The organism is Saccharicrinis aurantiacus (genome assembly GCF_001660705.2).
Taxonomy (GTDB): domain Bacteria; phylum Bacteroidota; class Bacteroidia; order Bacteroidales; family Marinilabiliaceae; genus Saccharicrinis; species Saccharicrinis aurantiacus.
Map to the genome: position 1 here is coordinate 1 of NZ_LYBV02000018.1, position 115343 is coordinate 115343.

Annotated in this window: 67 protein-coding genes (1 of these 67 running past the window's edge); 13 read left to right on the top strand and 54 right to left on the bottom strand. The window is 36.1% G+C overall.

The features are described from left to right. Window positions 1-48: 48 nt before the first annotated feature. The 9 genes from A8B35_RS06755 to A8B35_RS06795 all read right to left on the bottom strand — a co-directional run bounded on the left by A8B35_RS06755 (window position 49) and on the right by A8B35_RS06795 (window position 14636). Window positions 49-1611: a T9SS type A sorting domain-containing protein gene (locus A8B35_RS06755; RefSeq protein ID WP_068471829.1), complete on the bottom strand. Its 1563-nt coding sequence runs from the start codon at window positions 1609-1611 to the stop codon at window positions 49-51. Window positions 1612-1893: 282 nt separating this feature from the next. Then, complete coding sequence (locus tag A8B35_RS06760) at window positions 1894-3453, bottom strand: hypothetical protein (protein ID WP_068471831.1); 1560 nt, start codon at window positions 3451-3453, stop codon at window positions 1894-1896. Between the two features lie 307 nt (window positions 3454-3760). Next, on the bottom strand, window positions 3761-5119 hold the full coding sequence (locus tag A8B35_RS06765) for an SGNH/GDSL hydrolase family protein (protein WP_068471833.1): 1359 nt from the start codon (window positions 5117-5119) through the stop codon (window positions 3761-3763). 39 nt (window positions 5120-5158) lie between these two features. Further along, window positions 5159-6415, bottom strand: coding sequence for an OmpP1/FadL family transporter (locus A8B35_RS06770; protein WP_245820774.1), 1257 nt, complete (start codon window positions 6413-6415; stop codon window positions 5159-5161). A 309-nt stretch (window positions 6416-6724) separates the two neighbouring features. Further along, the gene (gene thrC / locus A8B35_RS06775; protein ID WP_068471835.1) at window positions 6725-8023 is read right to left on the bottom strand and encodes a threonine synthase; all 1299 of its coding nucleotides are present in this window, start codon (window positions 8021-8023) and stop codon (window positions 6725-6727) included. 82 nt (window positions 8024-8105) lie between these two features. Further along, a complete protein-coding gene (locus A8B35_RS06780) occupies window positions 8106-9317 on the bottom strand; it encodes a cofactor-independent phosphoglycerate mutase (RefSeq protein WP_068471837.1) in 1212 nt (403 codons plus the stop codon). Window positions 9318-9417: 100 nt separating this feature from the next. Continuing rightward, window positions 9418-11850, bottom strand: a complete 2433-nt coding sequence (thrA, locus tag A8B35_RS06785; RefSeq protein WP_068471839.1) for a bifunctional aspartate kinase/homoserine dehydrogenase I — start codon at window positions 11848-11850, stop codon at window positions 9418-9420. Window positions 11851-12336: 486 nt separating this feature from the next. Next, window positions 12337-13455: a universal stress protein gene (locus tag A8B35_RS06790; protein WP_068471840.1), complete on the bottom strand. Its 1119-nt coding sequence runs from the start codon at window positions 13453-13455 to the stop codon at window positions 12337-12339. 92 nt (window positions 13456-13547) lie between these two features. Continuing rightward, window positions 13548-14636, bottom strand: a complete 1089-nt coding sequence (locus A8B35_RS06795) for a carboxypeptidase-like regulatory domain-containing protein (protein WP_068471842.1) — start codon at window positions 14634-14636, stop codon at window positions 13548-13550. 170 nt (window positions 14637-14806) lie between these two features. On the opposite strand from A8B35_RS06795, the gene A8B35_RS06800 reads away from it, so the two are divergent. Together A8B35_RS06800 and asnB are read left to right on the top strand one after the other, a co-directional pair. Further along, the gene (locus A8B35_RS06800) at window positions 14807-15529 is read left to right on the top strand and encodes a hypothetical protein (RefSeq protein ID WP_075602592.1); all 723 of its coding nucleotides are present in this window, start codon (window positions 14807-14809) and stop codon (window positions 15527-15529) included. Window positions 15530-15871: 342 nt separating this feature from the next. After that, the gene (gene asnB, locus A8B35_RS06805) at window positions 15872-17458 is read left to right on the top strand and encodes an asparagine synthase B (protein WP_068471846.1); all 1587 of its coding nucleotides are present in this window, start codon (window positions 15872-15874) and stop codon (window positions 17456-17458) included. Window positions 17459-17532: 74 nt separating this feature from the next. Here the strand turns inward: asnB and truA are convergent, their stop codons facing one another. Beyond that, window positions 17533-18297: a tRNA pseudouridine(38-40) synthase TruA gene (gene truA / locus A8B35_RS06810; RefSeq protein WP_068471848.1), complete on the bottom strand. Its 765-nt coding sequence runs from the start codon at window positions 18295-18297 to the stop codon at window positions 17533-17535. A 136-nt stretch (window positions 18298-18433) separates the two neighbouring features. Between truA and A8B35_RS06815 the strand changes: the two genes are divergently transcribed. From A8B35_RS06815 to A8B35_RS06830, 4 genes are all read left to right on the top strand, one after another. Continuing rightward, window positions 18434-18838: an META domain-containing protein gene (locus A8B35_RS06815; RefSeq protein WP_068471850.1), complete on the top strand. Its 405-nt coding sequence runs from the start codon at window positions 18434-18436 to the stop codon at window positions 18836-18838. Window positions 18839-20311: 1473 nt separating this feature from the next. After that, complete coding sequence (locus A8B35_RS06820) at window positions 20312-24901, top strand: TonB family protein (RefSeq protein WP_075602593.1); 4590 nt, start codon at window positions 20312-20314, stop codon at window positions 24899-24901. Between the two features lie 43 nt (window positions 24902-24944). Further along, window positions 24945-25334 (top strand): hypothetical protein, encoded by a 390-nt coding sequence (locus A8B35_RS06825; RefSeq protein ID WP_068471854.1) that lies wholly within the window; start codon window positions 24945-24947, stop codon window positions 25332-25334. Between the two features lie 645 nt (window positions 25335-25979). Further along, entirely contained in the window at window positions 25980-26690 is a 711-nt protein-coding gene (locus A8B35_RS06830) for a hypothetical protein (protein WP_068471857.1), read from the top strand. Window positions 26691-26887: 197 nt separating this feature from the next. Here the strand turns inward: A8B35_RS06830 and A8B35_RS06835 are convergent, their stop codons facing one another. The 8 genes from A8B35_RS06835 to A8B35_RS06870 form a co-directional block, all read right to left on the bottom strand. Then, on the bottom strand, window positions 26888-28174 hold the full coding sequence (locus A8B35_RS06835; protein WP_222844110.1) for a glycoside hydrolase family 117 protein: 1287 nt from the start codon (window positions 28172-28174) through the stop codon (window positions 26888-26890). Window positions 28175-28261: 87 nt separating this feature from the next. Continuing rightward, window positions 28262-29539, bottom strand: a complete 1278-nt coding sequence (locus tag A8B35_RS06840; RefSeq protein ID WP_068471859.1) for a glycoside hydrolase family 117 protein — start codon at window positions 29537-29539, stop codon at window positions 28262-28264. Between the two features lie 101 nt (window positions 29540-29640). After that, a complete protein-coding gene (locus A8B35_RS23560; RefSeq protein ID WP_222844111.1) occupies window positions 29641-31956 on the bottom strand; it encodes a family 43 glycosylhydrolase in 2316 nt (771 codons plus the stop codon). 36 nt (window positions 31957-31992) lie between these two features. Continuing rightward, on the bottom strand, window positions 31993-33285 hold the full coding sequence (locus A8B35_RS06850; protein WP_068471861.1) for a glycoside hydrolase family 117 protein: 1293 nt from the start codon (window positions 33283-33285) through the stop codon (window positions 31993-31995). Window positions 33286-33351: 66 nt separating this feature from the next. Next, on the bottom strand, window positions 33352-35556 hold the full coding sequence (locus A8B35_RS06855; protein WP_068471863.1) for a glycoside hydrolase family 3 C-terminal domain-containing protein: 2205 nt from the start codon (window positions 35554-35556) through the stop codon (window positions 33352-33354). Window positions 35557-35565: 9 nt separating this feature from the next. After that, entirely contained in the window at window positions 35566-37347 is a 1782-nt protein-coding gene (locus A8B35_RS06860; RefSeq protein ID WP_068471951.1) for an arylsulfatase, read from the bottom strand. 4 nt (window positions 37348-37351) lie between these two features. Beyond that, window positions 37352-38599: a family 16 glycosylhydrolase gene (locus A8B35_RS06865; RefSeq protein ID WP_068471865.1), complete on the bottom strand. Its 1248-nt coding sequence runs from the start codon at window positions 38597-38599 to the stop codon at window positions 37352-37354. Window positions 38600-38616: 17 nt separating this feature from the next. Then, entirely contained in the window at window positions 38617-40143 is a 1527-nt protein-coding gene (locus tag A8B35_RS06870; protein ID WP_068471867.1) for a family 16 glycosylhydrolase, read from the bottom strand. Window positions 40144-40301: 158 nt separating this feature from the next. Here A8B35_RS06870 and A8B35_RS06875 point away from each other — a divergent pair, with 158 nt between their 5' ends. Further along, window positions 40302-41774 (top strand): tetratricopeptide repeat protein, encoded by a 1473-nt coding sequence (locus tag A8B35_RS06875; protein WP_068471869.1) that lies wholly within the window; start codon window positions 40302-40304, stop codon window positions 41772-41774. A gap of 71 nt (window positions 41775-41845) precedes the next feature. Here A8B35_RS06875 and A8B35_RS06880 read toward each other — a convergent pair whose 3' ends face one another. From A8B35_RS06880 to A8B35_RS06890, 3 genes are all read right to left on the bottom strand, one after another. After that, on the bottom strand, window positions 41846-42424 hold the full coding sequence (locus A8B35_RS06880) for a methyltransferase family protein (protein WP_068471871.1): 579 nt from the start codon (window positions 42422-42424) through the stop codon (window positions 41846-41848). 382 nt (window positions 42425-42806) lie between these two features. Continuing rightward, window positions 42807-43292, bottom strand: a complete 486-nt coding sequence (locus A8B35_RS06885) for a hypothetical protein (RefSeq protein WP_171973166.1) — start codon at window positions 43290-43292, stop codon at window positions 42807-42809. A gap of 290 nt (window positions 43293-43582) precedes the next feature. Beyond that, on the bottom strand, window positions 43583-44878 hold the full coding sequence (locus tag A8B35_RS06890; RefSeq protein ID WP_075602594.1) for a C39 family peptidase: 1296 nt from the start codon (window positions 44876-44878) through the stop codon (window positions 43583-43585). Between the two features lie 401 nt (window positions 44879-45279). Between A8B35_RS06890 and A8B35_RS06895 the strand changes: the two genes are divergently transcribed. Continuing rightward, window positions 45280-47832 (top strand): T9SS type A sorting domain-containing protein, encoded by a 2553-nt coding sequence (locus A8B35_RS06895; protein ID WP_075602595.1) that lies wholly within the window; start codon window positions 45280-45282, stop codon window positions 47830-47832. A gap of 616 nt (window positions 47833-48448) precedes the next feature. Next, window positions 48449-48967 carry a DUF6261 family protein gene (locus A8B35_RS06900; protein WP_075602596.1) on the top strand — a complete coding sequence of 173 codons (519 nt, stop codon included), beginning with the start codon at window positions 48449-48451 and terminating at the stop codon, window positions 48965-48967. A 227-nt stretch (window positions 48968-49194) separates the two neighbouring features. On the opposite strand, the gene A8B35_RS06905 is transcribed toward A8B35_RS06900, so the two are convergent. The 9 genes from A8B35_RS06905 to A8B35_RS06945 form a co-directional block, all read right to left on the bottom strand. Further along, window positions 49195-49857: an RloB family protein gene (locus A8B35_RS06905; RefSeq protein WP_068471882.1), complete on the bottom strand. Its 663-nt coding sequence runs from the start codon at window positions 49855-49857 to the stop codon at window positions 49195-49197. A 10-nt stretch (window positions 49858-49867) separates the two neighbouring features. Next, entirely contained in the window at window positions 49868-51238 is a 1371-nt protein-coding gene (locus tag A8B35_RS06910) for an AAA family ATPase (RefSeq protein ID WP_068471884.1), read from the bottom strand. A gap of 539 nt (window positions 51239-51777) precedes the next feature. Next, on the bottom strand, window positions 51778-53232 hold the full coding sequence (locus A8B35_RS06915) for a twin-arginine translocation signal domain-containing protein (RefSeq protein WP_068471886.1): 1455 nt from the start codon (window positions 53230-53232) through the stop codon (window positions 51778-51780). Window positions 53233-53779: 547 nt separating this feature from the next. Continuing rightward, window positions 53780-54265 (bottom strand): DUF5018-related domain-containing protein, encoded by a 486-nt coding sequence (locus A8B35_RS06920; protein WP_068471953.1) that lies wholly within the window; start codon window positions 54263-54265, stop codon window positions 53780-53782. Between the two features lie 35 nt (window positions 54266-54300). Then, window positions 54301-56100 carry a RagB/SusD family nutrient uptake outer membrane protein gene (locus A8B35_RS06925; protein WP_068471888.1) on the bottom strand — a complete coding sequence of 600 codons (1800 nt, stop codon included), beginning with the start codon at window positions 56098-56100 and terminating at the stop codon, window positions 54301-54303. Window positions 56101-56111: 11 nt separating this feature from the next. Continuing rightward, window positions 56112-59498, bottom strand: a complete 3387-nt coding sequence (locus A8B35_RS06930; RefSeq protein WP_068471889.1) for a TonB-dependent receptor — start codon at window positions 59496-59498, stop codon at window positions 56112-56114. Window positions 59499-59634: 136 nt separating this feature from the next. Next, window positions 59635-60612, bottom strand: a complete 978-nt coding sequence (locus A8B35_RS06935; protein ID WP_068471891.1) for a FecR family protein — start codon at window positions 60610-60612, stop codon at window positions 59635-59637. A 437-nt stretch (window positions 60613-61049) separates the two neighbouring features. Next, the gene (locus A8B35_RS06940) at window positions 61050-61757 is read right to left on the bottom strand and encodes an HAD family hydrolase (protein WP_068471893.1); all 708 of its coding nucleotides are present in this window, start codon (window positions 61755-61757) and stop codon (window positions 61050-61052) included. A gap of 41 nt (window positions 61758-61798) precedes the next feature. Then, on the bottom strand, window positions 61799-62920 hold the full coding sequence (locus tag A8B35_RS06945; RefSeq protein ID WP_083634353.1) for an aldose epimerase family protein: 1122 nt from the start codon (window positions 62918-62920) through the stop codon (window positions 61799-61801). A 377-nt stretch (window positions 62921-63297) separates the two neighbouring features. Here A8B35_RS06945 and A8B35_RS06950 point away from each other — a divergent pair, with 377 nt between their 5' ends. Next, window positions 63298-64890, top strand: coding sequence for a PAS domain-containing protein (locus tag A8B35_RS06950; RefSeq protein WP_068471895.1), 1593 nt, complete (start codon window positions 63298-63300; stop codon window positions 64888-64890). A 51-nt stretch (window positions 64891-64941) separates the two neighbouring features. Here the strand turns inward: A8B35_RS06950 and bglX are convergent, their stop codons facing one another. The 7 genes from bglX to A8B35_RS06985 all read right to left on the bottom strand — a co-directional run bounded on the left by bglX (window position 64942) and on the right by A8B35_RS06985 (window position 78706). Next, on the bottom strand, window positions 64942-67215 hold the full coding sequence (gene bglX / locus A8B35_RS06955; protein WP_068471897.1) for a beta-glucosidase BglX: 2274 nt from the start codon (window positions 67213-67215) through the stop codon (window positions 64942-64944). A gap of 110 nt (window positions 67216-67325) precedes the next feature. Continuing rightward, a complete protein-coding gene (locus tag A8B35_RS06960; protein WP_068471957.1) occupies window positions 67326-68846 on the bottom strand; it encodes a RagB/SusD family nutrient uptake outer membrane protein in 1521 nt (506 codons plus the stop codon). 19 nt (window positions 68847-68865) lie between these two features. Further along, window positions 68866-71976, bottom strand: coding sequence for a SusC/RagA family TonB-linked outer membrane protein (locus A8B35_RS06965; RefSeq protein ID WP_083634355.1), 3111 nt, complete (start codon window positions 71974-71976; stop codon window positions 68866-68868). 116 nt (window positions 71977-72092) lie between these two features. Then, complete coding sequence (locus tag A8B35_RS06970; protein WP_068471899.1) at window positions 72093-73823, bottom strand: glycoside hydrolase family 9 protein; 1731 nt, start codon at window positions 73821-73823, stop codon at window positions 72093-72095. Between the two features lie 80 nt (window positions 73824-73903). Beyond that, complete coding sequence (locus tag A8B35_RS06975; protein WP_068471901.1) at window positions 73904-76336, bottom strand: GH36-type glycosyl hydrolase domain-containing protein; 2433 nt, start codon at window positions 76334-76336, stop codon at window positions 73904-73906. A gap of 11 nt (window positions 76337-76347) precedes the next feature. Further along, window positions 76348-77979, bottom strand: coding sequence for an MFS transporter (locus A8B35_RS06980; RefSeq protein ID WP_068471903.1), 1632 nt, complete (start codon window positions 77977-77979; stop codon window positions 76348-76350). A 4-nt stretch (window positions 77980-77983) separates the two neighbouring features. Next, the gene (locus A8B35_RS06985; protein ID WP_068471905.1) at window positions 77984-78706 is read right to left on the bottom strand and encodes an NUDIX hydrolase; all 723 of its coding nucleotides are present in this window, start codon (window positions 78704-78706) and stop codon (window positions 77984-77986) included. A 307-nt stretch (window positions 78707-79013) separates the two neighbouring features. Between A8B35_RS06985 and A8B35_RS06990 the strand changes: the two genes are divergently transcribed. Both A8B35_RS06990 and A8B35_RS23260 read left to right on the top strand, forming a co-directional pair. Continuing rightward, window positions 79014-79697, top strand: a complete 684-nt coding sequence (locus A8B35_RS06990) for a DUF2293 domain-containing protein (protein ID WP_068471907.1) — start codon at window positions 79014-79016, stop codon at window positions 79695-79697. Between the two features lie 531 nt (window positions 79698-80228). After that, the gene (locus tag A8B35_RS23260; RefSeq protein WP_171973168.1) at window positions 80229-80393 is read left to right on the top strand and encodes a hypothetical protein; all 165 of its coding nucleotides are present in this window, start codon (window positions 80229-80231) and stop codon (window positions 80391-80393) included. Between the two features lie 66 nt (window positions 80394-80459). On the opposite strand, the gene A8B35_RS07000 is transcribed toward A8B35_RS23260, so the two are convergent. From A8B35_RS07000 to A8B35_RS07050, 11 genes are all read right to left on the bottom strand, one after another. Beyond that, on the bottom strand, window positions 80460-82298 hold the full coding sequence (locus A8B35_RS07000; RefSeq protein WP_068471911.1) for a sulfatase-like hydrolase/transferase: 1839 nt from the start codon (window positions 82296-82298) through the stop codon (window positions 80460-80462). Window positions 82299-82442: 144 nt separating this feature from the next. Further along, complete coding sequence (locus A8B35_RS07005; protein ID WP_068471913.1) at window positions 82443-84281, bottom strand: sulfatase-like hydrolase/transferase; 1839 nt, start codon at window positions 84279-84281, stop codon at window positions 82443-82445. A 10-nt stretch (window positions 84282-84291) separates the two neighbouring features. After that, entirely contained in the window at window positions 84292-86148 is a 1857-nt protein-coding gene (locus tag A8B35_RS07010) for a sulfatase-like hydrolase/transferase (RefSeq protein ID WP_068471915.1), read from the bottom strand. Window positions 86149-86168: 20 nt separating this feature from the next. After that, window positions 86169-89765, bottom strand: a complete 3597-nt coding sequence (locus A8B35_RS07015; RefSeq protein ID WP_068471917.1) for a VPS10 domain-containing protein — start codon at window positions 89763-89765, stop codon at window positions 86169-86171. 27 nt (window positions 89766-89792) lie between these two features. Then, on the bottom strand, window positions 89793-91214 hold the full coding sequence (locus A8B35_RS07020) for a sialate O-acetylesterase (RefSeq protein WP_068471919.1): 1422 nt from the start codon (window positions 91212-91214) through the stop codon (window positions 89793-89795). Window positions 91215-91392: 178 nt separating this feature from the next. Further along, a complete protein-coding gene (locus tag A8B35_RS07025) occupies window positions 91393-93954 on the bottom strand; it encodes a WD40/YVTN/BNR-like repeat-containing protein (protein ID WP_068471921.1) in 2562 nt (853 codons plus the stop codon). A gap of 804 nt (window positions 93955-94758) precedes the next feature. Further along, entirely contained in the window at window positions 94759-96045 is a 1287-nt protein-coding gene (locus A8B35_RS07030) for a S41 family peptidase (RefSeq protein ID WP_068471923.1), read from the bottom strand. A 192-nt stretch (window positions 96046-96237) separates the two neighbouring features. Continuing rightward, window positions 96238-97005, bottom strand: coding sequence for a DUF2971 domain-containing protein (locus A8B35_RS07035; RefSeq protein ID WP_068471925.1), 768 nt, complete (start codon window positions 97003-97005; stop codon window positions 96238-96240). 335 nt (window positions 97006-97340) lie between these two features. Beyond that, on the bottom strand, window positions 97341-98219 hold the full coding sequence (locus A8B35_RS07040; protein WP_068471927.1) for a radical SAM protein: 879 nt from the start codon (window positions 98217-98219) through the stop codon (window positions 97341-97343). Between the two features lie 97 nt (window positions 98220-98316). Beyond that, complete coding sequence (locus A8B35_RS07045) at window positions 98317-99732, bottom strand: antibiotic biosynthesis monooxygenase (protein WP_068471928.1); 1416 nt, start codon at window positions 99730-99732, stop codon at window positions 98317-98319. 88 nt (window positions 99733-99820) lie between these two features. Next, window positions 99821-100762 (bottom strand): NADP-dependent oxidoreductase, encoded by a 942-nt coding sequence (locus A8B35_RS07050; protein WP_068471961.1) that lies wholly within the window; start codon window positions 100760-100762, stop codon window positions 99821-99823. A gap of 225 nt (window positions 100763-100987) precedes the next feature. Here A8B35_RS07050 and A8B35_RS07055 point away from each other — a divergent pair, with 225 nt between their 5' ends. Next, the gene (locus A8B35_RS07055; protein WP_068471930.1) at window positions 100988-101377 is read left to right on the top strand and encodes a winged helix-turn-helix transcriptional regulator; all 390 of its coding nucleotides are present in this window, start codon (window positions 100988-100990) and stop codon (window positions 101375-101377) included. 87 nt (window positions 101378-101464) lie between these two features. Here A8B35_RS07055 and A8B35_RS07060 read toward each other — a convergent pair whose 3' ends face one another. From A8B35_RS07060 to A8B35_RS07085, 6 genes are all read right to left on the bottom strand, one after another. Beyond that, window positions 101465-105235 carry a VPS10 domain-containing protein gene (locus A8B35_RS07060; protein WP_075602598.1) on the bottom strand — a complete coding sequence of 1257 codons (3771 nt, stop codon included), beginning with the start codon at window positions 105233-105235 and terminating at the stop codon, window positions 101465-101467. Window positions 105236-105893: 658 nt separating this feature from the next. Beyond that, window positions 105894-106043, bottom strand: coding sequence for a transposase (locus A8B35_RS23855; RefSeq protein WP_083634357.1), 150 nt, complete (start codon window positions 106041-106043; stop codon window positions 105894-105896). 430 nt (window positions 106044-106473) lie between these two features. Further along, complete coding sequence (locus A8B35_RS07070) at window positions 106474-108111, bottom strand: sulfatase-like hydrolase/transferase (RefSeq protein WP_083634356.1); 1638 nt, start codon at window positions 108109-108111, stop codon at window positions 106474-106476. A 260-nt stretch (window positions 108112-108371) separates the two neighbouring features. After that, complete coding sequence (locus A8B35_RS07075; RefSeq protein ID WP_068471933.1) at window positions 108372-109739, bottom strand: family 43 glycosylhydrolase; 1368 nt, start codon at window positions 109737-109739, stop codon at window positions 108372-108374. Between the two features lie 196 nt (window positions 109740-109935). Then, window positions 109936-112449, bottom strand: a complete 2514-nt coding sequence (locus tag A8B35_RS07080) for a glycoside hydrolase family 2 TIM barrel-domain containing protein (protein WP_068471935.1) — start codon at window positions 112447-112449, stop codon at window positions 109936-109938. A gap of 310 nt (window positions 112450-112759) precedes the next feature. Next, window positions 112760-115343, bottom strand: partial view of a sialidase family protein gene (locus tag A8B35_RS07085; protein ID WP_068471936.1) — the 3' portion only. It continues 11 nt past the right edge of the window; 2584 of the gene's 2595 nt are visible here — the last part of the coding sequence; the start codon falls outside the window, past its right edge; the stop codon is at window positions 112760-112762.

Sequence of the window (115343 nt, forward strand, 5' to 3'; positions counted from 1 at the left end):
CTATAAAACTCTTGATACATGTGCCTTGATACTTGATACTATCCCTCTCTATTTAACACTTACTTTAAGCTTCTTCTTATTATCAAAGGCTAAAATGTAGTTCCCTTTTTTCCAACCTTGTGTACTTATTTTTAGCTGTTGCTGATTGGGTTTTACCTTAACCTTAGTTTGCAGATTTCCATCCACGGCATAAACTTTTAGCATATTCACGCCAGTTAGTCCATTAAATTTTACATTCAACACCCCTTTGTTTGGGTTCGGATATACGCTAGGTCCCTTGGCTTTCTTTATCTGCTTTGCTGAAGAAGTGTTGCATTTAATACCATCCACATCAGGATACACTACCATTTTAGAGCCCAAATGCGTTCCACTAACATTAGCAGCGTCTGGTAGTTCAAGCTGAATTGTATAACATCCTTGCTTGCTGCCATCACAACCATTATTGGCATCGGAATTGTTTCGCACAACCGTAAGGGAATAACCATTGGTACTCTCGCCATCTAGGTTATCGTATTTGTTTGCATAAAGCTCATTTTGTAAATCGCAGCTATACAAAGTAAAATCCTTTGTTTTAACCTGGGCTCCTTTTCCTCCACTCACCTCAGTTATGGCATCTACAATAGAGTTACTACTAAAAGTACCCAAGTTATCTACCCCACCTTTTTTATCGTAAAACCCTGCAGCTACTTGCACTGCATTTGTTGAGTGGATGGCTTTAATGCCACTTACATCAATTACGCCCTGTTCTGCCCTATGTGGCGAGAGACACAAAGCAGCATCTCCCTTGCGCACCACAATATTACGACCAACTACCTGATCAATTGTAGCCTCTTTACTCTCTAGGGCACGGGTAAAACCCGATTCGATACGCAAAGTAATACCGCCCTCACCATCTAAATTTTTGAACAGGATGCGCTTACCGGCTCTAATTTGAACTACGCCATATCCCACATGGTTTTTATACGACACCACATCTTTAATGAGGCCTTGAGCTGGTATATCGCCTTCTACTCTACTTTGATCTTTACGCAGATTACACTCAATGTTAGAGTATACTGAGTAGCAATCAGAAAACGCAATACCCGATACCTTAAAATTATAGGCAGAGAGTACATCCATAAATTTTACACGAGAACCTTTATCACCAGTAAATTCCACTTTAAAGAAACTTTGTGAATCTGTATTGTCTTCATCCATATTTGTAAAAGCCACATTCTCCACATTAGTATTTCCACCAAACTGAAACATTATAATGTTGCGCGGTGCATTACCCCCGTACCAAGGTCGGAAGGTAACCTCTGAATTCACTTTAATGTGTACATTACTCAATACCTGCACTCCCCTCACATAAATGTAAGGTGCATTTTGCGGTTTATTAATTTGCAGGTAACCACCGCCTTGTTCTGATAAATTGCGGATAGCAGCACTAATTAATTCAGAATCATTACCATCATCTAAGCCCGACAAATTATCGATGACCTGTGTGTTATTAGGTATTTTATTCACATAGTAATCTGCCTCTTTATCGCTTAGGCGCTGCGCATGGGCTCCTATTATTCCGCTAATTATAAGCACTAGGCTTATGGTGATTGTTTTATAGATATGTTTCATATTTTTTGAATTAGTATCAAGATTCAAGTATCCAGACACAAGATTTATTTACTTCTTACCTTAGGATGACGCAATAGCGTATTACCAACTTTAATAATTATTCGCAACTAACAATTACCTAAGCACCTCGTCATTGCGACAAAGGAAGCAATCTCAAGACAAGCTGTTAACCCCTTATACTTCTATCTTGATACATACTACCTACCATATAACTGCCTTGAGATCGCCGCGTGCCTCGCGATGACGCAATATCGTTTTGGTACCTTGGAAAATCATCAACGATTACTTAAGACTAAACTTCATTTTCTTTTCCTTAGTAAAAGCGATTATATAATTTCCCTTCTCCCAACTTACAGTGCTAATACGGACCTCTTGCTCATTTTCTTTAAGTTTATGTTTTGTTTCAAAGCTTCCGCTTAGGGAATAAATTCTTAGTATCTCCACATTCTTTAAGCCGTTCAATTTTATTTTCAGCATATTTTCTTCAGCGTTTACGATAATCTTGGGCTGCTTTTCTTTTTTTGCCTTATCTGCAGCTGAAGTTTCGCAAGTATACTTTTGTACATTACTATAGCTAATCGGATCACTATGTAAGAAAGTACCACTGATTACTTCATCTTTGGGTAAATCTAATTGAATGGTATAACAGCCCATTGGTCTTTTACCTTCAGAAGAACAACCGTAATCGGGGTGCGATGAATATTCTACCACTGCCAACGATGTGGCATAAGAACTTTCTCCGTCAGGAGCTGTAGGAAAATTGTCCTTTAATTCTGTTTGCTGCTCACATTCAAACTGAGTGAAATATTTACTCTTAACCTGTGCCGTTTTCCCTCCTTCTACTTTTTTAAAATCGCCCACATACGAATCGCTACTAAAGGTCCCAAGGTTGTCAACCCCGCCTTTATTATCGTAAAAGCCATTGCCAATTTCCACAGCTGCCATTGAGTTGTAAGCACTAATACCACGTATATCAACCCAACCTTGCTTAATTCGGTGCGGCGACATAGATAAGGCTGATTTACCATTACGGATAGTTATATTTCGCCCCACGCATGCATCAATACTAGCATCTGCACTCAATACCTTCCGTGCAAAGCCCGATTCCATGCGCAAGGTAATACCACCCTCGCCATCCAGGTTCTTGAATAGAATACGCTTCCCTGCTCTGATTTGTACAATACCATATCCCACATGGTTGTTGTGCGATAATATATTTTTTATAATACCTTGAGTTGGTAAATCGCCTTCCTTAAGGCTTTGATCCCTGCGTAAATTACACTCTACATTTGAGTATACCGTGTTGGAATCGAAAAACTCCATACCCGATACTTTAAAGTTGTATGCCGATACGATATCAATAAACTTAACTCTATTACTTTTCCCTCCAGTTAATTCAACTTTAAAAAAAGTTTCCGGATCATTACTATCTTCCTCAAGGTTAGTGATGGCTACATTGCTGATATTCATCTTGCCACCCAAGGAAAACATAATCTTATTTCGAGGAACCTTATCGCCACCATTCCATAAACGGAATATTACATCTGGTTCAACCTTAATGTGCACATTACTCTGAAGGTTTACCTCTCGCACGTAAATGTATTTACTCTGTTTGGGCTTTTTTATTAGTAAAACCCCTCCTCCAGCTTTTGATAGTTTAGCAATAGCTTGATTCAATAATTGAGAGTCACCGCTATCCTCATTTCCCGATAGGTCATCGAGCACAATTACTTTATTGGGCATTTTATTAATATAGAAAGCAGCTTCCTTATCATTAACGTTTTTGGCATCAATATCATTAAAGCTTAATAAAATTAAAAGTGTTAGTACAATATTTTTCATAAGTAGATTGTTTTTTATCTCTGTTAAGAGTCTTCAAAATTCTTATGTAAATATCTCATCTTAATCGGTAAGGCATGTTCTTAGGGGTAATAAATGCAGAAGCACATCCTTCTCTCTATATATTTACTACCAGCGAGTTGCATTCATTGTTAATTAAAAGTAACAGCTAGGCATCTGCATTCTCAAAAGTACTTTTAAGCAGTTTATTGCTAATACGAGAAAAATTTAACGGGTATAAAAAAGCCCTCCAGACATGATAATCTAGAGGGCTCTTAAGTTCAAAATGATCCAAAAAAAATGGTTTGTATTATGGAAATACGATACCTGGCTGATTGTTTACATCGGCACTAGGAATATTGGCATTGTATTTTGTGTTTATGGCTTTAATAAATTCGTTGGCAAATAAGGCAGCCCCTTTCATTGAGGGATGCAATCCATCAAGAGAAAATACGTTACCGCTTACAAAAGTAGTTGTATATAAATTACCATCAACCAACAAACCGGTTTCAACAAGGCTATTGAACCATGTATTCATATCAGCTAAAGCCAAATTGCTAGCGGCAGTTTTAATAATTGCATTAAATGCTGTTGTAGCATCGGCAATACTTTTTAATTCAGAATCGGTTAACACTACCTCATCAGTTAAAGGAAGTACTTGTCCGGCTGGCCAAGAGGCTATTTCGCTTTGAGCCGATAATAACACTTTTTCTGTGGCATTCATTTGACGAATCTGTAATGGATAAGTAGCATCCTCAATAACAAAGGTATTAGGACCCTCAACAAAAGTAATGGTTGGCAAACCTAATAGTTCAGCATTGTTATTATAGTCCAATACCTGCTCATAATAATCATTTAAACCTTGCGCTTGTTCCGATGTTAAAACCAATGCATTATATGGCACTGTGGTAAAAAATGGCATTTTACTGATATCAGGAATGTTTGCTACTACTCCCATCGTATTATTGGCAGATAACATGGCAATGGCCCCATTTACTGACTCTGCAAAAGCATCTGTTGAAGTGATATCACCAGGCTCTAATCCTGACTCACTACCTACTCCACCATTACTCGCGTAATCTAGCACATCGTTAATACCAGCCCAATACACAAAAAAGCGGGGCTCGTTAACTAAAGCATCCTCCACGACAGTTGATGTACCCGGCATAGAAGCATAGCGACTATAAAAAGGATTAAAGTTGCCTTCACCTAAAGTTGGATCTCCCAATAATGGCGATACCAAATGAATGGCTTTAGCGCCAGGGACAGATACATTTGCAAAAGGAACATCTGCATTAACCCATTTACTTTGGTCACTTAATAAGCTTACATCACCTTCAGTCGGGACTGGAGACAATTCACCATCAACAATCTGAAGTACATACTTTCCATTTTGCATTGAACCAATGGACTTACCTGCTTCAATTAATGGTAGTTTGTTTAAGGTATTTCCTACGGCGGATAATTGCTTACTCAATATACCTCCAATGCCATTTTCTTGTCCTTCGGCATATAGCGCATTATCCATATAACCCGCTAAATACGAATCACCAACAACAACGGTTTTGGTAAAATCAGCACTTCCACTAGAAGCATTAAATTCTTTATCGGCTAACTCACAACTAAATAAACCTAAAGCAAGTAAACCTGTATATATTATATTCTTCATATATTTCTTTTCTATAAATTACTTATCAAACCACCGATACTAAAAAGCATAGTTAACACCTATACCAGGGATGAAAGCCTGTGAATTATAGGTACCGTAAAAATTAGCTGGCTCGTATCCGCCCTCGCGTTCTAAACCTTTAATGTATAACATTGAAGCATCTATCGATAGCTTCTCGTTAGCTCTAAAGGTAAAACCACAGGATAAACCAACTTTGTTTGCCCCCGGAGTTTCAGGATTCAATAAATGATCTTCGATTGGGGTTTGATCGTAGTAGGCACCTGCCATAATATCAAACTTTTCTGATAAAGCATATTCAGCACCCACACGGTATATCATCGTATTTTTATACTCACGCGGGTTCACTGATGTTGGAATCGTTTCTGAGGCAAATTCAAATACCAACTCTTCATAAGTGGACCAAAATACGTATTGGAAATCAGCCGCCAAAGTCAGCTTATCTCCAAGCTGATATCCTAAGCCCAATGTTAAGTTGGCCGGTAATGGCAACTCTGAATCGAAAGTAGTATTCGCAAATTGTCCCATTAAAGAATTTGGAATATTAGAGAAAGTAGCATCTCCTCCCTCCATTGTCATAGTAACTTCAGAACGATAGTTTAGACCTAGCGAGAACTTTTCACTGGCCTGATAAAATATACCTAAGTTATACCCAAAGGCAGTAGCTGTACCATTTAAGTTGGTACTTGCCTCTCCGTTTGCACCAGTAATTGGCAATGCTTTATTTAAATCAACACTACCTGCAACAATCATTGCACCTGCACCAATACCCAATTTTTCGTTTATTTGATAAGATACCGTTGGTTGAATAAAAAAGCTGCGCAAAGTAATGTCTTGAATTAAATAACGTCCATCCCAATCTTTCTCCCATGACAATCCATTACCATATGGTGTTGTTACGCTAAGACCAACAGCCCAACTATCGTTTAATTTAGCTGCTCCATAAAAATAAAAGGGTGTTCCTACCGGACTATTGGTTTGAGCACTATAATTACTTCCAGCTTTATTAAAATTAACGGTTGACATTACGAAACTAGCTCCCGCTGAAAAGTCGTAACTATTCTCCATCATGCTTAAAGCACCGGGATTGAAATGTATGGCACTAGCTCCGTTAACCAAACCTGTTCCGGTGTGGCCCATCGCCGTATTCTTTTGTCCTTGTAAATTTACTTGATATCCCTCCGCTTTTGATGTTAACATTACAGATGAAACAACAATGAGAGATAAATAACGCATCATAAGTGTTTTGCTTATGAATCTTTTTAAGCTTTTAATCATTCTTTATTCATTTTAGAATTCAGCTTGTTCAACGAATAAAGAAACGCTAGGTTCTGTTTTTGAGTGAATTATTGTTCATATCCTATGAAGATATATTCACTTTAGAGCACCACACTACCGTTAGTTCTAACTAACAATTGATTATACTGTAGCTACAAGAATAAATACATAAAAGCTAAAAGTCGTTCTTAAGAGAGGCGAAAACAAAAAAAAGCAGGAAACCCTTTAATAGGATTTCCTGCTTCATATATTTTTAGTATTAGCCTTTATTTCTATACTAGGCAAAACACAAGTAACTATTGCTAGATACTATTTATTCATTAAGTACTTTTTCAATTCTTGCATATCCGCTTTCATGCTAATGTTTTTTGCTTCACCATTCATGAAAGCTTGTAAACGAGTTGGCACTTCAACTTTTCGACCAATAACTGGTTCTACAACTTCAGGGAATTTAGCCGGGTGCGCTGTTTCTAAAAATACACCTACCTCAGTTTCCTCAAGATCATTTTCTAAAGCTTTAAAACCTGTAGCTCCGTGCGGATCAAGAATATATTTGTTATCAACATCTACGCGCTTAACCGTTTCTCTAATTTCTTCATCAGTAAAAGAATAACCCGTTAAGTTAGCTGTTACCTTTTTATGCTCGCTATCGTATAAATCCATTATACGAACAAAGTTACTTGGGTCTCCAACATCCATTGCATTAGCAATAGTTGCTTTCGACGGAGCCGGTTTATACTCTCCAGACTCTAAATATTGAGGAACTATATCGTTAATATTAGTGGCTGCAATAAAGCGTTTTACAGGCAAGCCCATGGTTTGCGCTACTAATCCGGCAGTTATATTTCCAAAGTTTCCGCTTGGCACACAAAAAACAAGGTCTTTAGTATTTCCTGCCTTTTTCATTTGTGCATAAGCATGATGGTAATAAATAGATTGCGGCAACAAACGTGCTAAATTAATTGAATTAGCAGAAGTTAGCGTTAAGGCTTCGTTGAGTTCTTTATCTAAGAAAGCCTGTTTAACCATGCGCTGGCAATCATCAAAAGTACCTTCTACTTCAATAGAAGTAATATTTTCTCCTAAAGTTGTAAACTGCTTTTCTTGCACCTCACTCACCAAGCCTTTAGGATACAATACAAATACCTTGATGCCTGGAACTTTGTAAAAACCATTTGCTACAGCACTTCCTGTATCACCCGATGTTGCAACAAGAATATTAATCTCTTTATCTTGCCCCTTAACAAAATGAGAAAGAATACGAGCCATAAAACGACCACCTACATCCTTAAATGCTAAAGTAGGTCCGTGCCATAACTCTAAAGAATAGATGTCGCCACAAACTTTAACCGTAGGCATTTCAAAACTTAAAGCATCTTCAACCAAAGCCTTAAAATCATCCTCTGGAATATCAGGACAAAAGAATGGTTTAAGAGCCATAAAGCCAATTTCGCTTAAGGTCATATTCTCAATATTGTCCATTGTTTCAGGATCAATTACAGGAATATACTCTGGCATATATAAACCATTATCGGCAGCTAAACCTTTTAATACAGCTTCCTTTAAGGATACTTTTACCGATGGCGAATTTGTACTATAGAATTTCATCTTGTTGTTATTTGAGTTGTGCTAAAGTAGTCAATTTTCAAAGACTACTTTAGCACTATAAATTTTGTCTGTTATAATTTAATTATGCATCGCTCAAAAGCAATTGCATAAATTCGGGTCCGTATAAAGTACCAAAAGCTCCTTTTTTAGCAGCATCCTCGTTGTACTCATTTACATCATCGGGCTTTTGACCCGGCTTTGAAATTAAGAATGGAACTGCATCACGCGTATGCGTTCTTAAAGCACAAGGTGTTGGATGATCGGGTAATAAAGCAATCGTCACATCTTCGTCCATTTTCTCCACTTCCTCAAGCACATATTTTACAACACGCTGATCTAAAGACTCAATGGTTTGTGTCTTTAATTTCCAATCGCCTTCATGACCTGCTTCATCACTAGCCTCAATGTGTAAAAATACATATTGATTCTCTTTTAAAGCTTTTATTGCAGCCTCTGCTTTTCCTTCGTAGTTTGTATCATACAATCCTGTTGAACCAGGAACATGCACGCCTTCTAATCCGGCATAAGCACCTAAACCATAAATTAAGTCTACTGCTGAAATTACCACACCCGACTCAACACCATAAAGCTCCTTAAGCGTTGGCATATCAGGCGTATTCCCAGCCGACCAAGGCCATATCATATCTGCTGCGGGTTTCCCTGCTGCTCTTCTTTTCACATTAACTGGATGATCTTTTAGTAATTCCTTCGATTTAAGCATTAAATCAATTACGATATCCACTGTAGATTGCGCCGCCTCATTTTTAGCACTTGGCAACACATCCTTAAATGGAGTTCCAGGAACATCGTGAGGAGGAACACAGTTAATTTGATCACTACCACCATCAATTACCATTAAGTGACGATAACTAACCCCTGCGTAAAAACGGTTTTTCTCATCACCCAATTTCTCATGGAGAAACTCCATAATCTCTTTGGCCTCTTCCGTTGAAATATGTCCTGCTGAGTGGTTCAGTACTTTTTCATCCTCAATAGAAATCAAGTTACAACGAAATACTAAATCTGTTAATGAAGTCTTCACTCCCATTGAAGCCGCCTCAAGCACTCCTCTACCGCGATAGTATTTTTCGGCATCGTAACCCATTACCATCATATTAGCAACTTCACTTCCCGGATGTAAGCTTGCTGGCACTGTATCTAGTAAACCCGATACAGCACTTTTTGCTAATTGATCAATATATGGAGTCTTAGCTGCCATTAACGGAGTTTTACCTCCTAACTCTTCCAAAGGCTCATCTGAAGCCCCATCTGATAATATTACTAGATATTTCATAAATCTCTGTTTAAGTAATTCCTGACATTAGTCATATTCTATTGCTAAGAAACCACGATTTAAACACTTGGTTCTATCAGGAATTGTTAAAAACTAATAATTATTTATTAGCCACTTTAATGATATCGGCAAAAACACCTGCTGCAGTAACATCTGCACCTGCACCATAACCCTTAATTTGCATTGGATGTTCTTTATAGTGCTCCGAGTTAATTAAGATAATGTTGTTACTTCCCTCTAAATCGTAGAATGGATGCGCTTGGTCAACTTCAATGAAACCAACTTCAGCTTTACCATCTTCTAACTTAGCTCCGTAACGTAGTCTTTTTCCTTCGCTAACTAAACGCTTACGTTGTACTTCAAAACTGTCGTTTAGTTTCACAACCTCTTTCATAAACACATCTAATGATGGTGCATCCATATACTCTTGAGGTACAAAAGGAGTCACTTTAATATCACTCTGCTCCATTGCATAACCTGCTTCACGCGCTAAGATTAGTATCTTACGAACCACATCAGTTCCACTTAAATCAATACGTGGATCAGGCTCACTAAACCCCTTATCTTTAGCCTCTTGAATAACAGCAGATAATGGTTTATCCTCGCCTAATGTATTTACGATATAGTTTAAGGTACCCGATAATACAGCCTCTAGTTTTAATATTTTATCACCACTCATTACTAAATCACGTAATGGTGCAATAATTGGCAAACCAGCGCCCACATTTGTCTCAAACAAGAATTTAACACCTTTGCTTAAAGCAGTTGCTTTTAGTTTTTGGTATAATGAATATTCTGAAGAGCTAGCAATTTTATTAGCCGTTACAACTGATACGTTGGCATTTAACACATCATAATACAACTCAGAAATAATTTGATTGGCTGTACAATCAACCATCACACTATTGGCCAAGTTATATTCTATCACTCGTTGCTTAAATACATCTAAATTAGCCTCTTCTCCACGCTCCATTAATTCCGAAGTAATTGATTTTGCATCAATACCCTGTTTATCAAAAAGCATTTTTCTACTATTGGTTATACCGGCAATTCGTATTTTAAGCTTGTTTTCTTTTAGTAATGTTTCTGATTGATTTTTTAACTTCTCAATCAACATATTACCCACTGTTCCTGTACCTACTAAAAATAGATTTAATACAGTATAGTGCGATAAGAAGAAAGCCTCATGTGCTACATTTAATCCTTTTTTAAGATCCTTCTCTTTAACAACAAAAGAAATATTTAACTCTGATGCTCCCTGTGCAATAGCGAAGATATTAATACCATTGCGTCCCATGCTATTAAATAGTTTAGCTGAGATACCAGTGGTATGTTTCATGTTTTCGCCCACAATAGCGATAACAGACATATCCTTTTCTACAGAGATGTTGTTAATTTGATTTAAGGCAACTTCTGCTGCAAACTCTTCTTGTAATAACTCAACTGCTCTATTGGCAATGCTTGATTCAATTACCACGCTAATAGAATTCTCTGAAGAAGCCTGAGAAATTAATATAACGTTGATATCATCCTTAGCTAAGGATTTAAACAAACGCATTGAAATACCAGTAACACCAATCATACCAATACCTTGTACCGTTAATAACGACACATCGCTGATAGATGAGATACCTTTAATCTTTTTATCTTTTATAATTTCCTTTTCATCGTTAATTAAAGTACCAACAGCCTCAGGGTTAAAGGTATTTTTAATACGAATTGGAATTTTCTTTTTAAATACGGGTAATATTGTTGGAGGGTAAATGACTTTAGCTCCAAAATGCGATAACTCCATAGCTTCAGAATAACTTAACTGATCAATACAGTAAGCTCTACTGATAATACGAGGATCAGCCGTCATAAAACCGTTCACATCAGTCCAAATCTCAAGTACTGAAGCATCGTATGTTGCAGCTAAAATAGAGGCTGTATAATCTGAACCTCCTCTACCTAGAGTTGTTAATTCTTTATTTTTATTTGTTGCCACAAAACCAGGGAATACAGATACATCTCCTAATTTATCTTTAATGGTATTCAAATTTTCTGCTGTTAAATCATAGTCTACAGAATCTTTACCATACACTTCGTTTGTTATAATATATTTTTGCGACTCAAATAAAGTAGCTCCAGAAATATACTCAGCAACAATAAATGATGATAAGCGCTCGCCAAAACTAGTAATTATAGCTTCACTTTTACGTGTGATCTCCTTTAACATGTAAACACCTTTAATAATAGTGCTTACCTCATCAAATAATTGATCCACCTTATATTTAATTCCCTGAGCAATTTCAAGTGTAAATAAATCACTAATAATAGTATAGTGCTTTTCTTTTACATCACTTAAAATATCGAAACAAAAATTGTCTCCAATCTTAGCTAAGTTGGCAGCATTGATAAACTCATCTGTTACTCCACCTACAGCAGAAACAACAACTACAACTTGCTCACTCTGCGAATCTATAATACTCTTTACCTGCTTTATACTATCAGATGATCCTACTGATGTACCGCCAAATTTTAATACCTTCATTTACATTTGATTTAGGTATGAGAATAGCTACAATTCTATATCTCATTATCATTTTAACCTCAACTAAGAGATTGTATTTATTAATTTTTGAAAACTAAATAGTTAAAGAAATAACTACCTTAACCTTGTGCAAAATCTAACTTTGTTAAGTTTATACAACAAGGAGATAATTGATTACTTTCATCAATTATCTTTTTTTTGAGAGAATAATTAATAGCACCCCCAAGGGGTGATAAATGATTTAAGTATGATATGGTAATAGTTATAAACCATAAGTAACAGTTGACATATTTCTATTAAATTATATTGCAAAAATAGAGTTTTATTTTAATTCGCAAAATAGACATATGATATTTCGCAGTTTTTATACATAAATTAAGAATTGAAATTACATTAATAAACAATTTGGTTTGCTGAAATGAGCCCATAAAAAAATTGCACTTAACGCTTAAGTGCAATTTTAAAGATATTGTGTGACTTAAATATTTATTTTGCGTGAAACACCAAAAGTGGTGTTGTTGAGTGAAATAACATCTTTTTTGCCACTGATGGATTTAATAAACGAGTTATAAGGTTTCGTTTGTAAGTGGTAAATGACAGTACGTTGATTTTTTTCTCTTGAACGAAATCTTCAATACCCAACCAGAAATCATCATTTTGAATCATCTCAAAATTAATTTCTCCCTCTAGTTTTTTCTTGGTGTAATTTTCAAGATGCTCCATTTTAATCCTATTCTTATCTAAATCGGATTCCTTCGTCACGTGAGCACAAGTAATATTTGCGTTTAATGGATTTAATATTTTTAATAGCTTTTCTAATGCTAGATAATCGGGCTCTTCAAAAATTGCGAGATAAGCAAAACTTAATAATTGGTCTATCCCTTTATAATCAAACTTTTCAGGCACAGCTAATACTGGCACTTTGGCCATTTCAATTATTTCGGCTGTTACACTACCTATTAAATCAACCACCTTTTTATCGGCCCCTCTGGTTCCCATCACAAGTATTGAGGGCTTATATTCATCGGCATAATTTAGAATTTCATATTCTGCTACACCTCTCTGAATGGAAGTTTTAACGCTTACACCCTTAATATCTTCCTTTTCAATCTTTTCTTCTAGGCGATTTTTGCACTTCTCCATCTTAGCTTCGCTCTCCACTCGTAAACTCATACTGAGCTCTTCGGCATTAACATCGTACATGTTTGTGTCGCCAAAGTTAAGTGCACTACCTAAAGGACTGAAATAACAATTGAAAAGGGTAATCTCCCCTTTAATTTTACAAACCCAATCGAAGGCAATATCAATAGCCTTATTAGAATACTCAGAAAAGTCGATTGGTACTAGAATCTTGAAGTCTGATTTATAATCAGGGATAGCATTATGCTTATCGGAATACTCTACCTCCCGTAGAGCATCAAAAATACCAATGGCCGTTTCAAAATCAGCTTCATTGATATTTATTTTTACACCTGTGGATATGGCTCCTTGAATTAAGTTAACATGCTCTAAAAAACAACTTACTCCATCATTATCTAATAATGATTTTATTAATTGAGCCTTTTCGTAAGTAACCGTTGCTAAAGTTATTATTTTATCACTCATCTCGTAAGGTTTTTATATTTATAAATTACAGCTTTAATTTACCATAATTTTTACAGAAAAGCCATTTTGAGATGAGGATTTTAAGCTATTAATTAATATTTAGAACCACTATAAAATTGATGTGATTTAATGGATGGGTTATATTGAAGTTGTTTTACAGATTTTAAACTTACCACTTTATCGCCTTGGGCATAGTTTACTTCATCTAAGAAGTATAATTCCCCAATCTTTTTGTATGAAGATTCCATAGTAAATGAAACCTCTTTTTTTGCTGCATCGGCAGAGGCCATAAAGGTATTACCAAACATTACAGACTTACCTTTTGTAACTGAAACTGTATTTTTTAAAATGGCATAATTTTCTTTTGATATAATTATAGTACCATTATATTTTTCTACATCCGTACAAGCTGTATTGGCAATAGTAGGTTTTAAGCAATTGTAAGTTATTACCCAAACTGAATCATTATTGTAAACAGATTCTTCTTTTATATTAATATCAAAATCATCAATAGTCTTTAATGATAGTACATTACCAGTTACCCTAACAACATCTCCTAATAATAGATACTCCATCCAATTAACCCCTTCTTTTAATATAGGGTGCGAATCCTTATCTTTCACTTCATCAAATTGATAAGATCGGCTCTTGTAACTTTCTGTATAGGAACGATTAGTATAAGCAAACTCATCATGCACAGCCACCTTACGAATAGATTTATTTTTATCATACAACCCTTCATTCGCAGAGTAATCATATTCTATTGCAAATGAATTTTGCGGATAATTTTCTGCAACCAAATTAGATGCTGTTCTAATTATTCCGTAGGCTATTTTTGATTTAGCTTTAATATCCACTTCTGAAATACCATAGTTTGTAGGAGCTAGTAACACCTTTAAATCTGTAGCCGATAACCACTCTCCTACTTTTACAGTTTTAGGCTTAAATCCAACCGCAGAAATTCGAATGGTATTATCAGATAAGTTTTCTGATAGCTCTAACATAAACTTTCCCTCAAAATCACTAGCTGCACCTAAATATGTTCCTTCAATACCAATGTTAGCAAACTCCACAGGAGTGTTTGTTTCAGCATTATATATTACACCTTTCACTTCAGTAGTTTGACTATTTGCCCATACTGACAATAAGCAAAACGCAATTGTGGATAATATCTTTCTCATGGTAAATCAATTTATATTAAAGTAGCAATTTTGCATTGTTACTATCTAATTAACTATTTAGTTCCGCTAAAGTAAATAATAAAAACATTTATTAAATAATAATTCCAAAATGTATTCAATGATACCTAAGAATTTTCTTACTTTTGGTTCTCTTCTCAAAAATGAAAGTTATGAATATTAAAAAATTATATGTTTTTATAGCCTTACCTTTTTTATTTCAAGGCTGCATTGTTTCTAAAAAGAAATACGACGAGGTTGTTCTTAAAAATACTAGCCTAAATAAAAAGCTTAAGGAGGCAAATGGCGAGAATAAGGATTTAAAGAGCAAGCTTAATATTAATATTACTGATTTTGAAGAAATGAAGACTGAGCTTCATTTAAGCAATGCTGTTATGAGTGATGAAATGAGTGACCTATTGATTAAGGTAACACAACTTTCTGACGATAATGATAAACTAAAATCAGATTTAGATAAAACCAAAGCGCTTTATAGCTCACAACAAAAAAGCTCACTTTCGGCTGAAGATCAGATAAAGAAACTACAAACAAACAACAATAAGTTAAAAAGAGATACTGCTAGTATTAAGTATGCCCTTAAATTAAGTAATGAACGTTTTGCCAAACTTGAAAGCGAACTTGCTGTTCAGAAAGACAAATACTATACATTAAGTACTCAAAAGAAAGAATCAGACAAAGATTTACTTGTGCAAAAACAAAAGTTAGCTTCATTTGAACAAGAACTAGTAAAAAATAAAGAAAAACTTGAAGTTATTTCAAAATCATTGGTTGATTTGCGCAAAGAAATGTTATCGGCAAAAGGTGATAATATAATCCTTGACCCAAATAAAAACAAGAATATAGATAAAATGGCGAAGGAATTAGGCCATTATTAAAGAATAGTAAGAATATTACAAATTGTAAGCAGAATTTATTTCAGTATTGAAATGAATTCTGCTTTTTTTATGCATTTTACAACGAACCCCTATTTTTTATACACACATTGCCCATTAAAAGTATTATTTATATTTAACACCCTATACTTTTTCGTTAGGCACCCCATATTTAGCAACTTACTTTCACCTCCCCCTAAATTACACCTCCTTTCAATTAGTAAGTACAACTGCCTTTTTTGTAATAAATCGTAAATATTTATTGCATTTATAAATGAAATGTATACTTTTACACATGTTTTATTGACAAGTTAAAACCTAAACGAATTTAAATTCAGAAAATATATGTGCGGATTTGCAGTTTATACTGGTGAGGATAAGATGGACAAACTATTGTTTGCCAGTGAGTTTGAAAAGATAAGTTATAGAGGGCCAGACAACTCATTTATTAGAGACTTTGGAAATAATGGATTAATGGGATTCCATCGCTTGAGCATTATGGATGTTTCAAGTAACGGTAACCAACCTTTAGTGCACAATGAAGTAAACCTAGTTTGTAATGGCGAGGTATATAATCACATTCAATTAAGAAAACAATACGAGAAAACATACAACTTTCAATCGTCGAGCGACTGCGAAGTTATCATTCCTTTATTTATGGATAAAGGTATTGAAGAAACCGCAAAATCACTTGATGCTGAGTTTGTATTTGTAATATATGATTCTGTAGCTAAAAAGTATTTTGCTGCAAGAGATCCTATTGGTATTCGCCCGTTATTTTACGGCTATTCTAAAGCTGGCGAAATAATGTTTGCCAGTGAAGCAAAGGTGCTACACTCTTTCTGTGAAGATATCAAGCAGTTTCCTCCAGGGCACTATTACGATGGTGAAGGATTTCATTGTTATAAAGACATCTCTAAAGTTGATGAAGTTATTGAGCACGAATTAGAAGAAATTTTTGCCAATATTAATGAGAAATTGACAAAAGGGATTGAAAAAAGACTTCAGGCAGATGTACCTGTTGGATTTCTTTGTTCTGGTGGTTTAGATTCAAGTTTAGTATGTGCAGTTGCAGCTAAAATGCTAAATAAGCCTATTAAAACTTTTGCTGTAGGTATTGAGGATGATCCTATTGATACTAAGTATGCTAAAATTGTAGCGGATTACTTAGGTACCGATCATACAGAGATATTATTTACAAAACAAGATATTTTTGATTCATTAAGTACTCTTATTTATAACATTGAAACATGGGATATTACAACCGTTCGTGCTTCAATGGGTATGTACTTAATTTGTAAAGCAATTAGTGAAAATTCTGACGTTAAAGTATTAATGACAGGTGAAATTGCCGATGAGATTTTAGGATATAAATATACTGATTTTGCTCCCACCCCTGAGGCATTCCAAGCGGAAGCCGAAAAGCGAATCAGAGAGATTCACCAGTACGACGTGCTTAGAGCTGATAGATGTATTTCATCTTGTGGACTTGAGGCCCGCGTACCTTTTGGTGATCTTGAATTTGTTGATTACATCATGGCATTGAACCCTACCAAAAAGATGAACCATTCAGGTATTGGTAAATTCTTATTGCGTAAAGCTTTTGAAGGCGATTATCTTCCACAAGAGATTTTATACCGTCAGAAAGCAGCATTCTCGGATGCAGTAGGACATAGTGTTGTTGATTATCTTAAAGAGTATGCTGAAGAGATGTATACAGATGAAGAATTTGAGACTAAAAAACAACAATATACTCATGGTACACCTATCTCTAAAGAATCGTTAATGTATAGAGAGATTTTTGAAAAGCACTTCCCTGGAAGAGGCGAATTAATTAAAGATTTCTGGATGCCTAACAAAGAGTGGGAAAACTGTGATGTAAACGACCCTAGTGCTCGTGTGTTACCAAACTATGGTGCAAGTGGCGAATAATGCAATTAGATAACTATTAAAAAAGCAGAGCTGTACCATACACGCTCTGCTTTTTTTATTACGATAAAAATTTATTACACTAAATGTTTTGACTTAAACAAGTTATCGGGATATTCTACATCAACCAAAAAGAGTGCATTGCCTGGGGCCGATGAACCTGCTTTACCCCTATCCTTTTGCTCAATAATACTAGCAAACTCTTTTAAACCAATTTTGCCTCTTCCTACTTCCAAAAGAGTACCCACAATAGCCCGTACCATATTACGCAAAAAACGATCGGCCTTAATCGAAAATATCCACTTATCTCCTACCTTATCCCATTGCGCTTGGTAAATTTTACAATTATTTGTTTTAGCATCGGTATGTAATTTGCTAAAGCTTGTAAAATCTATATAATTAAATAAAAGTGCCGCAGCCTCATTCATTAAGTCATAATCTAATTTATAATAAGGTAAATAAGAAAACTCATGATTAAAGGGCGTTTTGTAATCGGCAATATGATACTCATACCTTCTGCTGGTAGCCGTAAATCTACTATGCGTTTCATTATCTACCTTAGTAATAGAATATACAGCAATATCCTTGGGTAGAATACGATTCATTTTATAACAAAAGTGCTGTTCATCAATCTCGTTTTTTTCGCTATCAAAATGAGCCACAAAATAAGAAGCATGCACTGCTGTATCCGTTCTGCCACATCCCACAATGCTTACGGCCTCCCTAAGTATCTTATTAAGGCAATCATCCATTACTTCTTGCACAGTAATCGCATTAGGCTGCACCTGCCAACCGTGATAATTTTTGCCATTATAAGCCATTTCAATAAAAAACCTTGCCATTACGAAAATCTATTAATAAATTATATCTGCAAAGAAAGCACATGAATGTCACATTTAATAGTACAATTTGTAATTTTTGGCATAGTTTTTTCTTGTACATAAAAAACATAAACTAGATTATTAAAACTACACACAAATGAAGAAATTATTATTTATTGCAGCACTTTTCTCTACTCTTTTAGTAGCATGTAATACCGGAGCTCCTTTAAAAAACAACTGGAAAATGGTTGAGTTTCTAGGTTCTCCTATTGATAATGAAGTTTTTAATGTAAAAACCCCTGCTTTTAACCTTAATCCTGACGAGGGTACATTCGGTGGAAACAACGGTTGTAATCAGGTTAACGGAAAATTAGAAGTTGACGGAAACAAAATTTCGATGGAAGTGCTAATGGGAACACGCATGTTTTGCAATGGCGTACCTGAACAAGAAGTTGATGCTAAAATCTCAGAAGTAGATTCATACAAAATTAAAGGAGATAAGTTATTTCTGTTTAATGGAGATATGACTCTTTTTGTTTTTGAATTAGTGGAAGAAGAGTAAACGACTACTTACCAAATAAATAAACCCGACGAGCTTCATTGTTTGTCGGGTTTTATTTTATGTGGTATTATAAGTTGCTTATGGCACTAGCTGAAATAATATAAGAAGCCTTGTAATGTTAATGTTACAAGGCTTCTGTTGTTAAATCCCCAAGGAAATTAGCGTAATTAAAGTTGAATAAGTCTTTATTCACGAGCTAAAAGCGGGTGCTACAGGGGCATTATTAAAGTACGCATTGGGGCGCCATATCCTGCTATGCGTTTTAGCCTTTATGTTTTAGCTTAAGTCAGCCTAAAGCGTGCGTGTGCTTCCTGCGGTCGCATCCGCCACTTAAAGCTGCCTAAATCCAAACCACAAAGGGCTGCCACTCCTATCAGGGCCGCACATTGGCATAAAGTCAGTAAGTTGGTGGCATAACATTAGCAAAAGCCATCTAGCAAAGTTTAGCCATTCCATAGAAAGTTGCGAGCAATAATCAATACAAAAGCAAACAGCCATTTTTTATTAAAACCCAGTGTTTATAAGGCGAGCGCCAATACAAAACACACACCATCCAATGTAAACTGAGGGCAATCCAGTGTAAACTAAGCAACATCTAATACAAAATACACACCAGCGCGTGTGATTTACGCGTAAGCAAGGTAGCATTAAAAGCCATCCCATATAAATTACCGACAAGCTGATGCAAACTACCGGCAGGCAAATATAAATTACGCACAATCCATCCCTAAAAATAGAAGATCTAATACTTAATTTAGCCCATCAGGCGAGATGACACAAAAAAACAATTACACAAGGTTTAAACCCTCGCATAACAGCTTTTATAGCATTTACGGCCGCTCCTTAAGAGCAACCTTTATAATTTATCAAGAACTAGTCTATAATCACTTCTAGATACATCGGCAAAGTAATTATTTCATCACCTTCACCATAAGTAGCAAATGAGACTTGCCAAATTTGTTCTTATTCAAGATCTAGCATATGGTGCGATTTGATTATTGTAGCGTAAATCAAAGTACAGATAACCTTCCTCGATGAGCATAGTAACTAAACAATGTAAATCGTTCGGCGTATGCCTCTGGCTACGTCGTTGCACAAGGTCTCTGGCCTGTAAATAAAACAACAAAGCCTCATTTTTTAAGTGCGGATTTAGTTTCATAAGGCAGTTTGCAAGTTGCTTATAGCGTAGCGTTATTTTTAAGTTTAATATTTAAAAAATCCATCAACCACAGAAAGGATTTATCCTTTATCTTCTGCTTCTATCCTCATACAATGATAATAGTAATATGATTTACGTTCCTGCTAAAACCACAAATATTAGTTTATATTGGTACTACCCCTCATTACATGTATAGCCTTAAACTGATTAACAAGTCTAATAGTTATCTTGAAATAGATAGCTTTTTTTATTTAATAGAAACTACTGTGTACTGTTTAATTACTTATATTCAAGCACTAAAAACTCGTCTAATAATGAAAATAGTAATAAGCCTGATCATCATACTTCTATCATCTCTAACAAGTTCACTTAGTCAGAATTCAAACAATAAAGATTGTACTGCTATTAAAGCCGAGGAACAAGTTTATATTAAAACTGATTTACCCTTTTATAAACCTGGTGAAACAATCTGGTTTAGTGCATGGGTCGTTGATAGAAACATTGCGAATTTAAGTAAGACAAGTGATTTTTTAAATGTAGAATTAATTGCTCCTGATGGAAATACTCTAAAGAAGCTGAAAGTTTTAACTATTGGTGGGCGAGGTAAAGGAGAATTTATGCTTGACACACGGCAACCTGGAGGTATTTATAAAATAAAAGCTTATACCCAATGGATGAAAAACTGCACCTCTCCTAATTATTTTGAAAAGGATTTATTTGTACAAAACACTAATTTCACAACTCATCTACTAAACCTCGAGTTTAATAATAAAGGTTATGGAGCAGGCGAAATGGTAACCGCTAACCTATCTCTTAAAGATCCTTATAATAACATAGTACAAACTAAAGATCCTATACAGTATACCATATCTATAGCAGGAAAAGATATATTGAGCGACTCTTGTATTGCTAATAATGGTAGCGCACAAATTACCTTTAAACTCCCTAAGGAGTTAAACACTAATGATGCTGTATTAAACGTCCGTATTAATAACGAAGGCAAAACTGAATCCATATCGAGAACAGTACCTATCAACATAGAACAAATTGACCTATCTTTTTATCCTGAAGGAGGTCATTGGCTTGCAAATACAAATAGCACCATCGCTTTTAAGGCATTGGATAAGCATAATAAGCCTAGTGATATTGAAGGGGTAATATTAGATGATGACGGAACTACAATTTGCGATTTTAAGAGCTTTCATAATGGGATGGGTGCCTTTGATATTATAGGCAATAAAAACAAAAGATACACTGCAATAATTACAAAACCAACAGGAATTACAACAAGCTATACCCTGCCTGAGTTTTCAGATTCCTACTATGCACTTAAATTAGAACCAACCCAAAATACGATAAAAGCAGATATATTCTCAACCAAAAGCAAATCGACCATTACCCTAAAAGGATATGTTAAAAACATATGCTACTTCAAAAAAGATTACAGTATTGAAAGGGGCAACAATTCCATTATTATTCCTACAAGTGATATGCCTGCCGGAATACTGCGCTTAAGTTTATATGAAGGCAAAACAGGCTATTGCGAAAGATTAATATATATCAACAACAACAAAACAACGAAGATTATTATAAGCCCAAATAAACAAAGTTACAACCCACATGATGAAGTTACACTTGATATTGTAACTACCGATGAGAATGGCGTTGGTATTAAAACAGACTTGGCATTGGCTGTGGCAGATAACAAAACAATAGCATTTGCTAATGATAAACAAGGTGATATAATCGCTAATTTATTATTGAAGTCGGAGGTTAATGGAGAAATAGAAGATCCTGCATTTTACTTTGACGACTCAGAAGAGAAAGCAAACAAGGCCCTAAATTATCTGCTGTTAACTCAGGGGTGGAGAAAGTTTATTATACCCGATGGCAAAACTAAGTATCCAATAGAAAAAGCTTATATAAAAGGCACATTGTACGACTACGATGCTCGCCCATTGCCAAATCATAAAATTTGGATAAAGGGTAAAAACGATACTATTACAACAAATAAAAACGGCGAGTTTATATTTACTGATATAGTGATAAATGACTTCTTAGTTTTAGAAACAAAGAACAACCAAAACAAAATAATTTCAAAGCATGTATATAGCTACTCTAAGCATAACTTACCTAACAATATTGATGAAGTTCCAATCACCAGGCAGCTTTCAGTTGATGAAGAAAGCTTAATTGATAGGGCAATTATAGCTGATGAGGTTCTTAATACTGATGAAATAATAGAAACCGGAATAGACGATGATCTGGAATTGGATCAAAATATAATTGAAATTGAAGATACCGAAGTAGAAGTAGACTCTGATTTAGAAATTGAATTTGACAGCACTCTCGAAGAAAATGAAGAAGATGAAAATCCTGTATTTTTTATCGTTGAAGAGATGCCTGAATATCCAGGTGGAGATAATGAACTCAGAAAATACATTACTGAAAATACCATTTACCCAAGAGGCGCCTACAAACTTGGTATTCAAGGCCGGGTATACATACAATTTGTTGTTGATGAAAGTGGAGCTATCACTCAGGTTAAAATCGCAAGAGGAATACATCCTGCATTAGATTCTGAAGCCGTAAGGGTGGTGAGCCAAATGCCTAAGTGGAAACCTGGTAAACAAAGAGGGAAACCTGTAAAGGTATCTTACACGGTACCTATAAATTTTGTTTTAGATAATACCAAGCTAGATACTGATGATAGACCACATGATTATCATTTGTATTTTCAATTATTAAAATCAGGGGACTATTATGAATCACGAGAGTTTTATTCGCATCAATATGGTTCTTACAATATAGGTAACAAGCGTAATAATTTAAAATCAACCATATACTGGAATCCTCAAATTATAACAAACGATAATGGCAAAGCTCAAGTAAAGTTTTATACTACAGATAATATTGGAGGTTTTGAAATAAGTGCAGAAGGTATTTCTAGTAATAATTACATAGGTAGCGGAATTACACACATTAATACACAACTACCTATGAGCATTGAGGCTAAAGTACCAACTTTCATGCGTGTTAACGATAAAGGTGAATTGCCTTTTACCATTACCAACACTACTAACGAAAATAATAAGACTCATTTATCTATCTTGTGTAAAAGATATAACCGAAATGATAATGCAAATGACTATTTAAAAATTACGACTGATTCTATAATAGAAATTAATGCACATTCAACAAAAACTATTTGGTTTAAGTACGAAGCTTTAAAAGCGATTAAGCATTTAAACATAGTTGCTACAATCAATGATGTGAAGAATAGATTCAATGATAGGGTTTCAATAAATACATGTATTTTTGAGAATGGATTTCCTCAACAGTTAAATTTCTCATCTAATAATCCTGATACTACTTTCGTTTTTGATCTGGAAGAACATATTCCATCTACCTTAAATGCTAGCTTTAAAGCCTACCCTTCTCAAATCTCTGCACTATTTGATGGCTTAGAGTCTATAATTAGAGAGCCGCATGGTTGTTTTGAACAAACCTCGGCCAAAGCCTATCCCAATTTATTGGTTCTCGATTATCTTAAGAGTACAAACTCAAGCAATGTAAAGGCTCAAAATAGGGCACTAAACTTAACTCGCAAGGCATATAAAAAGTTAGTAAACTACGAAACTTCTGAAAATGGCTTTGAGTGGTTCGGTAAAGCCCCTGCACATAAGGGTTTAACAGCTTATGCACTTTTAGAATTTACCGATATGAAGAAGGTATATAATGGTGTTGATCCAGAACTAATAGATAGAACTGCTAATTGGTTACTAAATTTACGTGATGGAAAAGGAGGTTTCTATTCTCGCAAACACGACAGGCAGTTTTCGCGTGCAACTGAGCAAGTTCAGAATACTTACATTTTATATGCTCTATCAGAGGCCAATTACCACCATATTAATAAAGAATTTAAGTTTGCATACAAAAATGCCTTAAAACTTAACGATACATATATATTAGCTCTAAGCCTTAATACTGCCATTAATTTGAATAAACTTGAAGAAGCCAACATTTTGGCAGATATACTTGACAAACAGATTAGAAACCATGGTTTCGGAAAATTACCTGCTAAAGAATCTATTACACGCTCACGTGGGCATTCGTTGCAAGTAGAAACAGCATCGCTCTATTTACTCGCGCAACTTAAACTTAATAAAACATCTGGCGTAAATTCTCAGCTTTGTATCAATTATATTGCCCAATCGAGAAAAAATGGTGGGTTCGGCTCATCGCAAGCTACCATTATGGCATTAAAAGCGCTCTGTAGCTACGCTAAGCTTGTTGATAAAGAAACTAGAAGTAATTCATTACTTATGAAACTGAATAATAAGCTATATGAAATGGATTATTCGAGTAATACCTCGGTACCAATTGAGTTTACAAACTTACAAAGCACATTAAATATAGGGTCTAACCAATGTAAAGTATCGTTTAAGGATACCAACTATACTACACCCTACAATCTAATTGTAAACTATAGAAAAGAAACACCTGCCAACTCAGAAAATTGCATACTGAGTTTAAAAACACGGATGAATGCTGACAAATATAATTTAGGCGACTTGGCAAGAATGACTGTGAGCTTAAAGAATAAAAGCGATGAAGTTACTCCAATGGCTATTGCAAAAATTGGTATTCCAAGCGGTTTAAGCTTACAATCCTATCAGCTTAAAGAACTTGTAGAGAAAGAGAAAATAGATTATTACGAAGTTCGCAACAACTATTTGGTATTGTATTTTTCTAGTCTATCACTAATGCAGGAAATTAATATTCCCCTATATCTTAAAACTGAATACAAAGGAATATTTAAGGCTTCGGCTAGCTCTGCATATCTGTATTATACCAACGAACACAAACAATGGTTGCAAGGAGAACAAATTTATATTTACTAAGTAATAATTTATTGAGATACTATTAAACAATAGATATACAAATATGGAAACCAAACTAAAAAAGGAAGAACAATATTTTAAATTTGGAATAATTTTCTTAATTAGCGGTATATTACTTGCATTTGTTTTAGCTACAGAGGAAACCAATGGTGTATTTAATGAGTTTCCTCCTTTAAAAATGAATGAATCAATAAACGTTATAATTGATCATTATAAAGATTATAAAGGAACAACACTTATTTTCTATTATTCTAATGAAGTTAGGTTAAAAAAAAGTCTGAGGTCATTTAGCTTAGATCAGAATGCATATTCTCTTTATAGGTTTTTAGAAAAAGGAGATTCAATTTCGAGAAAACCTTATTCAGATAATCTTTTTTTATATAAAAAGAAAGAAGGAACAGTGATTGAATTTGAGGTACAGTGTTTAGAATAAAGATAATAAATAGCCTCACTGCCATGAGGTTATAACTAGAATCCGCAGGTCAAAATTTTCATATGGATTCTAGGCATAATCGTCCGGATGCTGAGTTTTTTACTTTGCGGATGCAAACTTCCTACAGAGTTGCAATGGCTTTGCATCAAAGTAGCTAGGACGGCTCATAACTCAACAATAAACACTCCTTATCGACTTCTGTTAATGCGGTTCAATGTCATTTGGTTAATCATATTTTCAGCGCGTTGGTATGCGGTTCATAGATACTGTTTTTGATTAAGAGATCGCCACATTGCATTCGCGATAACGAGGCGCTAAGATTCTCTTAACTTAATAACATAGGCTGCAAGTTTGTAACTCGTGCTTCTATTAAACACATAGGTCTGTGTAGTATCTCAGACATATAGGTTTTGTACTATCTTAGCAAAAAATAATATACATAATAACCCTGTATTATTAAGATAATTAAAAGAACCTGAATATTGGAAATATAGTAGTGTTACAAAGATGCCAACTAACTTAACTTTTCAAAGTTGGATAAGTCTGTAGTCACGAGCTAAAAGCTCGCGCTAGTAGGAGGAAATGACGCTGTATATGATAGAAATGAAGAAAGAAAGAAATTAACGAATTAAAAAACGCTAAATAATGAAATATAGCTATTGGCAACTAGTGCTATTATTAATGGTACTTCAAACAAGTTGCAAAACCACCAAGCATACTACTAACAGCGCAAAAAAGTTAGATGCACAACCGCAAACAAGTACAAACACAGTAGCTACGACTATTGAAAATGATGAAGAAGTTATTATAAACTCAGAAGTCAACTTAAAATTTGGTAGTAATGAGCTACCAAGCGATTTATTAGAAATACTAACTGAAGGACTAGAGGCAGATGGAAACGGTTATTACAGTAATGAATATGGAATATTCTTTTTTAATCGAATTAATAAACTGCCACCTATTATAACAGAACTATTTCCTACTACCATCTTTTTTTATTCAGGCGTTATAGCATCCACTTATAGCAAAGGTGATTTAGGGGCATATCAAAACGGAGAGATTAGAGCACCCATTTACGAATTTAACATATTGTTAGATAAGCAAAAAGGAGAAACTACAATAACAAGTAAAATAGAAGCTTTACTATATTTTAAGGAAGGTTTTGACGTGGAAATTAATAATATTAAACAAGTAGTAGGTGAAAACAACCCTAACGAAAATAGATGTATTCATATACAATATAATGTTGATAATATTAGCAAGGGTATTAATATATATTTAGATGGCGATACTTTTTTATATTATCAATGTACCAACTGCTATAATACGGTTGCTAAAGTGCATTTCCGACATTAAATTAATTAATCTCAAAACCATTGCTTAATGAAGTTGTTTAAAGTTATCACCCCCTCAGCATAGTAACCAAACCATGCAAATCGTTCGGCGTATGCCTCTAGCTATGTAATAACACATAAGGCCTCTGGCCTATAAATAAAACAACAAAGCCGCATTTCAAAAGTGCGGCTTTGTTGATATTATGCTACAGTAGAATTCTATTTATCCTTCTTATAGCGCCCTTCAGGGTGATTATAAAGCGATTCCATACTTTGTTCGAAGTAAACTTCTGGTCGGTGCCATACACCAGTCTTTTTGAAGCCAGGCTCGTTACTATCTAAACTTAAATCGCAATCGAAGCGAGCCATGATCGAATAACACTTTTCAGGGGTACCTGCATTTACAAAATGGCTTAATCCCCAAGTAAAACCACGATTACCACCTTCTTTCTCAAATAAGTTTGGTATATATGGCGCTGCTGCTGTTGGTGCAAACGAAATACAACAAGCAATATTAAAATTTGCGCCATCCTCTGAAAACTGAATAGTTTCGCGCTCATTACCATCTTTAATAACAATGGTAGCTACCCCATCCCGAAAAGGAAAATAAGTAGTTTCGTGCCCAGATTGCATTACCGGGTTTAAAGGATGCTTTTCGAAAGGACCAAGCGGATTATCAGAGGTAACTAAACCATGACCAACTGCATATTTATCGCGCTTATCGGGCCACTTATTATAGGCCGCCTTGTAGTAAATATGAATTTTACCATTGAAAATAATAGGATGCGGATCATGTGTTGCATTCTGATCCCATTCGCCCTCTTTACCAAACGGAATTACGGCATCTCCCCCATGTGTCCATGGTCCATCGGGAGAATTGGCATAAGAAACTGAAACCGGACAAAGGTCGCCACGCAAACCACTTGGCTCATCAAAGGCCTGGTAATATAAATAGTATTTTCCTTGCCACACTAAGATATCAGGCGTAGCCAACGAACGCCATCCCGATTTTGGTTTTGCAGGGCGCGTAACCGCTGGCCCTATCTCATTCCAGGTAGTACCATCGGCACTTGTGGCGTACCAAATATCGGCCAAATCCCAATCGGTAGATGGTATTTCATCGGTGGCTTCCTTAGCTCTATCCCAGCCCACTGGGGGAACAATGGTGTGCCTTTTGGTATACCATATATAATATTTACCATCCACTAAAATAGGTCGTGACGGATCTCGACGCGAAACAGTTCCATCACCTCCATTATAATCAAAGCCCTGAAGACGAGTATATTTAAATTGCGAAAACAGTTCGTTATCCTGTACGCGTTTTGTTTCGTACTCAAACATCCGTTCAGATGATGCGCTTAATGGGATATTTGGTTTTTCATCAGGCATCGCAAAGGGGAATACCCCGTTCGAGACTTCCTTTTGCTCATGCTTCTGCTGTGCACAGGATGCCATTAAGCCGAGGGCTAATATTGCATACGATGCTTTACTTATTAGTTTTATCATGATAATTTCTTTTTATATCGTAAATCGCTATTGATATAATTAGTATTACGTATTGGCCTTCAGCCTTCAGGCTTATACCTAAAGAGCCTACTTAACCATTGTAGCTGCTTTTATACTTTTCTTCTTTCCGCCTAATCCTTGCTTAAAGTATACATCGCTTTTATGAAATACATTAGATCCTTTAAAAAACTTATCTGGTTCATCCGTACTTAAATCACAATCGAAGCGTGCAATAATTGAATAACCTTTTCCTCGTTGGCCTTGATTGGTAAAATGTGAAACACCCCATTTTATACCACTTGCATTGTCTGAATTGGTAAAAGCATCGGGTGTATATGGTCCGCCAGCAATGGGTGGTAAAGAAATAGCTGATTGTACCTTAAAGTTTACACCATCCTCGGCATACTGAACCGTTTCGCGCTCGTTTCCATCGCGGGTAACTATTGTTGCTACGCCACTTTTATAAGGGAAAAAGCAAGTTTCGTGCCCAGAGTTTAACACAGGATTGAGGGTGTTTTTTTCAAATGGCCCAAGCGGATCTTCGGCTATTGCTAAACCTACTGCCACTGCATATTTATCTCTTTTGTCTTCCCATTTATTGTAGGTTCCTTTGTAATACAAGTATATTTTACCATTAAATACTATTGGAAAAGGATCGTGAATTACATCCTGATCCCACTCTCCTTTGGCACCATTAGGTATTACATTGGCTTTGCCCAACTCAAATGGTCCTTCAGGAGAATCGGACACAGATACGGATACCGGACACCAATCGCCACGCAATCCACTTGGCTCGCTAAAGGCCTGATAATACAAATAGTATTTACCTTTCCATATTAAAATGTCGGGTGTAGCTACCGAACGCCATCCCTGAGTTGGTTTTTGGGGGCGTTTTACGGCAACTCCCTGTTCCTCCCATGAAAAACCATCTTTACTTGTAGCATACCAGATATCGCACAAATCCCAATCGGTAGATGGTATTTCATCCGTAGCCTCGACTGCTCTGCGCGAACCAATAGGAGGCACTATAGTGTGGCGTTTGGTATAATAGATATAATACTTCCCGTTTACGAGTATTGGTCGTGAGGGATCGCGACGAGAGATGGTACCATCTCCTCCATTATAATCAAAGCCATCTATCTCAGAGTATTTAAACAGCGTATACAATGGGTTATCTTGTACGCGCGGCGCAGGATAATCAAACATCCTATCCATGGCTGCACTCAATGGAATGTTGGGTTTAATTTCTGGCATTGCATGCGGAAAAACACCGGATGCTTTCTCTTCTTCCTTCTTCTCATTAGTGGTACACGAGAATCCCATTGTGGCTATTAAGCCGATGGATAATAACTTAGTCAAATTCATATATTCTTAATTTTTATTGGCACCGCCAAAAGGTTTAATACCTCGGGGCTTGTCTTATAAATACTGTATTTAATACCTCTCTGGTCTTGCCCAGAGGCAGTTTATTTATTTATTTTTTGATTGTCTTCCTGAATTCTTTTGCGTTGCTTTTCGCTTAATCCATATTTAAAATACTCATCCGGACTACGCAAAAAGTTATGGTGTTTCATTTCCTCATCGTGCATATCTCTGCTCAAATCGCAATCGAAACGGTACAGCTCAGAATGCCATCTTTTAGAATTCTTTCCTCTAAAATTGATAAAGTGACCAATACCCCAAGTAATTCCTCTTCCATCTTTAGAGTCAGTAAATGCATCAGGGATGTAAGCATTTGGCCCTGTTGGCATCATTTCGGTAATGGCCATTACTTCAAAATTCACCCAATCCTCGGCATACTGAATAGTAAAATGCTCGCTACCATCGCGAATGGTTAATGATGCTACTCCTTCTTTCCAAGGGAAGAAACAAATCTCATGACCTGAATTCTGAACCGGATTCAAGGCATGCTTTTTAAATGGGCCAAGCGGATTATCAGCAATAGCTAACCCAATACCGCTCCAAACCGTTTGCGGGCGGTTAAATGCTGCCTTATAGTACACGTATATTTTGCCATCTTTTACCAATGGCGTTGGCGCCTGAATGGCGAATTGATCCCACTCTCCTTTGGCTCCGGTAGGAATCACCACATCGTTCACATGCGTCCACGGCCCATTGATGTTATCGGCGTAAGCCACACCAACCGGACAATAATCGCCACGCACACCGCTTGGCTCTGTAAATGCCTGATAGTAGATATAGTACTTGCCTTTAAACTTTAAGATATCAGGTGTTGCCACGGCTCTCCATCCCGGAATTGGATACTCAGGACGCGTAACGGCTACACCTTGCTCTTCCCAATGGAAACCATCTTTGCTGGTGGCATACCAAACCTCAGCCAAATCCCAATCGGTTGTAGGGATAGTATCATTCCAAGTTCCATCGGTCTTCATCACAGAATAATCTTGTGAAAAGCGACCTACCGGAGCAATTGGAGTCTCTCTCTTGGTATACCACACGTAATATTTGCCATTTTCAAAAAGCACCTTCGAAGGGTCGCGACGTGTTATGGTTGCATCCCCATCGTTATAATCAAAGCCCGTAAGCTTGGTATATTTAAACTGCGTGTAAAGTTCGTTTTCAGCATTTACATGCGATGGATACTGATTAAAACTGCGATCTAAAGCTGAACTCAATTCGTAATCTTTTGAATACTCAGTAACCTGATATGGAAAAGCCTCAGTTTTTGGCTTCGGCGTTTTTAAAGGAATCACCAAGGAATACGAAATTTCACTCCCTTTTGGCAAGATGGCAATAATCAAAGCCTTAGGCATACCATTCTCCATATAGAATTTTGGCATATCTGCTGTTCTTTCCGTTTTGGTTACTGTGCCATCCGTCCATTTAATTTCACCTGCTTTAATTACCAAAAAGTTCTTTGCAGGCTTCCAATCAAAGCCCATATCACTGCCTTCAAATAACATGGTAGATCCATCGGGGTAATCGCTCCAAACGCCTCGCGAGTCTTTAGCCAAGCAATAATAATTACCGTTATAAATCCACTCTACATGATCATCAATGGCAAATGAAGCTTTGGGTTTCTCAATAAAAGGCTCACCCGTATCAGTAAATGGTCCGAGAGGTGAACGAGATGTTGCGGTTACATGAACCACTTTACCATTTTTAAACTTTGGGTGCGGCTCAACATATTTATAGGCCATTAAAAACACACCATCGTTACGGCGTGTTACTGTTGGCGTTGAAGTCATCATTCTATCGCCTGTAACATCAATCAAAGGCTTATCGAAACGTTTCCACTCACCGTTTAAATCATCGGCCACAGCCAAACCAATACGCTGATTGTTGCGATTTATCCACCACTCTTGGTCATTCTTAATTGAAGGCATTCTGTCATCAGGAGTTTTATCCCAATAACCACTTCCTCGGTTACCCATATGGTATAGGTAATATTTGCCTTTATACTCTATCACATGAGGATTATGGGTACAATCACCATCCCAATATTGATTGCCTCTTGGTGGCAAAACTAAATTTTTGAACTTGTATGGTCCAGTAAGATGATCAGAAACCGCATGTGCAATTTCGGAATGTGTAACCCAACCATGGTGGCCTCTACTTTTTAACCACCTTGAATATATGGCATGGTATTTACCATCCTTTCCTTTTAAAATGTTGGTTCCCCACACATTGTAATCCTCTTCCTGAATAATATTTGCTTTATCAAACTTTTCAGGAAGTAATTCTGCAAAATTAAAATCTTCTTGTGCATGAACACTGATGACTACGATAATGCATAATAATGTAACTACTATTTGTTTCATAAATCAAGTATTTATTATAGCATATAATTTTTACAACTATTGCTGCGTTAATTGCTTTGCAGCTTCTTCTCGTTTCTTTCTTAAACCACCCAAACCTTGTTTAAAATAAACTTCAGGACGGTGCCAAACTCCGGTTGATTTCATCCATTTTTCATCTACATCTAAACTTAAATCACAGTCGACACGGGCAATGATAGAGTGTTTTCTATCGCGCGATGTTGCTGCATTAATAAAGTGACAGACACCCCAGGTTACACCTCGGCCATACTCAGTATTTGTAAATGCATCTGGCGTATAAAATCCGCAAGCAGTTGGCGTTAACTCAACGGTTGCTGCAATCTCAAAATTTACACCATCGGCGGCGTATTGTATGGTTTGTGCTTCGTTGCCATCCTTAATTGCAATGGCAGCAATACCCTCTTTAAAGGGAAAATAAGTAGTCTCGTGTCCTGAGTTTAGTACAGGGTTTAGTGGGTGCTTCTCAAAAGGTCCGAATGGGTTATCAGCTATTACCAGACCGTGGGCAACTGCATATTTATCTCTCTTATCGGGCCATTTATTATAGGCTGCTTTGTAGTAAAGGTAGATCTTACCATCACGTACAATAAGATGCGGGTCTTGTGTCTGATCCTGATCCCACTCTCCTTTTTTACCTCTTGGTACTAACTCTTTCCCTGTGTGTGTCCAGGGGCCATCTGGTGAATCAGCATAGGCCATTGATATAGGGCACCAATCGCCGCGTGTTCCGCTTGGTTCGTTAAATGCCTGAAAATATAGGTAGTACTTTCCTTCCCAAATTAAAATGTCAGGCGTAGCCACAGAACGCCAACCTAAAGCAGGTTTCTTTGGTCGAGCCACAGCAACGCCTTGTTCTTCCCACTTAAAACCATCTTGGCTAGTAGCATACCATAAATCGCATAAATCCCAATCGGTAGATGGAATTTCGTCGGTAGCCTGATCTGCTTCTCCCCAGCCAAGAGGTGGCACTTTTGTATGGCGTTTGGTATACCATATATAGTATTTACCATTAATTAAAACAGGTCGCGATGGATCACGACGCGTGATGGTTCCATCTCCGCCATTGTAATCAAAACCTTCTAAACGTGTGTATTTAAATTGCGAAAACAATTCATTATCCTGTACGCGTGGTGCCGGATAATCAAACATACGCTCTGCCGCTGCACTTAGCGCGAAATCAGGTTTTGACTCAGGCATTGCGTGGGGAAATACCTTGTTTTCTTTGATAACTATCTCTTTATTTTCACTCGTTGTACACGATATCCCTAATAAGGTGATAACACCAAGTATTAATAACTTTGTAGTTTTCATATTTTCAATCCTTTAAATTCTTATTGATTTAAACCGAATTAACTATTTTTCATTTTGCCTTGAATATTATCTCAAAATAATTGTACTCTCCTTTGCAAAGCTTGCTCCTAAGCGCTTACTTAATTCGCCTGGAGAAGCATTACCCAAAACTACTTTATACTCGCCCTTGTGCCAAACTCTTTCTCCTTCCTTGTTTACAACCTTAAGATCATCGGCTTTAACCGTAAAATTTATAGTCTGCTTCTCTCCCTTTTTTAGAGATACTCGTTCAAAGGCTTTTAAGCTTTTTAGTGGAATACCACCTGAAGAATTTACTGGGTTTATATACAATTGAACCACATCGCCCATATCAAAATCTCCTGCATTACTTACTTCAAGCTGAATGTTTAAGTCCTTGCCTTTTTTAAGTTTGCTTGCCTCAATAATTAAATCGCTGAAAGTTGTTTTAGAGTAAGTTAATCCGTAACCAAAGGGATACATAGGCTCCTTAGTCATATATTTATAGGTACGCCCTTGCATAGAGTACTGATCGTATGGTGGTAATTGTGCTACGTTTTTAGGGAAAGTAATTGGTAGTTTACCCGATGGAGATACCTTTCCGAAAAGGATATCAGCTACTGCATTTCCGCCTTGCTCGCCAGGATACCACATTTGAAGAATGGCATCGCAATGCTCTTCAATTCCCTCTAAGGAAACAGGACCTCCACTTGCAATTACCAATACCAATGGCTTATCGCCTTTCTTTTCTATAATCTGCTTCACGTAGTTTATCTGATTTTCTGGTAAGGTCAGAAATTCTTTATCCCCATGCCATGTAGAAGCAATGGCATCAACAGATTCGCCTTCGAGATAACGCGTTGTTCCCACTACACAGATTGTAACGTCAGCCTCTTTGGCAACCATAGGCCCCCAATTTTTAGGGTTTGGATTAGTTTGAAATGGTAATGCACCAGTACGGTAATTTAAAGAAGTTCCCTTAGAAACGGCGCCTGCAACTCCTTCCATAACCGATACCAAACCTGTACTTACGCCATAATAACTACCCATTAATACATCGTTAGAATTGGCAAATGGTCCTGTTATATATGGGATCTTAATTTTGGGTGAAAGCGGTAGAGTGTTATCCTTATTCTTTAATAATACAATTGATTTCTGAGCCACTTCTCTGGCTAAATCAATATGTGCCTGACTATGTATCTCATCAGGACTAATATTATTGTATGGATGATTTTTGTCGTTATCAAATAATCCCAATCGGAAACGCGTTTTGAATAACTGCGATACTCTTTCGTGGACTAACTCTTCGCTCACCATGCCGTTTGCTACAGCATCTTTTAGGCTTTTTTGGTAGGTTCCACCGCAATTTAAATCAACGCCAGCTTTTAAAGCCAATGCCGCGGCATCCATTGGAGTATCGGCATAGCCTTGTTTACCCGCTGCACCTGCAATGGCACCACAATCGGAAGTTACATAACCATCAAAACCCCATTCTTCGCGTAAGGTTTCTTTTACTAAAAATTCGCTGGTACACGATGGCTTTCCATAAACCATATTATAAGCCGTCATTACACCTTCTACCTTAGCATCTTTCACTAAAGCCTCAAAAGCAGGGAAGTAAGTTTCATATAAATCTTGTTTTGGCGCTTGCACATCAAACTCTAGTTTGCCGTGCTCAGGTCCCGAGTGCATTATAAAATGCTTGGCACAGGCTGCCGTTTTCAATATCTTCGGATCTTCACCTTGTAAACCTTTAACGAAGGCAACACCAATTTGCGACATCAACAATGGATCTTCACCATAACACTCTTGTCCACGACCATAACGAGGATCTCTGAAAAGATTTACCGTTGGCGACCAAAATGTTAAACCTGCATATTTGCTATGGTTACCCATTTCTTGTGCAATTGTAAACTTAGCTCTGGCCTCTGTGGAAATAGCATCTGCCATTTTTTGAATTAAAGCAGGATCAAATGTAGCACCCATACCAATTGCCTGTGGAAAAATAGTTGCCTCTCCGTTACGCGCTACACCATGAAGCGCTTCACTCCACCAATGGTAATCAGGCACGTTTAAACGAGGAATGGCTTTGGAAGCACTCCCCATTTGACTAATTTTCTCTTCTAAAGTCATCTGGGATACTAGTATCTCTACACGCTCTTCAAGAGGCAAGTTTGTGTCATAGTATGATTGATTGATTTCTTGCGATAACATTGGTACTGACAATACCAAAGTTATAAATGCTAGTAGTAATTTTTTATTTTTTCTCAACATGATTATGTTTTATAAATTGTTGCTGCCTAGATATTTTATGTAAGTATAGTATACGCCATAGTTCTGTTTCCCTTCAATGAAATCATTAACTAAAAGCGTTTTTCCTTTTTCAAGATCCACTGTAAAAGTTACGGCCTCATCCTTTTCTGTTATTGCTTTTTCAAGGATTTTATTAGCGACTCTGATTCTTACTTTTTCAGGATGAATGGTTTGGTAGGTATACATCCCTTTGGGATTTTCTGATGGAATACCCCACACTGGCCCTGAGCATTCTTTGGGCCAACGGCAACATTCTATCTGATACTTACCGTCGCGTTCCACTTTAATGGCGTGGGTGTTGTTCTTATTCCTTTTACCAGCGCATACTTGTTCTGCTTTCCAAATTCCACCGTCTTCGCCAATGGCGTGCTGTATGCTTAGGGTAACTTCCTCTTGTGCAGGGTAGCCTATTAAGTTGCAAGTAAACTCATTGTACTCGGTGTTTTCTTTTGCTTTTGCTAAGAATTCCTGATTTGCATTCAGCATTTGCATCACCAATTCTCTTTGCTCATTGGCAACATTATTCTTTTGCTTTCTATCGTCTTTTATATTGTACAACTGCTTTCCGTTTAGCAAACGCCAATCATCCTGCATAATGCAAGTTTGCTCAATATCCATTGGCGGGCGCCAATCTTGACGGTGGTGTACATATACATTTCTTGGCTGTAGATTTTCACTCTCCTTACGTAACAGAGGTGAGAAATCAAGACCATCTAATTCCATAGTCTTAGGAACCTTCAGCTTACACAATCCTGCTAAAGTAGGAATCAAATCAACATGAGCGGTTAGTTCACGGATATCTTTACCGCCTTTTATTTTGCCATCTTTCCAACGAATAAAAAAGGGGACACGATGACCGCCATCGAGCTTACTGCCTTTTTTACCACTAAAGCCCATGTTGTAACCAATCTTTCCATCTTTACTGACTCCATTTCCGGAACCGTTGTCTGTGGTGAAAATCAGGATGGTATTATCTGCCAAATCCATTTCCTTAAGAAACTCCTCAAGCTTGCCGAAATTTTCATCTATGTTGGTAATCATTCCGTAAAACTCAGCGCTGTATATGTTTTTCCCTACTTCTGATCGGTAAGGTGCTGCATATTTCTCATCCACAATCAATGGACTATGGGGTGCATTGGTAGGCAAGTAAATAAAGAAAGGCTTGTTCTTATTCTCCTTTATAAACTTGATAGTTTCGTTAAACCAAACATCGGTACAATAACCCTCGAACTGTTGCGGCTTATTGTTTACGTAGTAGGTATCATCAAAATAGCTATTGCCCCAATAATCAGAAAGCTCTCCTACTCCACCTGCTTTGTGAAATACGGCATGATCGAATCCGCAATCAGTAGCACGCACCGGGTAATTATCGCCCAAATGCCATTTACCAAACATAGCGGTTGTGTAGCCGTTTTGCTTAAACATATCAGCCATGGTTGGTGCGCCATCAAATAAAGCATCTCGACCTTTATAGGTAGCCCAAACCCCATTATTTATAGGGTAACGCCCCGTCATAATTGCGCCACGCGTTGGCGCACAAAGCGGACTCACATGAAAGTCGGTCATTCGAACCGATTGCTTGTAAAAAGCATCGAGATTTGGTGTTTGTATATAGGCATTTCCATGACAGCCAATGTCTCCTATTCCCTGATCATCGGTAAGAATGAGTATCACATTGGGCTTATCTCCCTTTTGAGAAAAAGTAGAACCAAAAAACCCAAGGAAAATCATTAGATATAAGACCCTTTTCATAGTATTATTTCTTTTGATAATAGCGTACATAATCCACCTTCATGCTAGTTCCGTCAATGGCATCAGTCACTGGGCCTGACCATTTAATGATGGCCAAACTTAACCATATGGGTGATTCGCTAAAACAGAAATCGTTTTTCTCTCTGCGTACCTCTTGCCCATCGAAATAAAAAACTATGTTTTCTTCGTCCCACAATAAGCCATAAGTATGAAACTCTTCTCCAAAATTGTAATCCTCAGATACATCTAACACAGAAATATCGTTCCATTTTCCATTATAGAAATATTGAACCTTATAATCAGAAAGCAGGTTGTGCCAATTCTTATGCTTATCTCTCCATCCATTTAAAAATTGAATACAACCAATGGTGATTTCGTTATCCCATTCAAACTCAATCCACTTGTTTCCTTTTTCTTGTGTGCTCCAGCTTGTATTCCATTTACCATCAATCAAATTCTTTTCTGAATTATTGTTTTTGTACGAACCACTTGAGCTAATTTTCACATCCTTGGCTGTGGCCAGATTCATTAAACCCGCAATATCAGTATCTGCTGTAGGCGACATTACATCAGGATAATTTCCGTTGTTGATGCCGTAAACCCTGAACTCACCAATATTAAAACGTGCGTTATTATTTGATTGTAATCGTACTTTTTGCGCTTTCACCGGAATTTCTAATTGAATGGAATATCCAGGTTTAGCACCAAATGGGAAAGCTTTATGATATGAATAATGCTTTTTCTTACCATTTTCATCATAAGTAAAATCGCTCCATTGATGGATGTTGGTATTCATTTCGTTAGGATAGTGCCCTTCGTTAATATCTATTTCAAAACGCTTACCTTCTTTCGGGTCAGCACCTCTAGTCATTAACCAAAACGAGTTATTGGTAGCCTCAACTGCTGCATACTTATATCTGCACTCGAAGTATCCGTACTTGAATCGCTTTTTAGTCCATATACTACCTGAAGTCCACTCCTGACCTCCTTTATTTTCTTTTCTATTTTCTAAATGCAGCAAACCATCCTTTACTACGGCATTCTCGCGCCAGCGACTGCACAGAATATGATGATTCGATCCGTTTTGCGAATCCCAACTATCATCTAATTTACTATCGGGATAATTAAACTCATCGTTCCACGATAGGTACCAATTTTTGGTGGTATCAATTTCGGCGGGTAGTTGAGCATATATTAATGTAAACGATGTGCTTAAAAATAGCGCAATAACTAAAGAAAATGCCTTTTGCATAATTATAGATTTATTTTCTAGTTCTTAATGAATGTTCCTGACTTTGATCCGTGCTGTGATTCAATTAAATAGCAATACATACCCTGCGGCAGACTTGCAATATTGATGGTTGATTCATTTACTTGATCGTGATGAATTAACCTATTGCCCGTTGCATCAAAAATTGAAAGCGAATCATTAGGTGATATTCCTTTAAAGCTAATTTGATTACTGGCAGGATTTGGAAACACCTCCACTTTATTGCCTGCGGTGGTCCCTACACTTGTATTTTCGTTATATTGGTAATAACGCACATAATCCACTTTCATACTGGTACCATCAATGGCATCGGTAACAGCTCCTGCTAAGCCATCGGATAATAAAGCCAAGCTTAAATATATTTTGGTTTCGGCAGTTACAAAATCGTGCGGAAAGGTTCTGATTAATTCACCATCAAAATAGTATTTAATTACATCCTCTGTCCATAACATCCCTACGGTATGAAACTCCTCTGAAAAATCTGCACCATAAGCAATGTTAAAGTCGGCAATTTCTACCCACTCGTGTCCGTTATGATATTCTATTTTATAATTGTCAATCAAGTTTTTCCATGTAGATCCGCTTAACCAACCGTTGGTAAACTGAATACATCCAACTTCTTTCGATTCTGAAAAAGAAATCTCTAACCACTTTTCACCCTCTTTTTGTGTAATCCAGCTTGCCGCAGAACCCAAATTGACGCCATCGGCTACATTTTCGGGACTAGTGTTTCTACCATCAATAACATAATTTCCACTGGCAGAAAAAGTAGTTCCTGTGGCTCTTGAATGATTTACCAAACCATCTACTTCGTTATCTGCACCATTAGCAGTGGCATCTTTCGGATAACCATTTGCATTGGGTGCATATACTCTGAACTCGCCAATATGAAAATGAGAACCATGATTTGATGAAAACCTGATTTTATTGGTGTTTATTGGCGTGCTAAGTTTGTGCGTATAGGCAACTTCCTTTTCAATGCCGCCCATCTCGAAGTATTCTGGCCATATATCATGACTTCCATCTTCATGCTTATCTGTCCAATTATGAATATTGGTATTTACTTTATTCGGATAATGTCCTTCATTAGGATCTAATTCAACCGCCTTCTCTCCTTCAGGAATATCGTAGCCAGTCCACATCCAAAACGAATTATTAGTACCCGTTGCGCCTGCATATTTATACTTGCACTCGTAATAACCATAATGAAACTTCTCCTTTGTCCAGATACTAGCTGCAGTCCATTCCTGTCCACCACGGTTTTCTTTTTTAGCCTGAAGCTCTAAAATTCCATTAGCCACAACAGCATTCTCTCGCCATCGACTACAAATAACCATTCCTCCCGATGGTCCATTTTGTGAAATCCAATTATTATCGAGCTGGCTGTCTTCATAATCAAACTCATCGTTCCAAGATAGGTACCAACCATTATCGAGATCAATTTCAGAGGGTAGTTGAGCAAAGGAATTTAACGAAAGCCCCAAAGTGAAAAATAGGAGTATGTGAGCGTGTGTGATTTTTTTCATAGATTAATTTTTTTCTGATTTAAAATTGTTATCCAAAGTTATCTTAGTGAGGCTATTTGAGCAATCAGTAGGGCTAGCATATAACTTGACTGCACTTGCAAACCACTATAATATAACTATATTTGAAGCCATCGACACAATAACAACAATCTTACAACATGCTCTATTGTAATATATTAAAGAAAATACCCCTCATCGTACTAATCATTTATCCCCTGTGGAATTTAAAGGCAAATTCAAATGAGGATACGCAAGGCAATAGCTCTAATTCTATCCTTAATATTATTGAATTGGCCAATGATGATTTGTTAACCGGACGTTTCAATAGCTCCTTTGAACGACTTAGTAATATATTGCCCGAAGCTATACAGACGAAGGATACTGTGGCTCAAATTTTAATTTATCGCAAGTTTGGCGTTTTGTATGGTAAGTTCGGACAAAACAAGCTTTCGCTTGAGCACATGAAGAAAGGCTTAACTTTAGCTAAAAAGCAGAAGAATACAAAGCTCACCATTTCTTGTTTACACGCCTTAGCATCGCAGTATTCTGAGATTGGTGAATACCATACATCTTTGCAATATCTCGACTCGTGTTTGTTGCGTAGCACTAAGCAATTTATTCCTCATTATATAAAATCGCTGTATGCCCGTAATTTCTTAAGAATGGGTGAATATGGGAAGGCTACCGAATACTTTAATGATATTTTACCCGAATTAAAATATACCAATTACAATCATCAGGTGGCTATTATTAATAATGTAGCTGAGTTAAAATTAGCCATCAATCAAACGGATAGCGCTCAGTATTACTTTGAAAAAGCTTTAGATATAGTAAATAAACAGCAAATTCACCCTATGATTAAACCCTCGTTGTTAAACAACCTGGCACAGTTGTATTATAAAAAGGGGAACAAAAATAAGGCCTACCAATACATGAGTGAAGCTAACACTTGTTCTGATAGTATTTTTAATATACTTGGCGAAAACAACAAAGAACTGTTTAAACTAAAAAGTAAATACAGCGACGACATACTTAAGAAGGAACAAACCATAAAGGAACAAAACCTACATATTGAAGCTATTAACAAAGCGAGTTTCCGCTTAAAACTGTTGATTGCCATTTTATTGGTTCTTGCAATAATTGCTTTTTATACGGTAAAAATGCGATTTAAAATGCGCAGTATGGCTCAAACACAAGAGCATACTAAAAAGAAGAATGAAGCTGTGCTAGAAACAAAAAATAAAGAATTGGCCGTTAATGCCTTACAACTGATAGAAAAAGAACATACCATAGAGGAGTTACTAGACTTTGTAAAAGAAAATGATAAAGATAAACACAAAAGCCTTGCGCATAAATACGAGCAAAACAGCAAAAAATTATGGAACGATTTTCATGATAGGTTTACGCAAATAAACAATCAGTTTTACGAGCGTTTGCTAGAGATTGCTCCGGGCCTAACCCCTACTGAGCTTAAACATTGTGCGCTTATTAAACTTAACTTTGATAGTAAAGAGATGGCTCAGATTTTGGGTATATCGCAGAATAGTGTGCACATGAGCCGATCGAGAATACGTAAAAAGCTGAATTTAAATAGAGAGGATAGTTTGAGCAATTATATTGCGGGGATTTAGCTGTATTGCTTTGGTTTAAAGTTGATTTGCCATGACAGAGCTTCATTGTATATAGAATGTAGGACTGTTCTTTATCGAAATGTTATATACCTATTTACTTTATTTTTATAGTTCAAATAATGCTCACCATGCACAGATTCTAAATATATTTCCTCTTCTAAAATCATTTTATGAAAAGTTACTCCGAGCAAAAACCAAAGTATAAATAGTATTAATGAAGGAAAAATCAATAAATAGCCACATATAAGAACACTATATGAAAAGAAATATGGATTGCGACTAAATCTGTAAATCCCTGAACTAACTAATTCAGTTTTTTGGTCATACTTAATTCCAACTCTCCAAGAATTACGCATAGCAATCAGTGCTAAAATACCCAGTGCAAAACCAATTGTTACTAATCCAATACCAATATACTTTAAATTACTTATTGTAGAATTCTCTATTTCAAGAATCCAAGAAGGTTGAAGAATTACAAGTCGAAGAAAAATAAAAATATAAATAAAGGTCGAGATGAATATCGAAATTGATAGTTTCAAAGACTTTCCTTTTATAGATTCTTTCGTGTCAAAATAAGTTTTTAGATTCCGAACAGCAAAAGCTAGTACAAAAAATATCAAAACTAACCCTAAATAGATTTTCTCAATCATCTCTTAAAATTTATTTTTCTATGCACCCATGAGCATGCGTAACAACGTTGAATTGTATGAATAGTAACCAATTTTCGCCAGCATTATTGTCCACCGTCATCTTAGCCAAAGCTATTGTTTTGGTTGCAACTTAATATTTTTTTGCTAGTCGAAACAAAATTTTGGCGGTGTTCCCAAAGCGACCTAGCACACGAACACAGACTGATTCGGCCATTATATATACAAAGTATTGAACTAAAACCTTCACGGATTAGAAAAATGAATTCCAATATCTAATAAAGAACTTTAAAACCCGATTAAAATACTTGGGTGGTATCAAAAACGCGTTATAGTTCAACCGCGAATAATCGCTGGGTCTTGCTGAACCAGCGATTATTCCTATTTATTGTAAAGCGTACTTTTTTTCGAAATAATCTTTTATGGTATTTATATAGTTTCTCCTTGCTAACTGTCGAAAGGGAGAAATCATATCCCCTTTTCCAAACGATATTACATTCACTAAAATACCCTCCTTATTGAAAATGATATTTAATTGTGTTTTTATTCCTTCTGGAGCGATAATGTAAGAGTCCTTATTTTTTTGATGCAAAGTCCAACTATTTTGATATATAATTTCTAACACATCCTCCTTATTTTCTGTTACACATAGCCCTTTTACAAATGTTAACTTTGAAGACTTATTAATCCCAATGATAATATGAATTGAAAGCCAAATTGATAGAATTATTCCAATTATGTGCCCCCAAAAGTCTTCTTTAAAACTATCCGCATATACAAAAGGTCCTGATATCGCAATGATCGGAAAAATAACAATCATTGAAACATATGCAATCCAGTCAAAAACCGTTTCAAGAATATTCCGTTTCAATACAAGTCTATTTTTTGTAATAGTCTTTTCTATATCTATGCTATAAATCATTTACTAGGCTATATTTCAATTAAGTTTGAGGCGTATGCTTTACAACGTTGATTGGATGAAGCTGTAATCAATTTGAAAAGCTAAACCAACCAAAACACAACCGAGCCAATTTTTTTTTTTTAAACTTAATGCTTACCTAATACAAATAAAAATTTTGGCGAACAGCAAAGGATAAGCAAAACTTCCAAATCACAACTGACGCTTATTATTTATGCCAGATTGTTACCAATTGGGCTGTTTCATTTTTTAATTATTTTCTCTACATAGGATACATCATCATTTTCAAATTTCAATAAATAAATACCTGGAACAAACCAACTTGTTTGAATAGTTGTTCTTCCATTAATATTAGCTTTGTAAATTATCATTCCTCTAGAATTAATAATCTCAAAATTAAACTCCTGATTTTTTCCCTTTATTTCAATTCTTAAAATATCTGTAACAGGATTGGGTGAAATAACAAATTTAGACTTATTATTAAGTGTACTTTCTAATACAAAATTCGCGACTAGTTCTCTGTTTTTTTTCACTGAGAAACTATAATGTGAATATACTGATACTATTTCACCATTATCTGTCCAATTAAGGAACACATAATCATCAGTTGCTTCTGCTGTAATAGTCGCATTTTGATTGAAATCATAAACAGATTCTCCATACACAATTCCACCGTTAGAAGGGTTCATTTTTGTATTTATCTTAAATTGAAATTTGAGTACATTAAAACCATATATACCCCAACTATAATTGTCAGAGATTTCTCTCCAATAATACCAATGAATTTTTTTATCCCAAGTATCATAAATCGCGTATGTTTTATCTTTTTTATCGTACCCAATACCTGTTACGAAATGGTCTGTATTTCCATCTCCATCAGAATCAACAAGTAACACTACGGGTCTATTATTATCTATTTCCGTAGTAAACACTCCCCAACTAGTTGAATCCGAGAAGTATTCATAAACTCCAAATACCCTATAGCTACTATTCTTCATATTTATATACTCAATAAAAGAGCTTTCAACCATTTTACTCCATGACCATCCCCAATAATTTAATTTCTTACTCTGGGATGTTTCCATAAAATCTGCTATTGAATTTGCTTTATGAGCACCTCCTAATTCTGATTTATCATTTTTTAAATTTGGGAAAGTATCTATTGGTAGAGAATAATTATTATAGTGTTCAGTACTAGCAATAGCTTCATTAATATCGTTACTCTGAAATGAGCCATCACCATCGAATAGATCGGATAATCCATGTGTGTCATAATAACCTATTAGCATTCCTAAAGCCGTTGGTCCACAACCACGATGCCACAGGTAAATAGGAACTCCATCTATTACGACAGTGCTACTATCTCCACTTTTAAGCCTATTCTTTTCAAGCCCAATACTAACTCCATATGGTCTTGTAGAGCTTGTCATGCTTTGCTGAGAATAAAGTGTTATTGATGAAATAGTATTTAATAAGATTAAGAATATAGCATTCCTAACATTTTCACATCCTACTCTAATATTAAATCTATTATTCATATTGGGTTCTTGCTCTACTGCCTTATTGGTAACTCATTTACATTCTCACCGCAAAAGCCGATATACGTATCAGTAAGAATATCTTATTGGATGGTAAAAGTAGATAATTTTATTTTATGTTCAGCTACATATGTTAATTTAGGAATGAGCATACACTAGCAAAAGTAAAATTGATGTGCCTGTATATCGTAAAGGGTGAATCTCGCTAGCGAGATCTCCAGCCCATAAGGGCTCATAATCATTTACTAATGTGCATTTACAAATTTAACACCTTAAATTATTGATTTACTCGCTCTAATAAATGCTTATAATATACCATTTTGGCCCTTGAGTTAGCTTAAGCTAATTCGCATTTAGCCCGTGTATAAATGCAGCTATTTATTAAATCTAAAAATCTAATAATGAAATTACTTTACCACTTAAGTTTAATCATCTTCTTATTATCTGGTGTTACGGCTTTTGCCACAGAATACCATGTTAATCAAAGCAATTCTTCCTCGGGAGATGGAACCGAAGGCAATCCATTTCAAACCATAAAGCAAGCGGCCGATATTATGGTGGCTGGCGATGTTTGTTATATTCATAAAGGAACCTATAGGGAGACTTTAAAGCCTGCTAATTCAGGAACAGCGGCAAACCCTATACGCTTTACTTCTTTTGAAGACGATATTGTTATTATCTCTGCCACTAGCACAATAGGCACATGGCAATTGCATAGCGGAAATATTTACAAAGCCAATGTTTCCATGAATCAAGGCTTGAATAATAACATCTATCTTGATTATGAAAAAATGCAATTGGCACGTTGGCCAAACAATGAGGATAATGATGAATATTCGTTAGATGCAAAGTTTATTAATACCAGCGAAGGAACATTTTCAATGTCGTATATCAGCAACAATGAAATTCCTGATTTCGATTGGACTGGAGGTACCATACATTATTTAGGGGCGCACAGTGGTTGTAGCTGGCAACGCAGCATTACCAATTACGAAAGTTCTTCGCATCAAATTCATTTTGAAGAATTGCCTACTAAATGGCCCTTTGGTACGCATAGTCCACCACGATACGAGAACGGTCACCGCGGTATTTTTTACCTAATGGACAAGCTAGAAGCCTTGGATTATCCACGTGAGTGGTATTACGATGGAAGTACTACTACCCTATATTTTTATGCTCCTGATGGTAATAAGCCCGAGGATGATAAAGTAGAGTACGTAGTTCGTGGCTACTCAGCCGAGTTAGACAGAAACTATATTGAGGTAGATCATCTGAACTTCTTTGGAGGAACGGTACGAATAAGAGGCGATTATAACCAGTTTACGCAATGCATGGTAAAGCACGCTTCCAATCGTTTAATTACTAATAATGGTTCTGCCACCAGAAGTAATCCTGCCATTTTTGTGAACGGAGGCGACTTTAATGTAATTGAGAAATGTGTACTTGAAAACGGTACCACAGACGGTATCATTTTAGATGGACAATCGGATGACAATAGAGTTGAAAATTGTATTGTGCAATATTTTAACACGGTTGGTTTACACGCCTGCCTGGTTCGTAGTCACGGACTTAGAAATAAAATATTGAAGAATTCGATGTATGGTTCGGCGCGCGATGGCTCTAGAGTTACAGGTGAAGATAGTGAGTTTGCTTATAATCATGTACAAAAATGTTTGATCTCGGGTGCTGATGGTGGCTTATTTTATGTTACAGGAAATAGCGTACCTAAAAATATAGAGTTACACCACAACTGGTTTAACGATGCCTATTCGGATGATGAACATGCTGGCCATAAAGCAACAGGTATTTACCTTGATAATGATGCTGCGGGTTTCATAGTACACCATAATGTGGTTTGGGATGTTGAGTGGGGCGGATTGCACTTTAACTGGGATGCCCTAGAAAATGAAATTTACAACAATACCTTTTGGGCTGTGGGTGCCGAAGGACAATCGGTTATAGATAGTTGGGTTCCCGAAAGAAATGGCGTGAGAACCAATGTGCGAGACAATACCTTATATAATAACTTTTCGGATGTTCGCCCTTGGTGGCATTCAGGTGCTGGTGATTTTAGAGTAGATGAAAAAGAATGGAGCGGCCCCGAAGCGGATAATGAATGGGCAAGTAATGAGCAATTTGAGGCCATGCCATTTATTTCTATGAAGGGTAAAAACTTTATGCCAACAGATAACTCTCCTTTAATTGATGCCGCACAAGAAATAAGTGGTATTACTGATGGGTATAATGGTGATGCCCCAGATTTAGGAGCCTACGAATATGGTTCGGAATATTGGGTGGCAGGTGCCGATTGGATACCACAAGGTTTTGCATGGACTCCAGGAACCGATTATTTAGCCATTGATGGAGAATATGTTCCTTCTGTTAGCATTGGCGATATGGCAAAACGTATTACACCAGAAGACTTAAGCATCAATGTAAATTATACCTATACATCTACCGCTAATGGAACTGTACAATTAGAATTACTAGATGAAAATAATATCGTTTTAGCAGAAACAACCAATAATGTAAGGTTTGGTCAGTTTGGTGAAATTCGAAAATTAACTTTAGACAGTGCTTTAGAATTAGGGAGCACCTATAAAATTGTAGCTACACTAAGCCCGGAGGATGGAGAATATACAGCAGTAACAGATGCATTAAACGTAATGGTGTACGATCAAGATTCTTCGGTTGGGAATATCCATAACAATGCCATTAAAGTATACCCAAATCCTGCTAATAAAAATATTTCAATTGTATTTACCAATGGCTTTGCGGATGTTAAAGCCGTTGAAGTTATTGGAGTAGCCGGTATAGTTCATACTTTTAAACCACAAATTTCAGGAGAAGGTAGATTAACTGCTGATATTTCGTCCTTAGAGAATGGCGTTTACCTTATTCGTATTCTGACTAACGATTATGTATTAAAAAGCAAGTTTATAAAAAGCAACTAGAGCACATGTATAATTAATAATGGGTTGTTAGTTTGAGGGCTGAAGTCAGTAGTTGCTTTAATAAAGCGTTACAAGTAAATAGTTTATTATTGGAATGTATTATATGATAGTATTTAAGCGCCTCGTCAGGCTGGCCTCTTTACAAAAGGCTTTTGTTTTAGCTGAAGCTATAGTAAGTTTGGGAAGTTGAGAGCTTTGCTCGAAAATCACCCAAACGCACTTAAGCTTTAGATAAATAAGAACCTATTTGTAAAGCAGCCTTGAACTTCTTTGCGTTTAGCGAATACAATATCAAGTTCACTTGAATATTGTTGAGTGTAGCAAAAATCATAAAGTAATTTCTTTGCCCTGCCTTTGCCGGCAGGCAGGTTTGGGTTGAAAACCCAATACATAATATTATTTAGGACAACATTGATACTACAACTAAAATACTTTAGTAGCTAGTGCTGCTTGCCCAAAGTGGGCATAGCATATTTGAAACAAAATACAATATGATTACACAAGCAAATACAACAAGTGGCTATATATACCGAGAATCAATAAATTTTAATGCACTACCGAATGATAGATTTATCAGATACTAAGCAATGAGAAAATAGAGCTTGATAGAAGTGAAGTGGACAGTGCCCGCGATGCTGATTTTGTATACATACGAACCATGCTGCAGGCCAATGCCATTAGCCGTGATGAAGCCATTAGCACGGCAGCAAAGAGCCTACTAACAGTATTCAGTAGTTTTAATATTAATTTAGATTCATTGGCTTTGGATAGCCAAACCGAAGAACTGGATAGGGTTATGGCGGTATGGACTCGCGATGAAAATAAACCGCACTTTGAAACGCTTGCCTTAACAGCAGATTTGGATAAACTAATAGCCTCGATTAAGAGCTACAAAGATTTTAACCAAACCAGAGGGAATAATACCAACAAACAAACGCCCAAGGTAAGAGAAATACGACGCTATCTACAAAAGCAACTGGTAATGTGGCTCGATATACTTGAAGGCATGGCTAACTTAAACGATGATGCCGCTTGCCTCCAATGCCTTACCGAGGCCAATGTTTTTATTAATACACAAAGCGCTTACCTAAAAACTAAGGCTACCCGAAAAGCAGACACTGAAGTTGATGCTTAGCTTATACCAAAAACATCAATCAGATATTACATTTGGTATTATTTGATTGATGAAAATGTAAAAGGGTGATTGTTGAATCACCCTTTTTTATTGGATTAAAGAGTGTTATGCGTTTTGATATTATAGTGGCTAATACACGATGTATAGCTTTTTTATTGATTTTGCGGCTCGAATATGCGTAGTGTAGGCTATTATTTATTACACATTATTCTGCCTTCGTGCTTTCTTTAGTTGATTAATTTCTCTATCAATTTATGAACCTTTGTACCAAGATATTGGGGATAATCTTCTTCTTCAGAATTAATTTCTTCGGCTCTTAATATTGCATCATTTAGTTTTGGTAAGAAAACCTGTGGATTAGGTCGTTTATTGTAGCCTCTTCCTAATAAATCTCCTAAAACATTGTCTATGTGATTCTTTTTAGCAGATTCTTTTTTGTTCACAAATATTTTATCTTTCTCATCTTGAGTAAAGTCATCCAAATCTTTTAAATGCATAATTAACCAAATCTCAAAACAAGGATTACTCATAGCAAGGAAAAAGTTCTCCTCCTTTTTACAATCTAAAACAAGGTTGTCAAAGTTTATATTATGAATTGTTTCCCAATGATCTCTGTCGATTATTAACCAAAACTCATCAGTTTTTTTGAAATTAAATTCTGTTTTAGCCTCTTTTAGCAATTTCTTAACATCAATTGGATTGGTGCCTCTTTTTGACGGTCTTTTTAATGGTATTGTTTCAATTAAACCACTATTGTTAAAATATTCTGACTTCCTTAAATCCTCAAAATATTTAGGCTCACTTTTCTCACCTTCAAAGGATAAAATAAAGAATTTTTCAGCATTTAAATGGCCTCCTTTTCTTACTGGTTCCGAGCGTTCTCTTGGCATATTGTCTTAATTATGAAGGTAAAACAGTAAGATTGCCTCTATTCCCAATACTTGGTACTCCCTTATACCGACCTAATAGGTAATCCTTTCTAATTTGTTTATCAAATCGAATGTTATAATCCTCTAGAGAATGCAAGTGACTAGCACCGTCATTTTTAACAACAAACCATATCTCATCTTTTCGCAATAGCTTTTGTGTTAAAAGAGTGGATTCATGACTAGCAACTATAAGTTGACTATTAATCCCTTCACTCTTTGATAGAAACAAATCAAAAATTTCATATATCAAATTAGGATGAAGACTTCTTTCCATTTCATCAATGATAAAAACATTATCTCCTTTTAACAAATCAAGTATTAATGGAATAAAATCAATTATTCTATTTGTTCCATCGGATTCATCACTGGTATCGAACAATTCTTGTCTTTCTTGTCCTTTCACATTGTGTTTAGTCATGAATTTTTCAACAATTAACTTACCTTCTTTTCTAGAGAAGAAATACGTCAGACCTTTTGGTGAAACTAGCATAATTCTATTTGTTTCTGTGTCTTCGCTCTTTTCTAATTCAGAGGAAATATCTTCTAGGATTTCATTTGGTATATCTAGATTGCTAATTTTTATTTCGTTTAGGCAAATACCATCTATACCTGTTCCAAAGTAATTTAGTAGCTCTTCAAATATTTGTTGAATTTTAGAGTCACTTTTCAATTCTGATTTTATTCCTGCTTTATACTTGTCATTCGGAAATATAACTTTTAATGCATTTTGAAACCAATCAAGAACATTTAACAAGTCGTTTATATCAGATACATTCTCTTTTACTCTTCTCGTCTTAATTTCTGTCAAAAAAAGTTGATTTTCAGGCGTTCCCTTTGCTGTAAATGCTAAAAATTGCTGTTCTTCTGAATTCTTGTTTCGTTTTAACAAGGGGTCTAAGTTAAAATGGTCTTTATTCTTTATGTTCCTTTCAAAAATCATTGATTCTGACTTTTTTCCAAATTCATAAAGCCATTCTTCAACAATTTCATTTGAATTAAACACAAAACCATAGGCATAGTTTTTGCCTTTATGTTGTATTTCGTACTCAATTCGAGAATTGGACTCTTTTACAGCTACATCCAAGCGATGCGCCTTGTATTTAATAGAATCATCAGACCTTACACCTTTTAATACGAGTCTTCTTCCAAAGTCAATTGCCTTAATTAAATTTGATTTCCCAGAGGCATTTGCTCCATAAACAATAGAAGATTTAAGTGTTTTAATTCCTTTAATTGCAGAATTTTTATGACTAGATTTTAGAGTTCCCTTACCTGGTATTAAGGTGAGTGTTTCTCTATCCTTAAATGACATAAAATTCTCAACTGAATATCTTATTAGCATTTTAATTCTGTATTTTTGTTCAAATATAGTGAAAATATCACATTTAAGCCAAATATACTACTTCGTATAATTAGGAGATAGGTTTATGGCATTTTAACTTACATGAGGCACAACTAACTCATATATACGTATATCATTCTAACGTATGTTATATATACTCACCTAAGGTGTTAATATAAGCTGTTTATTTAGCTCAGTGAAACTAGCAAAAATTCTAATCTATTTTGTTTATTCAACTCAATTTGTACTCAATTAAATAAGCTCGCTTTTTGGTTTAAAACTTTATTGTTTCAGGAGCTTTCAAAATAGTAGTGATCCTTATCGTTGAGGTATAGTGTTGTAGCTAGTATTTAGCTTTCGGTTAGTTTTTATTGCGTCTTAAAAAAAAGTACATCTCACTCAGATATTCGCAAAGAAAAAACGCAAATAACGCAAAGGCTCAATAGTAGCAAAGAATACTTAGCGTTATTTGCGCAAAACTGTAGTTTTATACAGCCCCTTAATGCCTTCTCACTTCAGCCTATGGGCTAAAAACAATATTAGATATAGAAATCAGACAATATATCGCGTCCGTTTTTATCGTAATCCCATAGGTATTCGCCTGTGGCATCCACACACTTCTGACTCACATGGTGCGGCAGCAACGAAACCAAAGGATAACCTTTCTTATTTTTATACATGGCCATATGCTCTAACCACATGGCCTCGGTAATACCAGCAGTATCGTTACCCCCAATATGATCGAGATTAATACCTCTGCCAGGCGATGATTTTAAGGATACCTCGTAGTGCATTTTGGTGCGCGATTGCCAATCGTATTTATCGTTAATCCAAATATCGTTGGTACGAATTACATCGGCATGCTTGGTAAAGAAAATATCAGGCACATGAAACTCCATTTCTATATTTTTATCAATGCACTTGGCTGCCCTATAGAGTTCTTTATGGATGGGTAACATATCGGCTTTGGTATTGTACGACATATCAATTTTAAACTTCATCACCCCCATTTTATAATAACAATGAATCACCTCCGAGGCATACTCAAAGATATCGGCTTGCGGATTTAACCAACGCTCTGCTTTGGGCGATGATGGTTTGGTTGAACGCCAATCGCCCAACATATCAGGATAACGCTGTGCATAGGTACTGGCATGGTGTATTTTTGGGAAAGCAATCCATAAACCCGGTGTAAACCCCTTGTTATTGATCATGTCCATTGTTTTCTGAAAGTCGGGAAACGTTTTTGTATCAGGCACCCACGATCCAAAACCCGATTCTATAGTCCCATCCGGAAACAAACCCCAACCATGGTCTAGGGTCATCTTCCCCTTGGGATAACCATAGGCTATAATTTTATCCAAGTAATCTTTAACAAACTCGTGCGTTAGCAATTTAAAATGCCCCTTACGTACTTTCGATTGTTGCTTTTGCTCCACCCAAGTGCAATATTCCACATCGCCCCAAAACTTAGGGTTACTTTTATAGGGCTGAAAATTAAGGCGTGTCATCATTTTGGTATTGTAATCTTTCCAAGCTGCATCTCCTTTGCCGCTCTCATCAATATAAAGCTCCTGCCCTTCGGGCACTTGTATGCTTAGTGTTTCAACACCATCAAAACTAAAGGTAGAATTCTGATAGGCATAACTTGTCATAAACCCCACAAACTTGCCATCGGTATCCATTATAATGGGTGAACCCGATATACCCCCGCAATTAATGGTAAACGGATTGTGATTAAAGGCCTCGCTACGAAAGAAATTATAACCTGTGCCCTTTTCTTCTGGGGTACTCTGGCTATTGTAGGGCACCAATAAAGGGGCTTTAACTTTTATGCGTACCGTTTCTATTTTACGCGTTCCCTTTACTGTGGATCCCGAAGCATAACCATCTTCTGATTGTTCTATTTTTGATTTTGGTGCTGTGGTACATGCTACTGCACCTGCTGCAAGACCTAGGCCTGCTGTTTTTAAAAAATTTCGTCTGTTGCTCATATTGTAAAGTTTTGTCGTTCACTATTGGGCATTCTGCCCAAACCCTGACTTACTTTTTGTTCTTGATGACAAAAACTAAGGAAAAAACATCAAGGCTGCTTTCCAAATAGGTTTCTTATTTATATAAAGCTTAAGTGCGGCTGGCGGATCTTCGAGTAAACTCTCAGATAGCCAGTCTTACTATAGCTTTATATAAAACAAAATCTATTTGTAAAGAGGCCGCCTACCAAGGCGCTTAAGATTAATCGCACTCAAAATTGCAGTAATTATTCATTACTGATAAGCTGTGAGTTTTCAATTTGTACTCTAGCGTAATAATCAAGTTTATTGAATCAAAAAGCCCTCCCAATATAAAAATCAGGAGGGCCATATCAATTAAGGGTAACTATTCTTACCTTATTTTAGATTTACAATTTACTTGGCACCTTGAGATTGCTTCCTGCGTCGCAATGACGAGGCGGCTACTAATTATAAGTGTTAAATGATAAACGAGAAGCAAAACGTTTATCATTTATAACTTAACACTTATAACTAATTAAGAGATTTATTACTTAGTAAAAGAAGTAATTATTAAAGTCCATTCCTTTATAGTTTTATCATCGGCAGCGGTAACTTTGTACTGCATATCGCTACCCGAAAAATTTTGCATGCTACCCAAATTAGGAGCTGAACCAATGGGAGCAATTTTAGCAGCTGCTGATAAATCGGCATAGCCCACAAGCTCTTCTATGCTTACCATATCCCTAATTTCAGTTGGGAAATCATCCGTAGGCTCATCGCCTGTATCCGAGGCATCGGGCACGGTAATATCGCAACTAATTGTATACGCAATGGTATCAATTGTATAGGCTGTATTCAGTTTCTGAACAAATAAACGGTCGTTACCATTGTTATCGCCCATCCATCTATACTCAAAATTGAAGGCGGTTATATCTGCCTCATCAAAATACTCTATATCATCCAGTCCCAATTTTAGGCATGATGAAAATAGAATAAGCAAGAGTGCGGCACTTATATATTTTAAAGTTTTCATTTGCATTAAATTTTATTGTTTGTAACTATCAATTATTACCAAAGAGGATTCTGATCGTATTTATCATTTAATATACGCTCACCTTCGGGCACAGGGAACAAATAACGGCGCTCAGAGAATCGTTTTTTATGTACGTTGGCATTAATAAACACCGGTTTAATTTCGTAGTTAGTACCATCTTCGTTAATCTCAAAGAACTTATACTCTTTATCGTTTAGCTCTGAAATTACGCTTTCACCTTCGAATTTACCCCAACGTAGTAAAGACCAATATCTGTCGTTCTCAAAAAACAACTCTACCCTACGTTCTCTTTTATAAGCTTCCCAAATTTCAGTTTCGTCGCTTGATACTAATGGAGGTAGTTTACCGTGCTCTACACGCGTTTTATTAATATATTCTACCGCAGTAGAAAAATCCTTTTTCAACAACATCGCTTCAGCATAATTCAGGTACGATCGTCCTAAACGGGCAATATTTTGATGGTAATCGGTATAAACTTTCGCCTTGAATCCTTCAACATCATAAATCCCTTTACGAACAAAATATCCGGTACGAGTAGATAAGTTGGTTCCCTTTTGACTTGAGCTTGGGTGCATATTACCCTCTAAACGCATTGTAATTGTATTGGAAAATAATTGGGTAGAATCGCGAACAACTGAAGCTTCAAAACGAGCATCGCGTGGCACATTATAAATGGCTTCAGAAAGGAATCCACCATTGGTTTCCCAATTTTGATAATACGAAGTTTCGTTCCATTTTTTTGCCATTCCATCCGCATCAACTACTAAGTAATCTTCAACTAAATCGTGCGTAGGCCAGCATTTTGTCCATCCTAAAAAGGATTCCTTTAACTTTGGCTCACCGGTTGTTTTAGCCACTTCCATGTTAGGTACTAATCCTTGCATAGGCGTTAAAACACAGTAGGTAGCATCAATATGACGAAAACGTGTTAGTATTAATTCTGATGAATTTTGAGCTACCTCATAATCATTAAATATTCCTGCGTAATCCGCATCCAATGCATAGCTTAAGGCAAACAAACTCTCACTTGCCGCTTTTGATATATCAATATACTCCTCTTTACCACTTTCAACATAAGCAGCTCCTTGTAAGGCAATTTCGGCAAGCATTGCATAAGCAGCTCCCTGTGTTAAATCTCCCTTAGCGGCGTTGGCAGCAATGGGTAGGTCGGGTGCAGCTTCCTGAAGATCCTTTATAATAAAATCGTAGGTTTCTTTAATGGTAGCTGAGCGAGACATTTTTAAATCGTCTTCCTCGGTTAAAACTCTATCAACTATAACATACTTACCAAACATACGTGCCTTGGTGTAATATATTAAAGCGCGTAACATTTTACCCTGAGCAATTAACTTAGGCTTACTTACGGCTTCAATCCCCTCAGAGGCTGCCACGTTTTCAATCACTAAGTTACAATCGCGTATTACTTCGAATGAGTTTTCTTTAATTGGATTTTTTAAGGATAAGGGTGCTCCTCCATACCAATAGTATGAATTATTGGTTGCCCATCCGGCATCGTAAAACTTATCGATATTATCCAAAGCTACATTATGTGCCTTTTGAGTTAATACATTATCTGAAAAATCCTCGTTACCAACACCCGCCATTTTTTCATCAGGATCAGAGGTGTTTACCAACAGTTCAGGAATAACCGATTGATAAATATTATATACAAAACCTTGAGCTAAGTTAGCGTCATTCCATATATCATCCTCTGTGTATTTATCCAGAGGCTTTGTGTTTAATAAATCATCGCTACATGAGAATGTAAAAATCCCGATGGCAACAATCATTATATTTAAAAGTATTTTCTTCATTTCTCTTTGTTTTAGAATCCTACATTAATACCAACTGAGTAAGTGCGTTGCACGGGATAACCGTAACTTTGTGTTCCTGTGTTTTCAGACAAACTTTGCTCCGGGTCGAAATACTCTTTAACAGGAGACCAAGTAAGCAAGTTGGTACCATTTACAAATACTCGGCATGAAGCCAACCAATTTACATTAGTTAATACTGTTTTTTTAAGATCGTATCCGATTTGCAGATTTTTAAGACGGAAGTATTTCGCATTCTTTAAATAAAAATCTGATGGGTTTTCGCCAACGGTATTATTTCCGCCATTGGGATTATTGGTTTGCGATACACGAGGGAATAATGCATTTGGGTTATCTGGAGTCCAATAATCTAACTGATATTCGTAAGTACGACGCTTGGCTTCAACAATCATAAAATTATCAAAGGCTACGTATCTATCGCCAGCACCTTGGAATAATCCGTTCATAAACCACCCTTTATACCCTAAATTAAAGTCGATACCATAATTAGAACGCGGCATACTTGGTGAGCCAATTAATCGTTTATCTTGCTCATCAATTTTACCATCGCCATTGGTGTCTTCGTAAATCATATCTCCACCTTGTGTTGACGTAGATCCTAGTAAACGAGGATTGTTTAAAATGTCATCCGACGTTTGCGTTAAACCATTGGTTTGATATACGGCTTCGTCGCCCCAATAATCGGTTCTGTTAACCTCAGTTAAATAAGGATTCATTGCGGTAGCCTCATCCTCATCATCTTTTTGCTCCCATAACTGATTAAAATAAGCATAATTAACACCTAGCTCGTATTTAAAAGCGCCGGCATTTCCTTTATATCGTAAGGATAATTCAAACCCTGCTCTACGCTGTGCTGAATTCGACTTAATTTGTGGCAACTCTTTACCTAAAGGTTGGGTATATACGTTTTTAGGACTTTGCAAGAAACCTGTAGTTCGGTAATAAAAATATTCGGCAGTACCACTTAACTTATTACCCAATGTTGAGAAATCTAAACCATAGTTTAACGATGTTCTTTCGTACCAAGTTAGTTCAGCAGGATTCACCAAATTACCTTCAGAGTAGCCGTTAACTAATGTGTTATCGATATTATAAGCGCTTGATTCTAGATTATAAACCGGAATGTACCCAAAACGATTTACCCCTTCGGTTACTCCTGTTACACCATACGAAGCACGTAACTTTAAAGAGTTGATGATATTCTTGTCATCCAGGTTATCCATCCAACCTTCTTCTGAAATATTCCAAGCTACAGAAGCTGCCGGGAAAAAGCCCCATCGTTGGTCTTCGGCAAAATTATCGTTCCCATCGTAACGTCCACTGAACTCAGCAATATACTTGTAGTTATAATCGTATTTAGCTCTAATTACATAACCCGCATTGGCTCCTTCAGTTTCATTACCTGTATTATCTCGTCCATCTAAAGGACCTGCGAATAGCTGATCGACAGCGCTCGATAAATAATTTCTTCGTGAAGCTTCCATTGTTTCACCACCACTGGTGGTTTGGTTGTATACAAAAGTTCCTTCGATACCATGCTTACCAAAAGTGCGAGAGTAGTTTACGCTAGACTCAACATACATACGCTTTTTGTAATAAGCACTTTGTGCCAACTCGGGCGGAGGTTGTACCATTAATGATCCATCAGGCATATATAATGGTGTGTTTACTGACCATTTTTTCTCCCAACCATCACCATCTCTATAATTACCCATAACGCCAACTTTTAAACCTTTAACCCACGGTAAAGACCAATTGGCAAATGCCTGAACATTTATGAATTTATCGCGCGTTCTGTTGTAACCAGACTCAGGACTAATAATGGCTAAAGGATGATCGCCATTACCTCCACCGGCAAGCGTTCCATCAAGGTTATAAGCCCTATACATTGGGTTGGTGTTCTGATTTATGGCACGCCAAATAGAATACATTCCGGCCGATGGCTCTTCGTAGTTTTCAATGCTAGCGTTGATATTTACACCAACCTCTAAACCTATTTCATCAAAGTTGGTAGTCATGTTACTACGCACATTAAAACGATCGTAGTTTACCACATCCTCTTTTAAAATACCTCCTTGATCAATGTATCCTAACGAAACGAAGTAATTGGTTCTTTTATCACCTCCTGTTAAAGATAAATTATGGCGTTGCTGAGGCGCAAAATTCTTAAGCGTCATTTCTGGCCAATTATTATCGGGATAAGTATCTAAATCTTTATGATTTTTAATAATATCCAATTCTTCCTCGGTATAAACCGCATTGGCACCATCGCCATCGTAATAAGCTGCTTGGTTTTGCAACATGGCATACTTATACGAATTCATCATATCAGGTAATATGGTAGGCTCGCTCCATTGGTGGTTGTACGAATAATTTACATTGATTTTTCCTTCTTCACCTCTTTTAGTAGTTACCAAAACAATACCGTTACCTGCACGAGATCCGAATACGGCTGTTGCCGATGCATCTTTCAAGAAAGAGATACTTTCGATATCATCAGAGTTGATGGCATTAAAATCTTGCTCCTCGGTAATTACTCCATCAATAACATATAAGGGTTTTCCGCCACCACGTATAGAGATTGAAGGTGTACTACCTGGTCCTCCTCCATTGTTCTGCACTACTAAACCGGGCACTTGTCCCTGTAAAGACTCACCCGCATTCATAAAAGGTGTATTTTCTAACTGCTCAGCTTTCATGGTTGAAATAGCACCTACCGCTTTACGCTTAGTAGTAGTACCATAACCAATAGCAACAACCTCATCTAACCCAATGGCATCACTTTTTAAGGTGATATTCATGGTAGTCTCGTTACCCACTGCCGCTTCTTGTGTTGCCATTCCAACAAAAGAAAATACCAATACATCAGATGACTTTACATTGGATAAGGTATAAACGCCATCCATATTAGTAATAGTACCAGTAGTTGTTCCTTTTATAGCAACAGAAGCACCAGGCACTGTCATCCCTGTTTCATCAACAATTTTACCAGTAATGGTTTTTGTTTCTTCCTGGATGTTTTGGCTAAAAATTAAAACATTTTTGTCTTCGATACGGTAATTCACCTGCTCTCCCTCCAATGCCTTATTAAGCACTTCATCAACAGTGGCGTCCTCCATTTTAATGGTATGGCGCTTGTTTGTATTTAAATCGTCGGTTTTAAAAAAGAAACCAAAATCACTAGAGTTTTCAATTTCTCTGAATACCTGAATAATAGACGCATCCTCAACATCGATATTGAGTCGAGCATTCTGACTGTAAGAACTTGCTGAAGCCATTACAGTAAATGTTATCATCAGAAACAAGGATAGTTTCATAACACGAATAGTTTTTTTAGACAAGAGTTGCAACATACCCTTGCCATGTAAGTTTTGTTTCATAAATTTGTGATGTAAACGTTAAACAATAGACTCCGGCTGCCACCGGATTCAAAAATTTTTCTTTACAAAGTGCGCTGCTCCAACGGTGCACTTTTTGTTTAAAACAGGCTTAAATTTCAATCACCTCCAAGTGATATTAATTACCTATAGCCATAATAATTACTTCTTCTTTTCCTTCTGCCGTAGTTTCTATTTTAAAATTAATATTTGATGTTTTCTTAAATATTTCTAGTACTTGCTTTACTGTGGTAGGTCGTTTTAGCATACAGCTATATTTGGTTTTTGCCAAAGCTTTATCGGCAATATGTATATCTACATCGTACCACTTTTCTAACTCGCTACAAATAGTACCCAAGGTTTTATCGATGAAAGCAAACTTGCCCTCCTTCCAAGCAGTAACGGCATCAATGTCTGCCTCTTTTATCCACATTTTATTTTTCGCTTTGTGGTAAAAAGCAATTTGTCCGGGTACAATTGCTTTCATAGCTTGTCCATTCACATCAAATAAATCAATACTTCCTTCAAGCAATGTAGTTTTAACTAAACTATTCACGCCATAAGCCGATACGTTAAACTGAGTACCTAAATCTTCGATAGTGACACCACCAGCATTCACTATAAATGCTCTATCAGGATTGTGTATTACATTAAAAAAAGCTTCACCATCGAGATTGGCTGTTACTTCTTTGTTGCTTTCATATACTTCTATTTTAGAATCGGAGTTTAACCAAATACTAGTGCCATCCGCCAAAGTAAATTCTGTTACACCGCCTTTTTGAGATTGATAAGTATAATTAGGTGCCTTATTAAAAAGCCCAATGGAATATTGAAAGAGAATACTTATACCAATGGCCAAAACAAAAACTGCAGCATATTTTACAAAGGCTTGTAAACTAAGTTTAGTTGCACCATGTGTAGCAGACCAGAACTTATTAAATGCTTCTTGCTTATGCTTTTTACTAGCCTGCTTTGTTTGAATATTGCTTAAAGTCCATAATGCTTGTGCATCAATAAACTCTTCTTTGGCCTCTTCATTATTTTGCAATTCAGTAAAAAACGCTTTACGCTCTTCATCGTTTGCCTTGCGGGATAATATTTTAAAATAATCTTTCAATTCACTTTCCTTTTGTGGTTACCTATACTAAACACGCAAGTATGTGAATACCCTATAAAAAAAAGCAATAAATGTTAATTTTACATTGCAACAATCACATAAGATACATCTAAACAACTACTTATAACTAATATTTATAAATGAAAAAGTATTAGGCATACTCCTTTAAGCAATACATATCTTTTTTTTTATTGAAATATACATGCAAGGCTTACGTAAGAGGATAGAATGTGCTTGAAGTAAATAATGTAATTGGTTCAATATCTAGGTCTAATACCAAAAACATCATCAAATGATTGGTATAATAAGCATTTTAGAGATAATTAATTGGCCATTTTATATTTTGGCTCGATAAGGAAACTGGTGCAAAACTCACAAAGCTTTAAGTAAACAAGTTTAGCCACTTATAAAAATCGAACAAAAGAGTTTCCCTTTAATTAACCCGATATACCTAAATACGTAAAAAGATCAGTGATAGTTTCTAACTCAGTATACTTATTACTTAAACCACCTAAGTCATCAACATGCTCATGAATCCATGTTGTATGAAAAGGAATATGAATGGCATCACAGCCTAATTCTAAGGGTGGTATTATATCCGATTTTAAAGAGTTCCCAATCATTAAAAATTCATTGGCCTCAATGTCTAAATGGGCAAGTAACTTACGGTAATTGACTAGGCCTTTATCACTCATCACTTCAACATGATGAAAATATTCTTCGAGCCCTGAACGCATTAACTTACGTTCCTGATCGAGTAAATCACCTTTGGTAGCAACTATCAACTTATATCCGTTAGCACTTAGTTTCTGTAAAACTTGCTCAACATTGGGCAATAACTCAACGGGCTTATCTAAGAACTCCTTACCCAAAGTTAGCATATTTTCAAGGTGAACGCCTTTTAATTTTCCATTACTTATTATATGTGCTGTTTCTATCATAGAAAGCATAAAACCCTTAATGCCATAGCCGTATAAATTTAGGTTGGCAATTTCTATTTCAAATAAACGGTTTATTGCTTGCTCATCGGGTAGATATTCTGCCATTAACTTGGCAAAATCTGCCTCTATCTCACGAAAGTAAGTTTCGTTAATCCATAAGGTATCGTCAGCATCAAAACCTATAACTTTATATTGCTTTTTCATTTATTTAAATAGCTTCATATTAAAAAAACCTAAGCACAATATTAATGCTTAGCTACACTAAATCTGTAAATAGTTTTTGAGTTAAAGTTTTCGCCTGGTTGCAAAATTGTATTCGGAAACTGAGGCTGATTAGGACTATCAGCATAATGCTGTGTTTCTAAACAAACTCCCTCTCGCTTATTGAGTGGCTTGCCAAACTTACCCATATCAGAACCATTCATAAAATTACCAGTATATAGCTGAATGCCTGGTTCTGTTGTATAAACATCCATTACTCTGCCTGAAGTAGGATCGTATAAAATAGCTGCGTGCGATAATAATTCCTCATCTTTATTTAGCACAAAGTTTATATCATAACCATTACCCAGTTTTAACTGTTCAAAATCATCGTTTATGCGAGCACCAAGAGGCAATGATGATTTAAAATTGTAAGGTGTACCTTCAACATTATCCAATTCTCCTGTAGGTATCTGTGTACTATCGAGAGGAGTATAATAATCGGCATTAACATACAAGTGATGATCAAGTATGGTTCCACTAGCCTCACCTCCTAGGTTAAAGAAGGCATGATTGGATAAGTTAATTGGCGTAGCTTTATCGGTACTTGCTTTATAGACTATAATTAATTCATTATCGTCACTAAGACTGAAGGATACATAAAGCTGCAAGTTTCCAGGATAACCTTGTTCACCATCAACCGATAAGTATGAAAATACCACTTCTGTAGTGCTTACTTTGGCAACATCCCAAACTTGCTTAAACAAACCTTCACTCCCACCATGTATGCTATTTACACCGTTATTTATGGGTAATTGGTATTGTACTGAGTCTAATATAAACTGACCTTTGGCAATTCTATTGGCATAACGTCCTACTGTATTCCCATAATAAGGGCCATTTGCCTCTAAATAAGCATCACCAGTTGCAAAACCAGTATTTACATCATCAAACTTACCATTCTTATCGGGCATCCAAATTGAAACAATACGTGCTCCAAAATTAGTAAGCTGTATGGTGCTGCCTTTAGAGTTTTTAAGAGTGAATAGCTCTATACTTTTTCCATCCAACTCAGTTTTAAAATCAGCCTCTCTAAGAATTTCATAGCTACCATTTTCACATCCTAATAAGGCAATAAGCGCAGCTAATACTAAAATTATTTTCATTTCAATACTTATTTTATGATAAATTAAAATTTACGTAACAATAAAAAACACAACATCAAATACTAATATTAAGTTGATAAGTAAACCTCTACTATCTCTTTAATTAAATTAGATATTATTTACAATTAAAAATCAGATAACAATATTACTGCTTTTTTTTCTGTGATAAAACCTAACATAATTATTAGGATAATATATTGTGGAAATATAAAATAGTATTATGTTTGCAAACCTTTCTGTAAGCTATTGGTTTTAATATGGTAAGATTTGTAGCCCCCAAAACCAATAAAGCTAATGGGGATGAAAAATACTTTGAACGTAAAAAATTAAGATAACAGAGCGTACTTGATTGATTCATTAATAATAAATTGATTGAAATGACTATTGAGAAACCAGAAAATCAACATATAATTGACTTACTTGATAATGGGTATGTTTGTTTTTCAATAGTTAACAAAGATCCTATTAACCTTAGAATTAAGCAACTTAATCAATTTGCAATTAAGATTTTAGGGCTTTCTGAAAAGGATATTTATAATATTTCCTTTAAAGATTTGGCTCCTGAGTGTTATGAGTCTATCCATTATAATTTTAATATATTACTACAATCAAAAACAACAATTCGATTTATCACAACGGTTTTTAGCAAAAATATAACACTCTCAATAAAAGCCACATATACAAACCGCAACGAAATTACTTGTATATTTTATGATATAAGTGAGCAGCTAAATTATGAACAACGCCTTCAGGAACAAAATGAAGAAATTCAAACTCAAAACGAAGAATTAGCTGCTACTAATGAGGAGTTAATACAAAGCTCTGAAAACTTATTTGAGACCAATAATATATTAGCAAAAAATGAACAAGAGTTAAAACAAATAAACGGAATGATTCAGTCGGTATTAAACCATATACCTGCTGCGGTGTTCTGGAAGAACACTGAATCTATTTATTTAGGTTGTAATATAGTATTTGCAAGAGATGCGGGTTATAACGATCCTTCTGATATTATTGGTAAAACAGATGCTGATTTTTTTTCTAAGTCTGATGTAGAACTCTATTATGCAGATGATAAAGAAGTTATTTCAAAAGGTATTAGAAAACTGAATTACGAAGAACCTCAGCAAAAAAGTGATGGTAGTATAAGTACTTTAAGAACAAACAAGGTACCACTACTCAACCACAAAAATGAGATAATTGGCATTATTGGTACTTACGAAGATATTACTGATATAAAGAATATACAAATTGAATTAATTAAAGCAAAAGAAAAAGCAGAAGAGTCGGACAGATTAAAAAGTGCTTTTTTGGCCAATATGAGCCATGAAATAAGAACTCCAATGAATGGCATTATTGGTTTTAGTCAATTACTAAAAGAAAAGGAAATAACAGACGAAGAAAAGGTTAGCTACATTGATATTATAAATGAAAGTGGTATTCAATTATTAAGCATTGTTAATGATATAATAGACATTTCTAAAATTGAAGCAGGACTTGTTGAATTACGCATAAAAGATATTAATGTTACCGATTTGATAAACTCAAGTTATAGTTTCTATCTTAAGGTAGCAGAACAAAATAATATAAGTCTAACACTTAATAATAAGGTACCTAAGGAATTTAGTTTTGCTCAAGATGAAATTAAAATTCAGCAAATACTGGGTAATTTAATAAGCAACGCCATTAAGTTTACTCAAAAAGGTGGTGTTACCATAAATTGTAGGCTTGTACGCGGCATGCTTAATATTGAAATTAAAGATACCGGCCTTGGTATTTCTGAGGAGTTTAAGAAATCTATATTCCAACGATTCAGACAAGGAAGATATAGACCTGAATCGAATAGAGGAACCGGCTTAGGTCTATCTATTTGCAAAGGTTATATTGATAAAATGAACGGTTTTATTGGTTTTGACTCAGAACTAGGCAAAGGGTCTACATTTTATATTAGTCTACCATCATTAGCTTAAAAAGCCTTGAGGTAATCCCCAAGGCTTATATCCAATATTTTTTTGAAGAACTTATTTCAAGCTAAAATTGACCGAATGCTTTACTTCTGAACTTCCTCCCACATAAACTCTAAAACCGCCTGGTTCTAATACGTATTTCCCATTAGGAAAGTAATATCCAAGCTCTTTATCACTTAGTTTAAACGTTATATTCTCTGTACCGCCTGCTTTAATACTAACTTTCTGAAATCCTTTAAGCTCCTTCAAAGGGCGTGCATACGTAGCTGCCTTATCACATATATAAAGCTGAACAACCTCTTCTCCATCAACAGTTCCCGTGTTGGATACATTAACAGATACTTGAAGCGTTTCTCCTTTTGATATTTCTGATGAAGATACTTTAATATCAGAATATTCAAAAGTTGTATAACTTAATCCAAACCCAAATGGATATAAAGGTGTATTTGGGGCATCGGTATAACTCGACCATAAATTATCTTCTGGATTTCCGGTATCAGGACGCCCCGTATTTTTATAGTTATAATAAATAGGAATTTGCCCCACATTTAAAGGAAACGTCATTGGTAACTTACCTGAAGGATTGTACTTTCCAAAAACAACATCAGCAATGGCATGACCAGCCTCAGTTCCACCGTGCCATGCTTCAAGAATTGCAGGAGCCTTTTCAGCAATTTCAGGAATAACCAAAGGACGACCGTTCATTAACACCACAACAATATTCTTATTTACCTTATAAATGGCATCGAATAACTCTTGTTGCAGGCCTCTTAATGTTATATCAGTTTGGCTACGACCTTCGCCCGACATAAATGCATCTTCACCTATGGCTAATAAAACAAGCTCTGATTTTTTTGCAGCATTAACTGCAGCACTAAATCCTGATTTATCAGTGTTATTAATAGTTAAATGCGTTGGAAAAGCACGTCCTGCAGTTGCTAATTTACAACCCTCGGCATAATTAATTTTTATACCATCGGCAGCGGCCTTAATGCCCGATAGCATTGAAACAGCCGAATTAGGTATTGCTTGCGCTCTCCAATTTCCAAGCGGACTGTCGTTGTCATCCGCCAACGGGCCAATAACAGCTATTGATTTTACACTTGATGTGATGGGTAATAAATTGCCTTCATTTTTCAATAATACCATTGATTCGCGTGCTACTTTACGGGATGCTGACTTATGCTCACCTGTGTAAATATTGGCCTTTTCTCTATCGATATTACTATATTTATAAGGATCTTCGAATAAACCCAAACGATACTTAATTCTTAAAATTCTGCGAACAGCATCATCAATAAGTTTAACATCAACCTTACCCTCCATAACCAGTTCTTCAAGATACTTAATGTAAGCTGTTGCTTCCATATCCATATCCGATCCGGCTGTAATGGCACGGAATGCGCACTCTTTTAAATCTGCTGCAGCCCCATGGATCATTATTTCGCCAATGCTATTCCAATCCGAAACCACAAATCCATCGTATCCCCACTCACCCTTAAGTAAGTCGCGTTGCAAGTAACTACTCGCTGTGGCAGGCATACCATCAATGGTATTAAAAGCATTCATAAAAGTAGCTACTCCACTTTCAGCCAAAGCCTTAAAAGGTGGAAGAACCACATTATGCAAGGACTCTCCTCCTATTTCAACAACATTATAATCTCTTCCTGACTCTGAAAAAGCATAGCCTGCAAAGTGTTTGGCGCAAGCAGCAATGGTATTTTCATTACTTAAATCATCTCCTTGAAAACCTTGCACTCTTGCTAAAGAAAAAGCTGTTGTTAAATAAGCATCCTCACCAGCGCCTTCCATTACTCTACCCCATCTTGCATCTCTTCCAACATCCACCATTGGAGCAAAAGTCCAATGTAAACCATTTGCAGCAGCTTCCTTCGCTGCTATTGATGATGACAACACTGCCAAGTCTGGATTCCAAGAAGCAGCTTCTGCCAAAGGAATTGGAAACATGGTCTTCTGTCCGTGAATAACATCATAACCAAAAATCAAAGGAATACCTAACCTTGAGTTTTCCACAGCTATTTTCTGTGCATTCAAGGTAGCTTCTGCTCCTACAACATTTAACATCGATCCTACTCTGCCATTTTTAATATCCTCCAATAAATCTTGGGTATTTTTAGCATTAGGTGCAGGACCTGTCATCTCCCACTGGCTCGTATGTTGGTTTAATTGGCCTATCTTTTCTTGCAGATTCATTCTGGCCAATAAATCTTCTATAAATTTATCTTCTTCAGTCATACCATTAGTAGTAATTGAACATGAAGAAAAAATAAACAAACCAATAAATACCGTTATTATAATTGTTTTCATATTTTACTTATTTGATAATAAATAGTTTAGCTTAAACAAAGCTTAATAAACAACTAAAGCTGCCACTTAGGGCAGCTTTAGAATTTTTGACTTTGTTCTATCAATACTGATTATCTCCAATATTTGTTCTGCACTAAGTTAGGATTTGCATCCAACTCTGTTTGTGGAATAGGTAGTTTACTATACTTCTCTGTAAAAGTAACTCCTTCACGATCTAACTCACTGCCTTTACCCCAGCGAATTAAATCGTAAAAACGATGTCCTTCGTATGATAATTCAGCAATTCTTTCTTTTTCGATAACAGTCATATCAACTGTCCCAACAGGATCAGTCATTCCAACTCTATTATGTAGTTTTTGAATTTCTCCTGCCGCATCGCCACCTGTTTGCACATAAGCTTCAGCTAATAATAGAATTACTTCAGCATAACGCATAATTCGAAGGTTTGTGCCCATATTAAGACCTGGTTCATCACCATCTCCTAAACCACCTTCATCATTCCAAGTTCCATATTTTAGTCGAAGAACACCTGCTCCCTCATGTTGATATCCTCCATCAGCATCCTTTAAACTAACATTATATTCAGGAGCTGCTAACTCATCATTATCTAATACTGTTCCTTTTCTTCGAGGGTCATTCACATCAAAAGCATCATACATTTTTCGTGTTGGAGGTAAAGCTCCCCAACCTGCAAACATTTCAATGGCAATATCACCACCATCGGCAGCACTCCAGTGTGTATCACGAGGACCACATAATATCCAGTGAATATTATTTTCTTGTGCTCTTCCATCGCCCCATATATTGTAGTTACCCCAGTTCCAACCTTCGAAAGTAGAATACCCTATCTCAAATAAAGACTCTGTACCGTATTCTGTTGATTTCTTAAGAACTTCTGAAAAATCAGATTCTAAGGCATAACCTTTAACAGCTTCTAAATAAGGAACTGCCTCTGAATATTTCTCTTGAAATATTAATGCTTTCCCCATCATTGCGTTAGCAAATCCTTTTGCAATACGCCATGGATCTTGATCTCCTTTTTCTGGCAAGTCTGCAATAGCCATGGTTAAATCTGCTTCTATCTGGGCATAAATAGCCTCAACACTACTTGCTTCCATAAAGTATTCTGATGGTAAAAGTTCTGTTAAAACTAAAGGTACTTCATCAAATAGGTTCACCAATTCAAAATATAAATAAGCCCTCAAAGCATAGGCTTCAGCCTTTACTACAGCTGAATTTGGAGCCTCACCCACATTTTTAATAACTATGTTAGCTCTGTATATACCAAAATATAAACGCCCCCACAGGTCACTAATCTTTGTATTATTAGGTGTATGTTTCAAATCATCAAGATCATGGTATTCAGGTTGATCGCCATCATCAGAACCACCTGCTCTTGCTTCGTCAGATAAAACAGTTTTTATGTGATAAAGACTAACCCAATCTTGCGCATTTACAACCTGAATCATATCATAAACTGCTGCTAATGCTTGCAAGTTATCTTCATCAGTTTTATAGAAATCTTCTTGCGGAATTAATCCCTCTTCAGGTATTTCAAGCCAATCCTTTGAGCATGATGTAGAAACCAGCACAAGGAGAATTGCGAATAATTTATATATATTTTTCTTCATTGCTTTATTTTTTTCAAGATTAGAACGATACATTTAAGCCAAACATTACCTTACGAGGTGTAGGATATACTCCTCTATCAACACCTTGACGATCAAACTGCTCGCTACCAGCTTCAGGGTCCATACCATCATACTTTGTGAAGGTAAAATAGTCATCTAAGGATACATAAACTCTTACAGAACCAAGCTTTAGTGTCTCTAATAAACCTGCAGGTAAGTTATAACCTAATTGAATTTGTTTAAGTCTAAAGAAATCAGCATCCTGTACCATCAAGTCACTTGCAAACATTTTACTATCTGCACCAGCCTTTGGCATAGAAGCGTTAGTATTACTAGCTGTCCATCTATCATCATAGAAGCTCTTAGGCATATTAGATGTTAAACGGTCAGTACGAATCCAACCATAAATAACTTGATTACCCCCTTGACCTTGGCCTAACACATTAAAATCAAAACCTTTATATTCTGCAAAGAGAGATAAACCGTAAGTATATGTAGGATGTGGACTTCCAATGTTTTTTCTATCAGCATCTACAGGTTCTAGCGTATCATTACCATCAGCGTCAACATAAATAGGGTTACCACTAGCGGCATCAATTCCATTTGTTTCATATCCTCTATAGTACCAAATTGGTTCTCCTACTTCAAAAGCTGTTGCGCCTGGCCATGATCCAGTACCAATAGAAGTACCATCTAAACGAGGAGAAACAACATTAAGTCTGGTAACTTCGTTTTTAAGGGTTGCAAAGTTTCCATTTATTCCATACTTAAAGTCTCCACTGTAGTCTTTCCAACCTAAGCTTAATTCAACACCTGAGTTTTTAACATCACCGGCATTAGTCATCGATGGATATGTTCCAGAAGTTGCAGCGGGAGGTTGTGCAAACATTAATAAATCTTTTGTTTCTTTAGAGAAATAGTCAACTGAGAAAGTCAACTTACTATCTAACATTCTTAAGTCTAAACCAATATTAGTTTGTTCACTTGTTTCCCAAGTCAAATCTGGGTTTGCTGTTCTTCCTGGCTCAACTACAGTTATAAATCCACCATTTGAATCAATAGGGTATCTTAATCCTGAAGATGTTAGTGAAGAAGAATATAAGAATTGACCTTGATCACGTGCTCGACTAATAATAGAGTTTATACTACCATTTTGTCCCCAACTGGCACGTAATTTACCACTCGAAATAAAATCCACATTAAAGAAATCTTCTTCCGAGAACGTCCATCCTGCTGAAAATGATGGAAAGACACCACCAATTCCGTCAATAGGTACGTTAGTTGTTGATGTTAAATCATTTCTTAGGGTAGCTGTTGCCATATATTTTCCTTTGTAGCTATATGAAGCTCTACCAAAATAAGATACTAACTTATTTTGGAAAGCATTTCCATTTGTTAATCCTTGAACAGAACTAGTATAATCATGCTGAGCATACTGTTTTCCTTCACGAGGCATACCTGACGTATTTGTTGTAACATACTTATCAACACTCATTTGAGCAGACATACCAAGTACACCCGAGAAACTATGATCTCCCCAAGATTTATTGTAGTTTAAGAAATTCTCCCATTGCCATTGATAAAACAAATCATAATTATCTGATGTTGCAAGGGTTGAATTGTTTCTTTCAGTAGAATAGTAATAAGTCGGAGTCCAATTTTCGGTGTTAGTTATTTTTAAATCTAAACCTGGACGAGAAGTAAATTTTAGATCTTTAGTAAGGTCAACTTCCATAGTTATAGCCCCTATCAAACGATCCGTAACTCTCTCTTCTTGTGCTATATCCATTTGTAAGAATGGATTAATCATTTCGCCTCTTACATTCTCAGATATAGCGTAATAATCTCCGTTAGCATCCTTTCTTAATGGTTGTCCCTCTGCCAATTTCTCTTGCATAAATGCATTTTCACTACCTACAGGAAGTGTAGTTGCAGTATAAGGGTCTAAGAGTAATGCTGAAGAAATAATTCCTCCAAATTCATCATCTTCATTCAATATTTTTCTTTTTGAACGAGCATAAGTTGCATTGACACCAACTTTTAACCAACTCTTAATTTCTTGATCAGCATTTAACCTAGCAGTAAAACGCTCAAAACCTGACTTATCTTCACCTATTATACCTTCTTGGTTGATATAACTAATAGAAGTAAAATATTTTGACTTTTGCGTACCTCCTGAAAATGAAACATTGTGAGATTGAATAGGCGCTGTTGTGAAAATTTCATCTAACCAATCCGTATCATGATCACTTGTTACTACATCATAACCTCTTTCACTTTGATATTGTTGATATTCTCCTGCATTTAATAAACTTGGTAAGTTACCAACACTTTGGATACCATAACTAAAATCGTAGGTTACTTTTCCTTCGCCTGCTTTACCTTGTTTTGTAGTAATCATTACTACTCCATTACCACCTTCTGCACCATAAATAGCAGATGAAGCACCATCTTTAAGCACTTCCATAGATGCGATATCACTAGGAGCGATTGACGAAATATCAGACATCCTAATACCATCAACAATATAAAGTGGGTTAGAATTGCCATTTGTACCTGCACCGCGAATTTTCATATTCATACCTGCACCAGGAGAACCTGACTGTGGTACAATAACAACACCAGGTGTTCTACCTTGTAATGCACTCTCTGCATTCGTCCAAGAAATATTCTCTAATTCTTTAGACTCAATACCAGCGATGGCTCCAGTTACAAGACTCTTTTTCTGCACTCCATAACCAACAACCACAACCTCATCTACATCCTGTGTATCTGCAGTTAAAGTAGGATTAATGGTTGTTTGGTCCCCTACAGGCACCTCTTGCTCGTTAAATCCTATAAAACTAAATACTAGAACATCGCTAGACATAGCTTGAATGGAATACTTCCCATCAATATTTGTAACTGTTCCAACTGTTGTTCCTTTAATAACAACATTTACGCCAGGTAATGCTTCTCCTGAAGCATCTGTAATTGTACCGGAAACGCTTTGTGTTTGCGCCATTACCAGTGAGAAGTTTAAACACATCAACAATAAAACCATTGCCGATTTAAGTAACTTTGATGATATCGTTACTTCTTTACGTTTTGTTAACAAACTACTAATAGTAGTTGAGTTGCTTTTTTTCATAGTTTTGTAACTTTAATTTTTCAATTCCATGTTTCCTTATAAATTGGATTTTGATAATTATAAATGAACCTGATTATAATGTGCGAAATTATTTTCAGGTTCTACTTTTCTCTCTTTTACTCTATTTCATAGGCATCTAATATTGAGGTTGTAAGCACCAATGGCGCGTTCCAATTAATTGCAATTTCATTTGTTGAATAACTACATTCCATATCGATATACGATAGTGCTGGAAAGTGAGATCTTTTAACTTCTGAGCCACAGTCATCTAAAACAATTGTATTAGGTCCACCAATTAAGAAACCTGGTATTGGTTCCTTTATATTATCTGCAGCAGATGGACGGTGATGTATATATTGAGGTGATTTCTTTCCGAAACCACTAACGAAACAATAAGATGTTGCATTCCTACCCATAATGTAATTGTAATCTTCGTTTGCAGAATTAAGATACCTATTATTTTTGGTAATATGATAAGCTACTGACTTTAACATAGCCTGATTAGCCACATCCGAGTTACTTCCCCATTCAAATTTATCTAAGCCTACTATATATGGCGTATTCTCTTGCAGAATGATTAAATTATCAACGTAAGATATAAAGAGCTCACTTAAGTGAGTAAATTCGTTTGCTGCTTGAGAGGTAATTAAAGAAATAATACCCAAGGTGTTTACCACATCCCATTTGGGAATATTCAATAGTTCCTCATTCTCATCAATATACTTTAAGTACATTTTATCGCCTGTACTCAGGTATAATTCTGAAGCTGCCCAAAACCACTCATCAACCAAACTGGTATCTGAATAAGCTCCTGTAGAAATATCAGATGGTTGATCATAAAACACAGATGGATTTTTCATTGCCCAACTCCAAGCTTCTTTAGCTTGACTGAGCATGGTTTTACTTAATGATTTTGTGGTTTCAAAGTCTTGGTAAACTCTTTGTGCAGCGCACATAGTTGCAGTAAAATCAAGAGCTGCCGACGTGCTTTTTTGAACTAAGTATCGTTTTTTAATAGCTTCATGCGGCATAACGAAGTCTTCAAACTTTTTTGAGGTTAGTTTATGATACACTCCTCCATCATTATCATCTTGCATTGTTTGCATCCACTTTAGGTTATAAAGCGTTTCTGCAAGAATATCGGGCAATTCGCCACCTGATTCAGGAATATTCACGTTAAGATTTGAATGGTACTTAGGTGCTAGATCATACGCTTTCAATAAAGTATATGATGTAATACTACTATTTACAATATACTTATTGTAATCCCCAGCATCGTACCAGCCTCCACTTGATGAAACTTCACTTCCTTCAGGGTATTCTTTACTTGCTGCTGATCGATGGATATATACTTTCGTATCTGGATGCCCTGCTTCTCTTGCCCATTTACCAGCATACTCTTGGGTAAGCGGCATGGCTGTTCTATTATAATAGAATGCTTTTAAACTTGCTTTAGCAACTTCAGTATAAGCATTATTAGAGATATTTATTGAATCACATATAATCTGGTCATCAACATACAAACAATAATACCCTTCTGTATTTAAAGCTGTAAAGTCGATTAAAGAAACTGAATCGCCAGATAAGGGCCAATATGAGGCTTCCCATATTCTGCCTTTATGCACCACATTTCCCTGAGCATCTTTTAAATTAAAGTACTGACCAGAACCTCTTAAAAGTGCTTTTTTAGGTGTATTGGTTTGATACGCATACTGATTGTATAACAACTCTTTTGCATTTAAAGAGCTGGTTTTACCATTATCAGAACATGCGAGTACTAATAAGCTTAATATCAGAATTAATGTAGTTTTAATTGTCATAGATATTATAAGAAATAGATTATTCATGTATTAGGTATTCCTTAGCGGGTAACTTAGGAAGAAAGAGGAGCACGTTTGCTCACTCTTTCTGAATTTTAGCTAACGTTTTAGCCCATTGTAACAACCACCTGATAGTCTCCACTTGACTGAACAGGGATGATATTATTATCTAGCACCTGACCATTCACCGAAATAGTCTTTACGCCTTTTGATACTTTATTAGGATTTACAACTTCAATATGATAGTTTGCTCCTCTATACTTTCTTTTTACTTTAAATCCTTTCCAATCGCTCGGAATACATGGATCAATTTCAAGGCCATCATATGAGGTTCTTATACCTAGTATATATTGAGTTATGGTATAAAAATTCCATGCTGCAGTACCCGACAACCAGCTATTTTTACCTTCGCCTGGTTTAAAGGCATCTTTACCTGCAATCATTTGACAATACACATAAGGCTCAACTTTATGTAGCTCGCTAATATCCTCAAGATAAGCTGGGCATATCTTTTTAAAATAATCCCAAGCCTGGTCTCCACGGCCTATCATTGTTTCACCAATAATTACCCAAGGGTTATTATGACAGAAAATACCTGCATTCTCCTTATATCCTGGTGGGTAAGTTGAAATCTCACCATATTCAATTACATATTTTGTAAAAGCCGGATTATTCAGTACTATACCATATGGTGTATCTAATCGCTCTTTAACACTATCCAAGGCCTTTTCAACCATGCCTTCTTCAAGTCCTACTCCGGCCATACTACACCAACCTTGCGATTCAATAAATATTTTACCTTCTTCGTTTTCGTTTGAGCCTACTTTTTTACCATAATAATCGTAAGCACGTAGATACCAATCTCCATCCCATCCATGCTCTTTTATGGCAGTCTCCATATTGGCTACCTCTGCTTGTGCAGCCGCAGCTTCTTCTGTGTTACCAATTCTATTGCATAGCTCAACATATTCCTTACCATACACTACGAATAGTCCGGCAATCATAAGTGACTCAGCTGTTTTTCCTTTTTTATTACCCGTGGTTTGAAACGATTCATTGGGATCTGTAGAAAAACAATTCAGATTTAAGCAATCATTCCAATCAGCACGACCAATTAATGGTAAGTTATGCGGTCCTAAATTATTCACTACATGGTAAAATGAAACCTTAAGGTGATGTAATAAAGATTGCGCTTTGCTTTCATCATTATCAAACGGCACTTGCTCATCTAAAATGCTAAAATCGCCTGTTTCTTTAATATACTCCGTAACCGAAAGTATTAACCAAAGTGGATCATCGTTAAAGTCTCCGCCTAAAGCGTGATTCCCTTTTTTTGTTAAAGGTTGATATTGGTGATAACATCCACCATCTTCAAATTGAGTAGCTGCAATATCTAAAATTCTTTCTTTTGCCTTTTCAGGAATTTGATGTACAAAACCAATCAAATCTTGATTAGAATCGCGGAATCCCATACCTCTACCAATACCACTTTCGAAGAAACTTGCGCTTCGCGACATATTAAAGGTTACCATACATTGGTACTGATTCCAAATATTCACCATTCTATTCAATGGCTCCTCATCACTATCAATCTGAATATTATCCAATAATCCTGTCCAATAATCCTTCAGCTCATCAAAAGCAGCCATTACCTTTCCAGGCGTATTAAACTGCTCTTGCATGGCAAGTGCTTTTTCTTTGTTAATTACACCTTTTGATTCCCACTTATTATCAGCTTCATTCTCTACATAACCAAGAATAAAAACAAACTCTTCTTCTTGTCCAGGAGCTAGTTCTACTTCTATATAATGTGAAGCTATCGGAGACCATCCGTGTGCTTCACTGTTAGTAGCTTTTCCGGCTTTTACAACCTGCGGATTATGAAAACCATTATGCATACCAATAAAAGTTTCTCTATCGGTATCAAAACCATCAATTTTGCGGTTTGATGAAAAGAAAGCAAAATGATCTCTACGCTCTTTATATTCCGTTTTATGGTAAATTGCTGATCCTTCAACTTCCACTTCTCCGGTAGAAAAATTACGCTGAAAGTTGGCCATATCATCTTCGGCATTCCAAAGACACCACTCCATAAATGAAAACAGCTTAACCGTTTTTGGTTTATCCGTTTCATTCTTCAATTTTAACAAATGAACCTCTCCCCAATAATCTTGTGGAATGAAACAAAGTAAGTTAGACGATAATCCATTCTTTTCAGAGATAAAGCGCGAATAACTCAATCCATGTCTGCATTCGTAAGAATCTAACTCTGTTTGAGTTGGTTTAAAACCAGGATTCCAGATAGTGTCATTATCATTGATATAATAGTAACGACCACCATTATCCATTGGTACATTATTGTATCTGTATCGAGTTAAACGTCTGAATTTGGCGTCTTTGTAAAATGCATAACCACCTGCTGTATTTGAAACCAATCCGAAAAAATCTTTATTTCCTAAATAATTGATCCATGGGAATGGTGTTAATGGCGTATCAACAACATATTCTCTCGCCTCATCATCAAAATATCCGTATCTCATAATTAATACTATTAGCCTATATTACTTGTTTCTAGTTCTTTATTTCGTCTTTCCTCTAATTCAAGCGTAATCTCATTCATTTTAGTTTGTGTTAATGGGTATATAACCATTACAATTGCTGCTACAAGAGCTACTAAAGCAGGCACCCAACTCATTAACATTTTTATAGCGGGCAAGGCTCCTTGTATGGTACTCGAGTCCATACCATCGTAATGGAAAGCTGCTAACACTGCACCAATTATAGCTGCGGCAAGTCCACCTCCAAATTTGGTAACAAAAGAGCCTGCTGAATATATGAGCCCTGTTGCCCTTCTCCCATTTTTAAATTCAGAATAATCCGCTGCATCACCTAACATGGTAAAAAATAGGGTTGGGAATATTGCTGCTCCAAATTCAGACACAATACCAATTGTAAAAATGGCACCAATATCTTGCGGTCCACAAAAAGCAAACAAGGCATTTACTCCACCTGAGAATAGTAAGGCGTAAATAAACAATCGCCTTTTACCTAACAACTTTCCTAAAGGAGCTGTTGCTACTGCGCCTGCGATTGACGCAATCATTAAACCCACTAGAAACGAAGCTGCCAGTAACTGATCGTTTAAATAAAGGGTGAAATAATACATCACCATTCCTTGTTTAATTGAATTATAGATAGTCCATAGTAAACCAACGGCTAGCAAAACCAACCATGGCTTATTTTTAATTAAATCGCTTAAATCGCGTTTTAAATTTGACTTCTGTGTTTTCGGAGGGGATACCCTTTCACGCGTACTGGCAAAGGTTATAAACATAAACAACGCTAAAAACGCCGATAAAACATAGATAGAATAACTGTATCCTTTCTTTTGATTTATTAGAGTAATTTTTTCCGAGGATAAATCTGACTCACCACTTACAATAAAACTATATGGCTTATCAGCATCCATTGAAAAGCTTATATATGGTGAAGGCTCATTTTTAATACCACTTTCAGCACTTTCCCACACAAATGTAGCTACGCCATCTTTAGTCTTTATATTCGCATTTTCAACATCCTGAGGTGATGATACACTGACCTGGTATTTTTCATCGCTAATTTTATCAATATCAATTGTAGGATTAACATTACCAAAGTAAGCTACCAAAAACAGTAAAGCTCCCTGTACAATCATACCTCCACCAAAAGCACCTACCATTCTGTAAGAACCTAAACTGGTGCGCTCTTTATTATCGCCTGTCATCACAGCCATTAAAGCTCCGTAAGGGATATTATTTGCAGTATAAATTAGAGTAAATAATATGTAAGTGGTATATGCGTATATTATTTTGCCAGTCATTCCTATATTAGGAGTAGTAAATAATAGCGATAAGATTCCGGCCAAAGGTATGGCTGTCCATAATACCCAAGGACGAAATTTACCGTATTTCGATTTTGTTCTGTCTCCTATGATTCCCATGGCAACGTCACTAATGCCATCACTAAAACGAGCTACCAATAACAATAGTCCCGCGGCTGCAGCTGTTAAGCCAAATACATCAGTATAAAAGAACAACAAGAAGGTAGAAACACCGCGCCAAGCTATGTTAGCTGCACCATCGCCTAAGGCGTAACCTATCTTCTCTCTAATAGAAATCTTATTTGTATTTATTTTGTCTGCCATTATCTTATACTATAAAGTTTAGTAGATCCTTCTTCGTATTTCCGTATACATCGCGACTAAACATGTACAACTGTGCAGGCTTATGCGCCACTCCTTTTTGCTTCTCATCTAAAGGAATTAGATATTTCATACGAGCTACTTTCTTTCTGAAGTTTCTTTTATCAAACTCCGTATCTAATATTATTTCGTAAACTTTTTGTACTTGAGACAGGGTGAATTTCTGTGGTAATAACTCAAAACCAATTGGTTCATGGATTATCTTATTACGTAAGGATAATAAAGCACTCTCTAAAATAAGATTATGATCAAAAGCCAACTCTCCAACTTCATCAACCGGAACCCACTGAACGTTACGCCCCTTCCATTCTAATGTAACCTGATCTGTAGCTAACAAGGCAAAATATCCAACAGAAACAATTCTTTGAAAAGGATCTCTACCATCATGTTGAAGCCACTTAATATCATTTTCTTTTGTTAATCTATCGGGATGGGCAAATGTTTTAAACTGCTCTAAATAAATATTAGTTAAACCTGTTAATTCAAACAAAACTCTATCTGCTGCGGCATCTAAAGGTTCATTTTCATATACATGATTCCCTGTCAGTGTTAAATCTGTAAAAGAAGTACTACCTTCACTTAGTGTACGATCAACAAGCAACACTTTCAACCTCTCCCCGTCGAAGCCAAATATTACACAATCTACAGATATATAATTATTTAATTCCATACTATTTCAATTCAAAATAAACAAATAAGTGCTAGATGAAATACCTTTGTGTGATTAGAACACTTACTATATTTTGAGCTAATGTATGAGAAAATAAATAATGCTCCAAATTTTTTAACAATATTGTTAATTAGTGTTACAATAACTTAGTGTTGTTTTTACACTTTAATCCCTTTCTAGCTCTAGGATTTAGAACATAAGATTTAATACAAAAAAAAATGTTGATTTTTTAGCAGAAACATAAATCTGTACTAAACACGTTCAATTTTAGAATCAAGTGTTACTTTTGCCTCAAATAAGAACCACGATGATACAGTGCCAAATAGTTAATATAGAGAAAGGATTACTTTACGATGAATATAGAAATGTGGTAACTCCGCCACCGGGATGGGTGTTTTTACCTGCTGGAGATGCTGGTATTACAAGAAAAGTAACTGCTAAAAAACGATACTGGAAGGTTGTTTTTAAAAAAGGAAGAAGAACTATGTCGAAAGGAGTGTGGGCTCCACGAGATATTATTGAAAATGCACAAAAAGAAGTTGCCTCTACCCGATCTACCGACACCTACAAAAAGAAACAAGCCTATACTAAGGCAAGAAGGGATAAGCTGCAAAGTGAATACGAAGTAGAGTTTTATAATACAGTAAAAAAACACCTTCGCTTTGATGAAAAATACAAAAGTATGGAAACGATATTGGCTGCCGTTATTACTGAGTTTGCTATCCCAGTAGGAAGTGGAACTGTGGCACGCACCCAACAAATACCAATTTCAGAAAGAGCTAAAAAGGCCGTAACGGCATGGATGCGTCACCAAACGAGTAACTACGACAATATGAAGATTCCATTAATTAAAGGGAAACGCAGAGAGGTAAGGCGTAACATAGCTGAGGAATCCAACAAAATATTAGATAAATACCGTAAAGGTGAGTCTGTTAGCGAAAATTGTCCCCTTTTTAAAAAGGTAAAGCAAATAGCACAAAGCAAATCATAGTATTATCTTTAAAAAAGGCTTAAATATTATTACCAAGCATCCCAAAAGTATTTTTATTTAAAAACTAATCAATAGTCATCAAGCCAAATTTTGATGCTATTGCATGTGTTCCGTCCATTGTTATTACATAGAACAATTAATAATAAAGGAAGAAAAATATAAAGGTCACTCATTAATTAATATTGCTCAATAAAAATCAAATTATGCGTATGTTTTAAATAGTAAAAAGAAAGGTTCAGATTAAAACTTGAAATTTATTGATAAACAGCCTTATTTTATACTTGTTTTTTTTACAATTTATAATAGAAATTATTATTTTTCAGTCGTAGTTTATATTTGTTTTTTTGAATAAACTACGATTCATAACTGAGTTGGCATTTGACTCAATAAATAAGAAAAATAAATGCACATGTGTTTTAATACTTAATTTACTTTGGTACACTAAAATGAAGTACCTTATAACTAAAGCGTTGCATTAACAAACAGATGAAATCAAAAAATTCGATTAACAAGAAGAGCGGCAGTGCTCCAATGGGAAGTAGCAATGAGAGAAATGGCTTACGCCCCGTTAAAAAGTCAAGATCTGGTAAATCTAAAAACCACTTGTCTATCTATGATGACTATGATGAGGATTTTGATGATATACCAATTGGGTATATGGATGATGAAGATATTATTGAAGATGACGAAGAGTAAATATAAAATGGCTAGCATAATGAATTATGCTAGCCATTCTCGTTTATAAAAATTCTTCTCTGAAATTTAAAGCTTCAACTTATAATCGTGCGCACCTGGCGCAAAATTACTAGTGTTTACTTTAGTGCCTATGGCTCTCACTCCTTTGCCCCAATTCACTTCTGCTCTGTTGTCGCCCAGAACAATATCAATCAACTTCTTTTTCATCTTTTTGGCTATCTTTTCGTACTCCTTATTGTAAGCCAAGTTGTTTACTTCGTCAGGATCTGTAGACATTTGATACAAGGCAGCGTCTAATTCTTTATAGTCTGCTTTAAGCGCCCACTTCATATTTTCACCACGCTTTTTATTAGGTCGTGTTTGCATTGAAAACACATAGTCTTTTGTTCGGATGAAAGCACGTGGTCCTGTTACAGCATGACTTTCGCCAACAACATAATCTCTTATAGGAGCTTCGCCAGAAACTACTTTGGCTAAATCCATACCATCTAAATATTTAAACTCGTCCTTTGAAATATCAGTACCTGCTGCACTAATAATCGTAGGTGCTATATCAACAAACTCGGTATAGTTTTCGACTACTTTACCTGCTGGAAAGGTCTTTTTATCAGAAGAAATTACAACAATAGGATTATGGCTATCCACATCCCAAGGTGTAAATTTAGAGTAAGCCCCATGATCATTTAATTTCCAACCATGATCACCGTTAACGTATACAATCATCCAAGGCTGATTATTGTCCTCGCTGTACTTAATAAATGCATCAGCTGATTGCCCCACTAGGTCATCGCCATAAGCACAAAAAGCATAATAATCTTGAATCATAGAAAGCTTTTGAGCATCTGTAAACTCATTTGAAAAAGCATTTTTCACCTGCTTCTTCATCTGTGCTGGCATGGTTGCCCACTCTTCTTTTGTTAACTCAGGTATTTTATAATTCTTCTTTTTAAAACGTTCGCGATACTCTGCCGGTGGTAAAACTGGCGTATGCGGAAAATCGTAACCAATATGACAAAACAATGGTTTAGAAGTATCCACTCCCTTGAATGACTTAGACCCTACAGCAAACTCTTTATTCTGACTATTAAGAAAATCGATAAAAGTAGATGTGTAATAACCATCTCTGGTTTTCCCTGCAGAACGAGGACTCACACCTCCTAATATACCCTGGCTAAATACTGTTTCTGGTTTTTTATCTGTGTGCTTGCGTAATAAATCACACTTGTCGTAAATTTCTTGTGCCATACCAGCAAACTGTGGATTTTGTTCTTCCAACTCTTTGGTATAAAAATAGTATTTTCCTTCTTCTGTTTTTAGGTATTTGATGTTTTTAAATGGCTTAACCAGCTTTTGTCCATCAATTTCTTTAAGCACTGTTAATTTACCCCACTCTGCCATTCCTTCATTGCTAAGGAGCTTTGAGTCAATATCTGTTTGGTACATATTAGGATTAACTGCTTTACCATCTTTAATGGTTCTTAAGCGAACTCCTAGCTTACCAATATGCAAAGTTTGGTAACCCAAGTTCTCCATTTGCTCGGGTAAATGAGGATAAGAGTTTGCCGTATTGTTATTGTGATATTCAAACTCGTATACTCCCGAACGGAATGGGTATCTTCCATAATGCATTGAAGCTCGGGATGGTGCACATCCTTGCGCTTGACAATAGGTATTGATAAATGTTGTCCCCATTTTTGTTAGCCTATCGATATTTGGTGATTCTACATAGCCTAGTTTACTTGACTCCTTACCTGTTAGCATTTTATTAAACGCACTCACTGCATCATAACGATGGTCGTCGGTTAATATCCACAGTACGTTTGGCTGTTTTTGTTGAGCAAAACCTACTTTAGTTACTGATAACATGCCTATTAATGCTAGACATACAATTTTTATTTGATTCATCTGGTTCTTATTTTTTGAGATAAGAATATTTGCTAGGCACCTTGAGATGGCTTCGTTCCTCGCCAAAACGAGCGCCTAATTAATTTTTAAACCTCACTATATTGCAAGCACCTTGGTCTCTTATCTTTATTCATTTATTTATCTCTACAACTTCAACTTATAATCGTGCGCACCTGGTGCAAAGTTACTTTTGAATACTTCGGTACCAATTGCATTGCTTCCTTTGCCCCAATTTACCTCTGCTCTATTGTCGCCAAGCACAATATTAATTAGCTTTTCTTTCATCTTTTTAGCCACCTTTTCGTACTCTTTATCAAAGGCTAAATTGTTCTTTTCGTCAGGATCATTTTTTGTATAGTATAAAGCCGGATCAAGATCTTTATAACTCGCATTTAATGCCCATTCCATATTTACACCTCGCTTGGTGTTGGGGCGTGTTTGCATTGAAAAACAATAATCTTTAGTTCGGATATATGCGCGAGGCCCAGTTACATGATGACTTTCGCCAACTATATAATCTCTTACAGGCGCTTCTTTGCTTACAACTTTTGCCATATCCATACCATCTAAATAGGCATATTCCTTGGTATTGACTTTAGCACCTGCTGCACCTAAAATGGTTGGAGCTATATCTACAAACTCAGTAAAATTGCGAACTACTTTACCCGCTGGAAACGCTTTTTTATCAGAAGAAACCACAACAATTGGGTTATGACTATCCACATCCCAAGGCGTAAACTTTGATACTGCACCGTGGTCGTTTAGTTTCCAACCATGATCGCCACAAACGAAAACTACCATCCACTCCTGCTTCATTTTTTCACTATAAGCAACAAAAGCATCCACAGACTCTCCCACAAGGGCATCGCCATAGGCACAAAAAGCATAATAATCTTGTATCATTTTCTGCTTTTCCTCTTCGCTAAAATCGTTAGAGTAGCTCTTTTTCACTTGCTTCTTAAGTTGCTCAGGCATTTTTTTCCATTCAGCATCATCTAGCTCGGGTACCTTATAAGTATGTTCTTGAAAACGTGCTCGGTAATCAGCTGGTGGCAATACTGGCGTATGCGGAAAATCGAATCCAATATGGCAAAATAGAGGTTTAGAAGTATCTACGCCTTTATATGTTTTGGTTCCTACTAGAAAGTTTTCGTTCTGATTATTCAGGAAATCGATAAATGTAGATGTATAATATCCATCTCTTGTTTTACCTGCCGGGCGCGAACTTACACCTGCTAATATTCCCGGACTAAAAACTGTTTCGGGATGATCAGGTGAGTGTTTACGCATAAAGTCGTACTTATCGTAAGCTTCTTGTGCCATTCCTGCAAACTGCGGATTTTCCTTTTCAAGCTTCTCTGAGATGTAATAATACTTGCCATCCTCATCAATAAAATACTCAACACTGGTTTTAATTTGCTCCTTCAGTTTTTGTCCGTTTACTTCTTTAGGGCCCCATTTTTTACCCCATGCAGTTAATCCTTCATCGGCAAGAATCCTAGAATCTATATCCGTTTGGTACATATTTTCCTTTACCGCTTTTCCGTTTTTTATGGTGCGCAAACGAATCCCTAGTTTACCAAAATGAACCGTTTGATAACCCAGCTTCTCCATGGCTTCAGGAAGGTGTGGGTACGAATTTTCGGTATTGTTATTATGGTACTCGAACTGATAAACGCCCGATCGGAACGGATAACGCCCGTAATGCATGGAAGCTCGTGATGGCGCACAACCGGTAGCCTGACAATAGGTATTGATAAATGTTGTTCCCTCTTTTGTTAATCGATCGGTATTGGGAGACTCTACATAACCCAACTTACTTATTTCATTACCTGTAAGCATTTTATTAAATGCTCTGATGGCATCATATCGATGATCGTCAGTTAATACCCAAAGAATATTTGGTTGCTGCTGCGCTATTGCACTCTTGCCAATTGTAAACAAGGCTACAAAGGCCAATAGTATTGAATATACCTTATTCATATTTAATTTTTTATAGATTAATTTTATGATCGTGTGCCCCTGGTGCAAAGTTGCTACGCTTTACTTCTGTACCAATTGCCTTGGTATTTTTTCCATAATTATCGCCACCCCAATTGATTTCTGCTCTGTCATCACCAATCACAATATCCAGTAATTTTTTCTTCAATTTCATGGCTACCTTTTTATATTCTGGATCATAGGCCAAGTTATTCTTTTCATCAGGATCCTTTGATGTGTTATATAATGCAGGGTCTAATTCTTTATAGCTTGCCTTCATAGCCCAATCCATATTTTCTCCTCGTTTAGAATTAGGACGCGTTTTTACTGAAAACATATAATCTTTGGTGCGGATATAAGCTCTAGGTCCTATGGCATGATGACTTTCGCCAATTACATAATCGCGAGCAGGTATTTCACCCGATGCCACTTTTTCTAAATCAAAACCATCTAAATGACTGAATTTGCTTTGATTTACATTTGCTCCTGCAGCACTTAAAATAGTTGGTGCAATATCTACAAACTCCGTAAAATTGCGAACTACTTTCCCGGCAGGGAATTTCGTTTTATCAGATGATACCACAATAATTGGGTTATGACTGTCCACTTCCCATGGTGTGTTTTTAGCTATAGAACCATGCTCATTCAATTTCCACCCGTGATCACCGCAAACATATACAATCATCCAAGGTTGATTTTGTTTTTCACTATACGCAATAAAAGCATCGGAAGCTTTACCAATTAAATCATCGCCATAGGCACAAAAAGCATAGTAATCTTGCACCATTTTTTGCTTCTGCTCATCTGTAAAATCGTCGGAATAACTATTGGTTACACGCTTCTGAAAAGCTTTGGCCATCTTCTTAAACTCTTCATCAGTTAACTCAGGCATTTTATATTTATGCTTCTGAAAACGCTTGCGATAATCCTCAGGCGGTAATACTGGTGTATGCGGAAAATCATATCCTATATGACAAAATAGTGGTTTAGAAGTATCTACTCCGTCAAATAAATGACTTCCTGATTTAAATGATTTATTTTCATTTTCTAAATAAGAAATAAATGCTGTATTGTAATTCCCATCACGCGTTTTACCAGCTGGCTGAGGACTTACTCCTGCCAATACTCCTTTACTAAATGCAGTTTCTACATCACCCTTTTTATTGTTATACTTGTACAATAAATCATACCTATCGTGTGCTTTTTGAGCCATTCCTGCAAACTGAGGGTTTTCCTTTTCAAGCTTTTCTGATTTGTAATAAACCGTACCATCTGCATCTTTAAAATAAGCTACATTGCGAATTGGCTTAACCAACTTAACGCCATCAATCTCTTTTAGAATAGGTCTTTTTCCCCATTCAGGGAGCATATCTACTTCAAACAACTTTGAATCAATATCTGATTGATAAATTGGATAATTAACTGCTTTTCCATCCTTAAGCGTACGAATACGAACCCCTAATTTACCAACATGCATTGTTTGGTAGCCTAGCTTTACCATTTCTTCAGGTAAAAGCGGATAAGAGTTATCTGTATTATTATTGAAATACTCAAATTGATAAATTCCAGAACGCCACGGATAGCGACCCATATGCATAGATGCCCTTGAGGGCGCACATCCTTGTGCCTGGCAATAAGTATTAATAAATGTTGTGCCTTGTGCAGCCAAACGATCTACATTTGGTGACTCAACGTAACCTAAGGCACTATTCTCTCTTCCGTGCAACATTTTATTAAATGCACTAATGGCATCGTAACGCTGATCATCAGTTAATACCCAAAGTACATTGGGCTGTTGCTGTGCTACAACTTGTTTATTTACTGTAAAAATTGCCATGCAAGCTATGGCTAATAGGTATATCTTATTCATAATTAATAATTATATGTTTCTTACTCTTTTACAAAACGCTTCTTATAACTTGATTCAGATTTTACTATTTCTATAATATAAATACCCGAAATTAGGTCTCCAACGGAGATTGTCATAGTGTTTGTATTTACTATAACTGGTTTACTTATTTGCTTTACAGTTTCACCTGATAAAGCATATATGTTTACATATGAATTACTAAGTATTTCAGATTTACCCGAAACAGTCAGCTTATCTTTTGTTGGGGTAGGAAAAATTTTAATGTCATCATCTGAATAAATAAGATCAAGACCTGTTACTGTATCTACATTTACGGTTACGGAAACTTCCTTATCTGAATAAGGCAATAATGCTTTTACTTTTGCAGTACCAATTGATAAACCAGTCAATAATCCGTTATCATTGATGCTTACAATATTTGTATTTTCATTAAGCCAAACCACACTGTTTTTATAGGTAGCATCGTTTGGCTGAATAGTTAGTTCTAATTGATGCTGCTCTCCTACTTTTAGATTAACATTGTCATTTAGTATATTCATACTTGTGGCAGCGACAGCCTCAATTGCAAAAGGGTCGGTGGCAGTATACCATCCACTACCATATGTAGATGCATAATATTTACCCGGAACATAATTATCTATGGCTAGATCGTTTACACGATCTGACTGCCCGTTACCCCTGTTTATTTTTATCCAATTATCGCCGCCATCTTTAGAAAGGTAAGTGCCGGCATTTCTTCCTTCAATATTATTATTGGATAGTGTAGAAAGCATAATTGTGTTGGCATCCCAAAGAGCAGTTTCAACTCTAAATACCCACGGATAATCAAAAATCTTAGTCCACGATGCCATATTATCGTCGCTCATCCATAAGCCACCATCATTAGCCTCAGCATTTTTACTACCTGAAGTAATATATACCTTCCCATTTTTAGCAAAATGAATATCGTTTATTCCGAAAGAACCTGAAATATCCTTTGTATTATCTACTTCTGACCAGTTTTCTCCATTATCAACAGATTTAAATAATCCGCCATTACTGTGCTGAATGGTTACATATATTGTATTCTCATTATTGGGGTCTATTGCTATTTTTGTTGCATCAAATGAACTAGGTAAGCCATTATGAATTTGCTTCCATGTAGCTCCGCCATCGCTTGATTTATGAACGCCAATACCATATTCCGAATCGCCTACAAAGGCTATGTCCAAGGTTCTACTAGGTACTACAAAATACATATTATCCGGATTGACCGGATCAATTGTCAGATGCAATTGGTGCGCTCGTGGATTACCACTTGTGCTTCCTAATTCTGGAATTGGATCTCCATGTACATCCCAAGTTTCGCCACCATCAATGGAGCGCAATAACTTACCCCTATTGGCCTGACGGAAAAACATGGCATAATGAATATCTGTATTATGAGGATGAATTGCATAGCAACTTAACGACGACTCTGAACTAGAAATACGCACTGGTAAAACTGCCTGTGCCCCCTCTCGTACTAAATCACCATCATCAGTTGTAATACACAGTTGGTTTTCCCCAGCAGCGCAGTACACCTTATCAGCAATGGCATTGTGTTGAAAGAAACCATGACCCGGAACATTACTGTTTCCTGCACCAACTAAATTAGGTGAGTCTGTCCCTGTGTATTCATCGTCAATATCTAACCAAGTAAGACCATTATCATAACTAAACAAGGAAATTTTTGCCATCTGAGTATGCAATACAGTACCATCGCAATTAAACTTTACAAAGTTACAACCCTTACGATCATATGGATCTCGGTTTACCCACTCGTGTAAATAACGCAAATGAATATTGGTTTCCAACGGATTATTTCTTGTGGTAGTCCAATAATCGGCATCTGAAGAGCCCTCTGACCATTGGGTACCATTTCGCAAACACACATGCCAAGATATTCCTCCATCAGTGCTTCTCCATACCTGACCTGGCTTAAAGTTATTGGTTGACCCATTGGAAGTTTCATTATTTAAATACAGGTTATCTGGATTATTAGGGTCAATCTCTATGGTATTAAAACGATTAGTAAGCGCAGTAGGAAGTGATGGATATTGTGCCTCAAATTCGGCATCCGTCATATCAAAAGTATAAGCTCCCACACCATAGTAGCTTTCTCTAATATCTGAATTATCCTGAAAATAACTCAAATCAATGGCTAAATCGCCCTCAATTTTTTGCCAACTTTCTCCTCTATCGTTACTACGGAATAAACCACCAGCATCATCTTTTAGGGAGTTGCCATCAGCTACCCACATTGGGTTACTAATCACTATCATCATTAAGGCGTCTTCATCCTCATCATAATAAGAAGCCATAGATCGTAAAACGGTATAATCTAGACCTGTGTTTTTCTCAACCCAACTATCTCCACCGTTTGTACTTTTGTAGAAACCCGTATTGGTTGAGGCATACACAACATTTGAATTTTTAGGATCTACCATTAGGGTTTCAACTCCTGTGTTATCAGCCAAACCTGAATTAATCAAAACCCAACTTTCTCCCTTATCGGTACTTTTCCATATTTTTTTTACACTATTGGCATCCAAAAGAGTTCCTAAGGGTTGCGAATTAGGATATAGGTTACTTCCTAAGTTTCTCATTTGCCCTGCTCCGGCATACCAGATATTATCGTCTTTCGGATCAACGGCTACTGCATCTACATAAATATCATCAAAAATAGTTGTACTTAGGCTTGTCCAAGTACGACCTCTATCAGTGGTAAGATAAATACCCTGGTTTCGTTCATCGGTACACATACCAAAATCAGAATTCTGACGTGAGAAATCTAAACTGGTAATTTCTATGGCTCCTCTTTCCCCTCTTTTAAAATCCGATTCATCTTCGTTTAGAATGGTCTGATATGTTGCACCTCTATCAAATGAAACATAGGAATTGCCCATATTGGGTCCGATAAAAAGAACATCAGGATCAGTAGGATGCCAAAATGCCGATTTATTATTCCCGCTCATTCCTGGTCCAAATTGAGTCCAAATAATATCCTCAGCTGAGCTAAGTTTCTTTGTTTTTAAGTCATCCCAAAAATTGGGTTCTCTTATTACTTGCTCAATTAAAATATCATCTATATAAAACTCCCCATCACTAGTGGGGTTATTCCTGAAAGTGAATAAAACATAACCTTCCTCATCGGTAACCTGACTGATAAAAGTAGTTTCGTAACGGGTAACATCAGTGCTTGAGTAGGCCATGTATATGGCACTTCCATTTACGTAATTTTTTGCACTATCGTAAACCTTAAGCATGCTGGCCTTACTACTAGTTGGATCAGGAACTACCGCTTTATAAGAAAAGGATATTTTATACTCTTCGCCCGCTTCAAACTTTATGTGAGAGGGAGTAGTTAAATTTGCCTTGGCTGTGCCGCTGTATGCAGGATCAAATTTTATATGGAAACCATACGAGCCACCAATTTTAGCTTGTTCTGATGGTTCAAAAATTAATGTACCAGAGCCAGAGGAACTTTCCCATTCAGATAAATCGTTCCCCTCAAATTCGGCAACAAACACTGTTTCGTTTGAAAAAGCATTATTGCATCCTAAAAAAGTAATTATCAATAAGGCTAAATATTTCATTATAGGGGTTTAAGTGTATTAATGCATTTATTGTTTTTTTGGTAAGATGATTTCCCAATCATCGGTGCAAAATGATGACGCTGGTAAGCCGGCAGTATTATAAAGGCTGCCCTCAAAATAACTATTCCAACCATATCGGACCGATGTTGGCTTGCTAACATCTTTACTCCAGACTTGTAAAACTGTTCCGCGCTTCACTATTTTTGCTTGCGCAGGATGAAAGACACCATCGGCACCAGCCACCTCAAAATTGCTTAAAGGCTTACCCATGCTTGTGATGCCGATAGGGGCATGATTAAAGCGAACCATTGCCTTACCTTCAGCAACTTCCATTGATTTATAAATAGGGCCCGAAGGAATAATATAATCTTTACCATAGGTTTTGGACAATGCCCAAAAAGCCAATCGCTGCCCTACTTCTTTCTTCCTTGGGGGATGAATGCACTTTTGCGACCCAAGATCATTAATACAAGCCATGCCCGTATTTTCAAAAGTTAACATTGTTTTTAACTGCGCTTGCTGCACGCCTACCCAACCTTTAACATTATAACCATAGGGCGCTATTTGTACGAAATAGAAAGGAAAATCGCCTTGTGCCCAGTTATCTCTCCAACTTTTAATCATGGCTGGAAACAAACGAGAATATTGTTCTGGATCCCATCTATTACCTTCTCCTTGATACCAAATAGTTCCTTTTATTCCGTATGGGATTAAAGGATTAATCATACCATTATATAAAGCAGTTGCTGTTTTCTGTGTATACTCCTTTTGCATATCCGCTTTAAACTCAGGAAACTCTGTTTCAATAACATTATTTGGTGACCAGGCTTGAGCAGGTGTTCCTCCAACATTACTAGATATTAAGCCAATGGGTACACCCAATTGTTTTTGTAACAAACTACCAAAATGATAACCTACAGCGCTAAAACTGCCCACTGTTTCGGGGTTACATTGCGTCCAATTGCCCTTACATTCTGTAAGGGGCGTTTCGCTTACTTCCCTTTCTATTGTGATAAATCTGATTTGGCTATTACTACTATTCATAATGGTTTCCTGGCTACCCTCGATATGTTGACCAGAGTTACCTTGTAATTTCATAGCCATGTTTGATTGCCCTGTGCATAACCAGACCTCACCAACAAGCACATCCTCAAAAGTGATTGTATTGTTTCCTTTTACAATTAACTGATAAGGTCCACCAGCTTTTAAGGCATCCAACTTCACTTGCCATTTTCCGTTTTTATCTGCTATTGCTTTATGGGTTTGATTGGCAATAGATATACTTATTTTTTCGCCTTTTTTGGCTGTTCCCCATATGGGATTACGATGATTTTGCTGTAATACCATGTGACTTCCGAAAATACTCGGAAGCTTTACATCCGCGTAAAGCGAAATTGTGCTTATTGAAAGCACCATGATTAAGGTTAATGCTTTATTGAGATAATTCATAGTGTGTTTTTTTCAAAAATTATTATATCTTTTTTAATTCCTTTTTAGTTTAAATACTTCCGAATAGAAACCTGACCTCAAGGCTATAACATTTGCTACACCAGCAATTGACATCTAGCCTTGAGATTGCTTCCTAAGTACCAATGACGAGGCTATTAGGTTCATCGCCTAAGACTAACTACTTTTTAGACCAGCCTTCTTTAGCGTCTTTCATGTATCCAATGGCCCAACCACTTCCTTTTTGGGAGCACCAGAAAATATCTTCTCTATACGGATCGGGTTTAAAATCGACAATACGATCTTGCTGGCCGAGCTTATTATTTATTTTATTCCAGGTTTTACCTGCATCTAAAGAAACATAAGCTCCTGGGTTAAGCTTTTTTGAAGCTTCCTTTGTTTTGGGAGGTAAGGCTGCACATACCGTAATGATATTCGGGTTTATTGGAGATGTTTCGCACTGCCAAATAAAAGGTAAATCAAATATCTTCTCCCACTTTTTACCTCCATCTTTACTGCACCAAGCTCCAGCACCCAAGTCTGTTGCTTTTTCGTTACCGCAGGCTATAAAAATATGCTGATTATTTCTATCCACATATACACTATTTACCGACTGAATTTCTGCGGGTATCTGCATCGCATTCCAACTGATACCCTTATCTTCTGATTTGTATAGGGCTCCGTTTTCATCGTTTGCTGCAGCATAAAGTACTTCAGAATTTTTAGGATCCATAAATACGCGTCGGATACTTACGCCATCGTGAAAACCTGTATTACTCAACTCCCAATTATAACCACCATCGCTAGAACGATAGAATCCATAATCGCCTTTGGTAAGATTTTTAGCATAGGGCCCTGCTACCTCCGAGATAGTATTTTTGGTAGCACAGAAGTACATATTATCAGGATTAACTGGATCAATTAATAAGGAGTTTTGAAATACCAAACGTTGATGCATTGGCACATCAGCATCAAAAATGGTAGCAATGTTTTCCCATGTCTTTCCTCCATCAACCGACTTGCGCAACCTACCACGATTCTCTTGACGGTACGATAGAAAATATATTATTTCAGGATTATTGGGATGAACCGCAATAGCACTAATAGAGTGAGAACCTCCATGATGAATTTGCCCTTCTAATTGCTCAACAGCCACGGCCATTTTATCAGGATAACTGCCTAAAGGCGCCGTTTGCCAAAGGCCATGCTCACCGCTACAAAGTAAATACCTATCTTCTTTACCCGTTTCTAACAACATAAAACGCCCCGGTAAATTACTATCGCCACGGCCTACCCAATGTTTGCTGCCTGGTTCGGTTTCATTATCATCAACCTGATGCCAGGTTTTAGCTCCATCGGCACTTTCGAGCACCTGCTGATCTAAACAAATATATACTTTACCATCGGCACTAATCTCTAAAAAGCGATTTCCCCATGCTTCTTCTCGTCTATCTATTTCGGGCTGAAGGTGGGCAAATGTTGTGTTTATACCTACAGGGTTATTTCGAGACTGCCAATAGGCATTATCAGCGCCTGTAATCCAATACTTACCCTCACGAGCCGCAGCTATCCATGTGGTACCTCCATCTTCTGATTTCCAAACACCTCCTGGCAAAAAGGCCTTATCGTGCTTACTATTGTGTGATAAGTAAATTTCGTTTTTATCATTCGGGTTAACCCTGATGCGATGCCACACATCAAAAACTTTTGTGGGTAATTGCGGGTATTTTTTGCGTATGGTTTTAACATCAGTCTGAAACCAAAATGCCAAAGAGTTCCAATACTTATTCCGCAGGGCCTTGCTAGAAATTTGATTCATATCAAGTGCTAAATTACCCGAGATATTGTGCCACGATTTACCATGATCGGTACTTTTGAATACACCTCCCTTGGTGCTTACTGTTTTTCCCTCGCCCTGAAAAGCGGTTTGTTCTAACAAATAAATAGTAAATTCTTTTGATTTGGTATTGTAATGATAATCCATATCGCGTGGGCGATTTACAGGTAAACCCTTGGCGCTTGCTTGCCATGTTTTACCCTGATCTGTGCTTCGGAACAAACCTTGGCTTGTGGCTGCCAATATATTATTACCATTTGTTGGATCAACTATAATACGGCCAACATCGAGGTTTTCGAAATTGCCTACCTTTGAGGCTTTCCATGTTTTTCCACTATCAGTACTTTTATAAATTACGTTATTCTTAAAATTACGCGTTTGTCCATTGGCATGACGCCAATTTGCTTTTACATTCCAAAAATCGCCCGGACCTATATACCAATTGTTATCGTTAGAGGGATCGACCGTTAGTTCGGCAGAGCGACCTTTAAATTTTCTGATTTCTTCCCATGTATGTCCTGTATCTTCTGTTTTGTAAAGCATCCCGGTACCGGTTATGGCATACCCAAAAGCAGGGTTCTGATGCGAAAAGGTAAATTTACGAACGCGAGCCAAGTCTTTTCCAATACCATCGCAATCTTTAATGGTATGCCATGTTTTTCCGGCATCCCATGATCCGTATGTATTGTACATATCGGGCGACATCATCATTACATCTTTATTAGTTGGGTGACACCAAAACTCTTCGCAATAGCCAGCCATCCCTGGTCCTACTTGTTGCCAACTAACCAAATTGCTTGAGGCTTGCTGCTGTGTTTGTAATTTTCGGAAATACTTTTTATCGGATTGCGCATGTACAAGTACACAAAGCGCAAAAAATGCTAAAATAGATATGCTTTTCTTCATTGTTCTTTTTTTTAAGCTTAGCGCGAAATCAATGCTGCTCAAGCTTAGGTTTTTAACAACTTCGAAGTAAAAGATTTATTACTATAAGTATGGGGTACAAATGTAATCGTAATGAGGCATTAAAAACACACAAATACACTCAAGAGTACATACAATAACTTACCTGAATATTAATGACACATTAACGCACGTGACATTTGAGTGATAATTGAGGGAGAAACTATTGTTTGGTTTGAAAGGAACTTTAGGGGTGGCAAATCGCAACTTATTTACGAGATAATAGGCTTTCTGAGTCAGTAGCTTCAATTTTAAGGTTTCTCATCTTTCGAGTTCAATATGAGAGACATTTTTAGCGTACTTCTCATAAGGTTGTTATAGTCATACTTCTTTCTTTTTAGCAATTCTACTAATCAATTTTAGTTGGCATCTTATCACAATAAAATTTAATTTTTTACTGCCAATTTGGCTAAACCCCCAATCAAATTCAATAAATCCATGCCAAATTGGCTAAATCCCCACTAGAGTTCAATGAATCCCCATCAAAATGGACTTTTCCCCATTAGTTTTGTATAAATCCCCAATAGGATTATGTAAATGTAGGGCTGGACGGCTAACTTTGAAAAACCAAAACAACAAAAAAACAGCAGAGCTGAACTTTTTATTGGGTTTTAAACATGCACCTTCCAAACACAAATGGAAATTTTGGCGAACGTCAAACAACTTAACAAAACCCTCAAATAATTTCTGACGCTTATGCTTTATGCCAGATTATTGGGTTAGTTATTTTCTCTTCGAATTTCAATTTTAGAATTGATTCAAATACGTTAAGGCTTTTACTAAAACAACATCATACCCATTTAGAACATCTTCTATTGTTGGTTCAAGTTCTAAATCAGGTTCAATGTAAGTATACATTTTACCATTACAATAGACTCGTTGTGTTGCAATTTTTGCATATGCGCCCAATGGTAATTTAATAATTAATGGGTAAGTCGCACTCCCTTGTGATGGTTTACCAATAACATATGCTTTATCTAATGCGCGGAAACAAATGATAAAGCTTTCTGCTTCTGAAATAGTACTTTCATTTACTAGAATTACAACGGGTATATTAATAGTTATATCTTTTTCTTTTTTGAATACTGCTGTATCACTTTTAAAAGCATTATTCTGATAGAAGTTAGTGTAGTTTTCATTAAATTGTCCGCTAGCTCTTCGGTAACTATTATTAACTCGTACTTGAACTGAATATGGGTGAAATATACTATCTGCTGTAAAGTATTTCGATATTTCACTCCTTATACAGGCACCTCCTCGATTCCCTCGTAAATCAAATATAATACCCTTCGTTTTCTGAATGCTATCAATGACAGATTCAAAACTTTTTATCGGATCAGGATTTAAATTGGTTCCGAAGTTTACATATGATATGTCATCCATTATTTCAAAATGAAAATCTTTATATGATTTTCTAGAAAATTTGATTTCATCCCAGTCCCAAGTATCTGTATCTGTCACCTCAATATTAACGGTATTTACAATTGAATTAGGTGCTTTAAATTGTATCTCATACTTTGTCCCTACGACATCATAAAAAACCTCTCTTATTAAATGATGGTATTTTACATGCTCTGCATAGTAAAAATCTTCATACAAACCATCTAGGCAACTAAATATATCAATTCCATTAACTTTTAAAAGTTCACTGCCTAATGGTATCTTATCTTTTAATTCTTTACCTACTCCAATTATATATATTTTATTGTGCGTGTAAAGTGGCCATATTTTTGCTCCTACTTTTTTATGTATTTCTTTAGGTGTATAGACATATGTATGTCCTTCATGAAATACTGCGAGAAATTTAGATAGCATTTCGAAATATTCTTTATCCGTTTTAAAACTATCAATCTTATTTATATTTGAATAGTATAAACTATCCCACCCAACATTTTGCAATTTATAATTTGGATAATTATATTCTACTTCCTTCCAAATTTGAGATAAGCCTTTAATTTTATCGGTTCGAGTCAGTTGCTGTGAAAATATATTAAAACTGAAAAGCAATAATATAATTAGATAAGTAATTTTCATTTTTTGAATATTAGTTTTGGATTATGGTATCTTAGTTTAATTAACTACAACGGCTTTCATATAAGTAGTGCGGCTTTTAATCCACAACTGCTTCAAAAATCGTAGTTTTGGCGGAGCTCAAAAAACATACAAATGCGCACAGACATAGCGTACGCCGCATTACTTACAACGCATTGTTAGTTTTTGTACTTTTTATACTTGACTTATGTGTTTCCAAAACAGATTATCTAACTCCATTTTTTCGAACTTACCATCACCTGCAAAATAATTCATTTTGCTATATTTTATATTCTTAAATTTATTGCAGATTAGTAATTCTGTCTCTTTATTAGTTTGCTGTCCAAATATTATTTCCTCAAGAAAACCATCAATTGGTATGAATTCATATTTATTCTTGGAGAAACATATGAGTCTGTATTCCTGCTCTCTGTCCCAAACTTTCAACTTGCTGAAGAACAACGATACTTTATTATCAATTACACCCAACAAATAGTCATCGCTATATTTATCCTCAAATTTCACATGGGGTATCATATTTTGATATTTAACTTCCTGATGCATTGGTTTCAAGATCTTAAAATTATTATCAAAAAAATTAAGTAGTTTTTCTTTCTCAAATTTCAAACAAATTCCCTGATGATTTTCAGCGTAATATGTCCATAAATTAGCCAGTTGATATCCCATAATGCCCTCTTCTACATTATCAATAGCAAAAGATGCTATTTTGCTATTTCTTCCCCACCTCTCTATTAATAGATTTTCAAAACTTCTACGGCGGTCATTGTGAGCTAATGCTTCTTCATGATTACCGAAAATAATCTGTTTGGTTTTTACTAATCTATCTTTGTAATCAAGAGGATCATTAACTTTAATTATTTCGTTTAAACGAATACTATTTGTTACACATATCCCTTTAGTTAGACTTTCTGTTGTTGTGTAGTGATATAAGTACTCTTTCATTGATTGTGTGAATTGTTTTTAGTATAAAAGTTAACTATTCTGTATCCCATCTTTTATGTCGATACATCTATATAGCTATTATTTTTGCAGCAATGAAAGTAGAAATAATTATGGATTATGATAATTATAGGAGTGTATTTTTGATGTTTATCCGCTTATTTATATTTATGCTAAATAGACTTAGGGATTGCCTTGTTTAAGTGATGCATACTACAAAGCACTCTTCTGATTAAAATAGTTAGTGTGAAGGTTGATAAGATTTAGATGAGTTTTGTATCAAAAAAACCCGCAATATGCATAGTAAATGTATTGCGGGTTATATAATATGGTAGTTACTAAAGGGTAGTTCGCTCAGTAACTCCATTTAAAATGCTACTATCTGTAGTCTGAATGGCAGCATCTATGTCAGCAATTAATCTGTCTTTATCCTGTGGAAGTATTCCCACAAGGCGCGTTGCATTAATAGGATGATCGCCATAAAAAGGCATATTCTCCACCTCTATCAACTCAATTAATTTCCGCTCTTCTTCTAGTATTTCTAATTCTGTGGCAGGCTCAAAAGCTCCGTTTTGAACTTCTTTTGCTATTTGACTTCCTGGGAAAAAACCCAAAGAAGTGACACCTGCTAAATTAGAACCTGATTTATTAATTAGCGCAGCTGTTGCCGCAGCACTTTCAATTGCTTTACCTTTTCCTCCTGCTCCCATCATAAAAATATCGTTATGCCTAATCCCTGCTTTATTAAGACGTTCCAACTGCTCGTAAGCATTGTTTGAAGTATGACCCTTATTGAGGTGTTTTATTACTTGATCTGAACCAGACTCTAAACCCACCCACAAATCATTAATGCGCATGTTTCTTAATTCTATCAGATCTTGATCAGATTTTCCCATGATATTCTTTATTGAAGCATACATGGTAATCACTTCCATCTCAGGGAAATATTCAATAATTTTGGCAGAAATTTCCTTTAATCTGCGCGCACTTAAAACAAATGCGTCTGCATTCACCAAAAAAATACGTTTTTGTGAGCCATACAACATCTTGGCTTCTTGCAAATCCTTTTCTATCTGCTGTATGTGCTCAATTTTAAAAGGCACATCTTTATACATTGTACAAAAACTACAGCTATTATGACTGCATCCTACAGTTACCTGAAGCAATAAAGTATTGGCTTCTATTGGCGGACGATATGTTGTTCCTGTGTATTTCATTTTTACTGTTACTCGATATTATAGTAGCTGCATAAAAAACCACACAGCTATTATTATTGCTATACAAATCAATTGCGGTATGGTTAACTTACATTTATTACTTTAAAATATAAGAAGTTACTGTTCCTTTAAAATTAGGTATATAAACCGTTTGGCCTTCAGCACCTAAATCGGCAATACCTGGAGTAAAGGTAGCTATTAGAGTTCGTTCTTTGTCAGAAATAGAATATAACTCTCCCTTTCCATTATTGGTTACAACATATTGATTGCCAACTTTCACAACACCATCTAAACCTCCTAAATGATACGAAGGTTTAATAAGTTGAACCTTTTTATTAGAGATATTTACCCTATACACCGAACCTGCCACTACAGGAGAATCTCCTGGGTTAATAATATTACCTAAATCTGCTACAATTAAATCACCATTATCTACATACAGTCCATTCGGATTTGTAAAATCTTGGTTCTTAATCCAAAGCTCCAATTTATTGTTAACAATAGTATAAATACTACCACTCATTACATCAGAGATAAATACTTGCCCATCAGCAGCAATTGCAACATCATTAAAGGTTAAGGCTCCTTCAGCTGATAAGCTTTTAATAACCTTCCTTTTTTTAATATCAATAATACGCACCTTATCTTGATCTCCAACATAAAGTATATTGTTGTATATACCTAAACCACAAGGTTGATTTATGCCTTCAAGCCACTTGTAATTATCTACTTTACCACTTTTTGAAACTCTACTAATATACCCTGGAGTATCTTGGTTTACAATGTTCGAAACATAAATCCAATCGCTATTGGGGTCAGCAACAACTGATTCAGGCATTTCAAAACCATCCATTTCCCATATTTTAGATATGGGCTCTACTGAGTGCGGAACAAGCTCTGTTATGAAATTCATGTACTGCTCCATTTCACCTATCATTGCTTTACCTAACAAAGCTCCAGTTTCTTCAGAATAAGGTTTCTTTAAATGAATATCCATTAAGGCCGTATGACTCCTCCAATTTTCATAAACCACAAAGCTATTCGGATTCCCATCGATGGTATAAAATTCAAAGGATAAGTTTCCCTCCTCTTTGCGAGAGTGGGCAACATGGCTTTCGAATCGTTTAATAACCTGATCTCGATAGCCATCCTTTATTTTAAAGATAAAGAACAAGGTTTCTACCTCATCTTGTGGATTTACCTGTTTCATACCTCGCACTGTAGGTGGATTTGTTAAGCCCAAAAACATTATCTCTGGCGCATTCATTAAACTAGCTTTACCTACCTTTGCAATATTATTTGAGTGTGGCAACTGCTTGTGATACTCATAAGCTTCCTTATTATCCCAACGCGAAGAAACATAAAATACATTGTCGATATTTTTATCGGCATACATTCTCATTTCAATATTTCCAGCTTCTTTTCTCGATTCTATTACACTATGTATACAAGCCTCTCTAAATTCTGAAATAGATTCGGACTTAACTGTAAACTTTACAAGTAAATTATACATCTCATTACTATTAGTACTTTGCGCATTGCTTATAAAGAAAAGGGTACACAAAGCTATTATCAGTATATTTTTCATCTAAACATCTTTATTATAAGTTAACAACCACTTTCCCAACTAACCCGCCTTTTTCAACAGCTGTGTGGGCGTCGCGCATATCTTCGAATGGGAAAACTTTATCTATAGTGGGTTTTAAAGTTCCTTCTTCCATCATCTTTTTAATGGTATTCATATCCTTAGCACTCGATTTTACTAATAATCCTGATACATTAACACCAGCTTCTTTGGCTTTATTCGTTAAACTTTCCGGTACTTCCATTAATGCTGTACTGTAGATAGTTCCTCCTTTTTTAAGCACCTTAATAGATGTTTCAGCAGATTCTGGCCCGAATATATCCAACACAAAATCAATATCAGAGAGCACTTCTTCATATTTAACCTTATTATAATCGATATGCTCATCGGCTCCTAAAGACTTAACAAAATCACCATTCTTTGTAGAAGCAGTGGTATATACATAGGCACCTAGTGATTTTGCTATTTGTACCGCAAAATGACCTACTCCACCTGAACCACCATGTATCAGTACTTTATCGCCTTTTTTGACTCTACCTTCTAGTATCTGTAAAGCAGTAAGCGCGGCTAAGGTTGAAGCTACAGCTTCCTCGTAACTTGCACCTTGAGGCATTAAAGCCAAATGATCGGCAGGAGCAGCAACATACTCTGCATAAGCATTTCCTACACCCGGGAAATTAGCCATGCCAAACACCTTATCACCTACTTTAAAGTTACTTACCTCACTACCCACTTCGCTTATTGTTCCGGCAATATCCCAACCTAATATAATAGGACGCTCAGTGCCAAAAAGCATATTTAACATCTCATCAACATACTTTGGCTTTACATCTGCAGGGTTTAATCCAATGGCATTTACCTTAACCAATACCTCATTTTCTTTTATTATTGGTTGAGCAACTTCTTGCATAATAAGATTCTCAACTCCACCTGCTTTTGTTAATACTATTGCTTTCATATCTAACATTTTAGTTATACTATCATTTTTATAGTTGCAAATGTATGGCAAGTAATTATAAAGCGCAATAACGGTCAAATAGTATAGTATAAAAATAACAAAGAAATAACAACACAAAACACTACTAATAAGTAATTTAAACAAAAACAAAATAAACTATATTTTTTATAGTTACTACAAAACTTAATGCATTATATTTGTACCATCGTTATAAAAGTGATTGCTATGGATAGAGAAGAGTTATTTGATAAGAAACCGATGATTAGGATTCATAATAAATTATTTCCGTGCCCAACCAGTGCGGCAATGGAATTAATTGGTGGTAAATGGAAAAGCGTTATCCTAACTCATATGATTGAAGGTGAAAAGCGTTATAATGAATTACGAAAGGAGATTCCTATTATTACAGAACGCACTTTAAGCTTACAATTAAAACAACTTGAAACAGATGGATTAATTACCCGAAAAGTATTTACAAAAAAGCCTCCACTTAAGGTGGTATATTCATTAACTACATTTGGCAAAACACTAATACCATTATTAAAAACAATAACCGAATGGGGCATTACGGCTGCATACGAAAAGGATGCTTTTGTTGAAGCTGAGGAGGAATAAGTAAGTAGGATAACAAGATGGTGTATTAAAAAACTACGAAGGGCTAGGCTCCTCCGTAGTTTAGGATAAACATGTTTAAAATGTACTTTATTCTTTAATTATCTTTCCAGAAAATCGTGTTTGCATACTATCAATAACGTATAAATAGACTCCAGCACTAATACTACTCAAGTCAATACTATTGGTATATAGTTTCTGTTGCTTTACTAGATTACCGTTCATAGTATAAATAGATATCTTAGCCTCTTCAGGAACATTGCTAATGTATAACACATCTTTTACAGGATTTGGGTACAAGTTATAATTCACTTTTACTTCAGTTATATCTGACGGAATATCTGAATCCGTACTTGGTCGAACCACAACACGTGCAACAGTAACATCAGAACTGATACCATTAGAAACCGTAACTTTCACCTTATATTCTGTTTCTTCTACTACAGTAGGTGCTTTAAAAGTAACCGATGAGCCGCTATAAGATGATAATTGAATCCCATCAGGTGCTTCCCATAAAAAGCTTAAGGTATCACCCTTAGAATCTGATGCATCAAGAGAAACTTCTTCATTTCCTAAAACAAAAACATTAAATGCATTTGCTCTAACACCCTCTTTAATAATGCCCTTATAAAACCCGCTTCCTTTTAAAGCTGCCCATATCACATTTTCATCTTTCGGGTCAGGTTTAATAGATCTAATTCTGCTAGGTTGTCCTAATTGATAATTTGCTTTAGTCCAATTTTGTCCAGCATCTTTAGAAAAATAAACACCTGGATTTCTGTTACCTATACTCTTCGATTTACCAACATTTACTACTAATACATTCGGATTTACATCAGAACTGTAACACTCTTTTACAAATGGCATATTAAAAATTTTAGTCCAAGTTGTACCTTCATCTTTACTTACCCATACACCACCTTTGTTTGAACCACAAGAATAATCTCCTGCTGCGATATAAATATTCATATTGTTTTTATCAATATGCACATGGTTTACGCCCTCAATAGACGATGGTATACTAACTTTATACCAGTTATTACCACCATTTGTTGTTCTATATAAACCACCATTTACTGCTGTAGTGTAAGTAATTTTATCAAGGGCTGCATATAAAACCTTTGTGTTAGTAGGATGCATTGCTATACGTGCCACACTTCCATTGCTAGGTAAACCATTATTTATAAGCTCCCAATTAAATCCTACATCTTTTGATCGGTATACACCAAAATCATTAAAATCACTAGGCCCATTACGTTCTGTTGTTGTTGGTGTATACGATACCCATCGACTACGCGGGACACAGAAATACATAACATTAGTTCTCTCTGTATCAAACATTAAATCGTTCTGCATTATTTTATTGGCCTCGGGAGATAAAGGCGTATTAGACTTCACTGGATAACTAATATTTTTCCATGTCTTCCCTCCATCTGAAGAACGACGTAATTGTCCTCGTTCAAACTGACGGAACATCATCACGTATATCTTATTACTATCGTTAGGATGCACTGCTGCACATGATATTGATGTAGCATCATAGCTTTTAATACGCTGACCTGTTATCTGCTCTACAGCTACTCCATTAGGCTTTACTTTATTACCATCAGGAGCACTAATCCATAAACCGTGTTCGCCACTACAAAATAAATATCGATCCATATTGGTATCAACAATGATATTTTCACCAGGTAGATTACTACCGCCTCTTCCAACCCAATAATGGCTTCCCTCTGAAGTTTCATCGTCGTCAACCTGAACCCATGAATCACCATTATCTCTAGTACGTAATGTTTGTTGTTCATGAATACAAATAATATCTCCATCTGGTTTAGCTACCAACATGCGTGTACCTGCTTTAATATCTCCGGTAGTCATTTCATGGTTTAGGTGAGCATACTTCATATTCATACCTAGTGGATTGTTTCTGCTTTTCCAATAAGCCTTATCTGTATTATTAACCCAATATTTACCATTTCTACCACAAGCAATCCAGTTATCGCCACCATCTTTGGTACACCATATATCACCTGGTAAAAACGATTTATCGTGCTTAACATTGTTTGATAAGAAAACTACATTAGGATCTGTTTTACTTACTGCAATACGATTAAATACCGAATAAATAGATTTTGGCATTTTAGGGTATTTTGATTTTACACTTGCTACGGATGTATTAAACCAAAACGCCAATGCATCATAATAAAGTGTTTTGTATGGTCCATAATCAGATATCTCAGAAAAGTCATAGGCTAAATTACCTGTAATTGATTTCCATGTATTACCTCCATTGGTACTTTTATATACACCTCCTGATGTTTTAACACTCCCATTTTTATCGTCGGCATAATGTGTTTGTTCTAATAAGTATAGAATAAACTCGCCTGTTTTTTCATTGTAATAGTAATCGCCATCTCTTGGTTGATTGTAAGGGAGCCCGTCTCCTTTTTTAGTCCAATTATAACCCCCATTTGTACTTTTGTAAAATCCATAATTGGTATACGCATACACATGTTTTGAATTATTTGGGTTAACAAATATTTTAGCAACATCTAGTTTCTCATTAAAGTTGTCGGTAATTTTAGTCCAGGTTTTACCTTTGTCTTTAGATATATATATGTAACCATAATAAGTATTCCGGTATTGTTCATCACCATGTAAAGCGTTAATATGGCGCTGAATAAACTTGACCCTCCAATACTGTCCTGCACCAACATACCAGTTATTCTCATTATTAGGATCGACGGTAATCACAGAATGCTTTTTACCAAAAGAATATGTTTTTGTAAAGGTAGTGCCACGGTCGGTGGTTTTTAATAAGTTACCCTTTTCGTCGATAGCATAACCAAAATCAGGATTTTGACGAGAAAAGTCCATTGCCGTAGGACGATACATTTCACCATGGCTATCCCAATCTTTAGTAGTAATCCATGATAAACCGTTATCATGAGTATAATAAGCATTACCCATATCTAAACTCATGTGCATTGTATTCGGATCTGTAGGATGAACAAAAAACTCATCACAATATCCCGACATACCTGGTCCAAAATTAGTCCACTTCAAATATGGTGTTGAAGCAACTTGTTTATTCTTCAAATCATTAAAATTCACAAAATAATCTGATGAAGGACTTGAAGCTTTACCTTCCCAGGTAATTGCGCCTATACGCAGATTTAAGGTATTGTTAACAGCTTGATGCAAAATAATTCCTCCTCCAGTAATATATGATAAATTAGGTGTACCTGAAGTTGCATCCGTTCTAATATCACCCAAACCATTACTTAATGAGGTATGAGTATTTAAATTATTAGATATTGCTTGTTTTACTTTCATCCAAGCATAAGTATCAACATTATTAAAAACAATTTGACTCCCTGCTGCAAAAATCCCGTGCGTACTTTTTGAATAGTACCAGTTATTATTAGCATCGCGAATTAATAAGCCCACTAAATCTTGAGGCGCATCATCTTGGATATCTATAGTAACTTTACTTATGCCAACCAATGAATCGTTTTTACTAACTTTTGTTGATGAATCAAATTGACAATAAGCATATGATCCTGCAGTTTCTGAATCATTAATAAAAGCCAATGAGTTACGATGATGACCATTGGTGCTAGAATACAGAAAACCAATTGGTCCCCAGTTACTCGAATTTGTTGGTGCATAAGCACTCCATTCAAACTCAGTATTAACAGAACGGCTAAATTTTGTACTGCCCTGGTTATAGAAATTAACAGCTGCATTAGCAAATCGAGGATTATTAAAATTCTCTTTTAACTGCATATGTTGCACAGCAAATATTTTTGCTGAAATAAAAAAAACGAGTGTAAATAATTTTATTGTCTTATAATACATAAAATATATTTTAAGTGTTGTGTTATTGATTTAGGTTATTCAACCTATAATTAAAATGAATAGTTTATTGTTAAACTATAATAAACCAAATTGTGTGTCTTAGTTTTACTGTGAATATATATTCACTTTCTTCTTGTTTCAATACATAGAGTAGAATTTTAATTGGGTTAATAATTATAATATAATTACTTCGGATTAATTATCAGATAAAGAGCACATATCAAATAGCATTGCATTTTTTGACAATGAGTTAGACTTAAGATATAAATAATAAAGCCAAATACAAACTTATAGTATATTTACCGAATTCAACGTTCATCAGAAAAAAACCCAGCAATTTTAATAATCATAATATTTTATTGATCTATTTTAACATAGTACAATGATGAAAATGCATCCGATTACATTTTGTTAAATCAGTACTATAGTTCAACAATTTATTACAATTGCTATCTAACTAGATGAAGTTGTATAGAGTTGTAAGGGGTTTCGAGAGTGACACATTGATTATCAGTAATACAGCTTAGTTTTTCTCGCATAGTATTTGCTTCGGGATAAAAAATAACTAAACTACTATGGACTGGAAGTCCATAGGTTTCCTTTACGACTAAAATCATTTATATCAGCGGATATCTGACTAAAAATAGAAACTAAAATTTCACTCTTTAACTCGTTTTACAAAATCACAAATTGACAGTTTTGGCGCATAGCTAATATGTAGATGAACATGATCCTTGCTTACATCTCCCTTTAGTATATTGACATCAAGAATATCACATACTATTTTTATTTCATCGCTACAGCGTATTTATTTATCGCCTATTAATACTTGAAAACGATATTTTGTAGCAAAAACAATATGTGCTGTTAATTGATATACACTATGAGAACCTTTTAGCAAATACTTCATAGAATAAAAATAAGGATTTTTAGAAGCTAAAGTCTTGCATTAAAATGCATAGCTTATACAAGCAGAAGAAACAGTCAATAAAATCAAGATGGTACTCGTAGTATTTCAATACATCTTTAAACAGCTTCTATATTAGAATATACCGGAAAAATATATTTAACCTAAGGTTATTAGCAACTATGAGTTAAATAATGTTGATTTACACTCACTTATAGCAATATTTTAAGATATGACTAAAAACAAAGAGGGATGACATTATTAAAAATGCACATCCCTCTGGATCTATTAATATTTTCTTTGTTGAAGGTAGAAAATACACCTTTCTAAACTATAGTTTACGCAGTGGTTCTGGGGTTTTAAAGCCTCCTTTGGGCTCACCATGTTCAATATCGTGAACATTAAACCTAGGTAGTATTTTCTGCAGCTTTTTATTCTCATTCATATGGTTTTCGCTAAACTTGCTCCAATCGGTAATTTGCGGATAGCTAATTAAATCATCGGGCTGAGCCGTAACATCATAAGTTCTGCCTACACCATCAATCAATACATATTTACCACGTATTAATTGTTTATCCTGATGGTAAGAGTAAACCCATTGGCGGTGCTCCTTTTTATTAGTAGTTAAATATGGTATCAGGCTAACTCCATTCACCTCGTAACTATCCGGAATTTGAACTCCCATCACTTCGGCTACAGTTGAGTATATATCTGCTGTATTGGCAACAATATCTTGCATGCCCTCTTTCGTCATATCTAAACATGGTGCATAAATTATCATAGGCACATGCACCCCTTTTTGAACAGCCGGACTGTTTTTTCCATATCCACTAGTACCATTATCGGCACAAAAAATGAATACGGTATTGTTGGCCTCACCCATTTCTTCAAGCTTCTGCATATATAACCAAACTTGATAATCGATATAATTGATGTGCGAGTGTATACCCGGCTCACTAATGGTTCCATGGGTATTGTAGTCACCATTATCGCCCGTTATCTTAGGTTGCGTGCGGGTATACTTATTATTTTCCCATTTCACCTTTGGGGTTGCAGGCCATTTATTACGGGTTTCTTTATTTATATCACTGCTGAAGAAATCCCATCCATCGTGACCGAGGTGTGTGGTATGATACACAAAAAATGGTTCTTCCTGCTTATGTTTTCTATCCATAAAATCAAATACAAAGTCGAGCTCCACATCAGGACCATAGGTATGTAAACCGTATTCTTTTCTGGATTTAGGGGTATTGGGCCACCATTCAAATTTGGTTTTACTATCTGGATGATTCATTAACTGAACATGAGGTTTCCAGTACCAACCGAATTGTTGATAATAGTTTACCTCATCGCCTGTATCCTCATTAATTAGTACTCGTTTGCCGTTCACCTTTTTTTGTACAATTTTAAAATCGGTATACTTGTTTTTAAGACATTCGCGCTGCGTTTGCCCTCCTGGAGTAAATACTCCCTCATCAAATCCGAATTGATTAACTCCGCCCATTTGGGTTTTACCGGCCCATATAGAAGCGTAACCACCTGCCTTAGCAACATGTGCAATGGTATGTGGTGAACTAATGTAAACCGGAACCGATTCCTTTTTACCTGACTCGTTGGTATATTTACCTTTGTCTTTATTATGCCACCATTTGTGTAAATGTGCATATCGACCTGACATCATCATGGCTCGTGCTGGCATACATATGGTTGCCGACCAAGCATCTTTTATTACAACGCCTTGGTTTGCCATTTTATCTAAAACGGGTGTTGATGCTCTGTATTGAGGATCGCTGGTATTGCCACCTTGGGGTGGTTTGCTCCATACCGAAGAACCATAAATAGGTAATTCGCGAGCGCTTATATCATCAGCAAAGAAGATAATAACATTGGGTTTCTTTTTGGCTAAAAGAGAAGTTGGCATTAGAGTAAATACCACCAATAATAGCAGTAAAGATCTAGTATGAATCATACTTAAATTAATTAGTTGTTTGTATCCGAAATATCCTTTGTAAAATATGGAGTAAAAAGGGCTTTGTTCGGGTAGTAATGACTGTAAATAGAGGCGGTTTTGGTAGAAACTAACTTGGACTTATTAAGGAGTACACTTATTATTAAAAAACTCCCGAACAGAATGAATTCTGATTCGGGAGTTTATGAAATGCAATTACCAATATTATTGATAACGCAAAGGTTGCATTAATCGCTTACAGCAAGGTGCAATTTAAGCTGCTAAAAAATAATTACCTCAGCAATAGACCACGATCCGTTTGCGCTATTCGCTAAAGGCTGCAATGCTATTTGCATAATACGATCGTTAATATTTGCGAATTGAGATAACTCAATGGTATAAGTTTTAAATTCAGCATCCTCTTTCGAGATGGGAATACTAATCCACTCTTGTTTGCTCCAGTCCACTTGTCCAGTTTGTTCTTGCCAAAAATTGCCTATCATATTACGACTGAATATTGAGAATTTCATTTCAGATGCAGCACTACTATTTTTTATCTTAAAACTTACCTTTGTACATAATTTAGAATCGGTAAATAACCACGGAGCACTCTGAATAATGGCATTTTCAGCAGATACTTTGCCCGATAGTGTTCCATTAGAATAAGCTAAACTTACACCTTCTAGCCCCTTCCAGCCCATGGTACTATTTTTAAATTCAAATGGTCGCCCCGGAGCAGGATACATCCTATCATCTTCTGGAATAAGAATAGTTTCATCCTTATTAAAGAAGACCGGCTTTAAACTAGCTCCACGATAAAAAGCACTAATATCATGATTCTCTTGTAGTACGTACTTCTGCCCTTTCCAATCGAAGAAACTAGTATGCCCGCCTGATAAAAAAGCTCCTTTAAAAGTGTAGGGCCCGTATAAATTTTTCGACATGGCATATCGGCTACCAAAAACTAAATAATACCAATCATTACGTTTAAATAAAGTAGGCTTATCTTCGGCACTTACTTTGTTACCTGCTTCATCAATAATTTTAATGGCCTTAGGTTCTGTTTCTAATGATTTCATATCCTTTGCCAAAGTAGACATGTAATAAGTATTTACACCAAAACATATGGTATATACCTCATCCTCAATATAAATTTCAGGATCGTAAGGGTGCACTGGAACAATGCCCTTTGGTAATAAGGGTTCTCCTAATAAATCGCGGTACTCGCCAGTTATTTCATCGGCCACCATAACACCTGTATCGATATTTCTGTTAGAAAAGAACCAATAGTACTTACCATCGCGCTCACATACATCGCCTGCCCAACAATTTGGTTTATCGCCAATATATGATTGCGAGGGTAAAATATTTCTACGATGCTCCCAGTTGACTAAATCAGTGGTTGACCACACCTCCCACCTATCCATGCGGAAAGATCCTTTGCCTTCCCATGATTCATCATGACCACAAATAATATAAACCGTATCGTTCTCAACCCAAGCATGTGGATCGGCCATTCCATGCTCTGGCACTATTACGTCAACACTAATCGCTTCTATTTTTTCTTCTTGCTTGCTTTCCTTAGGCTTTGGTGCAGAACAACTGAAAAGAGCAATTCCCATAATTAGGGATATGTATTTTAATTTCATGTGATTTTTTTATAATTTCTACTAAAGTGACTTTCAGATTAATATTTAGACTATCAAAAGAAATCACGTTGAATTATTCTAGATTCTAATAACTATTACACAACCCCTTCGCCAAGGGAGTGTAACAATTAAATAAGATTCATTATAATTCCATGGCTATGAAGTCAACCATATTTAACCATTATATAATTATTCTCTACTCTAGTTTAATAGTTAAGGTTTGTGTTTCTAAGCCTTTTGCGGATGCTTTTATGGTAACTGTTCCTGCTGTCTTATTCGATTGAACAAGAGCCAAACAATGTCCTTCGTTAGTGACTACTCTATCCGACTGAAAATCCTGTGTACTCGATTTTGAGCCATTATCTACACCTAATAATCGTACATCACCATCAATCTCAAAAACAATTTCAGTTTCTTCTGTTTTAACAGGATTACCATCTTTATCAACCAATTGAGCTATTAAATGTGCTACATCATAGGCATCCGCCTTAAGCGATGATTTATCGCTTGTAAATTCAATAGCTACCGGCTTACCCGTTGTTTTTAATTCGGCTTTTACTCTAGCTCCATCAAATCCTGCTTTAGCAGTAATGGTACCTGCTTGATAAGGCACTGCCCATCTAAAAATGCGATCAGGACATTCTGAAAGTCCTCTGCAACCCAATGAAACACCGTTTAAGAAAAGCTCAACTACAGGAAGATTAGAACAAACCTCAACCAATACCATTTCGCTATCCTGATAATTCCAATGCATGTTAGAATTATCCCAGCTCATGGCCTTTTTGTTTTTAGCTACCGGTTTACCACTCAATTCATCAATTTTAAATAATGAGCCTTCAACCGGTTTTGTACCTATAGAAATATGGGGCTGATTTATCCAAATGCTTTTAAAGTAGTTCCACTTTTGTTTTTTAAATCCGGCAAAATCGAGCATATCACCATCCCAACCCTTTTGAGGCCATTTTTGGTTTGCTTCGCCCATGTAATCAATTCCAGTCCACATGTACATACTAAAAACCATAGGATTTTCAATAATTGAATTCCACTCACTTAGTAAACCTGTATTTTCGTTACCCGTAAATAACATATCAGGATAATTTTTCTTACACCAATCGTACTGGGCAATTTGATAACTAAAACCAACCACATCGAGCGCACCGGCATATCCCGAGGCACAACTGGCTACTGGTATAATTAAATTAGCCGTTACTGCACGTGTAGTATCTAAATCTTTAACCCATTTAGCAAGGCGTTCTGCGGTTTCTGCTAGTTTATATTTTCTATCGGGTAAAGCCTCGTAACGTGCTTTCATTTCATCGGCAGAAATTTCAGGTATCTTATTCCAATAACCTCCTTTTGATTCTGGATCCCATAAACCACTCACATGTTTATAGTGCTCATAAGTCCACTCTATTTCATTACCAATACTCCACTGAAATACCGAAGGATGGTTTCTATCGCGAAGGATTGTTCTGGTTAAATCGCTCTTTCCCCATTGCTGAAAATGCTCTGTATACCCTCGGGTAATGTATTTAACCGATCGCTCGTTAAGGTTGAATTGCTTGTCTTTAGGGTTATCCATTTCGTCGAATATTTCGTTCTGAACCAAGAATCCCATTTCATCACAAATATCTAAGAAATCGGCCGAGAAAGGATTGTGCGAGGTACGTATGGCATTAACACCTGCATCCTTAAGCAATTGCAATCTGCGACGCCAAACACCATCAGGAACTGCAGCTCCTACCAATCCGCCATCGTGATGGAGACAAACTCCCTTAACGTAAGTAGACTTTTCATTTAAGAAAAAGCCGTGATCTTTATCGAATCGAATACTTCGGATACCAAAAGGTGTGGTGTAAGTATTTAGCACTTTATTTTTCTGCTTTAGCTTAGTGATTACCTTATACATATTCGGATTTTCCGTATCCCAAAGCTTAGGGTTCATCACTTGTACATTTTGAGTGATAGTAGTTTCCTTGCCACTTTCTAATTTAAGATCAGAATCAGAAGAACCAACTATTTTACCATTGGCATCAATTACTTCGGATACTAATACAAACTCGCTTGACTTATCGCGGGTATTAATCACTTGTGACTGAATAGATACACTTGCCTTTTCGGCACTCACCTCGGGTGTTGTAACAAAGGTTCCCCAAATAGGAATGTGTAATTTATCGACTGTGATTAGTTTAACATTACGATAAATTCCGCTTCCTGTATACCAACGGCTATCGGCATAGCGAGAGTGATCAACATGAACTGTGATAATATTATCAGCTGAGTTTTTATTTAAATACGGTGTTAAATCGAAATACACAGGAGAATACCCGTACGGATTTTCGCCCAGTCGCTTTCCGTTTATCCAGAATGTGGCATTGTTATAAACACCATCAAATAGCACGAAGGTTGATTTTTTATTCTGATTTTTTGGAGTTTTAAAATGCTTTTGATACACTCCTACTCCACCAGGCAAGTAGCCTGTACAGCCTTCCAATTTTTCATCGAAGGAGAATTCTACACTCCAATCGTGCGGCAGACGAACATCGCGCCAATCACTATCATTTAATGGTAGTGAAGTTGGTACTTTTGTATCCTCTAAAAGAGTGAACTTCCAATTAAAATTGAAATCTTTTGTGTGTTGTTGCGCTTTTGTATGCATGGATACTTGCAGCATACAAATGCACATTAGAGTTAAAATTGTTTTTTTCATCGTTATTATTTGTTTGTATTACTTTTTTGAATGGCTAGTGGTTAATCCTGCCTGTAGGCAGACAAGTATCAATTATTGATATAGATTTAACATTTTGTTCTCAATGCCCTAAAAGGGAATTATTGGTACCGCCTAAGATCACTTCTTGCATCATGATGACGCAATACTGTAGGTAAGCAGGTAATCATTAAAGAAGCACCTCGTCATTCCGAGGTACGAAGGAATCTCAAGGTGCCTCTTAATTCTAATTATTAATGATGATTAACAGCTTGCTTAACTTAAAGCAAGTTATCACCTATACCTAAGTTTCTTATTTTAATATGGCTTTATACCAACCGCTTCCCCAAGCTGCCGACCATAGTATTTTTTCGTTGTACGGATCGGGCTTAAAGTCTGTCATTTTATCTGGCTGACCAATACCTTTATTAATTTTTTTCCAACTAGTGCCTCCATCTAATGAAAGGTATAAACCTGGATTTTTAAACTGCTTTAGTTTATCACCGGCTTGTGCTGGTACAATTACGGTAATAATATCAGAATTTAACGGAGATACTTCTGTTTGCCAAACATATGGGGCATCAAAAAACTTCTTCCAAGTTTTACCATTGTTTGTACTTTTATATACTCCTCCTGTATGCAATTCGCCACCTCTGTAACCACAAGAAATAAACATGTCGTGGTTATTTCTATCAATAAATAAATTATTAACCCCTTGTATATCTGCTGGGATATTTACTTTTTCCCAAGTCTTGGTTTTATTTTTAGAAACGTACAATCCTGAAGGTTCTTTGCCATTGAAGTTATTCAATGAAGCGTAAATTATTTCTGGATTTTTTGGATCCATTGTTAAACGACGTACACTACATTTCTCAGGCAAGCCGCTATTCTGTAGTTTCCAGGTATAACCCCCATCAGGCGAATAATAAACCCCATAAGCTCCTTTAGACATTACGCTTTCCTTGGCCGATTGTCCTACTTCTTGTATGGCTTTTCGGATAGTACAGAAGTACATATTATCCGGATTATTAGGATCAATTAATAAGGATGCTTGCGTTGCAATTCCTTGCCAAGATCCGTTTTTACCTACAAAAATAGTTGAGATATTCTCCCATGTTTTTCCACCATCCGTTGATCTGCGCATTTTACCACGGTGCTCTTGTCGCCATCCAATGGTATAAATAATTTTAGGATCGTTTGGATGCACTGCCACTGTAGAAGCAGAATGTAACCCGTGGTTACCATCAACATCGTGCACCTGACCTTCTATTTGCCTTACAGCAACGGCATCCTTATCGGGATAATTGCCCAAAGGAGCAGTCTCAAATAAGCCATGCTCTCCCGAACAAAGAATATATCTTTCTTTAATACCCGTTTCTAATAACATAAAACGCCCGGGTAAATCACTATCGCCGCGGCCAACCCATGCATTACTGCCTGGAGCTGTTTCGTAGTCGTCAACCTGCTGCCATGATTTTCCACCATCGCTAGTTCGCTGCGTTTGTTGCTGAACACCAATAAACACATCTCCTTTACACGTTATGGCTAAAGAACGGCTACCAAATCTGATTTCGTGCAATTGATCGTTGGCTGCCCGTACATGCGCAAACTCAACATTTGCTCCTGTTTCCATACCCTTGCTTTCCCAGTAAGCATTATCCTTACCGTTAATCCAATAGGTTCCGGCACGTGCCACTATTTTCCAAGTTTTACCACCATCTTCTGTTTTCCAAGCATCGCCAGGGCCAAAACTTTTATCGTGACGCTGATTGGCCACTAAATAAATCTCATCCTTATTAGTAGGATTAACCACCATCCTGTTAAAGATAGAATAGGTATTTTTAGGAAACTCAGGATATACTTGCTTTGATTTTACACCAAACCAATAGCTCAACACCTTGTGATAATTACCACGGTGATACTGGTCTTTAATTTGATTAAAATCGACCCCTAAATTACCTGTGATACTTTCCCAACTTTTTGCACCATTGGTAGTTTTATATACACCTCCTTTTGTATTTATACTCTTTCCATTAGGCTCATAAACAGTTTGCTCAACCACATATAATACAAACTCCTTTGTTTTTGGATTGTAATAAGAAGCCATATCTCGTGGTAAATTATTGGGTAAACCTTTACCTGCCGATTTCCACGATTCGCCGGTATCGTTGCTTACAAACACACCATAATTGGTGGCAATAAACATTTGCTTTGGCTTAGCCGGATTAATTATTATACGCGCCACATCTAAATCGGGCGAAATGTTAGTAGCTACTTTTTTAAATGTTTTACCATGATCAGTAGTTTTGAGCACATAACCATATTGGGCTCTTTTGTCTTTTTTACCATGTATAAACTCTTGTGAACGGTGGTTAGATTTTACATTCCAGAAATCGCCTGCACCAACAAACCAAATATCATCGTTTGTAGGATGAATAGCCATTTTAGTGTGCGCATTATAGCTCGATTTTTTTGCTCCTTTAATGGTATGAACCAATTCCCATGAACGACCTCTATCATTGGTTTCAAAAATTTTGCCTCTACGTTCTAGGGCCAAACCAAAATCAGGATTTTGAGTTGAAAATACAATATCATGTACCCGCTCCAAGTCCTTTCCATCTCCATCATAATCTTTAATGCTATGCCACGATTTACCATCATCCCAACTACCATATGCAACATGCATATCTGGCCCCATAAACATAACATTTGGATCTGTAGGGTGACACCAAAACTCTTCGTTATAACCAGACATCCCTGGTCCAAATTGCTTCCATTCGATGGATTGCTCTGAAGTAACTCTCTCTGTTCTTACTCTCTTAAAAAACTTATCCTTATCCTTCGCATAAAGCTGAGACACCATAAGGACAGCTGCAAACAATGTGAATATTCCTTTT

Bases quoted from the DNA above. Each gene is read 5' to 3' on its own strand.
- A8B35_RS06755 (WP_068471829.1), bottom strand. From the start codon at position 1,611: ATGAAACATATCTATAAAACAATCACCATAAGCCTAGTGCTTATAATT.
- A8B35_RS06760 (WP_068471831.1), bottom strand. From the start codon at position 3,453: ATGAAAAATATTGTACTAACACTTTTAATTTTATTAAGCTTTAATGAT.
- A8B35_RS06765 (WP_068471833.1), bottom strand. From the start codon at position 5,119: ATGAAGAATATAATATATACAGGTTTACTTGCTTTAGGTTTATTTAGT.
- A8B35_RS06770 (WP_245820774.1), bottom strand. From the start codon at position 6,415: ATGATTAAAAGCTTAAAAAGATTCATAAGCAAAACACTTATGATGCGT.
- thrC (WP_068471835.1), bottom strand. From the start codon at position 8,023: ATGAAATTCTATAGTACAAATTCGCCATCGGTAAAAGTATCCTTAAAG.
- A8B35_RS06780 (WP_068471837.1), bottom strand. From the start codon at position 9,317: ATGAAATATCTAGTAATATTATCAGATGGGGCTTCAGATGAGCCTTTG.
- thrA (WP_068471839.1), bottom strand. From the start codon at position 11,850: ATGAAGGTATTAAAATTTGGCGGTACATCAGTAGGATCATCTGATAGT.
- A8B35_RS06790 (WP_068471840.1), bottom strand. From the start codon at position 13,455: ATGAGTGATAAAATAATAACTTTAGCAACGGTTACTTACGAAAAGGCT.
- A8B35_RS06795 (WP_068471842.1), bottom strand. From the start codon at position 14,636: ATGAGAAAGATATTATCCACAATTGCGTTTTGCTTATTGTCAGTATGG.
- A8B35_RS06800 (WP_075602592.1), top strand. From the start codon at position 14,807: ATGAATATTAAAAAATTATATGTTTTTATAGCCTTACCTTTTTTATTT.
- asnB (WP_068471846.1), top strand. From the start codon at position 15,872: ATGTGCGGATTTGCAGTTTATACTGGTGAGGATAAGATGGACAAACTA.
- truA (WP_068471848.1), bottom strand. From the start codon at position 18,297: ATGGCAAGGTTTTTTATTGAAATGGCTTATAATGGCAAAAATTATCAC.
- A8B35_RS06815 (WP_068471850.1), top strand. From the start codon at position 18,434: ATGAAGAAATTATTATTTATTGCAGCACTTTTCTCTACTCTTTTAGTA.
- A8B35_RS06820 (WP_075602593.1), top strand. From the start codon at position 20,312: ATGAAAATAGTAATAAGCCTGATCATCATACTTCTATCATCTCTAACA.
- A8B35_RS06825 (WP_068471854.1), top strand. From the start codon at position 24,945: ATGGAAACCAAACTAAAAAAGGAAGAACAATATTTTAAATTTGGAATA.
- A8B35_RS06830 (WP_068471857.1), top strand. From the start codon at position 25,980: ATGAAATATAGCTATTGGCAACTAGTGCTATTATTAATGGTACTTCAA.
- A8B35_RS06835 (WP_222844110.1), bottom strand. From the start codon at position 28,174: ATGATAAAACTAATAAGTAAAGCATCGTATGCAATATTAGCCCTCGGC.
- A8B35_RS06840 (WP_068471859.1), bottom strand. From the start codon at position 29,539: ATGAATTTGACTAAGTTATTATCCATCGGCTTAATAGCCACAATGGGA.
- A8B35_RS23560 (WP_222844111.1), bottom strand. From the start codon at position 31,956: ATGAAACAAATAGTAGTTACATTATTATGCATTATCGTAGTCATCAGT.
- A8B35_RS06850 (WP_068471861.1), bottom strand. From the start codon at position 33,285: ATGAAAACTACAAAGTTATTAATACTTGGTGTTATCACCTTATTAGGG.
- A8B35_RS06855 (WP_068471863.1), bottom strand. From the start codon at position 35,556: ATGTTGAGAAAAAATAAAAAATTACTACTAGCATTTATAACTTTGGTA.
- A8B35_RS06860 (WP_068471951.1), bottom strand. From the start codon at position 37,347: ATGAAAAGGGTCTTATATCTAATGATTTTCCTTGGGTTTTTTGGTTCT.
- A8B35_RS06865 (WP_068471865.1), bottom strand. From the start codon at position 38,599: ATGCAAAAGGCATTTTCTTTAGTTATTGCGCTATTTTTAAGCACATCG.
- A8B35_RS06870 (WP_068471867.1), bottom strand. From the start codon at position 40,143: ATGAAAAAAATCACACACGCTCACATACTCCTATTTTTCACTTTGGGG.
- A8B35_RS06875 (WP_068471869.1), top strand. From the start codon at position 40,302: ATGCTCTATTGTAATATATTAAAGAAAATACCCCTCATCGTACTAATC.
- A8B35_RS06880 (WP_068471871.1), bottom strand. From the start codon at position 42,424: ATGATTGAGAAAATCTATTTAGGGTTAGTTTTGATATTTTTTGTACTA.
- A8B35_RS06890 (WP_075602594.1), bottom strand. From the start codon at position 44,878: ATGAATAATAGATTTAATATTAGAGTAGGATGTGAAAATGTTAGGAAT.
- A8B35_RS06895 (WP_075602595.1), top strand. From the start codon at position 45,280: ATGAAATTACTTTACCACTTAAGTTTAATCATCTTCTTATTATCTGGT.
- A8B35_RS06905 (WP_068471882.1), bottom strand. From the start codon at position 49,857: ATGCCAAGAGAACGCTCGGAACCAGTAAGAAAAGGAGGCCATTTAAAT.
- A8B35_RS06910 (WP_068471884.1), bottom strand. From the start codon at position 51,238: ATGCTAATAAGATATTCAGTTGAGAATTTTATGTCATTTAAGGATAGA.
- A8B35_RS06915 (WP_068471886.1), bottom strand. From the start codon at position 53,232: ATGAGCAACAGACGAAATTTTTTAAAAACAGCAGGCCTAGGTCTTGCA.
- A8B35_RS06920 (WP_068471953.1), bottom strand. From the start codon at position 54,265: ATGAAAACTTTAAAATATATAAGTGCCGCACTCTTGCTTATTCTATTT.
- A8B35_RS06925 (WP_068471888.1), bottom strand. From the start codon at position 56,100: ATGAAGAAAATACTTTTAAATATAATGATTGTTGCCATCGGGATTTTT.
- A8B35_RS06930 (WP_068471889.1), bottom strand. From the start codon at position 59,498: ATGAAACAAAACTTACATGGCAAGGGTATGTTGCAACTCTTGTCTAAA.
- A8B35_RS06940 (WP_068471893.1), bottom strand. From the start codon at position 61,757: ATGAAAAAGCAATATAAAGTTATAGGTTTTGATGCTGACGATACCTTA.
- A8B35_RS06945 (WP_083634353.1), bottom strand. From the start codon at position 62,920: ATGAAAATAATTTTAGTATTAGCTGCGCTTATTGCCTTATTAGGATGT.
- A8B35_RS06950 (WP_068471895.1), top strand. From the start codon at position 63,298: ATGACTATTGAGAAACCAGAAAATCAACATATAATTGACTTACTTGAT.
- bglX (WP_068471897.1), bottom strand. From the start codon at position 67,215: ATGAAAACAATTATAATAACGGTATTTATTGGTTTGTTTATTTTTTCT.
- A8B35_RS06960 (WP_068471957.1), bottom strand. From the start codon at position 68,846: ATGAAGAAAAATATATATAAATTATTCGCAATTCTCCTTGTGCTGGTT.
- A8B35_RS06965 (WP_083634355.1), bottom strand. From the start codon at position 71,976: ATGAAAAAAAGCAACTCAACTACTATTAGTAGTTTGTTAACAAAACGT.
- A8B35_RS06970 (WP_068471899.1), bottom strand. From the start codon at position 73,823: ATGAATAATCTATTTCTTATAATATCTATGACAATTAAAACTACATTA.
- A8B35_RS06975 (WP_068471901.1), bottom strand. From the start codon at position 76,336: ATGAGATACGGATATTTTGATGATGAGGCGAGAGAATATGTTGTTGAT.
- A8B35_RS06980 (WP_068471903.1), bottom strand. From the start codon at position 77,979: ATGGCAGACAAAATAAATACAAATAAGATTTCTATTAGAGAGAAGATA.
- A8B35_RS06985 (WP_068471905.1), bottom strand. From the start codon at position 78,706: ATGGAATTAAATAATTATATATCTGTAGATTGTGTAATATTTGGCTTC.
- A8B35_RS06990 (WP_068471907.1), top strand. From the start codon at position 79,014: ATGATACAGTGCCAAATAGTTAATATAGAGAAAGGATTACTTTACGAT.
- A8B35_RS23260 (WP_171973168.1), top strand. From the start codon at position 80,229: ATGGGAAGTAGCAATGAGAGAAATGGCTTACGCCCCGTTAAAAAGTCA.
- A8B35_RS07000 (WP_068471911.1), bottom strand. From the start codon at position 82,298: ATGAATCAAATAAAAATTGTATGTCTAGCATTAATAGGCATGTTATCA.
- A8B35_RS07005 (WP_068471913.1), bottom strand. From the start codon at position 84,281: ATGAATAAGGTATATTCAATACTATTGGCCTTTGTAGCCTTGTTTACA.
- A8B35_RS07010 (WP_068471915.1), bottom strand. From the start codon at position 86,148: ATGAATAAGATATACCTATTAGCCATAGCTTGCATGGCAATTTTTACA.
- A8B35_RS07015 (WP_068471917.1), bottom strand. From the start codon at position 89,765: ATGAAATATTTAGCCTTATTGATAATTACTTTTTTAGGATGCAATAAT.
- A8B35_RS07020 (WP_068471919.1), bottom strand. From the start codon at position 91,214: ATGAATTATCTCAATAAAGCATTAACCTTAATCATGGTGCTTTCAATA.
- A8B35_RS07025 (WP_068471921.1), bottom strand. From the start codon at position 93,954: ATGAAGAAAAGCATATCTATTTTAGCATTTTTTGCGCTTTGTGTACTT.
- A8B35_RS07030 (WP_068471923.1), bottom strand. From the start codon at position 96,045: ATGAAAATTACTTATCTAATTATATTATTGCTTTTCAGTTTTAATATA.
- A8B35_RS07035 (WP_068471925.1), bottom strand. From the start codon at position 97,005: ATGAAAGAGTACTTATATCACTACACAACAACAGAAAGTCTAACTAAA.
- A8B35_RS07040 (WP_068471927.1), bottom strand. From the start codon at position 98,219: ATGAAATACACAGGAACAACATATCGTCCGCCAATAGAAGCCAATACT.
- A8B35_RS07045 (WP_068471928.1), bottom strand. From the start codon at position 99,732: ATGTATAATTTACTTGTAAAGTTTACAGTTAAGTCCGAATCTATTTCA.
- A8B35_RS07050 (WP_068471961.1), bottom strand. From the start codon at position 100,762: ATGAAAGCAATAGTATTAACAAAAGCAGGTGGAGTTGAGAATCTTATT.
- A8B35_RS07055 (WP_068471930.1), top strand. From the start codon at position 100,988: ATGGATAGAGAAGAGTTATTTGATAAGAAACCGATGATTAGGATTCAT.
- A8B35_RS07060 (WP_075602598.1), bottom strand. From the start codon at position 105,235: ATGTATTATAAGACAATAAAATTATTTACACTCGTTTTTTTTATTTCA.
- A8B35_RS07070 (WP_083634356.1), bottom strand. From the start codon at position 108,111: ATGATTCATACTAGATCTTTACTGCTATTATTGGTGGTATTTACTCTA.
- A8B35_RS07075 (WP_068471933.1), bottom strand. From the start codon at position 109,739: ATGAAATTAAAATACATATCCCTAATTATGGGAATTGCTCTTTTCAGT.
- A8B35_RS07080 (WP_068471935.1), bottom strand. From the start codon at position 112,449: ATGAAAAAAACAATTTTAACTCTAATGTGCATTTGTATGCTGCAAGTA.